This window comes from Kibdelosporangium philippinense, from assembly GCF_021390435.2.
GTDB lineage: Bacteria > Actinomycetota > Actinomycetes > Mycobacteriales > Pseudonocardiaceae > Kibdelosporangium > Kibdelosporangium philippinense.
The window spans coordinates 515,384-630,726 of sequence record NZ_JAJVCN010000003.1; the positions used below are offsets into that span (position 1 = coordinate 515,384).

Sequence of the window (115,343 nt, forward strand, 5' to 3'; positions counted from 1 at the left end):
GCCGTGCTGATGGTGGCCGCGTCGACCGCGGGGAACATGCAGAACCTGCCGTTGAACCCGGAGGGCGTGATCACCGCGAAGCCCACGGTTTCCCTGCAGGACAAGGAAGGCTTCGGGCGGCTCGGCGGAATGGCCGTGCTGAACCCGAACTACGCGCTGGCCGGGACCGTGAACAAGTCCGGTGGCACGCCGGTCTCCAGCGACGACCGGGTCGTGCTCATCTCCACCACCGCAGCCAACGCGGGCACAGGCGGAAAGGACTAGCCAAGCAGCCCAAGGCCTACTTCCAGGGCCGCAGCCTGCTTCTCCGCCTCGGTCGCGCCCGACTCCTGCAGCGTGAACGGGCCCATGTGCAAGACGACCAGCGACAGCCGGGCCCTGAGCTGATCGGCCAGTGAGGCGCCGGGGTCGGTGAGGAACTCGACCAAGACCTTCATCCGCTCGTGGCCCTTCAGTCCTGCGCCAAGCTCGCGCAGCGCGGGCTGGTTCTCCTGCATCAGCCGCATCAGCTTGAAGTGCCTGCCGCCTTGGCTGATCGCCGCGGCGTAGCGTTCGAGCAGCTCACGACGGTTCTCCGGAGTCGGCTCCTTGTCGGCGAGCCACGCGGAGATCTCGTCGAGGCGTTCACCCGTGGCCTGCAGCAGGCTCGTGATGATCTCTTCCTTGGTCTTGAAGTGGTAGTACAGCGCCGCCTTGGTCACGCCGAGGCGCTCGGCGATCTCCCGCAGCGAGGTCTTGTCGTAGCCCTGTTCGCCGAAGAGATCGAGGGCGACGTCCTGGATCTTCTCCTTGGTGTCCGACCGTGTGCCCATGCTCACTCCAACTTACTTGACGACCGGCTAGCAATAGCTTACCGTACGGCTAGCAAGTTACCTAGCCGGGCGGCAAGTAAGCATAGCGGGGGTTATCTACCGATGACAGCACCTCTCACAGCTCCGATATCGAAGCGCAAGCAGTACACGGTCTTTGCCGGACTGATGATCGGCATCCTGTTGGCCATGCTCGACAACATGATCGTCGGTACCGCCATGCCGACGATCGTCGGGGACCTAGGTGGCCTGAATCACTTCGCCTGGGTGGTCACGGCGTACACCCTGGCATCCGCGGTTTCCACGCCGATCTGGGGAAAGCTGAGCGACCTGTACGGCCGTAAAGGCATGTTCATGGCCTCGATCGTGGTGTTCCTGATCGGCTCAGCGCTGGCAGGCACATCAGGCTCGATGACCGAACTGATCGCGTACCGCGCGGTGCAAGGTCTAGGAGCGGGCGGCCTGATGGTCGGCGCGATGGCGATCATGGCCGAGATGGTCCCGCCGCGGGAGCGTGGCAAGGCACAGGGCATGTTCGCGGCCGTGATGCCGATCGCGATGGTCGGCGGACCATTCCTCGGTGGCTTCATCACCGACTACCTCGACTGGCGCTGGGCGTTCTACGTGAACCTGCCGCTGGGCATCCTGGCCCTTGCCGTGGTCGGAGCGACCCTGAGCCTGCCGAAGCGTGAAGGCGGCAAGGCCGTGATCGACTACTGGGGCGCGGCCCTGCTGACGCTGGGCATCGGTTCGCTGGTGCTGTTCGCAACCTGGGGCGGTACGCAGTACGCGTGGGGCTCGTGGCAGATCGTCGGCCTCGGGGTGCTGACGGTGGTCGCGCTGGCCGCGTTCGTCTGGGTCGAGAAGCGCGTGGCCGAGCCCATCCTGCCGCTGCAGCTGTTCAAGATCCGCAACTTCACGATGTCCTCGGTGCTGGCGTTCATGGCCGGTTTCGCGATGTTCGGCGCAGTGAGTTTCCTGCCGCAGTACCAGCAGATCGTGCAGGGTGCCTCGGCGACGAACAGCGGATTGCTGCTGCTGCCGATGATGGCGGGCATGCTCGTGGTCTCGACCGTGGTCGGCCAGTTGACCAGCCGAACCGGCCACTACCGCACCTTCCCGATCATCGGAACGGCCGTGATGGCTGTCGGCACGTTGTTGCTGACCCAACTCGACCTGACCACCTCGTCGTTCACATCGAGCCTGTACATCCTGGTGATCGGCGCGGGACTCGGCTTCCTGATGGGTACGACGAACCTGATCGCCCAGAACAGCGTCGAACGGCACGACCTCGGTGTCGCGACGAGCACGGCGACGTTCGCCCGGAGCATCGGCGGTTCGCTCGGTGTCGCGGTGCTTGGTTCGATCTTCTCCAGCCGGATCACGGATTCGATGACGTCCGCGCTCGGGTCCGCAGGCACGCAGTTCACCAGCGGAGGCGGGCAACTGAGCCCGAAGATGATCGAAGGACTGCCCGCGCCGGTTCGGGACGCATATCTCGGCGGCATGGTCTCCGGGATTCAGAGCATCTTCCTGTGGGCCGCGGTGTTCATCGCGATCGGTTTCGTGGTCTCGTGGTTCGTCAAATCCGAGCCACTGCGAGACTTCACCGTGGCGTCATCGTCCACTGAGGAGCGCGTCCCGGCCCTGGCCGACTAAATCCCCAGCGTGCACCTCGTGAGTGGTTAGCCGTGTTCTAACACGGCTAACCACTCACGAGGGGTTTTCAGGCGTTGGCGCGCTCCAGCACCAGTTCCTGCACGCGCTTGGCGTTGGCTTGGCCCTTCGTCGCGCGCATCACGTCACCGACGACCTTGCCCGCGGCCTGCACCTTGCCGCTGCGGATCTTGTCGAGGATGTCCGGGTTCGCGGCGAGCGCCTCGTCGACCGCGGCGATCAGCGCCGAGTCGTCCGAAACCACCTTCAGGCCACGCTTTTCCACGACATCCGCGGGTTCACCCTCACCAGTGAGCACACCCTCGACCACAGATCGGGCCATCTTGTTGGTCAGCGTGCCTTCCGCGACCATCTTGATGACCTCGGCCACCTGCTTAGGCGTGATGGGCAGGTCGCCCAGTTCCACACCACGGGTGTTCGCTTCCTGCGCCAGGTTGCTGACCCACCAGGCACGGGCCTCGGCCGGGGACGCGCCAGCATCCACCGTCGCCGCGATCACGTCGACCGCCCCAAGGTTCAGCAAGTCCCGCAGTTCCAGGTCCGAGAGGTTCCACTCCTGCTGGATCCGCTTGCGCCGCACCCACGGCATCTCCGGCAGCGTCTGCCGAAGCTCCGCCACCCACTCGCGGGATGGGGCGATCGGCACCAGGTCGGGTTCCGGGAAGTACCGGTAGTCCTCGGAAGTCTCCTTGGCACGGCCCGAAGACGTCGAACCCGTCGACTCGTCGAAGTGCCGGGTCTCCTGGCGGATCGTGCCGCCCGATTCCAGCACCGCGGCCTGGCGGGTCATCTCGAACCGCACGGCCCGCTCAACCGAGCGCAGCGAGTTGACGTTCTTCGTCTCGGTCCGCGTGCCGAACTCCGTGGCGTCCTTGAGCATCAGGGACACGTTGGCGTCACAACGAAGCGAGCCCTGGTCCATCCGGACGTCCGAGACATCCAAGGCACGCAACAGATCCCGCAGCGCGGTCACGTACGCGCGAGCAACTTCCGGTGCGCGAGAACCGGTTCCGGTGATCGGCTTGGTGACGATCTCGATCAGCGGCACGCCCGCCCGGTTGTAGTCCAGCAGCGAGTGCTCCGCGCCGTGGATACGCCCGGTCGCACCGCCGACGTGCAGCGACTTTCCGGTGTCCTCTTCCATGTGCGCACGCTCGATGTCAACGCGCACAACGGTTCCGTCTTCCAGCTCGACGTCGAGGTAGCCGTTGAAGGCGATCGGCTCGTCGTACTGCGAGGTCTGGAAGTTCTTCGGCATGTCCGGGTAGAAGTAGTTCTTCCGGGCGAACCGGCACCACTCGGCGATCTCGCAGTTGAGCGCGAGGCCGATCCGGATCGCGGACGCCACACCGATCTCGTTCACGACCGGCAGCGCGCCCGGCAGGCCGAGGCACGTCGGGCAGACCTGCGTGTTCGGTTCGCCGCCGAAGGTGACCGGGCAGCCGCAGAACATCTTCGTGTTGGTCGACAGCTCGACGTGCACCTCGAGCCCGAGCACCGGGTCGAACTTCGCGATGACCTCGTCGTAGTCCATCAGCTCGGCAGCAGCCGTCACTTCAGCTCGTCCTTACGAATAGAGCGGATGGTCAGCAGCACACCCGTGATCGCGACGAGAATGCTGGCGGATGCGTTGACCAGCAGCAGCTTGTCCTTGTCCTTGCGCGCGTTGCGGAATCCCTGTACCGCGCTGACCGCGCCGAAGACCGAACCGACAAGACCGAGCAGGCCGCGTGCCTTCTTGAAGTTCACCGTGCCACCTCCAGTTCCGGCACCCGGTTGATCAGCGGGCCGCCGTCGGACTCGTTGCGTGCCACCTCGTAGGCCGCCGCCACCCGGTACATCCTGGTCTCCTGCAGGGCAGGCGCCATGATCTGCAGGCCGACCGGCAGACCGTCGATGCCCGAAAGCTTGCTCGGCACGCTCATCGCAGGATGCCCAGCCAGGCTCGCCGGAATCGTGCACAGGTCGGCGAGGTACATGGCCATCGGGTTGTCGGTGCGCTCGCCGATCGGGAACGCGGTGGTCGGCGTTGCCGGGGAGACCAGCACGTCGACCTTCTCGTAGGCGGCTTCGAAGTCCCGCTTGATGAGCGTGCGGACCTTCTGGGCCGAGCCGTAGTAGGCGTCGTAGTAGCCAGACGAGAGCGCGTACGTGCCGATCATGATCCGGCGCTTCACCTCGGCGCCGAAACCGGCCTCGCGAGTCAGCGACATGACTTCTTCGGCGCTGCGCTCACCGTTGTCGCCGACGCGGATGCCGTAGCGCATCGCGTCGAAGCGAGCCAGGTTGGACGAGCACTCGCTCGGCGCGATCAGGTAGTACGCCGACAACGCGTACTTGAAGTGCGGGCACGAGACCTCGACGATCTCCGCGCCCAACGCGCGCAACTGCTCGACAGCCTCGTTGAACGACACCATCACGCCCGGCTCGTAGCCCTCGCCGGAGAACTCCTTGACGACACCGATCTTCAGGCCACGCAGGTCGCCGAGCGAACCCTCGCGCACCGCCTGCACGACCGCAGGCACCGTCTCGTTGATGGACGTGGCGTCCAGCGGGTCGTGACCGCCGATCACTTCGTGCAGCAACGCGGCGTCCATGACCGTCCGTGCGCATGGCCCTGCTTGGTCGAGCGACGACGAGAACGCCACGAGCCCGTAGCGCGAGACGCCGCCATAGGTCGGCTTCACGCCAACCGTGCCGGTCACGGCAGCGGGCTGACGAATCGAGCCACCGGTGTCCGTACCGATCGCGAGCGGAGCTTCAAAGGCGGCGAGCGCCGCCGACGAACCACCGCCGGAGCCGCCGGGGATCCGGTTGAGGTCCCATGGGTTGTGCGTCGGGCCGTAGGCCGAGTTCTCGGTCGACGAACCCATGGCGAACTCGTCCATGTTCGTCTTGCCGAGGATCACGATGCCCGCTTCGAGCATCTTTGTCGTGATCGTCGCGTCGTACGGCGGCTGCCAGCCCTCGAGCATCTTGGAGCCGACGGTCGTTGGCGCGCCCTGCATCGTGACGACGTCCTTGAGCGCGAGCGGCACGCCCGCCAGCGGCGACGCAGGCACGTTGCCCGCGGCCACGTCCTCGTCGACCGCGCGCGCCTGAGCCAGCGCGCTCTCGGTGCTGACGTGCAGGAAAGCGTGGACGGCCGGGTCGACGTCGGCGATCCGGTCGAGGTGGGCCTGTGCGACCTCGACCGCCGACACCTCCTTGGCCTGGATCTTCGCGGCCAGCTCGGCCGCGGTCAGCCGGGTGAGTTCACTCACTGCTCTTCTCCCAGGATGCGGGGTACGCGGAACCGTCCGTCCTCAGCGGCAGGGGCGCCGGACAGCGCCTGCTGCTGGGTCAGTCCCGGGCGAACGACGTCTTCACGGAAGACGTTGGTCAGCGGCACGGCGTGCGACGTAGGCGGCACATCCTCGCCTGCGACCTCGGTCACCTGTGCGACCGACTGCAGGATGATGTCGAGCTGACCGGCGAACTTGTCCAGCTCTTGCTCGGTCACCGCGAGCCGGGCCAGCCGGGCGAGATGCGCGACCTCGTCGCGGGAGATGGTTGGCACTCCACTAACCCCCGGGGGATTACATTTCATCTGGGACCTGGTGAGTCTATGGCGAGGGTTGACCGGGGCCCGAACGGGTTATCCGGTCAACCGCTGTTCGTAACCCAGTCGACTCGGACGCCTACTCCTTGGGGTGCGCGCCCATCTGCGACAATCGGCGCCCGGCAGCAGGTGCGGACGGCAAGGTTCCGCGCACGACGCAGGAGGCGTTCGCCTTGTCCTTCCTGATCCGGGTGCAACTCCCGGACAGCCCGGGAACTCTGGGCGCGGTGGCATCCGCGCTCGGCAAGATCGGCGCCGACATCCTCAGCGTGGACGTGGTCGAGCGTGGTGGCGGTATCGCGGTCGACGACCTCGTGGTCGAGCTGCCGTCCGGTCGTCTGCCGGACATGTTGATCACGGCGGCGGAGTCGGTCGAAGGCGTCGAAGTGGACGCGGTCCGGCCGTACGCGGGGGTCCTGGACACCCATCGCGAGCTTGAGCTGGTCGAAGAGGTCGCGGCGGAGCCGAAGGACGGCCTGATCACGTTCACCGAAGGCGTCCCGAAGATCATCAGAGCCGGGTGGGCCGTGGTGATCCAGCACGACGCGAGCGGCACGCAGCCACTGGCGACGAGCCCCGCGGCGCCGGAGATGCTGACCATCGACCTGCCGTTCATGCCGCTTGCCAAGGCCACGGTGCTGGACGGCGAAGAGCCGTGGGTGCCGGAAACCTGGCGTGAACTGGGCACCGAGCTGGCGGCGACGCCGTTGGGCAAACCGGACAGAGTGCTGCTAGTCGGTCGCCCTGGCGGGCCAATGTTCCGTGCGGCTGAGGTGGCCAGACTCGCGCACCTCGCCGGAATTGTCGCGGTTGTGCTGGACGGCTAGGGCGTACCAGTAGGTCAGCAGGATGAAGCAGTAGAACGACTGGCCGAGGTGATCGATGAGGCCGTCGCCCTGCCAGAAGACGACATTCCACTCGACGCCGATCAACGTCAGCGACACCATTAACGTGGCTGTAGCGAACTGGCGGTGCCGCAACACAACGAACACCCCTGGGTAACAAAGCACCAGGTAGTTGTGCCAGGCGACCGGCGAGAACAGCAGAGTGGCCGCCGTCACAGCCCACAGTGCGACGTCCGGATCGTGCCGGACTTTCCACAGTGTGTAGATCAGTGCGGCGGCACCGAGGACGAACCCGACCCACTCAGGCCCGCCGAGCCGGGCGACGAAGCTCGGCAACGAGGCGTTGTCACTGAACGTGCTGATCGACTCGGCCTTCAGGATGTCCATCCACCTGAAGAACGTCTGCACGCCAGTCGCGACCAGGCCGATGAGCGTCGCGGCGGCACCCGCGAGCACGGTCGACTGGAACGTTTTCCACTGCCGTTGCACGACCGGGAGCAGCATGATCGGCAGCAGCGTCGGCTTGATCGCGATCACGATGCCCAGCGCGATACCCGCGCCAATCGGCATGCCCCGCCGCTGCAGAACCCACGAGACAGCCAAACCGGCGGCGAGCACGCCATAGACCTGGCCGAGTGCGACCGTGCCCATCAACGGCGACGAGACGAGGAACGCGACCAGCACGATCCACTGTGTCCAGACCGGGATCCGCAGTTCCCGTGCCACGAGCCAACCGGCCCCGAGGATGATGACAGCGGTGAGCGCGCTGAAGATCCGGTACGCGGTCAACGTGTCCGTGAACCCGAGCGGAGCGAGCAGCACGCTCCCGAACGGCGGGTTGAGGTTGGTGACGGCCGCGCCGGTGTTGTAGATCGAATCGCCGTGCAGCAACGCGACGGCCGAGCGGTGGAACGTGTCGAAGTCTGTATGCGCGCCCATGTAGTCGGTCAGCACGCGGTCGAGGTTGAAGCTCTGGGTGGTGAGCAGCAGCCACAGCGCGACGCCGACAGCCGCCGCCGCGCACAGCCAAGTCGCGATTCTCCCCACCACTCGTGCAGGCTAGCCGGTCTCGATTTCCCGGGTGAAATAGGTGTTGCTCCTATCGTTTCCGGGACATCGTTGAAGTTAGCGTTGGGGATCGTGCGAGAAGAGACCGCGGCAAATGTCGGACCTGCCGGGATAGAGATCGTGTACGAACGGTTCGGCGATCCGGCCGATCCCCCGGTTTTGCTGATCATGGGCGGCAATGCCCAGATGATCCACTGGCCGGACGGCTTCTGCTCGGAACTGATCGCCAGAGGCCTGTACGTGATCCGTTTCGACAATCGGGACGCCGGGCGCTCGACGCATTTCCGAGACGCCCCTGTGCCTGATTTCGCGGCCGCGATGGCTGGCGACTTCTCTTCGGCTTCGTACACGTTGGCCGACATGGCGGACGATTCGGTCGGTCTGCTCGACGCGCTCGGGATCGACAGCGCGCACCTGGTTGGCCAGTCGCTTGGCGGGATGATCGCGCAGACGATCGCGATCGAGCACCCCTCCCGGGTGCGGTCGTTGACTTCGATCTCGTCGAACACCGGCGATCCCAAGGTCGGCCAGGCCGATCTCAGTGCTCTCGCCAGCCTCGGCAAGCCCGCGGACGATCGCGAGGGCTACATCGAGTGGATGGTCAAGGCCATGCGGCTGACCGCTTCGTCGCCCGGGTTCGCGTTCGACGAATCAGCCGTCCGAGCGACCACCGCGCTTGCTTACGACCGCGGCCACGACCTCGGTGCCTTTCCCCGCCAAGGCATTTCCGTCCTGGCTTACGGCGACCGAACCTCGAAGCTCCGGCAGCTTCGGGTCCCGACCTTGGTGATACACGGCGCCGCGGACCCCTCGATCGAGGGCGGCCGTGCCACCGCGGCGGCAATACCCGGCTCGAAGCTGGTGATCTTCGACGGCATGGGCCACAACCTGCCGCGTGAGCTGTGGTGCGCGGTCGCAAACCACATCGCCGACCTAGTCCGAACCGCCAGCTAGACCCTCGTGAGTGGTTACGCCGGTTCTAACCGGCGTAACCACTCACGAGGGGTGACCTGGGGTTTTAGAGGTGCTTGGCGAGTTCGCGGCGGGCGAGGGAGCGCTTGTGCACCTCGTCCGGGCCGTCGGCGAGGCGCAGAGTGCGCGCGTGGGCCCAGAGACCGGCCAACGGCGTGTCCTGGCTGACGCCACCAGCGCCGTAAGCCTGAATCGCCTTGTCCAGGATCCACTCGACCTGGATCGGGGTCGCGATCTTGATCGACTGGATCTCGGTGTGCGCGCCCTGGTTGCCGACCGTGTCCATCAGCCACGCGGTCTTCAGCACCAGCAGCCGCAACTGCTCGACCCGCACCCTGGACTCGGCAATCCAGTCCTGCACAACGCCTTGCTGCGCGATCGGCTTGCCGAACGCCGTCCTGGACACGGTTCGCTTGCACATCAGCTCGATCGCACGCTCCGCCATGCCGATCAGCCGCATGCAGTGGTGGATCCGGCCGGGGCCGAGCCGGGCCTGCGCGATCGCGAAACCGCCGCCGACCTCGCCAATCAGGTTCTCCGCTGGCACGCGGACGTCGTTGAACTCGACCTCGGCGTGGCCGCCGTGGTCGCCATCCGTGTACCCGAAGACGTTCATGCCGCGCTTGATCGTCATTCCAGGCGTGTCACGCGGGACCAGGATCATGCTCTGCTGCCGGTGCGGTTCGCCGTCCGGATCCGTCTTGCCCATCACGATGAAGATCTGGCAGCGCGGGTTCATCGCGCCCGAGATGAACCACTTCTTGCCGTTGATCACGTAGTCGCTGCCGTCACGGGTGATCATGGTGGCGATGTTGCGGGCGTCCGACGACGCCACATCGGGCTCGGTCATCGCGAAGGCCGAGCGGATCTCGCCTTCCAGCAACGGGTTCAGCCACTGCTTCTGCTGCTGCTCGGTGCCGAACATCGACAGGACTTCCATGTTGCCGGTGTCCGGGGCCGCGCAGTTCACCGCGGGCGGGGCGAGGTGCGGGCTGCGGCCGGTGATCTCCGCCAGCGGCGCGTACTGCAGGTTTGTCAGGCCCGCGCCGTGCTCTCCTGGCAGGAAGAAGTTCCACAGGCCGCGCTTGCGGGCTTCGGCCTTCAGTTCTTCCACGATCGGCGGGATGCTCCACGGGTCGTTGCCTGAGGCCACTTGCTCCTCGAACACCGGCTCCGCTGGGTAGACGAACTCGTCCATGAACTCGTTGAGCTGCGCGCGGAGTTCTTCGGTGCGGGCGTCGTAGCCGAAATCCATCAGTTCTCCTTGAGGGTCGCGTTGCCCTGTGCGACAACCGGTTCGACCAGAGCGCCGACTTGTTCAAAGCCATGCCCGACAGTCTTTCCCTGGCTGAAGCGGAAGTAGATGCCCTCGGTGATCACCGCGAGCTTGAAGAACGAGAAGGCGATGTACCAGTCCAAGTTGGACACGTCACGACCGGTGCGCTTGGCGTAGTGGTCGATCACCTCGTCGGTGCTCGGATAGCCGGGCGCGCCACTGACATTCGCGATCACCGAGTCGTCCGGCGCCTCACGCGTTGCGTACGCGACCGTCAGGCCGATGTCTGCCAGCGGGTCGCCCAATGTGGACATTTCCCAGTCCAGCACGGCGGTGATCTTGTCGTTGAGCACCAACGTGTTGTCGAGTCGGTAGTCACCGTGCAGGACTGTCGCCTCGGTGGACTTAGGCAGTCGCTCTGCCAGCCGCTCGTGAAGTCGGTCGATGCCAGGCAGGTCACGGCTCCGCGACGCGTCCAACTGCTTGCCCCATCGGCGAAGCTGACGCTCCAGGTAGCCCTCTGGGCGCCCGAAGTCGCCGAGACCGACCGAGGCTGGGTCGACAGCGTGCAGATCGGCCAGGGTGTCAATCAGCGAAAGCGCGATCGCTCGTGTCCTTTCCGGACCGAGCTTGCCGAGTTCTTCCCTGCTCCGGTACGGAACTCCAGGCATGAACTCCATGACATAGAAAGGGGCACCGAGCACTTCGGTGTCCTCGCAGAGGAACAACGTGCCCGGAACCGGAACGTTGGTGTCCTTCAAAGCCGTGATCACACGGTATTCACGGGCCATGTCGTGCGCTGTCGGCAGCACGTGTCCGAGCGGAGGCCTTCGGACAACCCACTTCTGGGTTCCGTCAGTGACCACATAGGTCAGATTCGACCGTCCACCTTCGACGATCTCAGCAGACAGCGGGCCGTCGCCGAGCTTGCCGCGCAGCTTTTCAAGATCCAGTCCTGGCAGACTCATCGGACGATCCTGCTGACGATCTCGGCGACGCACGCGGGCTTGTCGCTACCTTCGATCTCCACGACGACCTTGGTGATCGCCTGCTTGCCGCCCTGGACATCCGTGATGTCAAGGAGTTCCGACGTGGCACGGACCCTGGCGCCGACCCGGACCGGAGACGGGAACCGGACCTTGTTCGAGCCGTAGTTCACCACCATGGCCACGTTCTCGACCTTGTAGATGTCCCTGACCAGCACCGGAACCAGCGACAACGTCATGTATCCGTGGGCGATCGGGCCACCGAACGGGCCGGCGTTCGCCTTCTCGATGTCCACGTGGATCCACTGGTGGTCGCCGGTCGCGTCGGCGAACAGGTTCACAGCCTCCTGAGTGATCTCACGCCACTCTCCCGTGCCGAGTACCTCACCCTTCGCCGCGGCCAGCTCGTCGACGTCCTTGAAAACCCGCATCTCCCAGCGCCTTTCAGTCCTGTGGCCCGCCGGCCGCGTATACGACCTGACCCGAAACGAACCCGGCGCCCTCGCTGACGAAGTACGACACCAGGTGCGCGATGTCCTCCGGCTCGCCGACCCGGCCGACCGGGATCGCCTGCGCCGCACCGGCTTTCAAGTCCTCGAAGGAGACACCAAGCCGCTCGGCGGTCGCCGCGGTCATGTCGGTCGCGATGAAGCCGGGCGCGATGGCGTTGACCGTGACGCCGAACTTGCCGAGCTCGATCGCCAGCGTCTTGGTGAAGCCCTGCAGGCCTGCCTTGGCCGTCGAGTAGTTGGCCTGGCCGCGGTTGCCAAGCGCGGAGGTGCTCGACAGGTTGACGATCCGGCCCCACTTCTGCTGCGTCATGTACTTCTGCGCCGCGCGACTCATCACGAACGAACCGCGCAGGTGGACGCCGATCACCGAGTCCCAGTCGCCGTCGGTCATCTTGAACAGCAGGTTGTCCCTGGTGATGCCGGCGTTGTTGATCAGCACGACCGGCGGGCCGAGCTCGTCGGCGATCCGCGCGACCGTCGCTTCTACCTGCTCGGTGTCACTGACATCGACGCCGAGGCCGATCGCCTTGCCGCCATCGGCCGTGATCGCGGCGGCGCATTCCTTGACTCCCGCCTCGTCGAGGTCGAGTAACGCGACGGCGAATCCGTCGGCTACCAGCCTGCGTGCGACGGCCGCACCGATGCCGCGGGCGGCGCCAGTGACGATCGCGACCTTGGTCATGAATTCTCCTTCAGTGAGGTGAGCAGGAGATCGGCGTAGTGTCCGGCGATCTGGGACGGCGCGAGTTTGCCGCCCTTGCGGTACCAGGCACCCAGGTGGTGCACGGAACCGAAGAAATAGTCCACAACCAGGTCAGCGGGCACATCGGCCCGGAAATCGCCGCTGTGCTGCCCTTCCTCGATCAGGGAACGGAACCGCTCGTGGTACTTGCGGCGCTCGGCCCGGACAGCCCTTTGCTTCGCCGGGCTGAGGTGGTGCATGGACTGCGAGAAGATCTTGAAATCGTCCAGGTTCTCGATGGTGGTGATCACGACGTCGGCCGCTGCACCACGGACCCGCTCGGCCGCTGGCGCCTCGCTTGCCGCGAACTTCTCCAGCCGGTCGGTCTGCTCACGCAGCACGCGGCCGTAGATCTCGTGCAGCAGGTCGTCCTTCGAGCCGAAGTAGTGGTACATCGCGCCCTTGGTGACGCCGGCCGCCTCGACGATCTCCTGGACGGACGTGCGGTCGAAGCCCTGCTTGGCGAACAGCTTCGTGGCCTCGGCAAGCAACTTCTCGTCCACTCCGGACGCGGTGTTGACTGGCCTGCGTGCCATCGTCGGTTACCTCCGTATTCCCAGACAGCGCAACCATACCGTTCGGTATGTGAACAGCAAAGCTCGACGTGATCTAAGCAACCGCTTAGCATGTCGGCATGACACTCGAGGACGGCGTGCGCTACTCGGTGGACTCCGGCGTGGCGACCGTGACTTTCGACCGGCCAGACCGCAACAACGCGATGAACCTGGCGATGGAACGCCGGTACGGCGAGGTCCTGCGTGCCCTTGAAGCCGATCCGAACGTACGTGCCATCGTTGTCACCGGCGCTGGCAAGGCCTTCTGCCCCGGTGCCGACCTCGATGTCCTCGCCGGTGACATTCCCGAAGGCGGCATCGACTTCCAGGTCGAGCACGTGCAGGCGGCGGCGTTCATCGGCAAGCCCGTGATCGCGGCCATCAACGGCGGATGCGCTGGTCTCGGCTTCATCATCGCCTGCACGTCCGACGTCCGGTTCGCGGCCGCCGGGGCGAAGTTCACCACGGCGTTCGTGCGGCGCGGGCTGATCGCCGAGTACGGAATCGCCCAGCTCCTGCCCGATCTGGTCGGCCGTGGCCGCGCGATGGACGTGCTGCTGTCCGGCCGCACGTTCACCGCCGAGGACGCGTTGGCATACGGCCTGGTCCAGGAGGTATATGCGCCCCAAGACCTGCTTGCCGCGGCACAGGCGTACGCGGCCGAACTGGCCGCGTACAGCGCGCCGCGATCCATGGCCGTGATGAAGCGGCAAATCCTCGACGAAGCCGCGATTCCGCTGGCCGAGGCGGGTGACAGGTCGGCCGAACTGATGGCCGAATCGTTCAAGCACCCGGAGTCCAAAGAGGGCGTGATGAGCTGGCTGGAACGACGGCCGCCAGAATTCCCGCCTTATCGCAGGTAAAAGCTCGTGAGTGGTTATCGGTGTTCTAACCCTGATAACCACTCACGAGGGGTGTGAGCTGAGCAACCGCTTAGTATGCAGATGGACATACCGACTAGTATGTCTACGGGGTAACCCGTTCAGGCGGAGGAGCCTAGCATGCGCAGGACGAGGGTGGCGTATTCACGCCCCAGCGCCTTCGGCGTCTTGCGTGCACGCTCGCTGTACCAGCGCGCCACGTCGATGCCGAGCGACAGCACGGCCCGCGCGAAGACCTTCTCGTCGGGAACCGCGAAAGCACCCGCGCGGACGCCGTCGGCGATCAACCCCTGGACGGCCTGCTCGATCCGGCGTCGCAAGCCCGCCACGATCGCGTACTCGTCCTCGGGCAAGGCGCCCAGCTCGTACTGCACGACACGGGCCACGATGTGGCGCTTGGCGTGCCATTCGACGAACCGCTCGACCATCAGACGCATCCGATCGAGCGGCGGGTCGTCACGGTCGATCGCCTCTTGGACCACCGCGAGCACCCGTTCGTGGCCGCTGCGGCTGATCTCGAACAACAACGCCGTCTTCGACGGGAAGTGCACATACAGCGCCGCCGGGCTCATCCCGGCGGCGGTGGCGATGTCCCTGGTCGTGGTGGCGTGGAAGCCGACCTTGGCGAAGGACTCGACCGCGGCGAACATCAGCCGTCGAGCCGCGTCCGGTTTGACGTCCGGCCACAGGTCGGCTGGCTGCGACATCGTCATACCAGAACAATAGTCGCACGCTAAGCGCGTGCTTAGGAAAGGACGGCACTCGTGACGTCGTTGCAGGACCGGGTCTCGATCGTCACCGGCGCCAGCCGTGGCATCGGCCTCGGCATCGCGAAAGAGCTGGTCGAGCGCGGCGCGAAGGTGTGCATCACCGCGCGCAAGCCCGAGCCGCTCGAAGAAGCGGCCAAGGGCCTCGGCGAGAACGCGATCTTCGTAGCGGGCAAGGCTGACGACGACGCACACCAGACCGAGGCGGTCGCCCGGACGATGGAAGCCTTCGGCCGGGTGGACATGCTGGTCAACAACACCGGCATCAACCCGGTGTTCGGCCCGCTCGTCGACATCGACCAAGGCGCGGCGGCGAAAATCTTCGGCGTGAACGTGCTCGCGCCGCTGGCGTGGACCCGCAAGGCACGCGACGCGTGGATGGGCGAGCACGGCGGGTCGATCGTGAACATCGCGTCACTCGCCGGCCTGCGCGCCTTGCCCGGCATCGGCATGTACGGCGTGAGCAAGGCGGCCCTGATCAGGCTGACCATGGAACTGGCCGTCGACCTGAGCCCGGGAATCCGGGTGAACGCGGTCGCGCCAGCGATCGTGAAGACGAAGTTCGCCGAAGCCCTTGTGCAGGGCAACGAGGAAGCGGTCGCGAACTTGTACCCGCTGAAGCGGCTCGGCGTGCCAGCCGATATCGCGGGCGCGGTCGCGTTCCTGCTATCGGACGAAGCCAGCTGGATCACCGGCCAGACACTGACCCTGGACGGCGGCATCACGTTGGGCGTTGGACTGTGAGCTTCCCATTGCGGGACTCAGGAGTTGTCATCACCGGCGCCGCCCGTGGCATCGGTGCGGCACTCGCCGATCGCTTCGCCGCCGAAGGCGCCCGGCTCGTTCTGGCCGATGTGGACGATGCGATCACGGCAGTCGCCTCGGAACTTGGTGCCACTGCGGTCGTCGGCGATGCTGCTTCGGAAGAAGGCGTCGCCCGGCTCATCTCCGAAGCTCGTGCGGCACTGGGCGAAGTGGACATGTTCTGCGCCAACGCGGGAATCGCGCCCATGGGCGGCCCGGACGCGCCAGAGGAAGAATGGGCGCGTACCTGGGACATCAACGTCATGGCCCATGTCCGGGCGGCCCGTGCGCTGCTTCCTGAATGGCTGGAGCGTGGCCGTGGACACTTTCTTGCGACGGTGTCGGCGGCAGGGCTGCTCACGTCCCTCGGCTCAGCGTCCTATTCGGTCACGAAGCATGGCGCGCTGGCGTTCGCGGAATGGCTTCTGGCGACGTACAAGCATCGCGGGATCACTGTGCAAGCCATTTGCCCGCAAGGGGTTCTGACCCAGATGCTGGAGGACACCGGACCGGGCGGCAAGCTGCTGATGGGCGAAGGCGCGATCACCGCCGAGCAGGTCGCCGAAACGGTGGTCGAGGCATTGCGCGGCGACTCGTTCCTGATCCTGCCGCACCCGGAAGTCGCCCGGTACTACGCGACCCGCGCGACACAGAACGATCGGTGGATCGGCGGCATGAACAAGCTTCAACGCAAGGTAGAGGAGCTCTGACTTCCTTACCGCACAGAGGTCCGTTGACGACATACTAAGCGGTTGCTAACTTCAGACGACGCGCAAGCCCCCACTTCTTCTGCGAGGTTGAGGCTCAATGGACAGTGACGTCCGGCATCGGCGGAAGATCGCGACCGCGGCAGGTTTGGCGGCGGCGGTCGAGTGGTACGACTACTTTATTTTCGGCGTGGCGGCCGCGCTCGTGTTCGGCCGCCAGTTCTACCCGGCTGACGATCCCGTCGCCGGGGTGCTCGCCTCGTTCGCGACCTTCGCTGTTGGCTTCGCCGCACGGCCAATTGGCGGCATCATCGCAGGTCAGCTTGGCGACAAGCGTGGCCGTAAGCCGATGTTGGTGGCCGCGCTGGTGATCATGAGCTTGTCGACGACAGCGATCGGCCTGCTGCCGACGTACCAGTCGATCGGCATTCTGGCGCCGATTTTGCTTGTCCTGCTGCGGGTTTTGCAGGGTCTTGCGGTCGGCGCGCAGTGGGGCGGGGCGATGTTGCTGGCGGCGGAGTACGCGCCGTCGGGAAAGCGTGGGCTCTACAGCAGTTTCGTCCAGCTCGGTGTCCCTATTGGAGTCGTGCTGGCGAATACCGTGTTCTTGCTCGCGGTTCAGGTGACGGGTTCCGGCTTCGCGTCGTGGGGCTGGCGGATTCCTTTCCTGGTCGGCATTTTCGTGCTCGTCCTGGCGTGGTTCATCCACACCCGGGTTGAGGAGACGCCGGAATTCCTTGCCGCGGAGGCAAAGATGGCCTCCGCGGAGCAGCGCGGGTCGCCGCTTGGCGTGATTCTGCGTAAGCACCTCGGCACGGTGTTGCTCGCGGGCGGCTCGTTCGCGGTGAACACGGCAACGTTCTACATCCTGCTGACTGGCGTGCTCGACTACGCCACCCGGCATCTCGGGTTGCCGCGCGGGCCGATCCTGACGATCACGATACTGGTCAGCCTGACCCAGTTCGTCGTGATCCCGTTGGCCGCCAAGCTTTCCGACCAGGTGCCAAGGATCCGGATCTACAGGTTCGGCGCGGTCGGCATCATGGTCTGGGCGGTGCCGATGTTCCTGCTGATCGATACCGGCAACTACTTCGCGATCACCATCAGCAGCTTCATCGCCAGCACGTTCCTCGGCATCATGTACGGCCCACAGGCAGCACTGTTCGCCGAGCTGTTCACCCCGGAGATGCGGTACACGGGCGCGTCGCTCGGCTACCAGATCAGCGCGGTGCTCGGCGGCGGACTGGCGCCGTTCATCATGGTCCTGCTGCTGGAGTCGACGGACACGTCGCTGTCGGTGTCCGCGTACATCATCGTGCTCGCCGTGATCGCCTTGTTCTCGATCGCGGTTCTGGCAAGAAAAGCACGAGACCGAGCGAAGCGAACCGTGCTGGAATGACTTCATGGACAACAGCGAGCTCGCCGCGGCCATCGATCGCGGCGAGTTGTCGTTGTCGGAGCTGATCGAAGTATCGGCCCGCACATCGCCCATCTGGCGAGGAGCGCAGGTCAGTGCGGTCATGGAGCTGGCCAGAACGAACTCCCCACAGGCACACGACGCGCTGTTGGACGTCGTCCGCCGAGGCGACTTGCTGCCGACCTACGCCATCAGGACGATCGTGCCGCGTGGTGACAAACGCTTCGTCCACCCGCTGTTGGAAATCCTGTCGACCAGCACCAACAGCCTCGCAAACGCGGTGTTCCTGCTGGGCGAGACGCAGTCCGAAGCGGCCGTGCAGCCTATTGCCGACCTGATCCACGATCCCGCGCTCGTGTACGAATGCGTCGTGGCGCTGGGAAAAATCGGGTCACCGGCGGCACTCCCCGCCCTGATCGACGCCACCCGCCACGACCAGTACCAAGTCCGTTTGCTGGCGGTGCGAGCGCTCCGACGAATCGGCGACTCCCGCGCCACCAAGGCAGCCATGGCCGCGACAGACGACGTCGAACCCGTTGTCCGCGCGGCCGCGATCCGCCTGCTCGCCGACATCGGCGGCCCCGAAACCCTCGGCCGTCTCCTCGCATTCGCCGAAGGACCCGAGTGCCGCGCGGCGCTGGCAGGCATCGAGCGCCTCGCCGACCCACGGTCAGCGCGGACGTTGCAGTACGTGATCTACGTCGCCGCCGATCGCCGCACCCGCTACCTGGCTGCACGAGCCTTGGAGCGATCGATGCACGGGGCACCCGTGTGGAACTGGCAATACCTCGACTATGTTTATGTCCGTCGCGTGGCCGTGTGGTTCTGGCGGTTTGAAAAGCACCCGGACGGGTTGATCAGGTCCTTGAAGGATCCCGACGAACTGGTCCGCATGCATGCCGCGGCAGGCCTCGGCCACATGGCCACCAGCGAAGCCGTGGCGCCCCTGCGATCAGCACTGCTCGACCCCGCGGCCCGGGTCCGAGCGGCGGCGGTCACGGCGTTGCGACGGATCGGCGAAGACGTCCAATCCATGCGGGACGACCCGCACCCCTCGGTCAGAGCCGCGGCCGGAAACCGCCAGCGTTGAGGCCCCGACCGGCGCACGCTTGTCGACATGGAGATTCGGTACACCGCGATCCCGGCCCCGCGGCTGGAAGCAATGCGAGACGCGGGCAAAGACGAGTTCGGCAACAAGTGGCAGCTGCGAGTGGCGGAAGGCTGGGAGCCGCTGCGGTGTTGCCTGCGCAAGGCTGCTGTGGATGAAGACATCGCGCTGATCTGTTACGCGCCTTGGGATTCACCCAGTCCGTGGATGGAGGCCGGTCCGGTGTTCGTGCACTACGAGGCCTGCTCGGGGTACCCGGCCACAACCGAGTACCCCGAATTGTTCAGGCACAACAAGGCGATCCTGAACCCGTTCGACCACACGGGCGCCAGGGCTTATGACCACATCACGTTCCTGGATCGCGAGGACGACCACGAGGCCGCACTGACTGAGGTGCTGAGCCAGCCGGAGGTGGCATTCGTGCACGTCAGGAGCCGGAAGGCAGGCTGCTTCCATTTCCTGGCTGAGTAAAGCCTCCACAGCGCTGCCCACCATCGTGGCGACCGCTATTCCTGGCCAGCTAGGCCGCTGTCTCACTCGGCCAATGGTGACCAAGCGTGTTCGACAGCGTCGCGCCCAGGCGGGTTCCGCAAGGATTGCGACCTTTATTCGGCTTCTTCTTCCTCTCCGCCGATCGTGGCTACCTCTGTTGCGGCTTCTGGGCCTCGGGCGAGCAGTACCTGGAAGCCGTCTTCGTCAAGGACCGGGACCTTCAGCTGAATCGCCTTGTCGTACTTCGATCCCGGCGAGTCGCCCACGACCACGAACGACGTCTTCTTCGACACCGATCCCACGGCCTTGCCGCCGCGGGCGATGATGGCTTCCTTTGCTTCATCGCGCGACAGCGTCGGCAGGGTTCCGGTGACCACAATGGACAAACCTTGCAGGTTGCGCGGGACCGACTCGTCGCGCTCGTCTTCCATCTTGACCCCGGCTTCACGCCAACGGTCGACGATGTCCCTGTGCCACTTGACGGTCCACCAGTCCTGCAATGCTGTCACGATCGTCGGGCCGACGCCTTCGGCCGCGGCGAGTTCTTCTTCCGTTGCCGAGAAGATTCGGTCGAGGGAGCCGAACTCCATCGCCAAGGCCCTGGCCGCCGTCGGGCCGACGTGGCGGATCGACAGGGCGACCAGAACCCTCCAGAGTGGACGTTCCTTCGCCGACTGCAGGTTTGCGGCCAGTTTGGCGCCGTTCTGGGACAGTTCACCGGAGATCGTGCGGAACAGCTCGACTTGCTTGATCTCTTCTTCGCCAAGGTCGAAGAGGTCTGCTTCGTTCTCGTAGACCTCCGAGTTGACCAGGGCGGTTGCGCTTTCGTAGCCGAGGACCTCGATGTCCAGCGCGCTGCGGCCGCCGATGTAGCTGAGGCGCTCGCGCAGCTGGCCAGGGCAGAACTGGGCGTTCGGACAGCGGATGTCGACGTCGGCTTCCTTTTCCGGTCGCAGCGGTGTGCCGCATTCCGGGCAGGTCACCGGCATCACGAACTCACGCTCGTCACCCGTGCGCGCGTCGACGACCGGCCCGAGCACCTCGGGGATGACGTCACCTGCCTTACGCAGGACGATGCGATCGCCGATCAGCACGCCTTTGCGCTTGACTTCGCTGGCGTTGTGCAACGTTGCCCGTGCGACCGTCGAACCTGCCACTGACACTGGTTCGGTGACGGCATATGGCGTCACCCGGCCGGTTCTGCCGACGTTCACCCGGATGTCGAGCAGTTTGGTGGTGACCTCTTCCGGCGGGTACTTGAACGCGATCGCCCAGCGCGGCGCCCTCGATGTGGTGCCGAGCCGCCGTTGCAACGGCACCTCGTCAACCTTGATCACGATGCCGTCGATCTCGTGCTCGGCGTCGTGCCGGTGCTCTTCCCAGTACTTGATGAAGTCGTTGACTTCCTTGTGCGTGTTCAGCACTTTGGTGTGCGTCGACACGGGCAGGCCCCACGCCTTCAGCGCCTCATACGAATGCGACTGACGGTCGGGCTCGAAGCCTTCGCGCTTGCCGAGGCCGTGGCAGATCAGCCGGAGCTTGCGGCTCGCGGTGATGCTGGGATCCTTCTGCCGCAACGAACCCGCGGCGGTGTTGCGCGGGTTCGCGTACACCGGCTTGCCTGCCTCGACCTGCTTGGCGTTGAGTTCGAGGAAGTCCTCGACCAGGAAGAAGACCTCGCCACGGACTTCGACCAGCTTCGGCACGGGGTACTCGTCCGTGCCGGTCAGCACTTCGGGCACGTCCTGCAACGTGCGCACATTCAGCGTCACGTCCTCGCCCGTGCGACCGTCACCCCTGGTCAAGCCCCTGATCAGGCGGCCATTCTCGTACAGCAGGTTGATCGCGAGGCCGTCGATCTTCAGCTCGCACAAGTAGTGAGCGGCGTCGCCGACCTCTTTGGCGACCCGGTCGTACCACGCGTTCATCTCTTCGGCGTTGAACGCGTTGTCCAGGCTGAGCATGCGTTCGAGGTGGTCAACCGCGGTGAAGTCGGTCGAAAACATGCCACCTACGCGCTGGGTCGGCGAGTCGGGCGTGGCGAGCGCGGGGTGCTCATCCTCAAGCGCCTGCAGCTCGCCGAGCAGCTTGTCGAACTCGCCGTCCGTGATCGTTGGCGAATCCAGCACGTAGTAGCGGAACTGGTGGCCGCGGAGTTCCTCGGCCAGCTCCGCGTGGCGGTTGCGGACGTCGCCCGGTACGTCTTCGAGGCCTTCGGCTTCGTCAGTGCTGGTCACGCATTGGAGACTAGTCCAGCCCCCTGACAATTTCGCGAAGCTCCAGCAGGCCTATCGCACCCTGCGGCTCGGTCTCAGCAGTCTCCACCCGACGGAGTCGTTCGGCGGCGAGCCGCTCACCCAGAGTGGCATCGAGCGGGAGGTACGTCAGCGCCTCACGTGCCGCCTGGTCGAGCTCGGCGAACTGCGGGTGGTGCACGGCGACGTCGACGACCCCTTCGGCCTCGTCCACCTGGACCGCGACCCGGACGTCCGCCAGCGGGATGTGCAGAACGCCCAGGTTGACGGTCACTTCAGTCGGGTCGGGCACGGGCGGAACGGAGTCGTGGTACTCCCAGATCGCGTCCTCGGCCGGTGCTGCGGCTTTCCACGCGTCGGTGTACGGCCGCAGTCTCGGGTCCTCCTGGCCGGAGATCACCAGGGCGTAGATGGCGCGCTGGCCACGTTCGAGCGAGAAGTGCAGCTGAGGATGCACGACGGCGACGAGCTCACACAGGTCGTTCTCGACCCGGTTCGGCTCCCTGTCGCCCAACGCGGCGCTGACCGCGGGCAACAGCTCGACCCATCCGCGCCAGAACTCGGCCGCCGCCTCGGCAGGATCACGCTGAGGAGCGGGCTCGGGATGGCGCCGCCTGAACCACTTCACTCCCGACAACCTAGCCGCCCTCAGACACGTCCACCTTCGAAACGAGATTTCTGGGGGTGGACCATGCGCAAGCTCTGGTTGGTCGTGCCGGTTCTGGTCCTTTCCGGGTGCTCGCCTGCGCAGCGGGAACCTGCCGTGGCGCAACCGGCGAGCGCGGTGCACCCGGACCTGGACTGGACCACGTTCCCGGTTGACCGAAAACCCCGGCCGATCATCCTGCTCGACCCGCTGCCGAAGCCGGGAATGGAACTGACGCTGGCATCGGCGCCTACGCCACCAGCGACAATGCCGGTCACACTGCCGGACGGTGTGGTCTCGTGGCCGACGATCAACGCCGAGGCGGCGTTGTTGGCAATGGGTGCTCGTCGCGGCGGGCCGTCCGTGCCAGCGACACTGGCGTCGGCATCGTTCGACACGGATCGTGGCAAGGTGACGTTGCCGGTCTGGCGTTTCGGGACTGTTGAATGGCCAGCACTGGAGCCGTCGGTTTTTTGGAAGCTCGGCAAGCTCCCGCGGTTCGCCACGGAGAACCCGCCCGCGCGGCTCGACGGGCTGAAGCTGACGGTGTCCTTGCTCGTCAGCCGGGAACCGTGCCCGGGTTCCGAACCGCCTGTGTACCGCGGTGTGGCAAAGGAATCAGCGACGACCGTGACTGTCTACGCGACCGCGGACAACGCGGGAAAGTGTTTGCCTGGCGACAGCGAAATGCGCCCGTTCGAGGTCACCCTTCCTTCACCGTTGGGCGCCAGAGTCCTCGTCTACGGGAGCGGATCACCCATCGCGGTCAACCCCTGACGCCCGCAGCGCGACAGCGAGCAACTCGGCGGCTGAGCCAAGAAGCTTGCGTCCGCCAGGCCATACGGCGCGCAACTGTCGCCTTAGGTCCAGCCCGTCGACCGCGACTTCGACAAGGCGCCCTTCCGACAGGTCTGCGTCGACCGCGAGAACACTGAGGACAGCCGGTCCGGCGCCGTCGACGACCGCGCTTCGTACAGCTGTGGTCGACCCAAGTTCGGCGACGGGTTGAAGTTCGCCCACTTTGGCCCGTCGCAAGGCTCGCTCGAGGGTTTCCCTAGTCCCCGAACCACGTTCGCGGACGACCAACGGGGTGTCGGCCAGTTCAACGGCGGTGAGCGGTTTGCGCCGACGTGCCCACGCATGATCCGGCGACACAACAACCGCGAGCCTGTCAGTCGAGACCCTGCGGGCAGACAGTTCAGCTGGGACAGTCGGGGACTCGACGAATCCAAGATCGACCTCACCGCCCCGGACGAGGTCGCAAACAAGGCTGGAGTTGGTCACGACGAGGCCGACGTAAAGGTCGTTACGGGCCCTTCGCAGCTCGCCGATCCAGCCGGGCGCGAGATGTTCAGCGACCGTCAGGCTGGCCGCGACACGCAGCTCGGCCGCTCGCCTCGATCGCAGCGCTTCCGCGCCCGTGACCAGGACGTTCAGCTCGTCGAGCACCCGCCTTGCCCAGTCCGTGACGACCCTTCCGTCCGGGGTGAGCGCGGATCCGCGGCGGGTACGGTCGACCAAGGCAAGGCCGAATTTGCGCTCGAGACTGGACAGCCGCTTGCTCGCTGACGGCTGCGCGATGCCCAGTTTGGCCGCCGCCCTGCCAATGCTGCCCAGCTCACCGACCAGCACAAGCAGACGCAACGACTCCAGATCGGGAGTCATAACCACAGGGTATGACCTGGGTACGGGTCAGGCGACTGGGGCAGGCGTCCACAAGGGCAGATGTTGGGTAGATCCACGCAATCCTTGGATCTAAGGGTCTTCGAGGAGGCGGTCCCAGGGGACGACGTCATTGTGGCGGGCATGAGGCTTCACGGTGCCAGTGGATTCACGTGCCGGTCCCGGGATTCACCGTGCCGGAGTGGTGGCTTCAGGGTGCCGGACCAGCGACTTCATCGGGCCGGAACGGCATTTCGGTGTGCCGGAGTGGTGGACACGCGATGTGTGCTCGCATCTCGGGGTACTGGAACGTGCATCTCGGTGTGCCGGAACGGTGGACACGCTGTGCCGCAACGCGCATCTCAAGGTGCTGGAACGTGCATCACGGTGTGCCGCAACGGTGGACACGCTGTGCCGCAACGCGCATCTCAAGGTGCTGGAACGGGCATCACGGTGTGTCGGAGTGGTGGACACACCCTCGCGCAACGGTGGACACACCGTGCAGGAACGTGCATTTCATGCTGCCGGAACGGTGGACACACTGTGTCGGAACGGTGGACACGCTTGGGGTGGTGGGTCGGCGCGGTTTGGCTCTGTCTTATGTGGACAGTTTTCCTTCGATGTATTCCCCTGGGCTCAGGATGGGTGGGCCGATCGTTTCGTTCAGGTGGCGGCGGACCCAGCTGCGGGAGTGGCGGCTTCCTACGTGCCATCGGCGCGGGGTTCGGCGCCGATGGCAACGAGGTTCTTCGATCAGTACCCGGTAGTAGGGACAGTCGCAGTCGCATTGGCACAGTTCGCGCTGCAACCGGCAGAATTTCGTCTCCCAGTTGTCGATCCCGAGTTCGTGCTCGCCGGACACACACTTACCGCAGTAGTGCATCCGTTGGCCGGATAAAGCCGTCATCCAGCACCCTCTCGGAAAGTAGGGGACCGAAACTCCTACGGTGACGTAGGACAGCTCCGAAAAGTACCGCCCTTAGCGTGATTCAGCCGCCGCGGTCGCTCCTCTCGTCGTGATGAACCCCGACAAAAGTTGGCCCTGCGGCAGCTTTGTCAGTCCTGGAGACACTTGCAGGACATGCCGTTGCCCGTTCGCGAACACATAGGCCGTTCCCTTTTCGCTGGTCAGCAGTAATCCGTGCCGGATGCGGACCGGTCGGGCGGCCGGTGCGGCGCCCGGCGGGAGTCCGAGCCGAATGGACTGCTCGAGCGTTTGCGGAGAATCCACAGACGCCAATGCTTCCAACGGAAGTACGGGCGCAGGCGGATTTATCGGCCGGTCTGGTGGCGGTGTGTAACCGTCGAGCCGGGCGCGGCCCCAGCGGTACGGATCACCTTGCACGCCGCCCCAAGTGGACCATCCGATCCGCGTTTGCCCAGTTCGGTCCTGTGTATCCGAGTCGTAGACAAGGATGTTGAGTCCGGCGGAAGCCGGATCGATCGCGCCGGGTACCTCCGAAAGAGGGACAGCGACCTCGACGGCATATCCCGTTTGCGTGATCTTCGACGCGACCCGGACTCCGGACGCCGCGCCTTGTTTGTTGTCGGCGTCCCGCAAAGCGCACGGCGGTCCTTCCGCTGTGGCAGGCAGAACGGCGAGTTTGTACGTGGTCGAGGTGTTCTCGGACCGTCCGCGTGGGTCAATGGTCAGCTCGACTGAGTCGGTGCGCCAATGCCGTTTGCAGTCCGCAGTGGCCAACCGCGTGCCAAGGACATCGTCAGTGACCGTGACCAACGCGAACAACGTGTCGTCGCGCCAGGACAATCGAGCCGTCGCCGAGCAGTCACTGACCGACGTACAGTCGTCTCCCTCCCACCGGGACGAAATATCCAATTCCGGACCTGGATACTCTCCTGTCCCGGAAATCCCGTCCACCACAGGAGAAACACCGGCCTGCGGAATCGTGGTCGCGGGTACGAGTTCCAGCGCGGCCTGCGCGGTGCCGCCAGGAATGTTGATTGCATACCGGTAGTCGCCGCCGCGCATTCCCGTCGCCAGTGCCGGATCTGTATTGCGGACCGAGAATTTCACGACCGCGCTCGCGCCAGGAGCCACGCTCGGGAAGCGCTGTTCGGGGCTCGCCTCGAAACCCGCGGGCATCGTCAACGAGACAGCACCTTCGCGCGCCCCTTCGCTGTGGTTGCGAATCGTGATGTCGATATCTCTGCTGCCACCGGACGGCAGTGTCAGCACCGGCGCGACCGAGTTGGCGAGTTCGGGATGCCCGACCTCCTGCGCCCACTGCTGGTACTGGGCGACCTGCGGCAGCGGCTGTTGGGACGCGGTCAGCGCTGGCACGATCTCGACCAAGGCTTCGGTGAATCCGGACTTTCCGCCGCTGGTGACACGGGCACCGATCCGCGCCTTGCCTGGTTTGGCGTCAGCGGGAACTGTGACGGTGTCGCCGCGAACAGCCCACCCGGTCGGCGGGATCAACGTGACCGGGCCGCGCACGGACGACGTCACGTTGATCTTTACCTCGGACCCGGTGGTCACCGCGTACTTCGACGGCTTCGCGGAGAGTTTGGTCCCCAACGGCAATGCGCCGGGGACGACTGCGCCTTCGAGGATGCCGAGCGGCCCACGATTGTCCACGCGGTACGGCACCCGGCTGGCGATCTGGGTGAAGTAGTCACACCCGATCTTCTCGGGATCGGTTGGCACGTCTGGGAATCCCGCCCAGCCTTGGCTCGCGTACTCGCGCTGGGCAGCGCGTTCGACGTGCGCCCACGTCTGTCCGCCGTTCGCGGGCACGCCTCCCCACACACCCCAGACCCGGTCGGTCGGTTCGGTCGGGGTGAAGGCGCTGACGCAGTTCGAACCTGTGGTGCGCGTGCCCGTGAGGCCGCTGGTGAACAGCCGCGACGCCGCCCACGGCGGTAATCCCTGGTCACGGAACGCCTTCGGATCGGCGGCTTGGTCGAATGCCTCGATCGCCAGCCGCGCCGCGTACTGGTGGTTGCCGTGATTGCCCGGCGAAGGCGCCGGGTTCATGGTGATCACGACCTTCGGTTTGGTCTGCCGGATCACCCGGACGAGCTTGCCGAGCGAGTCTTCATGACCCCATGCCTGCTGGGTCAACGGCGAGCTGACCGTGTAGTAGAAGTCGGCTTTGTCCAAGTTGAAGACGTCGGCGATCCCGGCTTTGCCGACCGCGCGTCTCTCCTCGGCTTCACGCAACCGGCCGAGCTCTGGTCCTTCCTCGGTGCCGACGGCGTTTCCGCCGCCTTCACCACGTGTCACCGTGACCACGCCCGACCGGACCTTGAACTGGCCGAGCGCCGCGAGCGAACCCGCTTCGTCGTCCGGGTGCGCGCCGACGAAGAGCACGTCGAGCTCCGCGCGATCCCGTTCGGTCGCTTGAGCGGGGACCGCCACCGCACTGGCGAGAAGAACAAGGGGGAGCAAGGCGAGCTTGCGCACTGTTCTCTCCTAGCGTTTAGCCTTTGACCGCGCCATCCACCATGCCGCGGATGAAATGTCTTTGCAGGAACAGATAAAGCACCACCACCGGCAGTGCGACCAGCACCGACGCAGCCGCCAGCAACGGCACGCTGGTATCGGACCGGCCCGAGAAGAACTGCAGGCCCAACGGGGCCGTGCGTAACGCTTCGCTGGTAATCATCACCCGGGCCAACAGAAACTCGTTCCACGTCCACATAAACACCAAGACCACCAACGTAACCAACGCAGGTCTGCCCATCGGGACGAGAACTCGCCACAGCGTCTGCCAGTGTCCGGCGCCGTCGAGCCGCGCCGCCTCGACTATGCCTCGTGAGGTCGACCGGAAGTAGGTCCGCATCCAGAACGCGCCGAACGCGATGGACTGGGCTGCCTGCGGCAAGATCAGCGAAGCATAGGTATCGGTCAGGCCGAGGTCGCGCAGGTCGTAGTACAGCGGGACGACGACAGCTTCGGACGGAACGGTCAACCCCAACAGCAGCAGGTAGAACAGGGCATCACGGCCGCGGAAGTGCATGGTACCGAAGGCGTACGCGGCCAGGATCGACAGGACGACAGTGATCGCGACGACGCTCACACTGACGATCAGGCTGGAGAAGAGGTAGCTGCCGAAGCGGGCTTCGTCCCACGCTTTGCCGAAGTTCGCCCAATGGATGCCGCCTTGTCCGACCACTTCGGACCGCAACGCGGTGAAGAGGATGGACAGCATGGGATAGAGGGCGAAGATGGTGAAAACACCGAGGACAAGGTAGGTGCCGGCACGCTCGAAACGGGAGGCGGTCATGACCGCCTCCTCAGGTCGATGGCGCCTGGGCAGGCCGAAGTGAAGCGAATGCGCGCGACTGAGACGGTCATGGCAGACGCCCTCCCGCGGGAAACAAGGGTTGGCGGGAACGGGCTTGGTCGAGTTGGCAGGGTGCCGAGCCGCCAGGGGCGAGGCAACAGGGTGTCGGCAACAGCCATGCCACCCCTCCCCAACAACACAAAGGCTGACAGCAAGGGGCTAAGCGGGAGTAGCCGTGCTTGAACAGCACCAACGCCTGCGATGGCAAAGGACGCGAGCGATTCCGCGTCCGAAACAGACACAGTCATGCTCGCTCCCTTCCGGTCACCCGGGTGATCACGTACGTCACCAGGAATGCCAGGACTGTGATGACCACGCCGATGGCTGCTGCCGAACCCACTTGGCCTGTGTGGAAAGCGCGCTGGTAGATCTCGTATGCGGGCACGGTTGTTGAGCCGCCTGGGCCGCCCAACGGGGTCATCATGTAGACCAGGTCGAACGTACGCAGCGCGGCGATCACGGTCAGCGTCAGTGCCACTCCGATCTCCCCTCGCAACGCCGGCAGGATCACCGAACGGAACTCCCCCGCCGGTCCGGCGCCGTCCAATCTGGCTGCGTCGAACAGGTCGGCGGAGACTTTTCCGATCCCACCGAGAAACAACACCATCGCGAGACCAGTCTGCACCCAGGTACCGACAATTCCGACCGCCAGCAGGGCCGTCGAGGAGTCTCCTAGCCATGCTTTTCCTTGTGTGCCAAGGAAAAAATTTAATGCTCCGTCTGGCGCGAAGATCCTTTGCCAGGCCACAGCCACCACGACCATAGCTATTACCTGCGGCAAGAACAGGACCGTCCGGAAGAACGGCAACCCGCGTATACGCACCCTATGGAGGGCCGTAGCGAGTACGAGTCCTATGCAGACAGGCAACACCGAGAAGAACAGGATCAACACAGCTACGTGCCCGAAGGCTGCGAGCGCTCCTTCTTCGGCGAATAGTGCCGCATAATTCGACAGCCCGGCCCAGGTTCCCAAGGACAGACCATCCCAAGTGAACAAGGACAGCCATCCGCTGTGCAGCAATGGGAAGAGCAAAAAAGCCGCGTAGACGAGCAGGGCGGGCAGGGCGTAGAGATACCCCACCCGCCGCGGTTCACCGACCGCCACGGCTCGACTCCAGGTCAGCCTGGAGTTTGCCGAGGAACGCCTCCACGTCCAGTTGCTTGGCCATCAGCTGTTCGACCGCGCCACCGACCACCTCATACGCATTGGGCGTCGCGTAGTCCAAGTACGGCACCATTTTCTGCGAGGTCGATGCCTCCTGCCACTTGTCGAGCACTTCACGCTCCGGCCCGGAACCGGGTTGCTGGGCGGCGTCGATCACCGGCAGGTTTCCGCTGGTGGCAACGACTTTCATGGCGGACTGTGTGGTGATGAAGTCGATGTACGCCGCAGCTGCGTCGGGATTGCGGGACTTGGAACTGATCGCCCATGGCAAGCCGGTTCCGCCGGTCACGGTCCCGCCGGGCGGGAGCATGAATCCGACGTTGTCCTTCATCGCGTCCTTCAACGTCGCCAGGCTCCATGTGCCGTTGACGTGGAAGACGCCTTCGCCCGAGGCGAACTTCGCGGTCGCGTCATCACCCTTCAATCCGGCGAAACCTGTTGTCAGATAATCGACCCAGCTGCTGACCTGCCGTGCCGCTTGCCGGTTCGGCTCGGTCAGCCAGTTCGCGTCCGCCGTGCCAGTGGCCAGTTTGGATTCGGCGGCTGGGGTGCTGAACCTGTGCATGGCCAGGGCGAACAGGTACGGGCCCGAGCTCTTTTCCAGGTTTCCGATCTGCAGGGCCACCTGGCCTGCGGATTTGGCCTTGGCCAGTGCCGCGTCGAACTCTTGCCACGTCTTCGGCGGCGTCAGGCCGAGCTCGGTCAGTTTGGCTCGGTTGTACCAGATTCCGACCAGCTCACCGGTCTGTGGAACACCGTAGAGCTTGCCCTCGCCCAAGACATCGCCGCTGTCCGGGTAGCTGGCGAGCTTACGGACCGACTCCGGGAAGCGTTCTGTCCATTTATAAGCAGTAGCGTAGGCATCCACCGGCCGCACCAGACCGGCTTTGACGAACGCGCCGAGGTCCTGTTTGCCATTGTTGACCTGGGCGATGTCCGGTGCGTCGTTCGCGGTCAGGCCGAGCTTGATCGTGCTGCGCAGGTCGTCGAACGAGCGGGCCACCCGGTTGATCTTGATATTCGGGTACTTGGCCTGGAACTGCTTGTTCAGCTCGGTGATCTGGGCTTCCTGGGCCGGTCGGGTTTCCTGGTCCCAGATGGTCAGTGTCACGTCGCCGAGCGCGGCGACGTCGGTCCGTACTTCCCCAGCAGATGGTTGTGCTGGCTTGTTGTCAGATCCTGGCGCACACGCGGCAAGAACCGCCGCGACGGCCACGAAAGCCATCAGCCTCAAGAGATTCCTCGCAATCCGATGGTCGCGCTCGCTCGACGGACCTTGGTGTCGCCATGGCTGGGCAGCAGGTCGTTGAGGAACGTGTAGCCACGCAGCTCGCGTTCGTCCCGGCGGCCAACCAGCCGCCACCACGCCGCGATGTCACCCCAGCCCGGCGCGGACTGCGAGCCGCCGAAATGTTGCACGGACAACGCCGCGCATAGGTTTGCGAAATGCACCCGGTCGGCCAACGACCAACCCGCGAGCGTGCCGAGCACGAACCCGGCACCGAACACATCACCAGCGCCAGTTGGGTCGAGCGCGGCCACGTTCAGGCCCTTGACCTCGGCTTCCTCGCCCGTGCTCGAATCGATGGCGTAGGCGCCGTTGCCACCTCTTGTGACCACGACGACCGGCACGATCTCCGCGAGCGCCTTCGCTGCCGTGGTCACGTCGTCTGACCTCGTGTAACTGATCGCCTCGACGCTGTTGGGCAGGAACACGTCATATCCGTCGAGCAGTTGCCGCAGCATCGACGGCTCCCACCGCTCGGTCGGATCCCAGCCCACGTCGGCGAACAGCAGCGCGCCCTGCTCCTTCGACTTCCTCACCCAGCGGTCCGAGTGCAGGTCGACGTGCACGAAACACGCCTTGGTCGCGGGCGGCGGGTCGAGCAGTTCGTCGGCGCTGATCGGCGCCGGGTGCCCGTGCGTGATCATGCTGCGGTCCCGGTCGATCGCCATGGACACGGTCAACGGCGAGTGCCAGCCGTAGAACCGCCTGGAATGGCTGAGGTCCACACCTTCCTGGACCGCGAGCACATCCCAGCAGAAATCGCCGTACGCGTCCTCACCGAATGCCGCGGCGAGCCCGGTCCGCAACTGCAGCCGGCTCAACGCGACGGCCAGGTTGGCGATTCCTCCCGGACTGGACCCCAATCCGGTTGCCCAGACCTCCGTACCTGGCTCAGGCAGGTGGTCCAGTCCGGTGAAGATGATGTCGAGGAAGACCGTCCCCGACAGGAGAATGTCCAGCTCAGGGCCCCCAGCCGCTGGATCGGCAGTCACCGTGTGCCTCCTTCCCGATCCGCCGAGTCTGCACCCATCTGCAAAGAATTGACAAGTTGTCTGACGCAATCTGACTGATATTGTTCAACTCGTGCTCCCTCAGCGGCGCCACGCCGAAATCCTGCGCTGCCTGACTCAGGATGGGTCAGCGTCGGTCACCGCGCTGTGCGCGCAACTGGCAACCAGCGCGGCGACAATCCGCCGTGATCTGATCTGGCTCGAGCGTGAAGGCGTGCTGACCAGAGTGCACGGCGGCGCGGTGCTGTCACCATCGCATGAGCGGCCGTTCGAGCGCGTCGCCAGCGAGGATTGCGGCGCAAAGGATGCTGTTGCCAAGGCGGCCGCAAGCCTTGTGCACGACGGAGAATCGGTCCTATTGGACATCGGGACGACCACGCACAGGCTGGCGGCGCATCTGCGTGGCCGCGAAATCACCGTACTGACAAGCAATCTCGCGGTGTACGAAGAACTCGCTGACGACAACTCGGTGGAATTGATCCTGCTCGGCGGGGTCGTGCGGCGCAATTACCGTTCCATGGTCGGGTTTCTGACCGAGGACGCGTTACGTCAGGTCCGCGTGGACCGGGTTTTCCTTGGTGCGGCAGGAATTCGTGACGACGGATCGGTCATGGACGACACTGTGGTGGAGGTTCCGTTGAAGCGGGCCATGGTCACCGCGGCCGACCAGGTCGTCCTGCTCGCGGATCGAGGCAAGTTCCCAGGTGGCGGGCTCGCGCGGATCTGCGGGCCGGAGGAGATCGACGTACTGGTGACCAACGCGGACACGAGCGGTCCGGGTCTGAACGTCATCCGAGAGGTGGGGGTCGAGGTGCTCGAGGCATGAAACTGGTGATCCTCGGCGGTGGCGGGTTCCGTGTCCCGCTCGTGCACCAGAGCCTGCTGGCCGATCCGGACCGGCTGGTCGACGAGATCGTCCTGCAGGACGTGCTGGTGCCACGGCTGACCGCGATCGGCGCCGTGCTCGACCAGCAGGCGCAAGGCGCGGCATGGCGGCCGAAGATCCGGATGGCGACCTCGCTCGAGGACGCGTTGTCCGGCGCGGACATGGTGTTCTCGGCGATCCGGGTCGGCGGCCTCGGTGGCCGCAGCTTGGACGAGCGGATCCCGTTGAAACACGGCCTGATGGGCCAGGAAACCGTTGGCCCAGGCGGAATCTGCTACGCGCTGCGGACCGTACCGGTGGCCATGGACATCGCCAGGCAGGTCGAACGGCGTGCTCCGGACGCGTGGGTCATCAACTTCACGAACCCGGCAGGGATCGTCACCGAGGCGATGTCGGCCGTGCTCGGCGACCGTGTGATCGGCATCTGCGACTCGCCGGTTGGCTTGTGCCGCAGGGTGGCTGGCGCGCTGGGAGTGTCCGAATCGGACGCGACGTTCGACTACGTCGGCCTGAACCACTTGGGCTGGCTGCGCAGGGTGATGGTGAACGGGCACGACAAGCTGCCTCACCTGTTCGACGACGAGACCGCGTTGACTTCGTTCGAAGAAGGCAAACTCTTTGGCGCGCAATGGTTGCGGACGTTACGCTCGGTGCCGAACGAGTACTTGCACTACTACTACTTCGCGCGCGAGACGCTTGAGCAGATGCGGGCGCAGGAGACCACCCGCGGCGAATTCCTGAAGGACCAGCAGCGGTCGTTTTACGAGCGGATCGGCGAGAACCCGCAGGCTGCTTTGCAGGCCTGGTTGGAAACGCGGTCCGAGCGGGAGAGCACGTACCTCGCCGAAGGGCGGGCGGTCGCCGGGATGACCGAGCGCGCCGCGTGCGACATGGACGGCGGCGGGTACGAGCAGGTGGCGCTGCGGTTGATGAACTCGATCGCGCGCAACCGGCCTGACCAGCTGATCCTCAACGTCCGCAACCGCGGAGCCGTTGCCGGACTGAACAACTCTGTGGTCGAGGTGCCGTGTTTCGTGGACGGCAACGGGCCGCGGCCGATCGCTCCCGGCCCGGTCGATCCTCACAGCCTTGGGCTGATGCTGCAGGTCAAGGGCTGCGAACAGGCCGCGATCCGGGCGGCTCGGACGCAGAACCGCGCCGATGCTCTGTTCGCGATGGCAACACATCCTTTGGTTGACTCGGTGGCCGCCGCCGCGGCGACGCTCGACGGCTACGTGACAGCGTTTCCCGAGCTCAGCGCGTTCCGCGCACCTTGAGCCGCCCGAAGGTGCATGTCTTTCGGTGGACTCTCGTGGGAGCCTGTTTGAGTGCCGAGCGACTTCGTCATCAAAACGGGCGACATGGTCCAGATCACCATCCCGCCCCCGGTGATCGTGCCGGCGATTCAAGCTCCGGTTCCGCTCAAGGGTTCGAGTACGGACGTGCAGGTGAATGGGCAGTTCATCTGTTTGCAGGGTGACGAGCTGCCGCAGTCGTTGCGCGGACCTTTGCCTTACACCGCGCCGCCTTTCGTGACTCCGGGGACTGGGACGCTGACGCTCACTTTGGCTCCGTCGAATCTGACGGTTCAGTCGCAGAACGGGATCAAGGTCCTGATCAAGGGTCAGACTTTCCAGGCCACTTTCACCGTGCAGTCTCCCGCTATGCAGCCTTCGCCGGGTGGTCCCGTGCCGGACGCTTTGATGGTCAAGACCGGGACCGCGCAGTTCATCACCACCAACACCACGGTGTACGCGGGTTAGGCGCCGATCAGGCTTTCGACCAGCTGGAACCTTGCAGCTTCCAGTTCCGGTGCCGGTTCCCATGTGCACGCGATGCTCACGGCGACCACGTGGCGGCTGCGGACCCTGACTTCGCCCATTGCTTCCAGCACTGCGGTCCTGGCTGGGCCTGCGGGGACTGGGAAGCGGAGCTTCGGGATTTCGGTTGGGTCGATCACGTCGGCGTCGACGTGCACGATCAGTGGGCCGTCCGGCAGCTCGATGGTGTCCAGGGTGCAGTGTTTTATCTGGGACGTTTTCAGGTAGTTGGCTTCCGCTGGGTCGAGGTCCCTTGCGTCGACCAACGTGACCCGGTTTTCCGCCAGCGGCCGGAATTTGAGTTTCTCGCCGAACAGTTCGTAGTTGGCGCCTAGGAGGAACCTCAGGGACATTCCGCCCAGGTAGCCGGAGGTTGAGGATTCCATCGTGTGCAGGTCGCCGTGCGCGTCGAACCAGACGATCGCCGGGTCGATGCCCGCCCGCTGCATTCCGGTGAGGACTCCTACGGATGCCAGGCAATCCCCGGACAGGACGATCGGGGTGGTGCCACGTTTTACTTCTGCCGCAACCTCGTTGGCCACGTCGTCGTACAGCGCTCGCAACCGGTCGAGGCGATCTCCTTGGGGGAGCATGGAGATGACCGGGTAGCTCGGGGCGTCCCAGCGGACCGGGATGCATGAGTCCGCCAGGGATTCATCCTGGTGGTACGGCACGTAAACGATCGCCATGACTGAACCTTAGAGGGCAAAACGCTAGGTCCTCCGCGTCGCCAACTCACGCGCGCGCTGGACAAGATCGATGACCTCGTCATCCTCCCAGATCGGCGGCAAATCGTCGCTGCCACAACACGCCAAGCACCATGGAAGTGCCTGACACACAGCCGTTCGACGATGTCACCTGTCAGCCGGTAGCCCATCGCCGCGCATCCGTCGTGGGCAAGCTGGTTGAGAAACTCGTCGAACTTGCACTTCACCCTGCCTCTGAGAAAGGCGATCTGCTGGGCCGCAAGCCTCGTAATTTCAACCTGAACGGCCATTCGGCAAATACTGCCAGAACGACCACCACACGTCGGTCATTTTCGCGGTCGCAGAACAACCGTGTCGCCGCTACGGAATTGTTCCAAACTTTGCCGCAGATCCTCGCGTTCAAGTAGAGCTTCGTCTTGGAGCTTCGCCCATATCAGCTCGACCAGGTGACGTTTCTTGCCTTGCGCGCGAAGATCCTTCACCAGGTGCAGTACTTGATGAACACGAATCGGATCAAGCCTTATGGTCGCCGACGTCTCATCGCCTTCCAGCGAGGCTTCAAGGAAGACACCGTCTTTCAGCCAGGCTCGAACTGTGGGTTCGGACAACTCCAGCAGCACCGCGACGATGACCGGTCGCAGGTTGTCGAGCCTGCTAGCCCGCCACGACCACTCTTCTCCACAAGCAACTGGATGCCGGGACAGACCGTGCAGGACGCGCTTAAAGATCTTTCGGTAATAGGGTGAGTCGTTGCGGGTGATACGCCTTGCCTGGTAGGACAATCGTGGTGTGCCAGAACCGTCACGATCGGCCGGCCAGCGTCGGAAAGGCCGTAGCAGCAAGAAAGTAGCTGCCCGCCGTGATTTTGAGGCGTTGCGAGAACGTCGGATGCGGGCAGCGGAGATGTTCGACCGCGGCAAGCGGCAGGTCGATGTGGTGGTGGAGTTGGGAGTCTCGGCGCAGACCGCCTCACGGTGGCACCGGGCGTGGTCGGCCGGCGGACGGCAGGCATTGGCCGGGGCTGGTCGTGCCGGGCGGCTGCCCAAGCTGACCGACGAGCAGGTGGCCGAGGTGGCCGGCGCGCTGGCGCAGGGGCCGAAGGCGAACGGATTCCCGACCGACATGTGGACACTGGCACGGGTGGCCAAGGTCATCGAGAAGGTCACCGGGGTGCGGTACTCGCAAACCCAGACCTGGACGATCCTGCGCGAGCGGCTGGGCTGGAGCAGGCAGCGTCCCGCCCGCCGCGCCACCGAACGCGACCAGGAGGCCATCGACAGGTGGGTGAAAAAGGAGTGGCCACGCATAAAAAAAGCGCCCGGCGCCGAAGGGCCTGGATCTGCTTCCAGGACGAGTCCGGATTCTCCCTGCTGCCCGTAGTCCGGGCCACCTGGGCGCCACGCGGCCAGACCCCGGTGCTGACCCACCGGTTCTCCTGGAAACGCCTGTCGATGTCCGGCGCGCTGGCCTACCGGCCCGACCGCAGCGAGGCCGTGTTCGTGTTCGGCATCAAAGAAGGCGCCTACAACACCGCCTCGCTGATCGAGTTCCTCACCGCTCTGCTCGATCACCTTGACCGCCAGAAAGTCACCCTGATCTGGGACGGCCTGCCCGCCCACCGTTCCGCGGCCATGAAGGAATGGCTGGCCACCCAACGACACTGGCTGCGCGTGGAACCGTTGCCCGGCTACGCCCCCGACCTCAACCCGATGGAAATGGTGTGGGGCAACGTCAAAGCCACCGAGCTGGCCAACTTGTGCCCGGACACCATCGACGAGGCCCACACCGCCACCCAGGCCGGCCTGGAACGTGTCGGCAGCAGCTACCAACTGTGCTTCAACTTCCTCGACCATACCGGCCTTTCCCTATGACACAATTCACTCAAATACCGAAAGATCTTTAAGGTCCAGCAACGGCACAGTCCGTCTCCACCCACACCACGGTGTACACCGACCGACCAGAACCGCTCTCGTCGTGCGACACTTCCACCTAGGCACGAGACACGAGGAGGCTGCGAATGGTCGAACTATGGCCGGACCACCTGCTGCCCCTCGACGAATGGGATGCCCTGCCGGAAGACAATTCCCGGCATTACGAGCTCGTCGAAGGGGTCCTGATTGTGACGCCCAAACCGCTGCCGACGCACCAGAGGGCGGCGCAGCGGCTGGCTTATTGGCTCGATGAGCAACTCCCAGACGGCATGACCGCCGTAATCGACATTGAAGTAACGGTCGCCGCAGATTTTCCTCCGATTGTGCGGGCTCCGGACGTGACCATCGCCTATTCGACCGCAGTCGATCAGGGCACAGCGCGAATCTCCGCAGCTGACGTGTTGTGTGCGATCGAGATCGTTTCTCCTGGATCGAAGCGAACCGATCGACTGGTCAAGCCCGTTGAATACGCTGAAGCCGGGATTCCCGCTTATTGGCTGGTCGACCTCGACGCTCCGGTATCGCTGCTGCCGCATTCGCTCAGCGACAGTTGCTATCATGCCGCCGACGAGGTCACCGACACGTTCAGCATAGATTTCCCCGCTCCAATCACGATCCGTCTCGACGATCTCACTCCGCGACGAATCTGAAATCACAGAGTCGCGACGTGCTCCACGAGCACATCACTGAAAGCACGGGCCGCGTTCGTCGGCGGCACGTCCGTACGGTGAGCCAAAGCAACAGTGCGACTCAACCCAGGCGGAGCAATGGGAATCCCGCGCAATCCCGGGCGATTGGCAAGCACCATGGAAGGCACAATCGCAACCCCCAACTCCGCCTCCACAAAACGCAACACCGCGTCCATCTCTCCGCCTTCAACAGCCAAACGCGGCTCATATCCAACGCCGCGGCAAGCCTGCAGCGTCGTCTCACGCAAGTCATATCCCTGGCGAAACATAACCATCGCACGGTCGCGCAGATCTATCAGCCGGATGGTCGGCCGATTCACCAATGGCGGCAGACTCGCCGCCGATGCCACCATCAGGTCCTCCCGCAATACTTCCCGGGTCGTCAACGCGGGATCCGGACCCTCCGGCGGGACGATGATCAACGCGAGATCGAGGTCACCGCGCAGCAAAGACCGGGACAGGTCCCGCGAACCACCCTCCTCCACAAGCAGCCGGATGCCGGGATACGCCGAGTGAAACCGGGCAAGCACATCCGCGAAAACGCTTGCGCACAAGCTAGGAGTGGCACCAACGCGCAAGCGGCCGCGACGAAGGCCGACGAGCTCAGCGACCTCATGTCGAGCCGTGTCCACATCCGCCAGGATTCGACGGGCGATGGGCAACAGGGACTCCCCTGCTGGGGTCAGCGTGACGTTGCCGCGGACCCGGCTGAACAAGGGCGTTCCGAGTTCCGACTCCAGGCTTTGCACCTGCTTGGACAGTGAGGGTTGCGCCACACCTACCTGCTCCGCCGCCCTGGTGAAGTGCTTGGCGTCCGCGACCGCCAGGAAGTACCTGAGCTGCTGCAAGGTGAGTCGGTCAACCCTTTCCATAGTCCTAGGCTATCAAATCGAGTGGTTCGATATATTGGACGACTCGTCAAGAAAAGCGCCTACTTGACCCTGTGACAGTGCTCGAACGCAGTACACCTGGCCGGATCTGGTCGTCGACCATCGGCAAGAAGGCCGTCATGGGCGTGACGGGCCTGTTCATGCTGCTGTACGTCACCATCCACATGGCCTCCAACCTCAAGATCTTCCTTGGCCGGGACAACATCGACGGATACGCGGTCTGGCTGCGGGAACTGCTCGACGGCCTGCTCGGCTACGAGGGTTTCGTCTGGATCGCCAGGGTCGGGCTTGTCGTCGCGGTCGTATTGCACATGACGGCCGCCATCCAGCTGGCTCGGCGGGCCAAGAAGGCTCGCCCGGCCGGCTACAAACACCGCGCGAAGATCCAGGCCAGCTACGCGGCACGGACAATGCGTTGGGGCGGCGTGATTCTGGCTCTGTTCATCGTCTACCACATTCTTGATCTGACTGTGGGTGTGGCGAATCCGAACGGGGTTCATCTGGCGGTGTACGACAACGTCGTCGCTTCTTTCCAGCGCTGGTACGTGGTTCTGTTCTACGCGGCCGCGGTGATCGCGCTTGGTTTCCATCTCCGGCACGGGTTGTGGAGCGCGCTGCAGAGCCTGGGGGCTTCCAGTGCCGCACGTCAGAAAGCCATTCAGACCTTCTCCTTGGGGTTCGCTTTCGTGATCACCGCGGGATTCCTGTCCGTGCCGTTCGCCGTTATCACCGGATTGGTGGGGTAGCCGATGTACACCGAAGGGGCACCGATCGCCGACCACAAGGCTCCGACTGGCCCGCTGGACAAGCGTTGGGAGCAAAGGCGATTCTCCGCGCGACTGGTCAACCCGGCAAACAAGCGCAAGCTCACCGTGATCGTGGTCGGGACTGGGCTCGCGGGCGGATCGGCGGCCGCGACCCTGGCTGAGCTTGGCTACAACGTGGTGTCCTTCTGTTACCAGGACAGTCCACGCCGGGCGCACAGCATCGCGGCACAGGGCGGGATCAACGCAGCCAAGAATTACCGCAACGACGGCGACAGCGTCTTCCGGCTGTTCTACGACACGATCAAAGGCGGCGATTTCCGCGCCCGTGAGGCCAACGTGCACCGGCTGGCCGAGGTCAGTGTCGAGATCATCGACCAATGCGTCGCACAGGGCGTCCCATTCGCCCGTGAATACGGCGGTTTGCTCGACACACGTTCTTTTGGTGGAGCACAGGTAGCCCGAACGTTTTACGCGAGAGGGCAAACGGGACAGCAACTCCTACTTGGCGCTTATCAAGCGCTGTCAAGGCAAATCAACGCCGGGCGGGTGAAAATGCACCCGCGCACCGAGATGCTGGATCTGATCGTCGACGACGGCCGGGCGCGCGGGATCGTGGCCCGCGACCTGGTCACTGGCCAGACCGAGACGCACCTCGCGGACGCGGTCGTCCTGGCAACCGGCGGCTACGGCAACACGTTCTACCTGTCCACCAACGCGAAAGGCAGCAACGCGACCGCGATCTGGCGTGCGCACAAGCGAGGCGCGTTGTTCGCGAACCCGTGCTACACCCAGATCCACCCGACGTGCATCCCGGTCAGCGGCTCGCACCAGTCCAAGCTGACCTTGATGAGCGAGTCGTTGCGCAATGACGGCCGCGTCTGGGTTCCCAAGGCACCACGGGATTCCCGGCCGCCACACATGATTGCAGAGAACGAGCGGGACTACTACCTGGAACGTATGTACCCGAGCTTCGGCAATCTGGTCCCCCGCGACATCGCTTCCCGTGCGGCAAAGAACATCTGCGACACCGGACACGGCGTCGGCCCTGGCGGGCTTGGTGTGTACCTGGATTTCGCCGATGCCATCGAGCGTCTCGGCAAGGACGCGGTCTCGGCCAAGTACGGCAACTTGTTCGAGATGTACGGGCAGATCACCGGCGAGGACCCCTACCGGGTGCCGATGCGGATCTACCCGGCCGTGCACTACACCATGGGCGGCCTCTGGGTGGATTATGACCTGCAGAGCACCATCCCCGGTCTCTTCGTGATCGGTGAAGCCAACTTCTCCGATCATGGCGCCAACCGGCTTGGCGCGTCCGCGTTGATGCAAGGCCTGGCAGACGGCTACTTCATCCTGCCGAACACGATCGGCGACTACCTCGCCGACGGCCCGTTCCCGCCGGTCTCCCAGGAGGCGATCACCCAGGTTGAGCAGGACGTGGTCGATCAGGTCGTGCGGATCCTGTCGGTGGACGGCGACCGGTCGCCTGACGACATCCACCGCGAACTCGGCCAGCTGATGTGGGACCACTGCGGGATGGAACGCTCCGAAGAAGGCCTGCGTAAAGCTCTCGAAGCGATTCCACAGCTGCGCAGGGAGTTCTGGCAACGAATCCGCGTGCTCGGCACCGGCGACGGGCTGAACCAGTCGCTCGAGAAGGCTGGCAGGCTCGCGGATTTCCTCGAACTGGCCGAGCTGATGTGTGTCGATGCCTTGCACCGCACGGAATCCTGCGGCGGGCATTTCCGGGCCGAGAGCCAGACCGAAGACGGCGAAGCCCGTCGCGACGACGAGAACTTCAGCTACGTCGCCGCGTGGGAGTACGGGCCGCAGCCCGTCCTGCACCGCGAGGAACTGCGGTTCGACAACGTCAAACCGAGTCAACGGAGTTACAAGTGAGGTTCACCCTGCGCGTCTGGCGCCAGGACAACCAGTTCGACAAGGGCACGCTGGTGATGTACGTCGTCGACGACATCACACCGGACATGTCCTTCCTCGAAATGCTTGACGTGCTGAACGAACGCCTGATCAGCGAGGGCGAGGAGCCGATCGCGTTCGACCACGACTGCCGCGAGGGCATCTGCGGCATGTGCGGCCTGATGATCAACGGCAACGCGCACGGCCCGAACAAGCTGACCACGACATGCCAGTTGCACATGCGCAGCTTCGACCCGAACGTGCCGATCACCATCGAACCGTGGCGCGCAAGGCCGTTCCCGGTGATCAAGGATCTGGTCGTCGACCGTTCGGCGTTCGACCGGATCATCGAGTCCGGCGGATACATCAGCGCGCCAACCGGCAGCGCGCCGGACGCTCACGCAGTCCCAGTGCCGAAGGCGGACGCGGACAACGCGTTCGAGGCGGCCGCGTGCATCGGTTGCGGCGCTTGCGTTGCCGCGTGCCCCAACGGTTCCGCGATGCTGTTCACGGCAGCCAAGACCACGCACCTCGGACTGTTGCCGCAAGGTCAGCCCGAGCGGTACAGCCGCGCGCTCGACATGGTCGAGACCCACGATGACCTGGGCTTCGGCGGATGCACGAACTCCGGCGAGTGCACGGTCGTCTGTCCAAAAGGGATTCCACTGGAGGCGATCGGCAGGTTGAACCGGGACGCGTTGAAAGCAGCCACGAGGTCACCGGCGAAGCACTAAACTGGGCGCGTGGAGCCTCCAGAGCTGCAGGCCAGCCCCCAGTGGCAGCGGACCGGCCACGACCGCTTCCCAGTCGCCGCCGCGGTCGATGGCAAGTGGTGGGTCATGCGGATGAACATCTTCCCCGATCACTCCCGGTGGACGTTGTTCATTGACGGCGTCGCGCGCTACGACATCGACAGCACGCCACCCACCTGGGGCAATCCCGCCGATCCCGCAGCGCCGAAGCTGGACAACGCCGACGAGGTGCTTGAACCTGTCAAGAACCTCGTGACGTACGGCAGCGAAGTCGGTCAACCGTGCGACAACCCGTTCTGCTGCGGCTGAAGCAGACCGTCCACCAGCGCCCGCAGCCCTTGCCGATACGTGTCCCGTGACGACAACTCCGGCCACCGGTCAGCGACCGCTGCCACGGTCGGCAGGTCGGTTTGCTTGAGCAACACCGAATCCCGATAGTTCGGCCGTCCCTCGGCACGGCGGCGCGCCGATCGGGCGCGGATCATGATCTCGCCAGCGGTGTAGTACCAAATGCTTCGGTAGACGTGCACGGCCTCGTCCGGTGTCCGTCCACTGTCGACAACTCCGGCCAGTATCTGTTCGACCATCCACAAAGCTGATTCGCTGACGAGGTCGTCGCCGGTGAGGACTTCGACGACCCATGGCCAACCTGCCAGGGCATCGTGCATGACGGTCGCCGCGGCGATGATCCGTTCGCGCGGGTCGCTCGGCAACTCCGGGCGCGGAATCTCGGCGGCGTAGTACTCCAGCAGCTGCAGCAGCAGGTCTTCCTTGTCGCGGACGTGGTGGTACAGCGTGGTCGGCGCCGTCCCCGTCTCCACCGCCAGCCTGCGCATCGTCAGTTTCTCCCAGCCATCCCGATCGATCAGGGTCCGTGCGGCCGACATGATCTGCGCGCGCGATGTCCGGGGTGGGCGGCCAGTTCGGGGCATGCGCACATCTTGACACCGGTGCTACTTTTCGAACATGTTCGAAAAGTTATCGGGCGGAGGAGTCCCGCTGGTCTGCCTTGCCATGTTCGGGTTGATGGCCGGGCAGCAGATGGTCAACCCGATCCTGCCGCCGCTGGCCCGTGAGCTGGGGCTGAGCGAACTGCACCTGGGGATCGTGATGACCGTCGCCGCCGCGGCTGTCGTGCTCGTGAGCCCGTTCTGGGGGCGCCGCGCGACCTCGTGGGGGCACCGGGCCGTCCTGCTCATCTCGCTGGTTGGTGCCGCTGGCGGACTGCTGGCGTTCGCCGTGATCGCGAACATCGGCACCGCGTTGGGCGTGCCCGTCTTGTTCGCGCTGATCCTGCTCACCAGAAGCGTGATCTTCGGGGTGGCGTGGGCCGCGACGCCCGTCACCGCACAGTCCTATGTGGCCGATGTGACTACTGGCGAGGCCGCGAGGATCCGGGGAATGTCGATGCTTGGTGCGGCACAAGGCCTTGGGCTTGCCATCGGCCCGGCCGCAGGCGGCATGCTCGCGATCGGCGGCCTGTCGCTGCCACTGTTCGTCGCCCCGGCGTTGATCCTGCTGATCGCGTTGGTCATCAGCGTGTCCCTGCCAAGGCCGGACAAACACCGCGAGATCCCGCCGCAGACCAAGGTAAGCCCGTTCGACAAGCGTGTCTTGCCGTTCCTGACCGCGGGATTCGGCATGTACCTCGCCTACGGCCTAGTCCTGATGACCGTCGGTTTCCTGTTGCAGGACCGGCTTGGGCTGACCGCACGGCAGACCGGCCTGGCAACGGGCCTCGTCATTCTGGCCGGTGCCGGGGTGTTCATGCTGGTGCAAGCCGCCGTCGTGCCACGCCTTGACTGGCGTCCACCACGTCTGATCAGGGTCGGCGCGGTCGTGATGACGATCGGTATGGCCACCATGGTGGTCGCGGACAGCACTGCGTTGATCACGGTCGCCATCGCGATTCTTGGCGCCGGAATGGGTTTCGGCCTGCCGGGGTTCATGTCGGCGCCGACACTGCTCGTCCAGTCGCACGAACAGGGATCGGTCGCCGGGCTTGCCGCCGCCAGCACCGGGCTGACCTTCGTGTTCGGCCCGCTCATCGGCACGGCGTCGTACGAGATCACGCCAGCAGCGCCATATCTGCTCGGCACAGTGCTGCTGATCGGCCTTGTCGTCTTCGTGTTCGCGCACCCGGGAGTCGGGCGTGTGAGTAGTCGCACGGAGTGCGAACACCATCGGATAGGGCATCCTGAACTCATGCGTCCGCACGACGTCGAGGTCGGCCAGACCTACCGGGTACGCATCACCCAGCGGGACAACCCCGCGAGGTTCATCACGGGTGATCCCAGCAAAGCCGAGGCAGACCTGCTGATGCTGTCCTGGACCTTGGAATCGACACACGAGTTCGACCTCACAGTGACCGCGACCGGACAGGAACTGAGCGGCGAGCCCGCGGTGACCGGTGTCCGCGTCGCGGAAACGTCTCGCGTCAGCACGCCGTTGCCGCCGGAGGCGGCAGAACGTCTAGGCCTGCCAACGGATGTGGACTACATCATCGAAGGTGTGCTCAAGGACGCGGTGACCGGTCAGATCGTGAGCAGGCCGACCGGCGAGACGATGACAATTCCGTGCGCGTGGCTGAAACCGCTTTAACCGCGCCAATCACTGTTCTCCAGTGAAATCACCCACGGGTCGTTCATCAGTTTGTCGGTTTCCCTGACCTCCATCAGCGCGACTTTCGCGCCCGGCCAGCCGTGCCAGCAATTGAACATCGTCATCTGCTGATAACGGGCCTTGATCCGGTCGATGATCTCGGTCGATTTCCAGGTGCCGTCGAACGGCTCGCCGGACCCGACTTCAAGCAGGGCCATCGGCCGCTCGGGGGCAAGCATGTCGGAGATGTCCTCGCTCTGCCCCTCAAGCCCGAAGCTGACCGTGTTGAGATAGCTGGTCGGTCCCATGATGTCCACGACATCGTCGCCCGGGTAGTACTTCATCCGCGGCGCGTTCCACGGCCTGGCAGGCGAGTACACCCACAGCAAGTTGTGCAGGTTCCGGGTTTCGGTCATATACGAGTACGTGTCGCGGAAGAGCTTGACCGAATCGCTCCGGCCGGTCGTGTGGTCCTGGCCCCACCAGAACCAGATCCCGTTGGGCTCGTGGAATGGCCGGAAGATCACCGTCACGCCAGCCTCGTCCAGTTCCTGCAGAATGTCGGCGATCCGGTCGAGGTCCGCGCGCCAGCGGCTGCGCGCGGGGCTTGGTTTGGCGTCGGCGAGCAACTTGGTCAAATCGCCTTTCGGCTCTGTGACAATCCCGCGGTAGGACTCCGGATCGACCTTGTCGAGGAACGGGTTCGGCCGGTGCAGATCGAACGTGACCAGGCCGCCCCTGCGCCAGTGGTCGATCAGCACGGACGTGTTCTTCGGCTTCCAGTAGCCGTCGAAGGTCGTGCCGATCAGGACAGGCGTCTTGCCGAGCTGGCGGGTCATGCCGCCGAAAAGCTTGTCGTAGTCAAAGCGCGCGTCGGCGCTGACCTGCTGACCGGAGACCACCCGCTTGCTTTCACGCTGCGGAAGCGCACTCAGCCAGGCCAGGAGTTTGTGCACGTCCGGCTTGGCTTTCGGGTCAGCTGGCCGGTTGGCCCGGCGGCCGGTCCCGGTGTCGACGGTCGGCGCCAGGGTTGGCGCGCTCGGCGGCTGCGCCGGCGGGGCGGTGCATCCCGCCGCCAGGGCAGCGGCGCCCGCAGCGAGCAGCAAGGTCCGGCGGTCGACTGGGGACATGCCGTGTATGAAACCACTCACCAGCTTTCCGGTGGTTCGACAAATGCCCTTCCGACATCACGGATCAGGCTCAGCGCCCGACGGGCCCATGTACTATCCGCCCCCGCTAGGCCACATGTCGGCGTGGGAATCGCCCGTTCGGCCAGCAGCGAGCGCGGGAAGCCGAGCCGGTCGACCAGCTCAAGCGCGGGTTTGGCGGCCTCGGCCAGTGTCGGCGGGCGGGCCGGTGTGGTGCCGGGCACCAGGCCGAGCAGCAGGGTGATGCCCGCGTCCCATGCCTCGCCCAACTGGTCGGACAGTGAAGCCGGGATGCCTTCGAGCAACGTGGCGTCAATGGCCAACGCGTCCGCGCCCGCTGCACGGAACAACCCCACCGGCGGCCGTGGCGCGCAGCAATGCACGATCACCGGCTGGTTCGTGGCTTCGCCCACAGCCTTGATGACTCCCGCGAGGACTTCACGCGCGTCAGGTTCGGCGACAGCGGGGACCATGCCGTAGCCCGACGGCGTTGACAACGCTCCTGCCAGCACAGTCGGCAGGCTCGGCTCGTCGAGCTGGACGACTACTGGTGTCTCCAGGCGACGGCTGACCTCGGCGGCGTGCACCGCGAGGCCTTCGCTGAGCGAGTCGGCGAATTCACGCAACGCGCCATGGTCCGTGAGCACGCGATGGCCGCGTGCGAGCTCTATCCCAGCCGTCAGGGTCCACGGACCTGCGGCCTGGACCTTGATCACCGGGGGACGTACGCCAGCGCGCTCGACCGCCTCTTCAAGGGCGTCGATGTCCCGTTTGATCAAGTCGACCGCGCGCCGGTGCTCATGACCTGGCCGCGCGGCCGTCCGATATCCGGACGGCACGAGCTCGATCGGCAAGTCGACCAGCAGGGCCGCGGTCCGGCCGATGATGTCCGCGCCGAGCCCGCGGGCAGGCAGCTCGGCAAGGTATGGCAAATCGGGCAATTCCCCGACGACAACGTTTGCGGCCTCGAGCGGATCGGTGCCCGGCATCGAGCCGACACCGGTGGCGGTTCCGGGAGACCATGGCGTGTTCGGCACGCCGACAGTGTGGCGGATCGGGTCCCACTCGATTTCAGCGCACCGCTATGCAGCATGGAGGTCTAGACCCATTGACGAGATGGTCTAGGCCACATACCGTCATCTCACTCGTCGCGACAACGCGCACACGAGCGGCTCCGATAAGTAAGAAATATTGGGGCCCCTGAGACGTGGTGCGGGGGGCGTGTCGCGCCCGCGCCCCCCGCGCCACACCCTCTACCTAACCACTGATCCGCCCGGCCGCCAGGCTGCATGGTCCGGTCATCGGTGGTGATCTGCGCCACCTAGCTCTAGACATAGGATGACTAGGTGGACGTTGAGCTCGCGGCAGCCAGGATCGAACCGTACGCACGCAGGACTCCCTTGCTACGGACCAAGATCGACGGCAAACCGCTCGTGCTGAAGCTTGAGCACCTGCAGCGCACGGGATCGTTCAAGTTCCGTGGCGCGCTGAACGCGTTGTTGGCAGGAGGAAAGCCCGATCGCGTGGTGACCGCGTCCGGCGGAAACCACGGCATGGCCGTCGCCGAAGCAGCGTCGGTACTGGGCATCCCGGCCACGGTGTACGCACCGGAATCGATCCCGGAGAGCAAGGCCCGCCGGATTGTCAAGGCAGGTGCCGAACTGGTCCGGGCAGGCGAAAACTACGCCGAGGCAGCGAAACTAGCCCAAGAACAGCCCGGCATGTACGTCCCGGCGTACGACCACCCGGACGTGATCGGCGGGCAGGCCACGGTCGGCGCGGAGATCGTCGCGGACGCGTCTGATGTGGACACGATCGTGGTCGCGGTCGGAGGCGGCGGGCTTGCCGCGGGAACCGCGTTGAGCGCCGACGGCCGCAAGCTGGTGACGGTCGAACCGACCAACTGCTGCTGCTTGCACAACGCGCTGGCCGCGGGCGAACCGGTCGATTCGACTGTGGACTCGATCGCCTCGTCGGCATTGGGCGCGACAAGGGTCGGCACGCTGCCGTTCGAGATCCTGCAGGCCGCAAAGCCAGACTCGGTGCTGGTCGACGACTCCAAGATCGTGGAGGCTCGTGACCTGCTGTGGGAGCAGTTCCGGCTGGCCGTCGAACCGGCCGCGGCGGCACCACTGGCCGCGTGGTTGGCCGGAGATGTGCCCGGCGACCTGCCGTGCTTGATCCTCTGCGGTGCGAACACCGACTGGCTGCCGTACGTCCCCTGACGTACCCGTAGTGACGCTCGCAGGCGGACGACGCAAGCTCGGGCAGCGGCCAGCATTAGCCGCATGAGGACCGTAGATCGCGTCGGCTACATCATCGGAGGCCTGCTGTTCCTGAGCGGGCTCGTGCATCTGGTCGTGCTCCTGATCACCGGCAGCACGTGGTTGGGCCCGTTGTCGATGCGCAAGCCCATGACCTTCGGACTGTCATTCGGGCTAACGGTCGGCGCGGCCGTATGGGCAACCTCATTCCTGCGAATCAAGCACGGCCTACGAACGTTTCTGCTGGCAGTGCTGTACGCAGCGAGCATCGTTGAGGTCGGGCTGATCACGATGCAAGCGTGGCGCGGGCATCCGTCGCATTTCAACTTCGAGACACCATTCGACTCGACGATCTCGATGACGTTGGCAGGCGGCGGTTTCGTGCTCATCGCGGTGACCATCGGATTCACGGTCGCGGCATTCCGAACCGTCCAGACCCGGACCATGCAACTGGCGCTTCGGTTCGGTTTCGCCGCACTCCTCGTGGCGCTCGCGGTGGGCGCGGTGATGATCGCGACCGGCGTAACCGCAGTGCGTTCGGGCGATCCTCAGCTCGCTTATGCCACAGCGGGCGCGCTGAAGCCAGCGCACGCCGTCCCCATGCACGCGATCCTGATCATGCCTGGTTTGGCGTGGCTACTAGGTTTCACGCGGTGGCCAGAGCAGACCCAGGTGCTGCTGATGCGGATCGCGGCGGTCGGATACGGCTTGCTGATCGCGGGCACAATCGTCTACTTCGCACTTTAGATCGGCGGAGACCAAATTTTAGTGAAGTACCAAGGGTTGGCCGTCGCGATGACGTTGCCGAGCGTGAAGACGGCCTGATCGTCGTAAGGACGGCCAACCACCTGGACGCCAGTGGGTACCCGGTTCGCCGCGAGCCCAGAGGGAACACTGAGAACAGGACACCGGCTGGCGATGTTGAACGGAATAGTCAGCGGTGCCTCAAGATTGTGGTCGAGCCGAACCCCGTTGACGACAAGAGGAGTGTCCACATAGTCCTCACCGGCCAGCAGTGCGGGTATGCCAGAAGTGGGACAGATCAACGCATCGGCGGCCTGAAAAACCTCGGCAAGGCTGTCGTGGATCTTCGCCTCGATCAGCATAGCCTCGAAGTACGTACCAGCCTCATTGGCCTTCTTCAGAAAGTCATCGGTATACCGCAAAACCGGCCGCCCCTCGGCGGCAGCCTCGATCATCGGAGCGAAGATAGCGCCATAGTGCGCCCAAGCGGCAGCCATGATCTCAGCCCGAGTCCACGGCAACTCAATCTCCTCGACGCGCACCCCAGCATCCGTGAGCGCCTCAGCAGCCCGAAGAGTGGCGGCGGCAACATCCGGCTCAACGGGATAGTCACCAAGGTTCATACACAACGCGACACGCAGCCCGTCAACCCTCCCGATCGTGAGATCAGGCGGATTCGGCAACGAAACCGGGTCCCCGGGATGCGGACCAGCAATCACGTTCTGCAGCAACGCACAATCCGGAACAGTCCTAGCCATCGGACCGTCGTGACAGTAGTTGTCCAAGTTGACCGGTGGCATGGACGGCACCCGACCGTACGGCGGCTTGAACCCGACAATGCCGTTAAAGGAAGCCGGAATCCGAATCGACCCGCCGATATCGGAGCCGGTCGCAAGCATCGCGGACCCAGCAGCGAGCGCAGCCCCAGAACCACCAGACGACCCACCGGAGGAGTACTCCAGGTTCCACGGTGTCCTGGTCACACCCCACAAATCGCTGTGAGTGAAACCCGCACAGCAAAACTCCGGCGTGGTAGTGCGAGCATGCACGATCCCACCGGCGGCCATGATCCGCTCAACGATCGGATGCGTCTGCGTCGCCACGTTGTCACGAAGCGCCTTCGCCCCCTCCCGCCACGGCAGACCAGCGATCGGATGCTCCTCCTTGATGGCGACGGGCACGCCGTCAAGCGGCCGTTCCTCACCCCGCGCGTACCGATCCCCCGCCTCCCGAGCCTGATCCAGCGCATCTTCAAAGTATCGATCGGTGAAAGCGTTGATAGTCGGTTCAGTGAGCTGAGCCCGCTCAACCACAGCAGTCATCAACTCAACCGGAGCCAGCTCCCCACTGCGAAACAAAGCGATCGCATCGGTCGCCGAGAGGTAAGCGAGATCAGCCACAGCGGGAGAGTAACTACATGAGGTGCGGTCAGAACAGCCTGACCGCCGCGTCCCGCGCGACGAGGAACCCGGCGATGGTGCCGAGGTACAGCCAGGCCACCCCTCGTGAGTGGTTAGCCGCGTTCTAACCCGTCTAACCACTCACGAGGTCTTTAGGGCCAGGGGACCTGGGTTGACCTGTAGTAGTTCACGCCCATGGCCGTCCACCGGGGTCCTTGGGCGCTGAGGCGCTGGCGGAACTGGTCCCAGTTGTGCTTGGCCCATGGCGACCACCCGACTTCGGCGATCGCGGGCAGCCGGGGGAAGGCCATGAATTCGATGTCCTGGCGGGTCACGATGGTCTCCGACCACAGTGGAGCCTCGACGCCCCGTACCGCGGACTCGCCGACCCCGCTCAAATAAGCCCCGGGATTCCAGTCGTACGCGGTCCGGACCTCGATGTACCCGGCCCACGTCAGCCCGAGCCGGGTGCTGGAGTTGTACTTCATGTCCAGGTACGCCTTGTTGGCAGGAGACATCAGAATCTTGTTGCCCCTGGCCGCCGCGTCCCGCACCGCGGTGTTGGACGTCGTCGTGCCCCAGAACTGCGGGACGACCCCGACCGGAGGGTTGACCTTCGCAACTTCGTGCCACCCCATGGTCTGCTTGCCGTACTTCGAAACGATAGGCAGCACCTTGTTCATGAACGTCCGATAGTCGGCATCCGAAGTGGACTGAGCCTCGTCCCCGCCGATGTGAATGAACGGCCCAGGGGTCAACGCAGCCAGCTCGCGAATCACATCGTCGATGAACCGGTACGTAACCTCCTTCGGCACGCAGAACGAACTGAACCCGACGCTCGTCCCGGTGTACAACGGCGGAGCGGTGTTGTTGCAGTTCAACTCGGCATACGAGGCCAACGCGGCATTCGTGTGCCCCGGCATGTCAATCTCCGGAATCACCGTGATGTGCCGAGCGGCAGCGTAAGCGACGATGTCGCTGTACTGAGCCTTCGTGTAGTACCCGCCAGGCCCGCCACCAACCTGAGTGCTGCCACCATAAGTAGCCAACCGAGGCCAGCTGTCGATCTGAATCCGCCAACCCTGATCATCCGACAAGTGCAGATGCAAGTAGTTGATCTTATACAGAGCGATCTCGTCAATATACCGCTTGACAACGTCCGGCGAGAAGAAATGCCTTGCCACATCAAGCATCGCACCCCGGTGCCCGAACCGGGGATAGTCAAGGATGCGAGCCCCCGGCACCGGCCACGGTCCAGTTTGGACGCTGGAAGCCTCCACCTTCGCCGGAAGCAACTGCCGCAAGGTCTGCGTACCCGCGAACAACCCGGCCGCTGTAAGAGCCTTGATCGTCACGCCGGACGCGGCCACATCGAGCTGATAACCCTGTTGCCCCACCTGCGGATCAGCCCCGGACAACTGAAGCGAGATCCCATCCCCGGTCCCTTGCGAGACCGGCAAGGCAAACCCAGTCGACCGTCGCAGCGTCGCAGCAAGCAGGTTCGCTACGTCAGTCGCGCCCGCAGCCGCGCGGATTGCCGTGCTGGACGTGATGTTGTAAGTCACGTTCGCCACGGACTGCACGGAGACTGGCACGGGAACGACGCTGTCGATCGGAGCGGGCGCGGCCTGTGCCTGACTGGCGGCCAGCGTCGATGACGCCACGAGTGTCAGCGCGGTCAGGATGCAGCCGAAGGTTCTGCGCATGGTGAAGTCCCCTCCTGGCAGGGCGGCGGCGACTCACCCAATGTGAGGTTCTCACCTACTCCCTGTCAAGGTCTGGACCACTGCTTTGACAACCACAGGTCCACGCGTTGAGTCGAGAATCGCGGCCTGATCGGCGCCGGGTGGCGTGATCACGTCGAGCGCCTTGGGCACGGACGTCGGCGCCACAGCACAGATCGGGCTCGTCCCGCCAGGCGCGCACACGCCGAACGCGTACTGCTCCGGAGCCGCCGCGAATCTGCGCGCCCGGTCAGGGCTGTCACCTTCCTGACCTGTCAGAACCACGGCGTAGGACGTCGGATTACCCAAGGCAGACTTCGGCACGTTGATCGTGATGAACCGTGCGGTCTCGCTGGCCTGCACCGATGCGTCACCCAGCGGGACACCGTTGGCGTCCACGAAGACCGGCTCGGCGAATCCCTGAACCTCGATCATCCGGTTCCATGGATCGACCGAGTAGTTACGCGACGGGTACGCCGCCTTCGTCGAAGTCGCTGGCACGGCCGGATCGCGCGCGTAGATCGTGAGCAGCTGCGCACCAAGTGGCGACCCGAAAGTCGGGGTCAGGTTACGCAGTTTCGTCCGCAGAATGATCCGCGAACCGCTCTCGATCACCTGGAACTGCTGGATGTCAAAGGCGCCAGCATTGAAGTCGCCCGCGGTTGGATAGGCGTACGTACCCGGCCCGTTGTCGTCGTGGTCTGGGTCGGTGACGTTCAGCAAAACCGTTCCCGACACGAAGTCCGAGCCGACGCGGCGCTGCGCGTAACCCGTGTTGCGGCCTTCGCTCGCAGCCGCTGTGATCACGTTTGTACCCAGCTGAGCAGGCAATTCAGCGTTAAAGGTGCCGTTCGACCGGGTTGTGACGACCGTGGTCGCGCCCCCGGCATCGGTTGCTGTGGCGGAGATGTCGATCCTGGAGCCAGCAGGCGCCGTTCCTGTCACGGTCACCGTCGGCGTGGAGACCAAATCGGGCGCCTGCAACGAGATCGGGATGTTCGTGGGCGGGCCGTGGTCGATGTATCGCGCCCGGACCTCGGCCGGTTGTTCGACCAGACGTCCGGCCGCGATGCTCTGCGTCAACCGAACCGCTTGAGCTTGGGCCCAGGTCAGCGGGGACGCCGAGCCCACGGACTCGCCAGTCTTGAGACCAATGCTCGCCGTGGTCGGATCACTGCCGTACGGTGACTTCGGGACCGGCGGGTTCTCCCAGATCTGCTCAGGAATCATGCCAACGCCAGAAGCCTGAGAACGCATGGCCTCGAGAAGCTTGCGCGCGCCACGCTTGTCACCGGTCTGAATCAGGTGCTCGGCACGCTCCCCCGCGAGCACCGGCCACAGGTGCCCGCTGCCAACATTCCCTGTGGGCCAAGGCTTTCCAGTTGGCGCGCAGGCCGTCGCATCCGGCTCGTAGCAGTCGCCGTAGCCGTCCTCGCTGCCTGGGAGCGATGTCCCGTAGCGATACCAGCCAGGACCGTTCGGCGTTTGACGTTTGATGGTCTGGTCAACGCGTTCCAACGATCGCGCGACCTCAGGATCGTCTGCGGGAAGAATGCCCAGCCTAGGAAGTTCGAGGAAGCCAGCGTCCACAACGGACCGTTGGTCGACACTGATCGACCCGTTGCCAAGGTTGTACTGGATCGGCGCACTCGGGTCGCCGGTCTTGGACAGCCGGATGAAGTGCTCGCCGACCACAGTCCACCCCTTGACGCTGCGCTGGAAATGGTCAGCCGTCGCGAAATAGACCCGCGCGCGCTGCTGGTCATTGTTGCGACTGGCAATCACCCCGGCCCCGGCAAGACCCGCGATTTCCGCGGCAATGGTCGACGGCGAATAGCCGCTTTGCTCCTCCCACCGCTCCGAGCCGAACGACGGTCCATGTGCCACAACGAAATCCGCGGCAGCGCGAATCTTGGGATAGAGGCGGCGATCCCGGTCGAACCCGGCCTGCAACGCCATCAGGATCGGGTACGCGGTCTCATCGAGCTGATCGCCACCGGAGTCCGGCGCTTTCTTGCCGTTGACCATGGAGTTACGCGGGAACCGACCATCCGGCTGCTGTTGCCGGCTGAACAGCCAGGTCACGGTGGCACGCGCGGTGTCCCGGTCGCCCGCGGCCATCAGACCCGTGAAGCTTTCATAGAGATCACGCGCGAAGATCTCGCGGTACGAACCGAAATACACCGGTTTACCGTCGGGCAGATCGCCCGCGCTGACCGCGTGCCCCCACGGACTGCCAAGAGATGCGACGATCGCGCCAGGGAATGTCTTGTCCTCACTGGCTTTCAGGACATTGATCGAAACCCAGTCGTCGGTGGGCTTGAGTTTCCTGTTGTAATCCCGCCAGCCCTGCGTGTACCGGTCGTAAGTCCGATGCCACGGCGTATCCAAGCTTTCCGCCGCGATCTCCCTGGCGTAGTTGGCGCTTTGCGCGTAGCTGAGTGCGAGAACGCGCTCGTGCCCATCAATCTGGGCGGTTTGCACGACGTTTCCGTTGGGCGCACTGGGATTCGGCTTGATCGCGCGATCCTTGTCCAGCTGTACCAGCCCATCGGTCGCCGTACCGACATACCCACTGTTCACCGCCTTGAAGGGCCTGTCAGCAGCGAGGACACCATGCAACGGCACCCCGTAGTCGCGGTTCGGCGCGTTAGTCACGGTGTTCAAATCGCTGCTGACCAACGCGTTCTGGTCCGCCGAGGCGCTGTCCGCGCCACCGTTCAGCGGACCACCACCGCCGTTGCCGTTGATACTCGCGTCGTAACGCACGTACAGCTTCAAATTCCGTGGCCCGTGCAGGTTCGCCTTGATGAGCACAGAGTTACGGGCCGGGTCGGTGATGAACTCCGTCGTCAGCCGGTAGTTGCGCGCCCTGGACTGCACCTGGCACGCCATCCCGGTCTGATCCGCGCTGACGGTGTAGGTCATGTCGCGACTCTGCAGGTCGGTGAACGTGCGCCCGTCGGTGACGATGAACTGCAGCGTCTCCACGTTGGTGTTGTCGATCGTCGGCGCGTACACGTCGGAAAGGACGCCGTCCGCGACCGTGAACCACACTTTGCTGCTGGTATTGCGCGCCGTACCGACGCAGTCCTTGCGGGCGAGGCCGAAGTGGGACACCGCCCCCGGCCCGCCCTGCTGTGCCTGGGCGACCGGACTGACGAACATCACGCTCAGTAGCAGAATCAGCACCAAAACGTACCGTCGCATGTCCGGATCACACCACCCCCGGCCAGCCCGCGACACCGCCAGATCGGGTGACGTGAAATACCCGATGGAACCGAACTGATCACCGTTATGTCTGACCCTCCGGGAGCGTCCGGTACGGTCCCTGGCGGGTGATCAAGCTATGGGGGCGGAGTGCCTGACTACACAGTGGACCTGAACGGTCTTGACGCGCTTGGCAAGAACCTGGATCGCTGCGGAGAGAACCTCGACGGCGCGCTGAAGTCGATGGAGGACGTCGGCCCGGACACGCTCGGCAACGACGATCTCGACGACGCGTGTGAGGAGTTCCGCGAAGACTGGGAATACGGCCTTTCCGAGATCCGCAAGATCGTCAAGGGCATCAAGGAGAACCTCGACGCGAGCAAGCAGAACTACGCGGAGCTGGAAAACGCTCTGTCGAACGCGTTCTCGACCATGCGTGACAAGATCGGCGGCGGTGCGCAGTGAGCGGTGACTGGTCCGGCCTCGGCTTCGACCCGGCGCCCGGCAACCTGGGTTCGGCGCAGGCACTCGTCGATCAGCTGACGAACACGTCGAAGTACCTCAGGGAAACCCACGACGTCCTGATGTCGGTGAAGAACCAGCAGGACGCGTGGACCGGCGAGGCGTCGAAAGCGTTCGGCGAGAAGCTCGGCGAACTGCCGTCACACCTGGACAACGCGCACACCTCGTTGACCAAAGCCAGCGGCCTGCTCACCGAGTGGAAAGGCAAGCTGGACGGCTACCAGAAAACCGCGAAAGACCTGGAAGCACGGGCAAAGCAGGCCAAGGGCAAGGTCGCGTCGGCCGACCAGGCGTACGCGCAATCCCGCGGCAACCCCGACCTCGGCCTGGCAGGCAAGGTCTTCGGCACCGACGCGGAACTGCAGGCAGCCCAAGGCCGCTACAACGCGGCGAAATCGCAGCTGGACCAGGCGTCCAACGACGCCGAAGCCGCACGGGACGCCCTCGACGACCTGATCAAACAGGCCAAGGACCTGCAGGACAGGCACGAGGACGAAGCCGAGCGGATCGCGGACCTGATCGAGACCGCAGGCGAGGACTACTCGCCGGACGAAGGCTTCTTCGAGGCGATCGGCAACTGGCTCGAGCGCAACGCCGAACTGATCGGCCAGATCGCCGACATCGCCGGTGTCGTGTCGGCCATCGCTGGCGCGCTGGCGTTCATCCCGGTCCTCGCCCCGATCATGGCGCCGATCGCCCTGGTCGCTGGCGGTATCGCGCTGCTCGGCCACACCGGCGCGATGATCGGCAAAGGCGAGTACGGCATGGACGACTGGGTCAATGTCGTCGGCGATTTCGCGGGTGTGATCCCAGGTGTCGGCGCCGCGATCAAGGGGGTCGGCCTCGCCGCCGACGCGGCACCCATCCTCGGCAAGGCTGGTGCCGTTGTGACGGGTGCGGACGCGATGGGTCAGGTGGCGTCGCAGCCTGCGAGGCTGTTCCAGATGGCTTCGGAAGGCTTGATGGGCGGCTTGCCAAGCGCGATGGCTGACAACGTGGCGAAAGCGATGCAGTCCTCGATCAACCTCACTGCCCAGGTACCCACGGTGGTTGAGTGGGCCACGCCTGGCGAGACCGAGAAGGACCGCAAGTCCGCAGCGGGCTGGCTGGCCGGCGTCGCCAACGTTTTCCAGGTTCGCTGACCAGACGTTTCCCACGGGAGGTGACGAGACATTGACGACAGTCGAGCAAGCAGGCACGGGCGAGCTGTGGGCCAGTGTGCCTGAACAGTTCACGCCGATCGACTTGGCCGAGGACTTCGAGACTCGGGTCCTGCGAACCATCCGGCAGGCCGAGTATGCCCTGCCCGGCAGCACTCCTGAGCAACGTATGCACTTGGCATTGGCGCAGGAAGCCATGATCGGCAAGATGCTCGAACAAGGTGTGCGCTACGCGGCGACGTGCGTGGCGAAGACCGAGGACGAGCGGCCGTCGCTGACCATGGCGAACCTGACGGTCACCTTCCAGGCAGCCGAGCTGACCGGGCTCGACCCCCTCGGCGCCATCGCCAACGGCCTGAAGACCAAGAACCCCAAGGCAAAGCAGGAGATCGGCTATCTCAACCTGCCGGTTGGACGGACTTTGGCCATCGCCGATGAGGTCAAGTTCACGCCTCCGACCAGCGCGTTCGGGGTGCCTTCGGACCGGGAGCACGTCGTCAGACAGGCGTCCGCGGTCATCCCGCACCCGCACGGCACCCGGATCGTGATCATCGGGATGTCCACGGAATTCCTGACCGAGTGGACGCTGTACACCGAGATGTTCCGGGCGATCCTTGAGACGGTGTCCTTCGAGCCGCCAAGGAAGCCGTCGTCGATCGCGTCCCGGCTCGGCGGGTTCTGACACCCATGACGAACCTGATACTGAGCCTGATCCTCGCGGCCATTCCCACGACCTTCCTCATCCTACGGCTCCGATACCGGCGGCAGACGGTGTTGCAGGCCGCCGAGGAAGTGCAGGTCCAGCTGCGGCGCAGGGAACCGAGTGACCCTGAGTCCGCTTTGATCCGCCCGCTCCGGGTGTATCCGCTGAGCGAGGACATGATCAAGGACCTGGTGTGGGTGTACGGCTACCGGTTCGTCGATGACACCCTGCGGGACACGCAGCGCTACCTGAGGTTCGCCGTGCCTCCGGAGGAGGGCAAGCGTGGCTGAGCTGCTGCGGATCCTGCCGATCGTGTTCATGGTCTGGACACTCGTACTCGTCGTGTACCTGTCGTTCTCGGAGATGTTCCGTGCACCTCGGTTCGTCCGCAAGGCACGGGCCAAGCGCGCGGGCAAGCGGCTCGCCGCCGAGCTGAGTGCGTCCGCCGGGCCGACCGACTTGGTCGTGTACTGGGACAGGTACCGGCATCTGAGCAAGTTCGAGATCTTCGCAGCCGTCGAACAAGCCGGGTTCCTGTTCGTCGACCAAGAATTGAACGAACACGGCTGGGCACTGAACTTCACAAAGGCCTAGTTCACGAGATCTGCCGGACTGCGCCGTTGTGCTCATAGCTCACGGCGTATCCGTCGCCGAGCTCGACCGCCAGCCGTTTGGCCAGCGCTTCACCCCGCTCGGCGAACTGCTGCTCGGCCTGGAGCGTCTCGAACCCGTCCCCGTCGTAGATACCCGCCCATTCCCACAGCTCGGCGGCCAGTGTGTCCGAGATGGGCAGCTCGTACGCCGACACCGGGCCGCCACCGGCCAGCCATACCGGGCCGCTCTCGTCGGCCATCACTTTGATCGACTTCACGTGCCCACCTTCTCAGGCGATGCAAGCAATGCAAGTCAGGCATGTCCACGGTGACTCCGGGCACAGCGGGAACAAACTAGCCATATTGTCCCTTGAATGAGACAAAGTGTTATTGTGTCTCACGACCACAAGGAGGCGTTCGACGTGCGGGCTGTGCAGATCACCGAGTTCGGTGGACCGGAGGTTCTCAAGGTCGCCGAGGTGCCCGACCCCGTTGCGGGCGAGAACGAGCTGCTCATCGAGGTCGACAGGGCCGGTGTGAACTACGCCGACACCCACCAGGTCGAGGACTCGTATCTCTCGTCCCCCGCGCTGCCGCTGATCCCCGGTGCCGAGGTGGTCGGCAGGACCGCCGAGGGCAGGCGGGTCGCGGCCATGATCGGGCACGGCGGTTACGCCGAGAAGGCCGTGGTCAACAAGTACATGGCGTACGACGTCCCCGACGGTGTCGACGATGTCTCCGCGGTTGCCTTGCTGGTGCAGGGAATGACCGCGTGGTTCCTGCTCAAGAAGACCACGCACTTCCAGCCAGGTGAGTCCATTGTGGTGCATGCCGCGGCCGGTGGCGTCGGCTCGCTTGCCGTTCAGCTTGCCAAGTCCATGGGCGCTGGCCGGATCATCGCGACCGCGAGCACGCAGGAAAAGCGCGATCTCGCCGTGCAACTGGGCGCGGATGTCGCCCTCGACCCCGCGAGCCCCAATCTCGACAAGGCGATCATCGAGGCGAACGGCGGCAAGCGGGTTGACGTGGTCCTTGAGATGACTGGCGGCCGGGTCACCGACGAGAGCCTGAAGTCGTTGGCGCCCTTCGGCAGGCTCGCGTTCTACGGTATGGCCAGCCGCGAGGAGCCCAAGCCGATCAGCCTTCCCGCGCTGATGTCGCACTCCGCCACGGTCAGCGGTTTCTGGCTGGCACACGCTTTCGGCAACCCGCCACTGCTGCAGCAGGCGTTCGCCGAGCTGGCCGCGGAGGTCACGGCGGGCAAGCTCAAGGTCATCAGCGGCGGCGACTACGCGATGTCCGAGGTCCAGCAGGCGCACGAGGACCTGCGCGCCCGCCGCACCACCGGCAAACTGGTGATCAACCCAGGCAAGTAAGAGGTATCAGCACGTGGGACGCGTTGACACCCCAACGCGTCTGCCGGTCGGATGAACGCATGGCACAGCTGACTGTGATCGTCCAGCTCACCGTCGACAACGACCAGGCGCCGAACCTGGCCGCCCGGCTGGTCGACACCCTGCGCACCGCCGTCGACCTGCCGATCGACCGCATGGTCGTGGACGGTGAGCAGATCCCCCAACAGCGCGCGCTGCCGAGGGCCAACCTTCGTATCCAGCCGGACGCCCGCCGCGTCCTTGTCGCGGACACGCCGATCGAGCTGACCCGGCTGGAGTTCGACCTGCTGCTGTTCCTGTGCCTCAACCCAGGCCGCGTGCACCGGCGTTCCACGCTGCTCGCCGAGGTCTGGGGCGTGGCCGAACATCTCGGCAGCCGCACGGTCGACGTCCACATCCGCAGGTTGCGGGGCAAGATCGGGCCGGGAATCGACCCGATCACCACCGTGCGCGGGGTCGGTTACCTCGTCGACCGCAACGCGGGGTTCGTCATCGAGTCCGTGTGATCGTCGCGCTGCCGAGCACGAGGTCGCCGCGGTACATCACAGCCGCCTGACCAGGCGCGACGCCACGCAACGGCTCGGCAAGCCGGATCACCAGCTCGCCGTCCTCGATCTCGGCGACGGCAGGCGCCGTGCCACCGTGCGCACGAACCTGCACCACGCACTCGGTGATCCCGTCGATCGGCTCGCCAGACGGCCAAATAGGTCGCTCACCTGCGATTTCCTGGACTTCCAGCCGCTGCGCCGTGCCCACGCGGACGTTTCCGGACACCGGCTCGAGCGACAGCACGTACCGCGGGCGGCCGTCCGGCGCGGGAGCGTCGATGCCCAAGCCCTTGCGCTGTCCCACGGTGAATCCGTGCACGCCGGTGTGCATGCCAAGCACCGCACCGGTTTCGTCGTCCACCAGCATGCCCGGCCGCTCGCCGAGCTTGTTGGTGAGGAACTTCTGGGTGTCGCCGTCCGGGATGAAGCAGATGTCGTGGCTGTCCGGCTTTTCCGCGACAGAAAGGCCACGCTCGGCCGCCTCGGCGCGAACCTGTGGCTTGGTCGAGTCGCCGAGCGGGAACATCGCGTGCCGCAACTGATCCGCCGTCAGCGATGCGAGCACATAGGACTGGTCCTTTTCGGAGTCGACGCTGCGCCGCAGCTCCGGCTTGCCGTCCACTGTGGTCAGCTGGGCGTAGTGGCCGGTGCAGACCGCGTCGAAACCGAGCGCGAGCGCCTTGTCCAGCAACGCCTCGAACTTGATCCGCTCGTTGCAGCGCAGACACGGGTTGGGCGTGCGGCCCGCGGCGTACTCCTCGACGAAGTCCTCGATCACTTCCTCGGTGAACCGCTCGGCGAAATCCCAGACGTAGAAGGGGATGCCGAGTACGTCGGCAGCACGCCTCGCGTCGTGCGAGTCCTCGATCGTGCAGCAGCCACGCGCCCCGGTGCGCAGCGTGCCCGGCTTCGCCGACAGGGCAAGGTGCACTCCGACAACGTCATGCCCAGCGGCAACAGCCCTGGCCGCGGCAACGGCCGAATCGACGCCACCACTCATCGCAGCGAGCACGCGCATGCTCACACCTCCTTCGCTCGGCGCATTCCGGACAATCCCGCGGTGCGGGCCCGTTCCACTGCCGGTCCAATAGCTTGTGCCAGGGCGGTCACGTCGGCCTTCGTCGACGTGTGGCCCAGCGAGAACCGGAGCGAACCGCGCGCGGCCGCCGGGTCCATGCCCATCGCGAGCAGGACGTGGCTCGGCTGCGCGACCCCGGCCGTACAGGCCGAACCGGTCGAGCACTCGATTCCCTTGGCGTCCAACAACATCAGCAAACTGTCACCGGCACAGCCGGGGAACGTGAAGTGCGCGTGGGTCGGCAGCCCCGGATCCCCGTTGAGTATCGCGTCAGGGACCGCCGCGCGCACGGCATTTACCAGCTCGTCCCGCAGCATCCCGACCTGCTTGGCGCGTTCTTCCCGGTGCTTGGTGACTTCGCGAACGGCCGTCGCCATCGCGTGAATCGCAGGCACGTCAACGGTTCCTGAGCGCACGTCCCTCTCCTGGCCGCCGCCGTGCAACAACGGCGCGCACGGCACGTCCCGGCCGAGCAGCAGCGCGCCGATGCCCATCGGGCCGCCGAGCTTGTGCCCGGTCATGGTCAACGCGCTCGCCTTCGACTCGCCGAAGTCGACCGGCAACGTGCCGACGGCCTGAACAGCGTCGGTGTGGAACGGAATGCCGCGCTCCGCGCACGCTTCGGCCAGCTCACGGATCGGATTGACGGTGCCGACCTCGTTGTTCGCCCACATCGCCGTGACCAGCGCCACGTCGTCGTCGAGCGCTTCGACCAGCGCGTCGACGTTGACCCGGCCCACCCGGTCCACCGGCAACCACGTCAGCTCGGCGCCGTCGTGGCTCTCCAGCCACTCGGCCGCGTCGAGGACGGCGTGGTGTTCAACGGCGGACACCAGGATGCGACGGCGCCCTTCCTTACGTCTCGCCCAGTAGATGCCCTTGACCGCGAGGTTGTCACTCTCCGTGCCACCCGCGGTGAAAATGATCTCGGACGGTCGCGCGCCCAACGCCTCGGCTATCGACTCACGAGCTTCCTCAGCCACCTGCCTGGCACGGCGGCCCGAGGTGTGCAGCGACGAAGCGTTGCCCCGGATGGACAGCGCCTCCGTCATCGCCGCCACTGCCGCGGGCAGCATAGGCGTGGTCGCCGCGTGGTCTAGATAGGTCATCACTAATGAGTGTATTCGGCGACGTACGTCACGCCCCAGGCGACGGCAGGTAGCCGCGCGCGATCGCCACGGTCACGGCGCTTGTCCGGTTTCGTACACCCAGTTTGTCGAAGATGCGCAGGACATGCGTCTTGACCGTGGCCTCGGAGATGAACAGTGTGCGCGCATCTCCGGATTCGACCGTCCGGCCGCGAGGCTCCGCAGGATTTCCGTCTCGCGGTTGGTTAGCGGGTTCGCCCACTGCGCCAACTTGGCGGCGACGGTTGGCGCGAGCACGGTTTCTCCCCTGGCCGCCGCCGTCACGGCTCTCATGAGCTCCTGGCGCGAGGCGTCTTTCAGCAGGTAGCCCGTCGCCCCCGCCTCCACTGCGCGCACGATGTCACCGTCCGTGTCGTATGTCGTGAGCACCAGGACTTTGCCGACACCCTGGCGCACGATCTCGCGGGTCGCGCTGACGCCGTCCATTCCCGGCAGCCGTAGGTCCATGAGCACGACGTCCGGACGGATCCGCGCGGCCGTGACCACAGCTTCCTCGCCGCTCGCGCACTCGCCGATGACCGTGATCCCTTCGGCGGACAGCACGGCGCGCAGCCCGTCACGGACGATGGTGTGGTCGTCAACGATCAGCACGCGCATGGGCAACCTCCAGACGCAGCGTGGTGCCGTTGCCCGGTGACGACTCGATGGTCAGTTCCGCGCCTGTCTCTTTGGCCCTCGCACGCATGGCCGTCAGCCCGAAGCCGGTATGCCTGCCTTCCGCATCGAAGCCGATCCCGTTGTCCGACACCGTAAGCGTGACTTTGCTGGCGTAGGTCAGCTGCACTTCGGTCGCCGTAGCATTGGCGTGTTTCGCCGTATTGTTAAGGGCTTCTTGCACTGCCCGCAGCACCATGACTTCATGCGTCGGCGGCAATGCCCGCGGCTTTCCCTGGAGCTTGAAGGCAACATTCCTCGCTTCGGCGATCCGTTCCAGCGCGTCTGGCAGGCTGGACGCACGCAGATCCGGCGGCGCGAGCGCGTCGACCAACGCACGCGCCTCGGCGAGGTTGTCCCTCGCCACCTGCTTGGCCTTGGTCAGGTGCTGATTCGGCCCCATCTCAGCCTCGATGGCCTCAAGTTGCAGCAGCATGGCAGCGAAACCTTGCGCAAGCGTGTCATGGATCTCGCGCGCCAAACGCTGCCGCTCACCGACCACCAGCGCGGCCCGCTCCTTGCTCTGGTCAATGATCCGCGTAATCCACAACCCGAGCGCCAACCCGATGAGCAACGTGACAACCCCAAGGGACACAGCAACAAGCACGCTCGCCCCGGCAACAACGACCGTGGTCGCGCTGATCACCGTTACGGTCGCGTACACCGCAGCACACGTCGGCAACAGCACCCAGATATGCGGATACAACGCGAACAACATGATCGAGCCCAACGGCGTGAGCACGAACATGGCGATGGTCAGCGGAATCGCCCCGGTAAGGTAGATGACGCCGTTTCCGTGCTTCCTGACCGCCGTCGCACCGAAGACCAGGTACCAAATTGTCAACGCGGCCAACAGTATGTGCGCGACGGCCAGACCGCCTTCGACAAACACGACCACGGCCGTAATGGCAGCGAGCACGCCGAACAGAACGTGCCAACCCACGAAGCCACGGCGCCACTCGTCCACACGCGTATCTTCGTGGCGCGCAGCGAGATTCGCATCAATCAATCGGTTGACGCGCTCGCCCGTTCACCGAGGGACGCTCCCGGCATGAACGCGAAGACATCCGCAACCATCCTGATCATCCTGTCGATCGCCTTCGGAGGCGTGATCGGAATCCTCGGCACAGTGGGCTCTGACGCGGTCACGACCGTCGCCGTCATCGGCGGCGCCATCCTGGCCCTGCTGTGGGTAGCACGCGGCCTACTCACCCGCTCAGCCAACCGAGGCTAACCAGCCGCCTTCAGATTCTGAATAGCAGCCTCAGCAAGCCTGTCACTCACCGTGCACATAGATGCATAGTGCGGAAACTCCTCGCCGACCGTATTGGCGAACACGGTGATGGTCGCCCGGTCCGAAACCGCGGCGATCGTCATACAGTCGCCGCGTTTCGGCCCGTCAGCCCGCGCAGAGACGCGTACAGCAGGATATCCAGCGAGCAGCGGAATCTTCTCAAAGAAGTTGTCGCCGAATCTTTTCTCATAAAGATTGTCAGCATTCTCGGAGTTGCCATCCGCATAGAGGGTGACATTGGCCATCCGACCATTATTCGGCGACCACGCGCACAGCGGCGTGTCAGCGGCATCTTTACCGGGCGCCTGCTTACCGATGGCGCCCATATAGGGCATGAGCTGCGCGGATGTCAGACCAGAACACATGTCACCCTGGACCTTCTGCACGCTGAGCGGCTTCGCGATCGCAGGCGTATCAGTCCTGTTCAGCGTGGTCGAAACCGGCAACGACGACTGCCGCGCGGGATCTCCACCCTTCGGCGAACACCCAGCAACCATGACCAAGAAGGCAATTCCACACGCGGCGTGCACATATCTCACCTGTTAGCCCCTCCCCTGGACATCCACGGCAACGTTACCAATCACAGAGTCACGACGCATCCACGATTTGTAACGTGCCCAATGGATATCCCGGGCCCACCAGCATTATTTCCTCTCAATTAAATATCCTTGACTCACCCATTCAGGACGGCGTGCAACAGCTTGGCAATCCCGTCGGCGAGCGCCGCGGGTGTCGCAGGCGCCACGACGACCCACGGCGCGCCAGTGTCGCCAGGTTTCTGGCTGAGCAGCCAACGACCGTCCGCCAAATCGAAGTACGTCAGCGGATACTGGGTTTTGCGCCTGCGCCCAACTCTGTCCCGTGCGCTGGCGTGAATCCGGCCGCCGCCAAGACGCGGCTGGGCCATCAGCCGCCGCAGCCCACGCAGATCGCTTTCGATCCGGCCAGCGGGTGCGTTGGGGCGCAGCCAACTGTCGCGTGGCTTCGGGCCTTCGAGCACGTCCATCGGCACGGTAAGCGAATGCCCAAGCCCAGGCTGCGCGAATGGCAACAGGTCGATGAGGGCGTCCGCAAGCTTGTCCGGCGGGATCGGACGCAGGTGGATCGCCTGGTCGTCCAAAGCCGCCAACACTCCATTTTTGTGGTCGTCTGCAGCGGCCACGACACCGATCCCGACACCGTTGGAAAGTCGATCCAGCCGTGCAAGTCGACCTTCGGCCGCGCCAACAACGACATCACTTCAGCCAAGGCGCGGTCGATCGTCCTACCGCGCGCGAATCCCGCCCGCTGCAACTCGTCGAACAACCGCGGTTCCGCCGCGAGGTATTCGTCCTGTGTGATCGACGGAACCGGGACGTGCAGCACGTGATGCTGCTCCTCGATGTCGTGCCGCTGCCGGACCATGTCCCAACAGAGTCGCGAAAGCGATACCTCCCCAGACAGCAACGATCTCAATCGATCACCGACGGCGGTGTCCTCGGCAGGTCACCGATGATCTGGTCACCGTTGTCCTCGTTGACCAGGTAGGTAGGCGTCGCGTGCTCATCGTCTTCTTCTTGCCGGGCCGCGCCACCACCCAAGCCACCCGCAGGCATTGCCGTTCCAAGGGTTCCACTTCGCGTCATCGCCGCTGGGCTGCGACTGCCCGTTTCCAAACCGATTCCCGCTACTGCGCCCGGTCCACGCGGCGCCGCGCCCGTGCCCGCTCCGCCTGCTCCACCCACGCCACGGCCGTAGCCGCTGCCTGCTCCACCGGGGCCTCCACTCGCTCCGCCTGCCCCACCCGCGTAATTACCGAACTGCGCGAAGCCTCCAGTCGAACCGAACCCATCACGGCTGGCCGTCGGTCCGCCGCTAGCGCCGAGTCCCTGCGAGCTGTTCGGAGGAGGAACATAATCCTGCAAATCCGTGCCCTCACCAGGACGCGCTCCGGGCGCAATGCCGCCGCCCGGGCGCTCCCCGCCAAGAACCCCGCCCGGCTGCACACCACCATCGCCGCCGCGTGTCGGCGGCCGCACAGGCTCAACTGGGTCAGGTCTGTCCCCCGGCTGACGACCGCCTGACCGCCCAGTCCCACCGCCGAAACGACCGCCACCATGCTCCGGATTGCCGGGATTCGATGGCTGACTATCCCGAACGGTAATCTCACCAAACCCAGCGCTGGCCGAATCGAACCTAGGCGCACCATTCGAATTGCTCAGCGAAGTCTTGGCGTACTGCGAGAAAGCTTGTTGGTTAGCGCTATCGATCTGACTGTTCCGTTGGATGGCCACATCGTGCTCGGTGTCCCAAGGCGTGATGCTGTACAACCACGGCTTCTCCGGCACATCGACCGGCTTGTGAATCTTGGACTGCGCCGTGTCGAAACCCCCACCCTGATCAGTAAGCAGGACGGAAGACCTCCTGCACAGGTCGAAACCTTGTCCGACCGACTCGATCAACGGCTCGAAGGCTCCACGCATCATCTCCGCACCTTGACCGGTGTACGTCACCTGGATCCCGTTCAATGCGTCTTTCAGCGCGAACTTGTGCTGGTTGTACTCGGTCGCCAGCTTATCGAAGATCGCTGCGTTTTCCCGCAACTGCCCAGAACCCTGGACATCGACATGGAACTGCTCGTACAGGGTTCCGTTGTCACCCGTGCAAACATAAGGAGGAACCACCGTCAAGCCCCCGCCTTCAGATTCAGGATAGCAGCCTCAGCCAACTTGTCGGACACCGTGCACATGGACGTGTAGTACTGAAAGTCAGCGCCGCCCGCACTGGCCGAGACCGAGATCCGCGCACGCTCCGAGACAGACACGACAGTCGTACAGTCTCCAAGAGAAGGTCCGTTCTTGCGTTGCGAAACGCGTACCGCGGGATATCCCGCGAGCAAGGGAACCTTTTCGAAGAAGTTGTCCCCCAACCTCTGCTTATACAGATCGGCGACGTCCTTGGCCGGAGATTCCGCATAAAGAGCGATACTTGCCATGCTGCCGATAGGTGGCTGCCAGGTACACAGTGGCGTCCCAGCATGGTCCTTGTCCGAATTCTGCCTGCGAACGGAACCCATGTACGGGGTCAGCTGCGCCGTCGTCAGACCTGCGCACACGTCGCTCTGGATCTTGTCAAGATTGAGCGGATTCGCTATCGAAGGCGCTTCAGGTCGTGTGGGCGCCACTGGATTTGACGGGGTCGATTGGGTTGTCGGCGTACCGGACACCGGTCCAGCGGAGCACCCACCCACGACCAGAAGCAGAGCAAGAGCGGGTGAGACACCCCAGATCCAATTCGATCGCACGTGTCGGCCCTTCATAGGGTTTCCAGGTCGGCGCGCTGATAACTCGAGATACAGATCATGAAAGGCCAGGGTTGATCTTGTCCTTGGGCGGCGTGTCCTCCTCGATCCTGATCGATTCATGATCTACGCAGGGATGGATGAGGTACGCGGATGGAGGTGGCCTGTCCGAGCGGGGCAGGGCCGCACGCGAAGCTGTCCGGTTGCAGGCGGCCCAATGGTTCGCCCAGGACGTGCCGGCCGCCGAGATCGCCCGCAGACTGCGGGTATCCACCAACGCGGTCTATACCTGGCGGCGTCGATGGCGTGCCGAGGGTGAGGCAGGGCTGGCGTCGAAGGGACCGGGCGGATCGTCCTGCCGGCTGGACCAGCCACGACTGGACAGGCTGGCCCAGGCTTTGGAACAAGGCCCAGCCGTGCATGGGTTCGGCGAGGATCAGCGCTGGACCCTGGCTCGGGTCGCCGATCTGATCGCCCGGCTGTTTCACACCCGCTACACGCTGCGCGGGGTGTCGTATCTGCTGCACCGCATGGGGTTCTCGCCACAAGTACCCGCCCACCGCGCGATCGAGCGCGACGAGCAGGCGATCGCCACCTGGCGGCGGGAGGTATGGCCGGCGGGAAAACGGTAGCGGCGCAGCAAGGTGCTTGGCTGTGTTTCGAGGACGAGGCCGGGCAAACGCTGCGCCCGCCGAAAGCCCGCACCTGGGGCCGCCGGGGCCAGACACCACAGATCCCGGTGTCGGGCAAGGGTTCGGGCCGGGTATCGGTCGCCGGGCTGGTATGCGTCCGGCCCGGACACCGGCCCCGGTTGATCTACCGTGTCCGGACCCACCGCGGCCGCAAGGGGGAACGGCGCAGCTTCGCCGAAACCGACTACGCCGCCCTGCTGGACGCCGCACACCAGCAGCTCGGCGCCCCGATCGTGTTGATCTGGGACAACCTCAACACGCACACCAGTCACGCGATGCGCAAACTGGTCGCGGCCCGCGACTGGCTACACGTGATCCAACTCCCGCCCTACGCCCCGGACCTCAACCCGACCGAGCACGTGTGGTCCCACGTCAAACGCAACCTCGGAAACCTCATCGTGCACGGCATCGACCAGCTCACCGCCATCGTGAAGAACCGACTCAAACGCATCCAGTACCGACCCGGGCTGATCGACGCGTTCTTCGCCCACACCAGACTGAACCTCGAACCACAACCGCCGTAATCCTGGCCTTTCAAGATCTGTAGCGGCGGTGACGCACTGAATGAGCGCCTTCAGCTCCTCCCGCTTCCTCTCATTCCATTCGTGATGCTGGTCCACCACGTTGTTGTAAGCATTGGCAACCATTCCGCTGTAATTGTCATGCCCGGGCGCATAAACTCGCAGCGGTGCAGCCGTGCCCTTCAACGTGTCGTACAAGCGATCGTGCGTGTCCTGCAATGCTTTGACGAACTTCTCCGCGTCGGCCAGATCGATGCTGTAGCCGCCGCCAAGGTCAAGTCTGGCTGCCACCCCGTACCTCCCCTGTACACCCAACGCGACAGGTTACCAACCGCGGAGTGACCACGCATCCACGGTTCGTATCCATCCGATTACTCCGACGAACTCGCAGGTCCGCTGGTTCCGTAGGCGTGCAAGATAAGTACGGCGAGAATTTCAAGGTCGAGGAGCGGTCCAGTTGGCTGGAAATCGTCACTACCGTTGACGCTGTCTTCTTCTATGCGATGGACAGATTCGAAGTTAGCCTGCCCGAGGTGGAGTACGTCGCACATATGCTGGCGTCACCGGCAACGTGGCCTTCCACCACATCTTGGACACCGATCGGGTGAACACACGTCTTGTTGTCTTTCACGATGAACTCGTAGAGCCAGTCGACCTTCTCCACGATCGACAGCTGGTACCGCTCGTTCTCACCGACCTTGAGACCGCGGCGTCGTACGCCGTCTTCAGGTCGTCGAGGGTTGAGCCGATGCCGATCTCATCCGGTGTCCTCATCTTCGCTATGGGGGTTACTGGACGAAACAGTCTGGAAACGTTTACATTGATCTCGCCTCAGCCGCCGCGGGCATCAATCCGGAGCAGTTCCCTGCACGAACGATCATTCGGAGGACCTTGTGGTACCCCTGTCCCGATGGCGGGCGGGCGCGGCTGGCTTGGCAGCTGTCGCCGTGACTTTCACCATCGCACCCGCTGCCACTGCGGCCCCTGTCCTTCTCTCGCAGAACAAGCCGGTCAGCGTCTCGACCACCGGCGGGAGCGGCTACGCGGGCGGCAATGCCGTCGATGGCAGCACTTCGACGAGATGGGCGAGCCAGAAGAACATCGATCCCGCGTGGATCTACGTCGATCTCGGCTCTGTCGCTGCCGTCAGCCAGGTCAAGCTGACGTGGGACCTGTCGTGCGCGAAGGCCTACCGCGTCGAGCTGTCGACCAACGCGACACAGTGGAGCAGCATCTACGAGACCACGAGCGGGGATGGCGGCGTCGACGATCTCACGATTGGCGGAAACGCGCGCTATGTCCGGGTCTTCGGTACGACGCGTTGCCGGACCGGCTCGGCGTACGGCTACTCCCTGCAGGAATTCCAGGTCTACGGCACGGTTGGCGCTGACACTGAGCCGCCGACAACGCCGGGTAACGCGAGGGCCAGCGAGGTCACGTCGACAAGCGTGAAGCTGGAGTGGGACGCATCGACCGACGACAAAGGCGTTGTGGCGTATGACATCTTCAACACCGGCCAGCTCGTCAAGACGGTCAACGGCAGCACGCTGTCCACGACAATCACTGGCCTGACGCCGAACACGAACTACGGGTTCTACGTCAACGCCCGTGATGGCGCGGGCAACGTTTCCCAAGCCAGCAACACGGTTTCGGTCAAGACCCCGCCAGATGTGGTCGACGACGAACCGCCAACCGCGCCGGGCATCCTGCGGTCCACCGCCAGCACCGCGAACAGCGTTTCGTTGGCATGGAACACATCCAGCGACAACATCGGCGTCAAGGGATACAACGTCTACTCATCCGGTGAGCAGGTCGGGACCACGACCGGGACGTCCACGACGATCAGCGGTCTCCAGGCGAACACCACGTATCCCTTTACCGTCAAGGCTTTCGACGCTGCTGGGAACCTTTCCCCGAACAGCAACCAGATCTCGGTGACCACCAAGGCTGGCGGGGACGTCATCGGCGAGGTCAAGCAGGTCACCACGAGCACTGACGTGCCATGGGGCCTGGTGAACCTGCCGGACGGTTCCGCCCTGTACGCCGAACGGGACACCCACAAGATCACCCGGGTTACCCAGTCCGGCACCAAGAACACCGTCGGCACAGTGTCCAATGTGTCTGGAACGGATGGTGAAGGTGGCCTGCTCGGGTTGGAGATCTCGCCGACTTTCGCGCAGGACCACTGGTTGTACGTCTACCACACCAGTCCGAGCGACAACCGGATCGTCCGGATCAAGTACGAGAATGGCGCTTTGGGACAGTCGCAGGTCCTGCTGACCGGCATCGTGCGCAACAAGTTCCACAATGGCGGCAGGCTGCGGTTCGGCCCTGACGGCAAGCTTTACGCGGGTGTCGGGGATGGACAGAGCGGCAACCGGGCGCAGGACATCAACTCGCTCAATGGAAAGATCGTGCGGCTCAACCCCGATGGATCAGTTCCGTCGGACAACCCGTTCCCCGGCAAGTACGTCTGGAGCCTCGGCCACCGCAACATCGAAGGCCTGGCGTTCGACTCGCAGGGCAGGCTGTGGGAGGCCGAGCTCGGCAACTCCGTGATGGACGAGCTCAACCTGATCAAGAAGGGCGGCAACTACGGCTGGCCAAGCTGTGAGGGCACGTCCGGATCTGAATGCGGCAACACCTCGTACACCAAGCCCGTCCGCACCTGGGGCGTGTCCAGCGCGTCCCCCGGCGGCCTCACGATCGTCAACGACACACTGTTCATGTCCTGCTTGCGCGGCGAGCGGCTGTATCGCATGAAGATCAACGGCAGCGGTACGGACACCCCGGTCGCCTACTTCCAAGGCGCCTACGGCCGGTTGCGCACGGTTGAGCCGAATCCGGTGACCGGCGGCCTGTGGCTGACAACGTCCAATGGGGACAAGGACAGCACCGGCAACAACAGCAACACCAAGATCCTCAACGTGGCCCTGAACTGATCACCCCAGGGATGCCGTGCGGCCATCCGCACGGCATCCATGAACCTTCACCAACGCCAGATCTGGGCGGGACCGCCGGTGATGTTGGCCGAATAGACACGGGAGTTGGAGCCGACCGTGAGCGCCTTGTCACGGTCATTGGCCACCGCGATGATGCCGGTCGACCGCACGAAGTTGAGACTCTGATACGCGTTCCGCCCGCATGTCTCCAGGAACACGTAGCCGCCGCCTGGAGGTGCCTCGACGCACAGACCGTTGGCGACCGCGGTACCGAGCAGATTGGGGCCCATGTTCCAGTTCGCCTCATAGGCGTTACAAGTGCCCACGTACACCGGGCCACCGCGGTACACCTGCCCAGCCACCACGGTCAGGCACCTGTTCCCATCAAAGGTGCCGATCAGAGTCGCGGCCGAGGCAGGCGACACCAGACCGACGAACGCAGCCACGAGAACCGGAATCATCAGGAGTTTTCGCATACCTCGATGCTTGGCGCGAACTCGTCCCGGACACCAGAGGACATGCACCCAAATGGGCCGGGAAACTGTCCCGATTGGTCACCCCGCGCGGACCGCTTGTCGGAGCGGAAAGTGCCCGCGCGGGGTGAGTCTACTTGCGACCAGGCCGGACCAACAAGACACCGATCACTGCGATCGCAGCCATCGAAACGTCCAAAATGGCCATAGCGAACGACGGCTGTTGCGGGGAAGCCAGCAAAGACAGCAGAACACCACCGGCACCAACAAGCACCGCACTAGCCACACGTTCGGACACCTGCAGAGCGGCCGTATTGGCGCCCTGTTCCTGCAAAGTCGAGTACCGCATGGTCAGCACGCTCAGGCTGGAGTACCCCAATCCCATCCCCGAGCTCGCCACAATCCACGCCACGAAAGAAATCCAGCCCCAACCCCACGTCGGCGTGACCAGCAACATCCCCAGAGCACCCACGGCGAGCAGCGTGAATCCCCAGCGCACGAACACAAGCCGGTCAATATCGGGGTTACGCGCAGGCAACACGGCCGCAGCCGACCAGGCCAAAGCACCGACAGTCAACGGAAGCCCAGCCAGAACCGGCGAATACCCATGCACAGCAGTCAAAGTCAGCGTGACGTACACCTCGATCGCCGTGTACGCACCCGCAAGCAAACCACGCGCCAAGATCGTCACAGGCAAACCAGGCCGAGCGGCCAGAGTCCCCTTGGGCAACAACCGGAACAGCGACGGCAGCAATACCGAAACCCCAGCGATCCCCAGCAAAAGCGTCGCCAGCGAAGGATGTTCGGCCGCCCAAGTCAAAGCGGCGATTCCCAGAGCCGCCGCCACAGCAGCCAACGCGAGGCCAGGCCGAGCAGCGTCCGCACTGTCTACCCCAACAGGCAGTTTCCGCACGGCAGGCAGCAACAACAACGCTCCCACCGAGGCAAGCGGAACCAGACCGAGGAAAACCCAACGCCAGCTGGCATGTTCGGTGAGCAGTCCGGCCGCGGCCGGGCCAACCAGTGAAGGCAGCACCCACGCCGCGCTCAGAATGCCGAAAGCCGCAGGCTGAGCCCGTTCCGGGAAGACGTAGGCGATCATCACGTAGATCGCGATGGAGATCGTCCCGCCGCCGAAGCCTTGCAACGCACGGCCGATCAGCAGCATCCACATCGACTGGGCCAACCCAGCGACCAAGAGACCGGCCATGAACAGGATCACGCCGGTATAGAGAGCGAACGCCGGACCGCGCCGGTCGCACAGCCGCCCGGCGAGCACGTTCGCGATCAGGCTGGTGACCAGGAACACCGTGAAGGGCCACGAGTACAGGTCGCCGCCACGCAGGTCCGCGACCATCCGGGGCATCGCCGTGTTCACGCCGAGGTTCTCGAACGCGACCAACGTCACCAGCAGCGTCATACCTATTGAGACAGCACGGTATTGAACTGTCCACAATGAAGTTTTCGGCTCGGCGGTCGTCGTCACAGCAGCGAGTCTGCAACTTCAAGCCCACTAGAGGTCAAGAAAGACCTCGTGAGTGGTTAGCCGGGTTAGAACACGAATAACCACTCACGAGGGTTCTTATGCGACGGCCAGTTTGGGGTGTTCCCAGTCCGGCAGGGTCTGCGTCCGGTTCAGCGTGTCGCGCACGGCGGCCTGCGTCATCTCGGCGAGTTCCCTGCGGTTGGCGGCTTTGCTCGGCTCGATCGGGTCGAGCACGTGCACCTCTAGCACCAGGCCCTTGGTCCGCGCGGTCCGGCGCAGCGACGTGACCAAGGTCTCGTCGCCGATGAACGCGGGCGCGGTGGTGTCCCGGCCATCGGTGAGCCGGTAGCGGATCACGAACGGGATGACCGGCACGTCGGCGTCGATCGCCGCCTGGAACATCGCCGGGCGGAACCGGCCGCTGGCCAGCCCGCACCACGTGGTGCCCTCGGGCGAGACGTTCACCAACGAACCCGCGCGCATCGCCTTCATGAGCTCGTCCTTCGCGGACGGCAGTGAGCGGAGGTTTTCGCGGTCCATGTAGACCGTGCGAGCGGCGGTCGCGAGCTTGCCGATGATCGGCCAGCTCGCCACTTCCTTCTTCGCCTGCGCGCGCATCGGCTGGACCGCGTTCACCGCGACGATGTCGAGCCACGAGATGTGGTTGGACGCCACCAGGGCGCCGCGCTCGGCGTCCGCGTAGTCACGCAGAACCTTGCCGTTGTGCACCTCGATGCGGACCCCGAACGCGCGCGCGATCCGGCGGAACCACCACCTGACCCAGCTTTCGCGGTGCCGCTTCGACAACAGCGGCATCATCAAGGCGATGAACGGCCCGGTCAGCAGTACCGCGACCGCCGTGACCAGCCGCCACCAGCGGCGTGGATGGCTGACCGCAGGCGTTTTCCCCGACATGCAGCTGGAACCACACGGTGATTCCGGCTGCCACAGATGTCCCCTCACCCTTGCTCCCCCAGGAAGAACTTCACGTACCGTGGGTCGACTTTGGCGATGTCCAGCAGCACGAACAGATCGGCGACGTTGAAGTCGGTGTCCAGTGCCGGCGGACCGCACACCCACGCTCCGAGCCGCAGATACCCCTTCAGCAGCGGCGGAACCATGGTGCGCGCAGCCGGGCGGACGCCGTCCGGCTGCCACGGGCGCAACGGACGCACCCGGTACTCAGGCGGTGACATGTGGTTGTCCCTGACCATGTTCCACACCGCGGCGGCGAGGTGGCCACCGTCGGCGAGGGGCACGGAGGCACAGCCCGCGAGCATCGTGCGGCCGGTGAGCAGCATGTATCTCGCGATACCCGCCCACATCAGGCTGACGACCGAACCAGACCGGTGATCCGGATGTACGCAGGACCGGCCGGTCTCCACGATGCCCGGCAGCAACGACCGGACGCCGCCGAGATCGAACTCGGTCTCGGAGTACAACCGGCCAGCCCCGGCTACCCGGTCCGGCGGCAGGAAGCGGTACGTGCTGACGATTTCACCCGTCCGGTCCTCACGGACCACGAGGTGATCGCAGTGCTCGTCGAACTCGTCGACGTCGAGCCCGGTGTCACCGGACTTCAGAGTTGCGCCCATCTCCTCGGCGAACACCTGGTAGCGAAGTCGCTGAGCAGCGACGACTTCCTCGGAGTCCCGAGCGAGCAGCAGTGAGTAACGAGGTGCGTCCTCCGGCAGTTCGGTTCCGGCCTGTGCAGTACTGACGAGCACCTGCGCCTGAGTCATGGAATCGTTCTACTCGCGAGAGATGACCTTCGACAAGCCGACTTTCTGACTCGTCAGTGGAAAATAGGTGAATACCCTGAGAAGGGGTCACTCCAAAGGACGATGCCGTCGGGAAGATCACTTACGGCGAGGATCAGGGAATAAAATGGCCCCCGCGAGACAGTTCCTCGCGGGGGCCGGACCTGGGATGATCTTGATCAGCCCTTGCGCTTGCCGATCTCCTCGGTCAACTGCGGCGCGACCTGGAAAAGATCACCGACCACACCGTAGTCGGCGATTTCGAAGATCGGCGCCTCGGCGTCCTTGTTCACCGCGATGATCGTCTTCGAGGTCTGCATTCCGGCGCGGTGCTGGATCGCACCGGAGATTCCGAGCGCGATGTACAACTGCGGCGAAACGGTCTTTCCGGTCTGCCCGACCTGGAACTGGTGCGGGTAGTAGCCGGAGTCGACCGCGGCACGAGAAGCACCGACCGCGCCACCGAGCGCGTCGGCGAGCGCCTCGACGACCGAGAAGTTCTCCGCGCTGGCGACACCACGGCCACCGGACACGACCACGGACGCCTCGGTGAGCTCCGGACGGTCACCGCCGACGACCGGCTCGGTGCCGGTGATCTTGGTGGCCTTGGCGGCGTCGACCGCGGGCACCTCGACGGCGCTCTCAGCGGCCGCGCCTTCGGCCTGCTCGGGCTCAACGCTGCCCGCGCGCACCGAGATGACCGGAACACCCTTGGTGGCCTTGGCTTTCGCGGTGTACGCGCCACCGAAGACCGAGTGCGTGGTGGTGCCGTCAGCGTCGATGTCGACCGCGTCGTAGAGCAGACCAGAGCCGATCCGGATCGCGAGACGACCAGCCACCTCCTTGCCCTCGGCGGTCGCCGGTACCAGTACCGCGGCCGGAGATGCCTGCTCCACAAGGGAAGCGAGCACGTCGACGGTCGGGGTGATCAGGTACCCCGCGGCGTCCTCGGACTCCGCGACGTAGACCTTGGCCGCGCCGTACGAGCCGAGCGCGTCCTTGACCTTGCCTGCCGTGCCAGGCGCGCCGACAACGACGGCCGACGGCTCGCCGAGCCTGCGGGCCAGCGTGAGCAGCTCGTAGGTGACCTTCTTGACCTCGCCGTCGAGCGCGTCGACGAGGACCAGAACCTCTGCCATGACTAGTTCTCCTCCTCGGCGCGTCTCAGATGAGCTTCTGGGAGACGAGGTACTCGGCGATCTTGCTGCCGCCGTCGCCCTCGTCGGTGATCTGCTGGCCTGCCGCGCGCGGCGGCTTCGGCGCGGATTCGAGCACCGAGGTGGCCGCGTTGGCCAGGCCGACCTCGCTCGCGTCGATGCCGAGATCGGCGACCGTGAGCGTGGTGACCGGCTTCTTCTTCGCGGCCATGATGCCCTTGAAGGACGGGTAACGCGGGTCGTTGATCTTCTCGCCGACGCTGATCACCGCCGGCAGGCTGGCTTCGAGGAACGTCCGGCCGGTGTCGGTCTCCCGCTCGACCTTCACGCTGCTGCCGTCGATCTCGACCTTGCGCGCGTGGGTCAGCGAGGGCAGCCCGAGCAGCTCGGCGATCATCCCGGGGATCGCGCCGCCGACACCGTCGGTCGACTCGTTCCCGGCGATCACGAGGTCGTATCCCTCGACCGTGCCGATGGCCTTGGCTAGCACCTTCGCGGTCTGGATGATGTCGGCACCGTGCAGCGACTCGTCGCTGACGTGCACAGCCTTGTCCGCGCCCATCGAGAGGGCTTTGCGGATCGCGTCGGTGGCCCGCTCGGGACCGACGGTCAGCACTGTCACCTCGCCGCCCTGCGCCTCTTTGATCTGCAGGGCCTCTTCGACGGCGCGCTCGTTGATCTCGTCGAGCACGGCGTCCGCCGACGCACGGTCCAGAGTGTGGTCAGCACTCGCGAGCTTGCGCTCGGAGTAGGTGTCGGGCACCTGCTTGACCAGGACAACGATGTTTGGCATGGGTCTTCTTCGACCTCCTGACTACTACAGGTCTGCTGTGTCTCTCAGTGGGTAGACGATCCCACGCCGACCCGGTGCGGGCGCGGTGGCCTGCAACACTCCGTCGCTATGTTACCCATCGGTAGCATTTTCACTCGACATGCCCGGCGTGACGGTACTCACCCGAGCCTCCGACGTGCGACGGAAACGGTTGGCCGGGCCAAGTGGATCACTACTGATTGCGTCCATCCGGGTGATAACAGTTAATCTCGCTTCCCATGCACGGCCGTGTAGCTGTAGTGACCGACTCGACCGCTTGCCTTCCGGCAGATCTCGCCAGGCAGTGGGGGGTTTCGATCGCCCAGATCCAGATCAGGATCGGCGACAAGGTCAACGAAGAGCAGTTCGTCCCCGCCGACCACCTGATCTCGGCGATGCGAAACCGGACCCCGGTGACCACCGCACCGCCCGACCCAGGCACCTTCTACCGGCTCTACCAGCAAGTCGCCCAGTACGCGGACGCGATCGTGTCGATCCACGTGTCCTCCCGTCTTTCGGAAACCTGCAAGGCGGCCAGCCGCGCGGCCGGCCAGATGCGAATCCCCGTGCACATCGTGGATTCGGCCACGTGCGGGATGAGCCTCGGCTACGCCGTGCTCGCCGCGGCCAGAGTCGCTGGTGCGGGCGGAAACCCGCGCCGGGTCATCGACGCGGCGGTCAAACGCTGCCGCGCGAGCTCCGAGCTGATCTACGTGGACACGTTGGAGTACCTGCGGCGGGGTGGCCGGATCGGCGCCGCCGCGGCCCTGGTCGGCAGCGCGCTGTCGCTCAAGCCGGTGCTGACCGTCCAGGAAGGCCAAATCGCGCCACAGGACAAGGGGTTCGGCGCCGATCGGGCACTGCGCAAGATGGTCGAGACGGCCGTGTCGCGGGCTGGTGAGGGCATGGTCGACATCGCGGTCGAGCACTTCGGCAACATGGGGCGGGCCTCGACGATCCTCGAAGAACTCAAGCCACGGCTGAACCACGTGCGCGACGCCGTCATCACCGAGGTTTCGTCCTCGATCGGCGTCCACGTCGGACCTGGCGCTGTCGGCATCACGGTGTCCAGAGCTGAATAGCCCAAGAGGGCTGTTACTGGTGACACACCGTCACGTCCGGGCAACGGCAACCCTCCGCCGGACAGGCCGATCAGCGTCCGCCAGTCGCCCGATGGCGTCATGTCGCCGTTCCTACTCTACGGAAGGATTTCCCCTGCTTACGGCCGTGATCAGGTCGGATGTCGAGCACGACCGGCCTGATCCGCACTGACCGGCGTTCCCCCGATCGAGCGAAGCCGGTTGGCCCGTGGCCGATCAAGCACCACAGTGGGTACGCTCTCGCCACGGAGTACTCCATGCTCCGGCTCCACCCGGCACTTAACTGGGCAGAGGGAAATGACCTCACCTCTCCACGACGGCTCACGTACGCCCACCCGCACACCCGCGGACAACGCCAGGGCGCGCGTGAAGGTGGCCCGCAAGTGGGCGTACCTGCTCAGCTCGAGCACGTACCTGCCGTTCTCCCAGCAGGAGATCGACCAGGCCATGCACGAGCTGCTCGACGTCGTGTTCTCGGCGGCACTGAGCGAGCCGTTCAACCCGGAGCTGGCGATCGGCGTCGGCAGCCGGTTGGTCGACATGCGCTGCACTGGCCCGACAAGTTTGCGTCGAACCATTGACGTGCTTGGCAAAGCGCTGCTCACCGAGCCCGAGCTCTACCGGATGGACGACAAGCGCGAAGAGCGCTCGGTCCAGCTGCTCGGCGTGATCGCGTCGGACTACCTGGAAGCGGCCCGTCAGTTCATCTTCACCCAGCAGGAAGACATCAAGGAAGCGCTGGTCCGCGCCGGATCGGACGCCCAGCGCCAGATGCGCGCGACCCAGGCGAGGTTCGACGCGATCTTCACCTCCTCGCCGAGCGGGATCGCGATCGTCGACCTGGCCGGCGCGTTCGTGCGCACCAACCCGGCGTTGCAGACCATGTTGGACCGCACGAACTTCGACGACGTGACGCTCTTCGACGTGGTCGACCAGGACGAGGCGCCGTTCGTCAAGGCAGCCTGCCGTGACCTCGCCGACGGCTGGGCCGAGCGGCTGCACCAGCAGCGCAGGATGATTCGCCAGGACGGCGAGGCCGTACGCGCCAACATGTCGATAACCGTGTTGCGGGACAACGGTTCCACCCCGACTCACCTGCTGGTCAGCGTGCAGGACGAGACGGAGATGTCGCTGCTGCAGGGCCAGCTGTCGCACCAGTCGCTGCACGACGTGCTGACCGGCCTGCCGAACCGCCAGTACTTCACGACACGGCTGGAAAGCGTGCTGCGCCAAGCTGATTCACAGGCCGGTGCGACCCTCTACCACCTGGACCTCGACGCCTTCTCGATGATCACCGACGGGCTCGGCCGCAGCGTCGGCGACCGCGTGCTGATGAACGTCGCCCAGCGGCTGCGAGCCGTTGTGGCAGGCGAGAACGCGATGGTCGCCCGGTTCGACGGCGACGAGTTCGCGATCATCGTGCAGAACTCGGACACCACACCGGACGTGATCGCGATGATCACGTCGATCAACCAGGAACTGGCCGAGCCGATCTACTTCGACGGCTGCGGTGTGGCCGCGTCGGCGAGCATCGGTGTCGTGCACAAGCCGCCAGCCGACTCGGATGTGACCGAGCTGCTGCGGACCGCGGACATGACGCTGCGGCGCGCGAAAGCCAACGGCAGGCGCCAATGGGGCCTGTTCGACTCGGACGCCGACACCAGGGACCGCTCAAGGTTCAGCCTCGCCGCGCAGATGCCCGGCGCGCTGGAGATGGGCGAGATCACGGTCGTCTGCCGCCCACAGGTCCGGCTGTCGGATGGTGCGACCACGGGCTTCGAGGCGATGTTGCGGTGGGAGCACGAATCCGAGGAGATCCCGTACTCGCTGTGCCTTGACCTGGCCGAGCAGACCGGCCTGATCGTGCCGCTGCGGGACACGATGCTGCAGGAAGCGTGCAAGCAGATTCAGGCGTACAACACGGAATTCGCTGCCCAGCTGCCGCTTCTCGTCGCGCTGACGGCGAACCAGGCGTGTGATCCCGATCTGGTCGGCTCGGTCCTGATCCACCTGACCGAGACTCACATGGACCCGTCGCTGCTCCGGATCAGCATGCCAGCGTCGGTCCTGCTGGCCGACCGTGGCGAATCGGTCGACAACTTCGGGATGCTGGCCGAGAACGGCATCGCCATGGAGGTCCACGACTTCAGCGCGACCGACGTCGAGTGCCTTGAGGACTTGCCCGCGTCCTCGGCCCGGATCGCGCCGCGCCTGGTGGAACGGCAGCGCTCCGGCAAATCCAGCCTGATCGAGCGGTCGTTGCGGGACCTGATCGAGGTGTCACATCTGGCCGGCGCCTCCGTGACGGTCGATGGCATCTCGTCCGAGGCCGAGGCCGCGTGGTGGCACTCGGCGGGCGCGGATTTCGGCCTTGGCACGCATTTCCAGCCAGGCTCGGCCGACCTGCACGACCTCAAGCGCTGACCGGGGCTGCGCGTGGTGCACGCCACCGGCATTCAGACGAAATCACTACCGACCGGTAGCCTGCCGGAGTGACGGCTGACCCCGCTGTGTCGGACCCCGCTGGCTTGCCGCTGACCGGTGAGCGCACCGTGCCCGGCATCGCCGAGGAGAACTACTGGTTCCGTCGCCACGAGGCGGCCTACATAACACTGTCTTCGTATTGCCGGGACGCGATCGTCCTCGAGGCGGGCTGTGGCGAGGGATATGGCGCCGACCTGCTGGCGCAGGACGCGAAGGCCGTGATCGGCTTGGACTACGACGTGCTCACCACCGAGCACGTGGCCAGGAAGTATCCGCGGGTGGCGATGCTGCGGGGCAATCTGGTGATGCTGCCGTTCGCGTCCGGTTCCATCGATGTCGTGGCGAACCTGCAGGTCATCGAGCATTTGTGGGAGCAGGAGCGGTTCCTGGCCGAGTGCTCGCGGGTGTTGCGGCCCGGCGGCCGGTTGCTGATCACGACCCCGAACCGGATCACGTTCTCGCCCGGCCGGGACACCCCGCTCAACCCGTTCCACACCAGGGAACTCAGCGGGTCCGAGCTGACCGAACTGCTGGTCGGAGCCGGTTTCACCGTCGAGCTGATGGCTGGTTTGCGCCACGGCCCCGCCCTGCGAGAGGCCGATGCGCGGTTCGGGTCGATCATTCGGGCGCAGATGGATGTCGCGGTCTCCGGTGGGCCATGGCCCGCTGACCTGCTGACCGCTGTGGAGGCTGTGACCAGCGCGGACTTCGAGATCGTCGAGGCCGACGTCGACGCGAGCCTCGATCTGGTCGGGGTGGCGATCAAGCCTTGAGCAAACCGATCGGAACGTTCAGCCTCGTCCTGCACAGCCACCTGCCCTGGCTCGCCCATCACGGCTCGTGGCCGGTCGGCGAGGAATGGCTCTACCAGGCGTGGGCGCACTCGTATCTTCCCGTTGTCGACCTGCTGCAACGGTTCGCTGACGAGGGCCGTGAAGATGCGCTGACGCTTGGCGTCACGCCGGTTCTCGCGGCACAGCTCGACGATCCTTATTGCCTGCGCGGTTTCCATGACTGGCTGGGAAACTGGCAGCTTCGGGCGCGTTATGCGGGGACCCGTTGGCAACGCGAAGACCCTTTGCTCTCAGACCTGGCCGCTGCCGAACATCGGGCCTCCGAAAAAGCGTTGACCGCGTTCGAAACCCAATGGCGGCACGGTTTTTCGCCGGTTCTCAGGCCACTTGCCGACTCGGGTACGATCGAACTGCTTGGTGGTCCGGCCACGCATCCTTTCCAACCATTGTTGGACTCGCGGATTCGGGACTACGCCTTACGTTTAGGCCTGACCGACACGCGAATCCGGATCGGCCGCCAGCCCGAAGGCATCTGGGCGCCGGAATGTGGTTACGCACCAGGCATGGAAACCACTTACGCGGCCGCTGGCGTGCAACGGTTCCTCGTTGACGGGCCGTCCTTGAAGGGCGATACCGCGGCCGCACGCATGGTCGGCGACTCGGATGTCGTGTGCTTCGGCCGTGATCTCGAAGTCACGTACCGGGTTTGGTCGCCGAAGGCCGGATATCCCGGACACGCCGACTACCGCGACTTCCACACCTACGACCATCCCTCCGGGCTCAAACCTTCCCGTGTCACCGGCAAGCACATCGAGCCGTGGGACAAGGCGCCTTACGACCCGACGCGTGCAGCTGTTGCGGTGCAACGACATGCCGATGACTTTGTGGACACTGTGGTCAACCGCCTCAAGGGCCTGCCGGAGAATTCCCTTGTCGTGGCGGCATATGACACCGAGCTTTTCGGACACTGGTGGCACGAAGGCCCGGCGTGGCTTGAAGCCGTTCTGCGCAAGCTGCCCGAGGCAGGCGTTCGCGTGACCACGCTCAAGGGCGCGCTCGACGCCGGCCACTTGGGACCCAAAGTGGATCTGCCCGCGTCTTCGTGGGGTTCCGGCAAGGACTGGCGCGTGTGGGACGGCGAACAGGTGGCCGATCTCGTGGCCACTGGCGCTGATCTCCAGCACGACCTTCTATCCATTATGGACACATTTGGCGCGACCGCGCGGAACCTGGCGGCCGATCAGCTTGTCCGCGAGGCGTTGCTGGCGTTGTCCAGCGACTGGGCGTTCATGGTCACCAAGGACTCCGCCGCGGACTACGCGCGGCGCCGCGCCAAGGTGCACACCGAGCGGTTCGGCGAGCTGGCCGAGCTGCTCCGGCTCGGTCACATCGACCGGGCGCTTGCCAGAGCAACCGAGCTCAACGCGGAGGACTACCTGTTCGGCCATCTGGACGCGCGTAAGCTACCAAGCGATTGTTTGGGATACCCGTGAGTAGCTCCGCCGCCGGGGATGCGAGGATCAAGCCCTTATGCGCGTGTTGATGTTGTCGTGGGAGTACCCGCCGGTGGTCGTCGGCGGGCTGGGCAGACACGTCCACGCGCTGGCCAAGAACCTGTCCGAGGCAGGCCACGAAGTCGTCGTGTTATGCCGCCAACAGGCCGGCACCGACGTCACAACACACCCGACGACCGACGACGTGCTCGAAGGAGTCCGGGTCATCCGGGTCGCGGAAGACCCGCCCCACCTGGTGTTCGAGCGCGATCTCGTGGCATGGACGCTCGCCATGGGGCACGCGATGACCCGTGCGGGCCTGGCGCTGTTCAAAGAGTGGCGCCCTGACGTGATCCACGCGCACGACTGGCTGGTCACGCACCCCGCGGTCGCGTTGGCTGAGGAAACCGGGAAGCCGCTGGTCGCGACGATCCACGCGACCGAGGCCGGACGGCACAGCGGCTGGCTGTCCCAGCCCTTGAACCAGCAGGTCCACTCGGTGGAATGGTGGCTTGCCAACCGCGCGGACGCGTTGGTGACGTGCTCAAGCGCGATGCGGACCGAGGTCGCACACCTTTTCGATCTCGACCCCGCGGACATCACGGTGATCCACAACGGCATCGAGCCGCGTTCGTGGCGTGTGCCCGCGGCGACCGTGCAGGCGACGCACAAGCAGTACAACCCTGGCGGCGGGCCGATTCTGCTGTTCTTCGGCCGCCTGGAATGGGAAAAGGGCGTCCAGGACCTGATCGCCGCACTCCCGCGGATCCGTCGCTCGCACCCGGGGACGCGGCTCGTGGTCGCGGGCAAGGGCCGTCACGAGACCGAACTCGTGCAGGACGCCCGCAAAGCGCGCGTACTGCGATCTGTGGACTTCGTGGGGCATCTGACGGATCGCCAGCTCGTCGAGGCTCTCGCGGCGGCTGATGTGGTCGTGCTGCCCAGCCGTTACGAGCCGTTCGGGATCGTCGCACTGGAGGCTGCTGCCGCCGGGGCGCCTCTCGTGGCGTCGACGGCGGGCGGGCTTGGCGAGGTCGTCGTGCACGGCGAGACCGGGCTTTCGTTCGCGCCAGGCGACGTTGAGGGCCTCGCGGCGTCCGTCCGGACCGTTTTGGACGATCCAGCCGCTGCCCGGCGCCGGACACGCGCTGCCAAGGCACGGCTGACAAGCGACTTCGATTGGCGCAGGATCGCCGCGGCGACGGTTGAGGTCTACGAGACGGCGCGGGTGGCGAACCATGGGCCGCTCGGCCGCCCGAAGATCGCCACCGGCAACGCTTTCATCTAAATCTTCCCCTCACGAATCCTTGAGGATCTTCTGCACGGCCTCGCGGGCTTTGCGGTCCATGTCCGCGATCGCCGCGCGGCGCGCGGCTTTGGCTTCGTAGTCGGCAAGGCGGTCCCTGACGACCTTCGCGGGCGTGCCCACCGCGATCGCGTAATCCGGAATGTCCCCGCGTACCACCGAATGCGCGCCGAGAACGCAGCCTCGACCGATTCTCGTTCCACGCAGGACCGAGACCTTGGTGCCGATCCACGTGTCCGGACCGATCCGGACCGGCGACTTGACGATGCCCTGGTCCTTGATCGGGATGTGGATGTCCTCGACGACGTGGTCGAAGTCGCAGATGTACACCCAGTCCGCGACCAGTGACGCGTCGCCGAACTCGATGTCGAGGTAGCAGTTGACCACATTGGCCCTGCCGAACACGGCCTTGTCGCCGATCCGCAGCGAGCCTTCGTGGCAGCGGATCGCGTTGCCGTCGCCGATGTGCACCCAGCGGCCGATCTCCATCCGGCCGTAGCCTGGCCGGCAGTGGATCTCCACGTTCTTGCCGAGGAACACCATGCCGCGCAGGATGATGTGCGGGTTGAGCAGCCGGAACTTCAGCAGCCGGTAGTAGCGGACCAGGTACCACGGGGAGTACGCCCGGTTACGCAGAATCCAGCGCAGCGAGTCCATCGTCAGGAATTTGGCCTGTTGCGGATCGCGCCGCGCCCGCCACCAGCCACGAGCCCTCGCGGCCATCGGCGAACCCCACATCGACGTCATAAGCGTCACGGTAGTTGACCACCAGCGGCCACCTCACACCCCCGCCGTGTCCACCACTCCGACACACCGTGTCCACCACTCCGACACACCGTGTCCACCGTTCCGGCACACCGTGTCCACCGTTCCGGCACACCGAAACACACTTTCCAGCACAGTGAGTCGCACGCTGCATCTGTGCTCGTGCATTTCCCTGTTCCGGAATGGTGGACACGGTGTTCTGGAACGGTGGACACGGCTTTAGATGATGTCCACTGTGCAGAAGATGCGGAGGTTTTCCGCTGCTGCCTTTGTTGCCGGGTGGCCCGCTCCGAGGGATGCACGCAGGCTTGCGACGCTCTGTTTCTGCAGCTCAGCGGACTCGTCCAGCTGGCCGAGGCCGCGCAGGTGCAGTGCGAGATTCGTGGCGATGAAGCTGGCGTACGGGTGATCAGCGGGCAGGCCGCGCCGCGCACGCTCCAAAGTGTCGTTGCCGAGGTCACGCGCGGCGGCGTACTGCCCGGCTCTGGCCAGGTCGTTGGCCAGATTCGCGGCGCACACCAGGCTGAACGGGTGGTCCTCGCCCAGTGCCGAGCGCATCCGGTTCATCGCCTTCTCGTTCAAGCCGCGTGCCGTGGACAACTCACCGAGGACATGCAGCGTGACGGCCACATTCGTGGCTGCGGCAAGGGTGAATGGGTGGTGTTGCCCCCAGGCTCGCTGGGCCAGTGCGTGGACGTGCAGGCCGAGCCTGCGTGCCTCTTCGAGCCTGCCGAGCTGCCGCAGGGCCACCGAGACGTTCATCGCGGCCGAGATGGCTTCCGGCGCCGACTCGCCGTACCTCCCAATGAGACCGTCGAGCGCGACTTGGCCGAGCGGCAACGCGTTCGCCGCGTCACCCGCCAGACGTCTTGCCGCAGAAAGGGTTCCGGTCGCGCGCAATGTCATCGCGTGCCGGATGCCGACGTGGTCACGCAGCCGCTGCACGGTGTCTTCCTGAACCTGACAGGCTTCCAGCCATCTGCCGCATGCGATCAGATCGAGCGCCCAACTGCTCAAGGTGGACAGTGTGGATCGGTGATTCTCGCCAAGGAGATCGGTTTTCCGTTCTGCCGCGTCCTCGTTGAGTGTTCGCGCGGCGTCGAAGTCGCCACACAGTCGCAGCGCCGCCGCGTACTTGGTCGCCGCTTCCAGCGTGTCGGGATCGTCCTCACCGAACGCGCTACGGGCTCGCTGGTACGCGAACTTGCCCAAAGCCATCCCGGACACGAATTCCCCAGCAGCACAAAGGTCTTCGGCGACGGATTGGGCCGACAACAGAGTGTCCTCGTGGTCCGAGCCGAGGTTCTCCCGCGATCGTGACACAGTGGACTCTCCGATTCGACTGGCCTCTTCGAACAGTCCCGCTTGCCGTGACGACCGTGCCAGCCAACGGGATGCCACCAATGCTTCCCTGCTGCCATCGCGCCATCGATCCACAAGGGACTTCGCAAAGGCGCGCGCGTCGTCTGGATGTCCCCATGTTGACAAGAAGTTCGCCATATTGAGAGCGGACCTGCGGACCTGCGGATCACCTGAGTCGGCAACCCCGCTGGCCAGCATGTGCGGCAGCAGATCGGCGTACCGCGACCAGTTCGCCACGTTCTCCGGATCGTTCGGATCGGCTTGCGCCAGCAGCGCGTGCGCGTCGCGTCTGTGCAGTTCGTCGTGCGGGATCCGGCTCGTCAGCTGGAATGTGTCGGTGCGATGGTCCACCTTGGCCAGTCCACGTGCGCCTGCCTGCCGGATCGCGCGGCTGAGCATGACCGGGTCCATCCCGGCGAACAACGCGCGCGAAATCGGCGCGTCCGCGAAGAACGCGCAGACTTTCAGGGCATCTTCGCAGTCGGTGTCCGGGGTCTCACGTGGCCAGGAGACGTCCAGAGCGTTGCGCGCGGGCGTATGCGATGTGACGACCACATGCCCAGGGCCAGTGGGGAAGAACGGCCGTACGTCGTCGATCCGTTCGGCGTTGTCGAAGATCAGCAGGGAATTCCGGGTGCGCAAGGCATCGAGGACAGCGGGCACCGCGGCTCTGACACTCGGTTCGACCGGCAGCTTGAGCCGCAGCGCGAGTTTGACCAGGGCGATCCGGACCTGCGTCGGGTGCGCGGCCGGAATCCACCAGACGATCTCGTGATCCGTGGCGCGCCGGTAGGCGTACTCGATGGCAAGTTCGGACTTTCCCGGACCGATCAAGACGGCCGGGCTGCGGTCCCTGATGTCGGCAAGCTGTTGCGCAAGCGGCGTGAAATCGCATGCGCGGGGCGGTATTTCGCCCCACACCACCGGGTGCTCGGTTCGGACAGCGCCCCGCTGGCGCGGCACGTCACCGCCGAGCATCTGCCGCGCCCACGACACCGCCCGCGATCTTGGCTCCAGTTCGCCAAGAACCCGCAGGAACGCCGACAACGCGCCAGGATGCTGGTCGCATGCCAGCAGGATGCTGTAGATGTGCTGCCGGGTCGATGGGAAATGCCTGACCTGCAAGGGCAGGCCAAGATGCTGGGCGACCAGGTCGAGGCACAGTCCCCGACCGATCGGATCGCGCAGCACCTGCACCTGTTCCAAGGTCTCGACGACCGGCTGCCAGACATCCCGCCGCCGTCCCAGGCCAGCCAACGGCCACACGGTTGCACCTCCCGTGTTATTCAGCGCCCGCATTGGGAATAGCTCAGTCGACCGAATCCGACAACAGCAGCCGCTGGATACCCTCCAATCGGCGTACTCCCCCGGAGTCGCCGTCGAGCTGGCGGACCGCCTCGATGAGGGCGGGCATGCCCTGTTCATGCCGAAGGCAGGTCCGTACCAAAGCGAAAACATGCATCCTGGTCACCGGGCTGTACGGCACCGAATTGGCGATGACGGGCGGCAGCAGGTCGATCAGCATCGCCCGGCTGTTCGGCTCACGGACGAACGGGAGTTCGAGCAGAGCGTCCACGACGGAACCGCACTCGGTTCCTGAGCGATCACGTCGTGAAAGAAGTCGTTCGACGCGATGAGCGCGAGCATGCCACCGCTCTGTGCCAAAGCGGACTTCGCCGATTTGGCATCCAGGATGCGGAACGCGAGATTCACCGCGTGGCTGACCACACCGTCGGGATTCTCGTAAACCTCGCCGCGATGCAGTGCGACGCGCAACTGCACTCGCGTTTCCAGCGTGCGCACGTCGTTGTACCGGCGCAATGCCGCGAAGGACACGCGCAGCATGTCGTACAAGCTCTCGTGGATCGTGCGCAGGTCACGACGGATCACTCCCCATAATCGCCGCCCCAGGCCGGTGTGGCGAGTCCAACCACAGCTGGCAGCTGGGTGAGAATTGTTGTGTTCCAGGTCGTTTACTTGGCAACCTGTTGGAGTGGACACAGGTCCGGACAGTTTCTGGGAGAGGCTGACAGCCGCGGAACGCGGTGTGCTCGAACAAGCCTCATCGCGGCGTGGCTACACGCCGGGTGAGTACCTTTGTCATGAAGGTGACCAGTCCAAGCACGTGATAGTGGTGATCTCCGGACACGTTCAGGTGATCACCCACACGCAGGACGGCAGGGAACTCGTGATCGCGCTGCGCAGCGCGGGCGACATCCTCGGCGAGATGGCAGCCCTGTACGACCAACCCCGCACGGCAACCCTGCGCGCACTGGACAAAGTCGACGCGATCACCATACCCAGCAACAGATTCATCCACCTGGCGCAGACCCGGGCGAAGCTGTCGTGGACCCTGCTCGGCGTCCTGCACGCCCGCTTCGGCGAACTGAACCAGCAACGCGCGGAATACGGCGGCGGCACCGCAAGCCATCGCGTGTATGCCCAAATCGCGCAGATGGCCGCGGAGTACGGAAAACGCAACGGCTCGTCCATCGAGATCAAAGCGGGGCTCACCCAACAACAACTCGCCGACGGCGCGGCGACGTCCCGCGAGTCATACGCTCGGGCGCTGCGGGTCTTGCGCCAGCGTGGCATCATCAGCACAGGTCGCGGCTGGATCCGCGTTCACCACCTTGACGAGCTACGTCGATTGGCTCGTTAGTGCCCCTTCTGTGTCAGTTGACACAGAGATTCCGCGCCATTCCGGGTTTCATCAGTATCACGAAACCCGAGGAGGGGGCGCAGATGGACCCGTTTCTTCCAGCTCCGGACCCAGGCAGGTGGCGCCGCGGATTCTTCGCCGCGTGCATCGCGATCCCGTTCACAGCCATGCAAATCTGGGCGATCACGGTGGTGCTGAGCACCGCGACCATGGACGGCGCGGCAGGACTCGCGTTCCTCCTCGCCGTCGGGGGCTCGGTGGTCGCGGTGCTCGACGGATGGCGCTGGGCATGGCGCCTCGGCCGCAACTCGGCCGAAGGAGTACCCGAACCAGCACGATGATCTCGCTCGCTACCGATGGAGCGGGACCGCCGGCCCGAGGGGGGTCGACGGTCCCGCTACCCCAATCGTGTGACCGGTGTGGCTTCGCATGGGGCTCGGCCAGTCAGCGAAACGAAGTCACCTTTTGCTGCCTCGCCTCATGGGGCTGTCTGAGGCGAGGCAGTGCTCCCAGCGGTCGGGCGTTCGTGCCGCGCCCCCTGTGGACAACCTCAGCACGACAACCGAAACTGTCAGACCCCTTCGGTAACGTAAAAATCAGGGATCCCCTTGGTGGAATTCCTGTTGCGGTGAAGCATGGGCGAGGCGCGGCGGATGCAGGTCAGGCTTCAGGGCGCCGATCAAGCTCCGCGATACCGAGCAAGCCTTCGCGGCGTGGGTCAGGCTTCGGCAGGGATGCGTTCTGCTTTGCACAGCAAGGCTGTTGGCGTCTGGCCGATTCGGGTCAGCACCACGGTCGCCTCCGCCTCTCCCCGCAACTTGAGGCGGGGGCGCACAGCGTTGGGATCCACGTCCAACCCACGAACCAAGATCTCCAGTCGCCCAACGCCATGCTTGCCAAGCACTTGACGCAACGACTTCTCTGAGTACCGACCGTACTCAATCATCCGGAACGCCCGGATCCCCGGCGGCGGCCGATCCCCGGTCAAGTAAGCGATCCGCGGATCCAGCTGCGCCAACCCATGTGCGGCCGCGTAATGCCGCACGAGCCCAGCCCGGACCACGGCACCATCCGGGTCGATGATCCACTCCGCGGGCGCGGTCACCGGGCAGGAATCCGGCGACGCGTCCGTGATCGTCCACGGGTCCATTGCGGACCGAAGGACCGTTGCCCGACGCTGAACACCAGGCGTGGCAAGCGATCCGGTCCACAGGCACGATTCGCGAACAGAGCCGTCGAGCGAGACCAACTCGATCTCCGATGCCCACGGGACATCCGCGGGATCAATCCCCGGCGCGCACTTCACGGCCATGTCCCGGTCACGGTACACCGAGGCCAGAGCATCCAGCGGCGGCGTGAAATCAGCCGGACGCCACCGCCGCCGACCCGAAGAATCCCGGCGGGCAGGGTCGGCGAGGATCGCGGCATCCCGTGTGACCGGATGCACAGCGTCCGCCTGAACGATCGGGCGCCCTGTGTTGTGCCGCGCCATCGCCACACGCACCGGATCCAAGTCCGAACCAACCGCGAATCCGGGAAAATGCACGAGTTCCGTGCCGATTGAGCACGTCACATCATGGACGACGCGACCTGAAAACCGTTGCGCTCGATGTGCCGCAACCTGCCACGGCGTTGCCTGCTGCAAAGCGTCATCCGTGAACAGCCAGCCAGTGACGTCCAGTTTGGACACTGCCTTTCGGCGCAGCAGCACCGTTTCCAACAGCATCGGTGCGCGGTCGCCGAAAGAACGACGCGCCGAACCGACGTCGGCGAGGTGAGTCGCCGACGTCAATGGCAGTTTGTCGATCTCCGCGAGGGCCGCTTCACCGGCCGGTGAGCCGAGAAAAGCGACATCCTCAAGGGTGAAGCGGTATCCCACGGCTCACGGCTTGGTGCCGGTGATCATGACGTTGTAGAACAGCTCACGCGGCGCCAGACCACGCAGGATGTTCTCGTCCACCCAGGACAGTCGCTGCCAGGCCCGGTAGGCGAACATTCGCCAGCCGAACGTCAGCTTCTCCTGTGGCACAGCGGCTTCGAATGTCCGCACCGGCCAGCCGAACAACGCGGCCGCCAGCTCTTCGGTCTTCGCTTGCACGTTGGCGCCGCCTGCGTCCCTGACCAGCTTCTCCAGCTCGGTCGGGTCGAAGGTGTGCAGGTCGACGACCGCTTCAAGGGCTGCGGCGCGCGAGGACTCGTCGAGCTCCTCCTGCGGACGGCGCCAGGAGTTCAGCGCGGGCAACTTGGTGATGTTCGTGGTCAGCCACCACGTGATCTGGCCGAGTTTGCGCGCGTACGCGTTTCCGATCTTCGTCGGCTCGCCCGCGAACACGAACCGGCCGCCCGGCTTGAGCACGCGCAGGACCTCCCGGAACGCCGTGGGCAGGTCGGGGATGTGGTGCAGCACCGCGTGCCCGACGACCAGGTCGAAACTGTTGTCGTCGTACGGGATCCGCTCCGCGTCGGCCACTCGGCCGTCCACGTCGAGTCCAAGACCGCGAGCGTTGTTCAGTGCGACCTGGACCATGCCCGGCGACAGGTCCGTGACCGAGCCTTTCTTGATCACGCCGCCCTGCATCAGGTTCAGCAGGAAAAAACCCGTGCCACAGCCCAGTTCCAGCGCCGTCTCGTACGGCCAGTCGTTCTTGCCCGCGACGGATTCGAAGCGGCCGGTGGCGTACTCGATGCAGCGCTCGTCGTACGAGATCGACCACTTCTCGTCGTAGGTGCCCGCTTCCCAGTCGTGGTACAGCACGTTGGCGAGCTTCGGGTCCTGCCAGGCCGCCTCGACTTGTTCGGCCGTCGCGTGCGGGTTGGGCGCGGGGTCACTTGCCACTGAAGGTCGCCTTTCCTGGGCCGTTGGCGATGAAGGACTCCATTCCGGCAGTCCGGTCCTCGGTGGAGAACAGTCCGGTGAACAGCGCGGTCTCCAAGCGCAGACCGGCGTTCAAGTCGCCGTCCAGCCCGCCGTCGATCGCGGCCTTCGCCGCGGCCAGCGCACGAGTCGCGGCGCCGGTGAACTGGCCAGCCCACTTCCGCGCGGCCGTGTACACGTCGTCGGGCGCCACGACCTCGTCGACCATGCCGATCCGGAGTGCCTCTTCGGCCTCGACGAACCGGCCGGAGTAGACGATGTCCTTGGTCTTGCTGGGGCCGATCAGCCGCGCGAGCCGCTGCGTGCCGCCCGCGCCGGGGATGATGCCAAGCAGGATCTCCGGCTGGCCGACCTTGGCGTTGTCGCCCGCGATCCGCCGGTCGCAGCACAGCGCCAGCTCGTAGCCGCCGCCAAGCGCGTACCCGGTGATCGCCGCGACCGTCGGCTTCGGCAGTTCGGCGACGATCGTGAGCGTCTTGGACAACTCGGGGGCGTAGTCCGCGATGTCGGTATGCCCCATCTTGGCGAACTCTTTGACGTCCGCGCCGGCCGCGAACACCTTCGGGCCGCCGTAGATGATCACGGACTTGACCTCGGGCCGCTCGCCCGCCTCGATCGCCACTTCGCGCAACTCCGCCTGGAGCTGCCGGTTCAACGCGTTCATCGGCGGCCGGTCCAGCCGGATGGTGCCGATCCCGTCCGCTACCTCGAGCTTGACGAACTCACCCATGCTCGGAGGTTACCTCCCAGTAGCCAGCTCAGGCGCGGCGGGCGAAGAAGCGATCACCCGAGCGTTCCAGCTGCAGCTGCTGGCCGAAGGTCGCGGTGAGGTTCTCGCTGGTCAGCACGTCATTGATGAGGCCTTGAGCGACAACGGCGCCGGACGAGAGCAGCATCAGGTGCGTGAATCCCGGCGGGATCTCCTCGACGTGGTGGGTGACAAGGATGGTCGCGGGCGCGTCCGGGTCGAGCGCGAGCTCGGTGAGCCTGGCCACGAGGTCCTCACGACCACCGAGGTCGAGACCGGCAGCGGGCTCGTCGAGCAATAACAATTCGGGGTCCGTCATCATCGCCCGCGCGATGAGCACACGCTTGCGCTCGCCCTCGGACAACGTGCCGAACATGCGGTCAGCGAACCGGCCGACCCCAAGACCGTCGAGCAACTCCCGTGCGCGCCCAGTGTCCAGCGACTCGTACTCCTCGCGCCACCGGCCCATCACGGCATAACCGGCGCTGACGACAACGTCGATCGCCTTCTCATCCGGCGGGAACCGGTTGGCCGTCGCGGCGGAGCAAAACCCGATCCGCGGCCGCAGCTCGAACATGTCGACCTTGCCAAGCTGCTCGCCAAGGACATGGACGGCACCGTTGGACGGGTGCATCTCCGCGGCGGCCATTCGCAGCAGGGTCGTCTTGCCCGCGCCGTTGCCGCCGAGGATCACCCAGCGTTCGTCGAGTTCAACGCTCCAGTTGACCCCCGTGAGCAGCTTGCTGCCGCCACGGCGCACGCCGACATCGGCCATGTGCACCACAAGGTCGTCGATGTTGTCCGGGACGCTCTGCTCACTCACGCCTTCATTCTGTCGTCCGACCCACTGGCCCGGGCCAACCGGGGGTGGTGGGTTACGACACGAGGTCGCCAACGTTCACGGTGAGTGGCGCGGGCGTGGTGACCGAGAGCACGTCCTGCACCTCGGCATTGAGCTCGTAATCACCGTCGATCAGCTGGAACGCGGTGATCGAGACCGGAGCGTCGAGATCGACGATCCAGTAGTCCGGAATCCCAGCCTCGGCATACTCCTTCAGCTTGGTCATCCGATCGATGCGACGTGAGCCAGGCGAGATCACTTCCACGGCGAGCAATACAGCCTCGCCCTTGACTCGTGCTGGGTTGGTCTTGCCCACCACCGCCGGAATCACCATCAAGTCCGGCACCCGGACCGTTGGCGGATCGTTGTCGAACACCACAAGCTCGAACTCCGGTAGGACGCGCAGTTCTGCCGGGAGCTGGGAGCGTAGCTGGTAGAGCAGCTCGCTGATAGCCCATTGGTGGTTATGCACCGGGCGTGGTGACACCTGCAGTACCCCTTCGGCGAGCTCGTACTGGCGGGAGTTGTCCTCCGGGAGGGCATCCCAATCCGCCAGAGACAGCAGGTGGTCCGGCCACATCACAGAGCTCACTGTGCACCCCTCCTCAGCCAGTGCTCAACCCCATTGTCTCATGACCTGCGGTTATCCCCCTACTTCGACGCTTACCGTCCATTGACTTGATGCTCCGAACGGCTGGCTTGCCGACGCGATCGAGCCAGCCTGTCGGTGATCCTTGCGAAGATAGACCCGTGCCGACATCACCCCGCGAGTTCCCGAGCCTCCTCGCCGGTCGCCCGTTCCCCTTGGGAGCGCATCCGGAGTCAGGCGGCGTGCGCTTCGCCGTGGCGTCGTCGGTCGCCGAAGCCGTAGAGGTCTGCCTGATCAGCGAAGACGGAACAGAACGGCGGATCGAGCTGGCCGAGCACACGTTCGGCATCTGGCACGGCATAGTGCCAGGCGTCACGCCTGGTCAACGCTATGGCTATCGCGTGCACGGACCGTACGACCCAGGCCGCGGGATCCGCTGCAACCCAGCGAAGCTTCTCGTGGACCCGTACGCGCGACGGATCACCGGCGACGTGACGCAGATGTCGGACACGTTGGACTACGTCGGGCACCTCATGGACGGTGTGCCGTCACGCGTCGATTCCCTTGGCGCCGTGCCGTTGTCCGTAGTGACGTCACTAGGCGGCGCTGACACAGGCACGAAGCCCGAGGTGCCGTTCGAAGAGACCGTCATTTACGAAATGCACGTGCGTGGCTTCACGAAGCAGCATCCGGACGTGCCGGAGAGCCAACGCGGCACATATCTGGGGTTGGCGCACCCTGCGGTGACGGATTACCTGGTGCGTCTTGGCGTGACCGCGGTCGAACTGCTGCCGATCCACGCGATCTGCTCCGAGCCAGGCCTGCGCGACACCGGCCGCAGTAACTACTGGGGATATTCCACACTTGGCTTTTTCGCGCCCCACAACGGTTACGCGAGCGAACCAGGCCGGGAAATCGAAGAATTCCGGACAATGGTCGCCGCGCTGCACGCGGCAGGCATCGAGGTGATCCTCGACGTCGTCTACAACCACACGTGCGAAGGCGGCGCCGCTGGCCCGTCGCTGTCGTTCCGCGGCTTGGACGCCCCGGCGTACTACGTGCTCGGACCGGACGGCTACGACCGTGACATCACCGGGTGCGGCAACACGCTGAACGGCGGCTCACCGACCGTGGTCCGAATGGTCACCGACTCCTTGCGGTACTTCGCGGACGACCTAGGCGTCGACGGCTTCCGGTTCGACCTGACCAGCGCACTCGGCCGACCGCACGGCGGCGCGTTCGACCCGAATTCACCACTGCTGACCGCGATCGTGGCAGACCCAGTGCTGTCCCGGTGCAAACTCATCGCCGAACCATGGGACGCGACAGGCGAAGGCTACCGCGTCGGCGGCTTCGGTCCTCAATGGACAGAGTGGAACGGCCGTTACCGCGACACCGTAAGGGACTTCTGGCGCGGCGCGGTCGGCGTGCGCGACCTCGCGTACCGGCTCTCCGGCTCGTCGGACCTGTACGCGCTGAACCGCCGACGACCTTGGGCGTCGGTCAACTTCATCACGGCACATGACGGATTCACGTTGCGCGACATGGTTTCGTACGACCATAAGCACAACGAAGCCAACGGCGAAGACGGCCGTGACGGCACTGATGACAACCGCTCGTGGAACTGCGGCGCCGAAGGCGAGACGGATGACAAAGAAATCCGCACGCTACGCGCCCGTCAGGCCCGCAACCTCATCGCGACCCTGTTACTGTCCACCGGAACGCCGATGCTTGTCGCGGGCGACGAACGGTGGCGCACACAGGGCGGCAACAACAACGCGTATTGCTTGGACAACGAGACTTCGTGGGTTGACTGGACGCGCGGCGATGACCAGCTCGACATGACCGCGTTCGTGCGGCACGCGATCAGCTTGCGCACGCACGCTCCCGCACTGCGGCAACCGCATTTCTTCGACGGCCGCCCGACGCGTTCGGGCGAACCGGACCTGGTGTGGTTCCGTCCCGACGGTTGCCCGATGTCCGACGAGAACTGGTTCGACGATGGCGCCCGGTCGTTGGGCATGTGGATCGACGGTTCGGAAGCTCTGTCACGCAGCCGCGGCGGCGAACTCGTCTCCGACGACTCATGGCTGCTGATCTTGCACGCTGGCGCCAATCCCGCCGAGTTCACGCTGCCCGCGGAGCAATATGGCGACGACTTCGAGCCTGTGTTGGACACCGGATCGCCGGATGGCAAGCCCTCGGAGCCCGAGCCGCTCGAACCAGGCGCGAAGATCACCGTGCCACCACGGTCCCTTCTCCTCCTGCGAGCCCGCCGCTGATCAGCCCTCGTGAGTGGTTATGCGTGTTCTAACCCGCGTAACCACTCACGAGGGCTGACCTGGGAAAGTCCAGCTGGTGGGAGCGGTTTTCGCCCGCCGGGGATCATGGCACCATTCGGATATGACCCGGTCGTTGCTCACCTGGCGCGACCGCACAGTTGACCTCCAGAAGCTCAACCTGTGCGGGTGTACCGCCGCGCGGTACGGGTCCTGAGTTCGTCCTCCGTACCGCGTGTCGCTGACTCACACCCGACACTCGTTGCCTGGAGACCTTGTCATGACCGCGTCCGTTTCCGACGTCGAGCTGCATGCCGAAATCACCGACCCGTTGCTGCCGGACTTGCTGCACCCCGAGCGACTCCTGTGGACGCCGAGGGAGCTGAGGGATCTCACCTCGACCGTCGCCTCCGAGCTGACGACGTCGCTTGTGAACATCCTTCAGTACACGTCGCCGCAGCGGTGGTGGGCACGGCTGGCGTTGACCGAGGGTGTGGAGCTGTGGTTGCTGTCCTGGCTTCCCGGCCAGCAGACTGAGCCACATGACCATGGTGGTGCCGCGGGATCTTTCACCGTGCTGACCGGCGAGCTGGCCGAGTTCTACCGGTATCCGGGCGGGCCGATCCGCAGCCAGTCGCACGACGTCGGGTCGGCGATCGGCTTCGGCGCGGGGCGGGCACACCAGGTGCTGAACCTGTCCAAGGCGCCCGCTGCGAGTGTGCACGCGTACTCGCCGCCGCTCGTGCCGACCAGGGAGTACGCCAACCTGGCGGACATCCCCGCGGAGATTCCGCCGCTTCCGGCCCACCGGTCGCTCGACGACCTGCGAAAGGAACCCATCGAACCGTGAGCGCGATCGACGACATCCTCGCCACAGCCCGCGCAGGCCTGAAGCGTGTCCAGCCGTCCACGGAGCTGCTCGACGACCCGAACACCTTGATCGTCGACATCCGGCCCGCGCACAACCGTGCCGCCGAGGGCGAGATCCCTGGCTCGGTGGTGATCGAACGGATCGTGCTCGAATGGCGGCTCGACCCGGCCGGTGATCACCGCATCGCGGGTTTTGACGCGGACACGCGCGTGGTCGTCGTGTGCAACGAGAGCTACGCGGCCAGTCTCGCCGCCCGTGACCTGCAGGCCGTCGGCCTGCGCAACGCGACGGATCTCATCGATGGTTTCCGGGGGTGGAAGGCCGCTGGCCTGCCCACCCGGCCAGGAACCACGCCGCCGATCACCTGATCGCGCGCTTCAGCCAACATTACTACCGGTGGTAGCATAAAGAGGTGACCGCACTGCCGTGGGACTACACCGAACGTGATGACGACGCGTCATCAGCCGCGGAAGCCGACCGTGAGCTCCTGCGGCTGCTGTCGAGCGCGGACAAGTTGTCCTCACTCGGTAAAGCACGCAAAGTCAGCGTCTCACTGCCCGAAGAGCTCACCGCGGCCGTCCAGCAACGCGTCGGCAAGGGCGAGTTCAGTCACTACATCGCGATCGCGGTCGCTCAGCAGCTGGAGCAGGATCTCCTGCACGAACTCGCCGCCGAGCTCAGGGTGAAACACGGTCTGGTCGCCGAAGAACACCTCGCGGAGGCAAGGGCGGCATGGCCGGACGCCGAATAGGAACAGGCGGCACGCTGGTCCTGGACAGCGAAGGGCTGTCCAAACTCGCCGCGGGAGACTCCCGTGCACGGGCTTTTCTCGACACCGCACGCGAACGCAGAGCGAACGTCGTCGTCAGTGCGCTCACGTTGACCGAGGTGCTTCGAGGCGGTCCGCGTGACGCGTCGGTACACCGTGTGCTGGCGAAGATCAGGACCATGCCGGTCACGCCTGAGCTGGGCCGCGCCGCCGGTGAACTGCTCGGAGCGGCCGGGATGTCCGGCCACCGCTGCGCGATCGACTCCGTCGTCGCCGCGACCGCGCTTGTCTCGGCACGACCGGTGGTCCTGTTGACCAGCGACCCCGACAACATGAGCCGCCTTGTCGACGAGCCCGGACGGCCCAAGGAACAGCGAGTCGCGGTCGTGCACGTCTGATCCGCGCTGCCCCGATGGACACCCCTGTGGACGTGGGGAACTGGCCGATGGGTGCGTAACGTCCCGGTCTTGTGCGGATAGTTCGGTTCGGGGCGTATCTGGCGGTCGCGTCAGCGGTCCCGGCGATCGAGGGGTCGATCGCCGGATTGCTGTTCGCGCTGGCAGGGATGGTTGTCACCGCGATCGTCGGCAACTTTGTGCTTGGCATCAGGGCGCACAGTGTCGTGATCGGGCTTGGGCCGAGGGTCGCCGAGTGGCGCACGATCCGGCGCACTGTGGTCGTCAGGGCGTTTCCGCTGTTCATCTCGGTCGAGGCGCGGCGCCGCACGATCGGGATCGCCGCTGGGGCAGTGATCGCCGCCCTTTCGGTCCTGGTCAGCTACGAGGCCGCGCTCGGCGGTGCGGCCGCCGTGCTCAGCATGGCGCTGGTCAGACGCAGGCAGGAGGAGACTCCTGGGGTTCTGCAGGTCGTCGAGCTCGTCCAGGCCGGTGAGCTGGACGCGGCCGAGCGGCTCGTGCACCAGCTGACGGTCGCCAACCCGCAGGCCAGGCGTGTCAGGGCGTCGAGGGTCCTGGTTTTGGAGGCACGCGGCCGGTACGCGGAAGCGTTGGCGCTGGCAATCGGGATGTCCGAAGCCGACGGGCAGGAAGCCGCAGCGGCGCTGGCCACGGTCGCTGGGCTCACGGGAGCGGCCATCGAGGCCGGTCAGCTGGACGCGCAGCAAGGCTTGCCGGTCGCCGCCAGGGCCGTGAATGAAGCGGTTGAACTGGGCAAACCTAGTTACATGTTGGACGGCGTGCGCGCGTTGATCGCGTTGCTGGCCGGCGATCCACAGCTGGCGGTCCGGCTGGCGCGCGCGTCGTGCAAGAACAACGACGGATCTTTGGGCCGGGCGGATGATCTGGCCACGCTCGCGCGCGCCTATATGGCCGCAGGCGACAACTCGAAGGCCCGCGAGACGTTGGCCAAGGCCGAACGGCTGGTGCCGTGGTGGCCGCGGGTCGCGTTGACCCGCAGCCGCCTCGACCTCGCCCAGGCATAGTTCGTGAGGGCCTGGTTTGGTGCGTTGAACACCGCGAAGGTGACCTTCACGGCATCTCAGTTCGCCAGGATCACCCGTCCGAGCTCCGCGGTGGACGCGAGCAGGTCATGCTTGGGCAGCACGCGAACCGTGTAACCCAACGCGCCCGCGTGCGGCAGCGGCAGCTCGGCCACGTACGTCCCGTCGCTGTCGGGCTTCATCGACACCGTGACCACGTCCAGCAGGTCATCCGTGTCCCCGACCCGGCCGACCACTGCCTGGACCTCGACATCGGTCGGCTGCAACCCGGCCAACTCGACCGATGAACGCACCTGGACGCGCTCGCCGATCACCGGCGTCTTGCCGTCAGGCAACGTCAGCTCGCTGTCGGTCACGCGGACGTGGTGCCACGCCGCGTCAACGCGGCCGCGGTACGCAGCCAGGTCCTTGGCCTGCTGGAATCCTTCGGTCGCAGCACGTGCGGCCGATGTGGCGGCGGGGGCGTAGAACGACTCGACGTACTCGCGGACCATCCGGGTCGCCTGGACCTTCGGGCCAAGTGACGCCAACGTGTGCCGGACGAGCTCCATCCACTTGCCGGGCACGCCGTCGCCACCACGGTCGTAGAACGTCGGCACGACCTGCGAGCCGAGCAGGTCGTAGAGCGCCGAGGCTTCGAGGTCGTCACGGCGCACGGGATCCGTCACGCCGTCGGCCGTCGGGATCGCCCAACCGTTGCGGCCGTCGTAGAGCTCGTCCCACCAACCGTCCCTAATGGACAGATTCAGGCCGCCGTTCAACGCGGCCTTCATGCCGGACGTGCCGCACGCCTCCAGCGGGCGCATCGGGTTGTTCAGCCAGACGTCGCAGCCCCAGTAGAGATAACGGGCCATCGACATGTCGTAGTCGGGCAGGAACACGATCCGGTGGCGCACCTCAGGGTCGTCAGCGAACCGGACGATCTGCTGGATGAGCGCCTTGCCGCCGTCATCAGCCGGATGCGACTTGCCCGCGACCACCAGCTGCACCGGCCGGTCCGGGTCAAGCAAAAGTGCCTTGAGCCGCGCGGGATCGCGCAGCATCAGCGTGAGCCGCTTGTACGTCGGCACACGCCGGGCGAACCCGACAGTCAGAACATTCGGGTCGAAAACGCCCTCGGTCCACGACAGCTCCAAAGCAGAAGCGCCACGCTGCAACCACGCTTCCCGAACACGCCTGCGAACCTCGTGCACAAGGCGCTCACGCAACCCGCAACGCAACTCCCACAGCAGGGCGTCGGTCACCGGCTGGAAGCCGGTCAAGCCAACCTCACTGTCTACTTCGGACTCACCGAGCAGCTTGGAGATCTCGCGCGCCGCCCACGTCGGGCCGTGCACACCGTTGGTCACCGACTTGATCGGCACCTCGTGCGTGTCGAATCCGGGCCACAGGCCGCCGAACATCGACCTGCTGACCTCGCCGTGCAACTTGGACACACCGTTGGCGCGCTGCGCGAGCCGCAAACCCATGTGCGCCATGTTGAACATGCCGACGTTCTCCTCGGCGCCCAGCGCCAGCACGCGCTGCACGTCGAGTCCTGGCAACAAGTTGCCGCCGCCGAAGTAGTGCCGGACCAGGTCGACCGGGAAACGGTCGATTCCGGCGGGCACAGGCGTGTGGGTGGTGAACACTGTGCCCGCGCGCACAGCCGACAGCGCCTGGTCGAAGTCGAGACCCTCGGCCGCCATGAGCTCACGGACGCGCTCAAGCCCCAGGAAACCGGCGTGGCCCTCGTTGGTGTGGAAGACCTCGGGCTGCGGGTGACCGGTCAGCTCGCAGTACGTCCGCACGGCGCGCACGCCGCCGATCCCGGCCAGGATCTCCTGGCGGATGCGGTGGTCCTGGTCGCCGCCGTACAGCCGGTCGGTCACGCCGCGCAGGTCAGCGTCGTTTTCTTCGACGTCCGAGTCGAGCAGCAGCAACGGCACGCGTCCGACGTTCGCCTTCCAGATCCGGGCACGCAGCACGCGGCCGCCCGGCATCGAGACGTGCACCAGCAGTGGCACGCCCGACGGCTCGGTCAGCGGCTCCAGCGGCAGGCCGCGCGGATCGATCACCGGGTAGTGCTCGACCTGCCAGCCCTCGGCCGACAGCGACTGCCGGAAGTACCCGGACCGGTAGAGCAGGCCGACGCCGATCAGCGGCACGCCCATGTCGGACGCGGCCTTCATGTGGTCACCGGCGAGGATGCCAAGGCCACCCGAGTAGTTCGGCAGCGCTTCGGTGACCCCGAACTCCATCGAGAAGTACGCGATCGACTTCGGCAGCCTGGTGGCCGACGGGTCACCGGCGGCCCGGTGCGTCAGCTCTTCCTGCCTGCGCTGGTACCAGCGGTCGCTGGTCATGTAGCGGCGCAGGTCGTCGGAGACCGCACGGACCCGCATCATGAATTCCTCGTCGGCGGCGAGTCTGCGCAGCCGCTCGGCCGGTGCCTGTTCGAGCATCCGCAGCGGATCGCCACCCAGCTCCTCCCACGCCTGCGGATCCACCGCGGCGAACAGGTCCTGGGTAGGCGGGTGCCAGGTCCAGCGCAGATTGTTGGCCAGGGTGCCCAGCTCGGCCAGCGACTCCGGCAGACCGGCACGGACGGCGAATCGACGCACAGCTTTCACCCCGAGCACCATACTTACCGCCCCCAGCGATCTTGAAGACCCCGGAGCGAAGCGAACGGGGACCTGCGCGCAAGCAATGGTCAACACGGTGTGCCGCAAAGGTGGACACACCCTTCCGGAACGGTGGACACGGTGTTCCGGAACGGTGGACACGGCGGTTGGGGGCGAAAACCAGTACGTGGATGGCCTGGTTGACCGGTACAAATCTTCGTCATGAAGCACTCGAGTCCCCAGTTCGCCGCGATCGCCGAGCAGAGCACGATCCTGCGCGTGCAGGTGGGCTCCGGTGTGCACGGAACCGCGATCCAAGGCCAGGATGACCGGGACGAAATGGGCATTTGTGTCGAACCGCCCGGCTACGTCATCGGCCTTGACCGCTTCGAGCAGTACATCTTCCGCACGCAGCCGGAGGGCCACCGGTCCGGGCCTGGCGATCTTGACCTGATCGTGTACTCACTGCGTAAGTGGGTACGTCTGGCGTTGCAGGGCAACCCGACCGTCCTGCTGCCCTTGTTCGTGCCGGAGGATGAGATCGTCGAGATCACGGATCTCGGCCGTGAGCTGCGGGCGAAGCCGGAGATCGTGCTGTCGCGGCAAGCGGGCATGCGGTTCATCGGCTACCTGCGTTCCCAGCGCGCGGGCATGCTCGGCAACAGGCGGCACACGAATCGGCCTGAGCTGATCGAGAAGTACGGCTTCGACGCCAAGTACGCGATGCACATGGTCCGCCTCGGCGTGCAGGGTGTGGAACTGCTGGAAACCGGCAAGATCACGCTGCCGATCCCCGAGCCGTGGCTGACGTGGCTGCGGGATCTGCGGCAGGGCAAGCACACGAAGGACGAAGCGCTTGCCGCGGCCGACGAGCTCGAGGCGAAGCTGGAAAAGTTGATCACCAGTTCGCCTTTGCCCGAGCGACCCGACCGTGATCTTGCGAACGCCTGGTTACAGCAGGCTTACCAGCGCGTGTGGGCTGGCCCCATTACGCGATAAGGGGTTGGACACGGCAGACTAGAGGCAGAACCCCACACCTGAGGAGAGCCTCTGTGAGCGGTCGTCTCGGTATCGACAATGTCTCCCCGTCTGTCGACTGTGGCCGGTATCCGGTCAAAGCCGTTGTCGGAGAACATGTTCCGATCCAGGCGACGGTGTGGCGAGAAGGCCACGACGCGGTCGCCGCGACCGTCGCCTGGCGCGGGCCGACCGACACGGTCGCCCGCCAGACCCGGATGGAGCCGCATCCGGTCGAGCCGGACGAGTTCGTCGCGACGATCGTGCCGGACACCGAAGGCCTGTGGACCTTCCGCGTCGACGCGTGGAGCGACCCGTGGTCGACCTGGAAACACGCGGTCGAGGTGAAGGTCGGCGCCGCACAGACGCCGGAAGAACTGTGGAACGACCTGGAGTCCGGGGCCCGCTTGCTTGAGCGGGTTTCCCGGCGCCCCAACCGCAACGGCGAGAAGAGGCTGCTCGCCTCGGCCGCGCAAGCGTTGCGTGACACGGAACGGCCGTTGCCCGCGCGGATCGCCGAGGCGCTGTCCGAGCCGGTGCACAAGATCATGACCAGCCACCCGGTCAGGGAACTGGTCACCCGCGGCAAGACGATCCGCATCTGGGTCGACCGCAAACGTGCCCTTTTCGGGTCATGGTACGAATTCTTCCCCCGCTCGACCGGCGGCGTCGACGAGTCGGGCAAGGCGGTGCACGGCACATTCGCCACGGCGACCCATGAGCTTGACCGGATCGCGTCGATGGGCTTCGACGTGGTCTACCTCCCGCCGATCCACCCGGTCGGCAAGATCAACCGAAAAGGCCCGAACAACAGCGTGATCTCGGTGCCGGAAGACGTCGGCTCGGTCTGGGCGATCGGCTCGGACGAAGGCGGCCACGACGCGGTCCACCCGCGCCTCGGCACCCTCGCGGACTTCAAGGACTTCGTCGCCCGTACCCACGAGCTGGGCATGGAAGTCGCGCTCGACCTGGCGTTGCAGTGCGCGCCGGACCACCCGTGGGTCAAGGCGCACCCGGAGTGGTTCACCACGCGTCCGGACGGGACGATCGCGTACGCGGAAAACCCGCCGAAGAAGTACCAGGACATCTACCCGCTCAACTTCGACAACGACCCAGCCGGGCTGTACGCGGAAGTTCTGCGGGTGGTCATGCACTGGGTGGAGAGCGGCGTGCGGATCTTCCGAGTGGACAACCCGCACACCAAGCCACCGGACTTCTGGCACTGGCTGATCAACCAGGTGAAGTCGACGCACCCGGACGTGCTGTTCCTGTCCGAGGCCTTCACCCGCCCGGCACGGCTCTACGGGCTGGCAAGGCTGGGCTTCACCCAGTCGTACACGTACTTCACCTGGCGAGTGGGCAAGCAGGAGTTGATCGAATTCGGTCAGGAGCTGGTGAAACACGCCGACGAGGCCAGGCCGAACCTGTTCGTCAACACGCCGGACATCCTGCACGCGTCTTTGCAGGAAGGCGGGCCGGGCATGTTCGCGCTGCGGGCCGCGCTGGCTGCGACGCTGGCGCCGACGTGGGGCGTCTATTCGGGCTACGAGCTTTTCGAGCACCAGCCGGTCCGTGAAGGCAGCGAGGAATACCTCGACTCGGAGAAGTACCAGCTTCGCCCGCGTGACTGGGAAAAGGCTTTGGCTGACGGGCGGTCACTCGAACCATGGATCCGTCGGCTGAACTCGATCCGGCGAACGCACCCGGCGCTGCAGCAGTTGCGGACCCTGCAGTTCCACCACGCGGACAACGACTCCATCCTGGCTTATTCCAAAGTGGACCCCGAGTCCGGCGACACAGTTCTCGTCGTGCTGAGCCTCGACCCGTTCTCCACCCAGGAGGGCACGGTCTGGCTGGACCTGCCGTCACTCGGGATGCGCTGGCACGACCGATTCACCGCGTTCGACGAAGTCACCGGTCAGTCGTGGGATTGGGGCCAGACGAACTACGTGAAACTCGAGCCGTGGAACGCGGTCGCGCACATCATTTCCGTGCAGCGGTAGCGGAGTTCAAAACCACGTTCCTCAGTGAAGGGGTGTCCACGCAAAGCCTCAACATCGGCGATCTCCCGCATTTCGGCCAGACTGGACAGGCCAGCCGTATCGGTCAGACACCGCTCATGAAGCGGCGCCCGACGCAATTTCGGAGCCAAGCCAGGACGGCCGACGACACCTGCACGCCCGCTTGAATTCCAGCCTGAGAAAGTCCAGTTCCGGATTCACCCCGAGGACCGACAGTTCGGTCAGCCGTGGCAGGTCGAGCGGTCCCTTGTAGTCAGTGCCCCCGCAACCCTGGCCCCCGGGCCACTCACGAGGCATCCTTGACACCACGAAGAAAGCCAACGACCGAGGCGAATTCGTCGCGCCAGAGGCGTCTCCTTCGACAGGTCGAGAAAGCCGTTGCACACCTTCGGTCCCACGAAGAGGGACCATAGTTCGCCCGGCCGGCGGTTGACCAGCTAGAGTCCGCTCACCGCCAGAGCATCCGCTGTTCAAGCAGCCCGGCTTTGGGGTACCACCAAAGTGTCAGGCCTCAAGCGAACGAGTGGTGCGAACGTGTCGACTGTGCCGGAAGATCCCCGCCCTGACTCCGCGTTGGGTCTTGAGGGCGTCCCGCATACCGGTGAGGCCGTCATGGCCGACGGTCACCTGGTCGAGCCCCAGGCCGAGGATTTTCGTTCGGCGAGAATGGCTCCGCGTGATCCTGACTGGTTCAAAAGCGCGGTCTTCTACGAGGTCCTCGTCCGTGCCTTCACCGATTCCGACGGGGACGGCACCGGCGATCTACGCGGCCTCGCGTCCAAGATGGACTATCTGGCGTGGCTCGGGGTGGACTGCCTCTGGCTGCCGCCGTTCTACGCCTCGCCGCTGCGTGACGGCGGCTACGACATCTCCGACTTCCGCGCGGTACTGCCCGAGTTCGGCACTGTTGACGACTTCGTCTATCTGCTCAACGAGGCGCACCGGCGTGGCATCCGGGTGATCACCGACCTGGTGCTCAACCACACGAGTGACGCGCATCCGTGGTTCCAGGCGTCGCGCAACGACCCGCAGGGGCCGTACAGCGACTACTACGTCTGGTCGGACACGAACGAGGCCTATCCGGACGCGAGGATCATCTTCGTCGACACTGAGACTTCCAACTGGACGTACGACCCGGTCCGCGGCCAGTTCTACTGGCACCGGTTCTTCTCCCACCAGCCGGATCTCAACTATGAGAACGCCGAGGTGCAGGAGGCGATGCTCGAAGTCCTGCGGTTCTGGCTGGACATCGGTATCGATGGTTTCCGGCTGGACGCCGTGCCCTACCTGTTCGAGGAAGAGGGCACCAACTGCGAGAACCTGCCGCGTACGCACGAGTTCCTGCGCCGGTGCCGCAAGGTAGTCGACGACGAGTACCCCGGCCGGGTCCTGCTGGCCGAGGCCAACCAGTGGCCCTCGGACGTGGTCGAGTACTTCGGTGACGCGGCCGTCGGCGGCGACGAGTGCCATATGGCGTTCCACTTCCCGTTGATGCCACGCATCTTCATGGCCGTGCGGCGCGAGTCGCGGTTCCCGATCTCCGAGATCCTGGCCCAGACCCCGCAGATCCCGTCCGGCTGCCAGTGGGGCATCTTCCTGCGTAACCACGACGAGCTGACCCTGGAAATGGTCACCGACGAGGAACGCGACTACATGTACGCGGAGTACGCCAAGGACCCGCGGATGAAAGCGAACATCGGCATCCGCAGGCGGCTGGCGCCACTGCTGGACAACGACCGCAACCAACTGGAGCTGTTCACCGCGATGCTGCTGTCGCTGCCCGGCTCGCCCGTTCTGTACTACGGCGACGAAATCGGCATGGGCGACAACATCTGGCTCGGCGACCGGGACGCTGTGCGCACGCCGATGCAGTGGACACCGGACCGCAACGGCGGCTTCTCCCAGTGCGATCCGGGGCGGATCTATCTGCCGGTGATCGCCGATCCGGTGTACGGCTACCAGGCGATCAATGTCGAGTCGCAGCTGAACAACACGTCATCGCTGCTGCACTGGTCGCGCCGGATGATCGAAGTGCGCAAGCAGCACAGCGCGTTCGGGCTCGGCGACTTCCAGGAGCTGGGTTCGTCCAACCCGAGCGTGCTCGCGTACCTGCGGCGGCATGGCAGCGACACCGTGCTCTGCGTGAACAACCTGTCCCGGTTCCCGCAGCCGGTCGAGCTGGATCTCTCGGAGTACGAGGGCCGTCAGCCGGTCGAGCTGACCGGTGGGGTGCGGTTCCCGTTGATCGGCGAGTTGTCCTACTTGCTCACGCTGCCAGGGCACGGTTTCTACTGGTTCGAGATCATGGCGGTGGACGAGGGATGACTGAGCCGGTTCTGCGGATGCTGGCCGACGAACTACCGAAATGGCTGCCGGCGCAGCGGTGGTTCGGCGGGAAGGACCGCCCGGTAACCGAGGCCCGCCCGCTGCGCGCGATCACGTTGTCGGACAACGACCCACGGCTGGTCCACGCGCTTGTCGAAGTCGTGCAGGACGACCGCAAATCGGTCTACCAGCTGCTGCTTGGCAGCCGCGACAACCCGCCGGAGTACCTGTCCGGCGTCTGGATCGACGGCGAGGGCAGGCATTGGTACGAGGCCACAGCTGACGCCGAACTGATGACGTTCCTGTTGGACGCGATCGCTGAGGAGGAGTCGGCAGGCCCGATCGCGTTCCACCGGGAAACCGACGTGGACCTGGACGAAGGCCTGCGCGGCCGGGCGGTCACGTCCGAGCAGAGCAACACCTCGTTGATCTACGGCCAGCAGTACATCCTGAAGCTGTTCCGCAAGCTGTCCGCGGGCCCGAACCCGGACCTGCGGATCCATCGCGCGTTGCATTCGGTCGGCTGCGAGCACATCGCGCAGCCGCTCGGCTGGATCTCCGACGACGACGGCGACCGCCCGACTTTGGGGATGCTGCAGCAGTTCTTCGCCGACGCGGCAGACGGCTGGGCAATGGCCACGACAAGCGTGCGTGACCTGATGGCCGAAGCTGACCTGCACGCCGACGAGGTCGGCGGCGACTTCGCGGGCGAATCTCACCGGCTGGGCGCGGCGGTGGCGGCCGTGCACGCGGATCTGGCGCGAGCGTTGGATTCCCGCCCGGTCGAGCCAGGTGAACTGGACGCGGCCGTCGACGCGATGCACCGCAGGCTGGACAGCGTGCTCGACACGGTTCCCGCCTTGGCGCAGCAGGAAGACGCGATCCGTGGCGTGTTCGAGGAGGCGCGCGGCGCGGCGGACGGCGGCGTGCCCGTGCAGCACGTGCACGGCGATCTGCACCTCGGCCAGGTCCTGCGTACGGTGAATGGCTGGGCGTTGATCGATTTCGAGGGCGAGCCCGCGGCTCCGGTCCACGAGCGGACGACGCCCCGCTCGCCGCTGCGTGACGTCGCCGGGATGCTCAGGTCGTTCGACTACGCCGCGCACCAACTGCTTGTCGGGCAACCAGAGGACCATCAGCTCGCGGTGCGCGCGCGTGAATGGACCAACCGTAACCGTGCCGCGTTCTGCGACGGCTACGCGGAGGTGTCACCGAACGGCGATCCCCGCGACCACGAAGTGTTGTTGCGCGCGTTGGAGTTGGACAAAGCGGTCTACGAGGTGGCCTACGAGCAGGCCAACCGTCCGGACTGGCTGCAGATCCCGCTGACCTCGATCGCCCGGATCGCGTCGTAGAAAAGGTCACGGGCAGATCTGCGATCGACCGGCCGGGCCACTAGGATCACGTGGGTGAATCCACTCGATCCGGCCCCGCCGGCCGAGGACGTCAATCGCCTGCTCGCCGGCTCACATCACGACCCGCATTCGGTGCTGGGCATGCACCCGCACCCGATGGGAGCGGTGGTGCGCGCGTTGCGCCCAGGCGCGAGCGGGGTGACCGTTCTCGCCGGTGATCTCAAGCAGGAGCTGGACCAGGTGGCGCCCGGCCTGTTCGCGGCGATCCTGTCTCAGACGCCGACGGAGTACCTGTTCGAGGTCACGTACGGCGACAAGGTCGAACTGGTCGAAGACCCCTACCGGTGGCTGCCGACGCTGGGTGAGCTGGACCTGCACCTGATCGCCGAAGGACGCCACGAGCGCCTCTGGACGGTGTTGGGCGCGCAGGTGCGGAGGTACGAGACGCCTGCCGGGGTGGTGGAAGGCACTTCGTTCGCCGTATGGGCCCCGAATGCCCAAGGCGCCCGGGTTTGTGGCGACTTCGACGGCTGGGACGGCCGGGCGAACCCGATGCGATCGCTCGGTTCATCGGGCATTTGGGAACTGTTCATCCCAGGCCTGCCGCCAGGAACCCGCTACAAGATCCGGATGCTCGGCAAGGACGGGCACTGGCACGAAAAAGCCGACCCGCTCGCCTTCAGCGCGGAACCACCGCCAGCGACCGCGTCCATTGTGTCCACATCGGACTTCACATGGACGGACGGCGACTGGGTGGCCGAGCGCGAGCGCACCGACTGGTGGCGTCGCCCGGTCAGCAAGTACGAGGTGCACCTCGGATCCTGGCGGCCTGGTCTCGGCTATCGGGAACTGGCCGAACAGCTCGCCGACTACGTGACGGAACTGGGCTTCACCCACGTGGAACTGATGCCGGTGGCCCAGCATCCGTTCAGCGGTTCGTGGGGCTACCAGGTCACGTCCTACTACGCGCCGATGTCCCGGTTCGGCACCCCCGACGACTTCCGTTACTTCATCGACCATCTGCACGGCCGTGGCATCGGCGTGATCATGGACTGGGTACCCGCCCACTTCCCGAAGGATTCCTGGGCACTGGCCCGCTTCGACGGCCAACCGCTGTACGAACACGCCGACCCGCGCCGGGGCGAACACCCCGACTGGGGAACACTCGTGTTCGACTTCGGCCGTAACGAAGTCCGCAACTTCCTGGTCGCCAACGCGCTGTACTGGCTGGAGGAATTCCACATCGACGGCCTGCGCGTCGACGCGGTCGCCTCGATGCTCTACCTCGACTACTCCCGCCAAGAAGGCCAATGGCTGCCGAACGAACACGGCGGCAGGGAAAACCTGGACGCGGTGCGGTTCCTGCAGGAGCTGAACGCGACTGTCTACAGGCGACACCCAGGCGCGATGATGATCGCCGAGGAGTCGACGGCGTGGCCAGGCGTGACAAGGCCGACGCATCTCGGCGGCCTCGGCTTCGGGTTCAAGTGGAACATGGGCTGGATGCACGACACCCTGAACTACTTGCACCACGATCCCGTGCACAGGTCGTACCACCACAACGAGATCACGTTCTCGTTGGTCTACGCCTGGAGCGAGAACTACGTCCTGCCCTTGTCCCATGACGAAGTCGTGCACGGCAAAGGTTCACTGTGGACCCGAATGCCCGGCGACGACTGGAACAAAGCGGCGGGCGTGCGCTCGCTGCTGGCGTACATGTGGGCGCATCCCGGCAAGCAGATGCTGTTCATGGGCGGCGAATTCGGCCAGATCGACGAATGGTCGGAATCCCGGTCACTGGACTGGCACCTGCTGGATTCCCCATTGCACGCCGGAATCCAGAAACTCGTCGGCGACCTGAACAAGGTCTACCGTTCGCAGCCAGCGATGTACGTGGCGGACGCGTCGCCAGAGGGTTTCTCGTGGATCGACGCCAACGACGCGGCCGGGAACGTGTTGTCCTTCATCCGCATGGATCCGGATGGGTCGAACATGGTGGCGTGCATCGCGAACTTCGCGGGCATGCCGCACAACGACTACCGGGTGGGGTTGCCGAAGACAGGGCATTGGCGCGAGGTGCTGAACACGGACGCGCAGGTCTATGGCGGTTCGGGCGTCGGTAACTACGGCGATGTCGAAGCTGTTGGCAAGCCGTGGCACGGTCGTCCCGCGTCCGCGGTCTTGCAACTGCCACCACAAGGGGTCATCTGGCTCGTACCCTCGTAGGAGTGGAGAAACTCCTCAGCGTCCTGGGCAATCCGGGCGAGGGTGACGTGCGCGGGCAGGTCCTGACGGCGGTCACGCAGGTGGTGGGCGGCGACATCGTCGCCTATCAGACGATCGACCAGGCCAACGGCCGCAGCGAGCAAGTGTCGGTGCCGGACTCGTGGGTAACCAGGGAGTACGAGGAAATCTTCGTCCAGCATGTGCCGAAGCATCCGCTGTTTCGGCACTACCTGCGCACCGGTGAGCTGGACGCGACAAGGCTCAGTGATGTCGCGACCGTCCGCCAGCTGCGGGGCCTGGGGATATATCAGGACTTCTACCGGCCGCTTGGCATCGGTTACCAGATGATCTGCCGGTTGCGCGGCGAGCTTGGTGTGTCGGACATCCTGGTGTTCAACCGGGGCGGCACCGACTTCACCGACACGGAACAGCAGTTCGTCCGGATGACACGGCCGTTCCTGGCCAATCTGGTCGACACCGCGGCCGCGACCTCGTGGTTCGACACGGCTTTGGCCGCGCTGGAGGGCATCGACGACACCGCGTACGGCGTTGTCCTGCTTGGCCCGCTTGGCAAGATCCGGGTGACGAACCGGTCGGCCCGGTTGCTGCTCACCGCGTACTTCCGCAGGCCTGGCAAGGAAGGCGACGTCCTGCCGGAGGAGCTCGCCGCCTGGCTGGCCGCGCAAGGCCACACACCGCAGCCCTACACGGCAGCCCGGGGCGCACGTCGGTTGACCGTGCGGTTGTTCAGACATCACGCTTCGGCCGCCTTGTTGCTGTCCGAGTCGACCGCGACCGTCCCGGCGGTCCGGACCGGAGTCCTGACCGCCCGTGAGCAGGACGTCCTGTGGCTCGTCACCCACGGCCGCACAAGTGCACAGGCCGCGCACGTCCTGGGAATCAGTACGCGGACCGTCGAAAAGCACTTGGAGAACATCTACAACAAGCTCGGAGTGACAAACCGAGCCGAAGCCGCAACAGAAATCTTCGGAAAATAAAGGTTGTAAAGGATGCAGAGGTTGCGCACCGCCGTGTCCACCGTTCCGGCACACCGTGTCCACCGTTCCTGAAGACCGTGTCCACCGTTCCTGAACGGTGTGTCCACCTTTGCGGCACACCGTGTTGACCGTTGCTTGCGGCCCGCCGGTGCACAACCTCGCCACATCAGGCCCGTTCGAGGTAGAACAGCTTGGCCTGATCCGAATACTGCGTCATGATCGCGTTGAGCGAGTTGTTACCGGTCGGCACCGACATGAACTTCCCGCTGTGCTGGACCTGCAACAGGAACATTCCGCTCGGCGCGTCAACGATCCTGGCGAACCGCTGATGCGCCCCGGCGGCGCATTCACCCTCAGTGAACTGGCCCCAGTCGCCCATCACGGCCGCCCACATGTTGAGGCAGTTCTTGTTGTGCAGGTTCCAGAACGTGTACAGGGAATTCGGGTCGTTGCCCGCGGTCTTGCAGACCTTCCACTTCTGTTCCGCCCCAGACCCAGTGCTGGATGACGCGGCCGGTCGGCGCGGTCTGGCTGATCTGCAGTGCGTAACCGTCGGCGGTCCTGATTCGGTAGTTCGTGGCCAGATCACACGTCATGTCGCCGCCGACACCGGGAATGGTGCGAATCGGCTGAGCCGAAACCGTCCCGCCGAAAAGCGTTCCGGCGGTCAGCACGATCGCGATGGCAACGGCGATTCTGCGCAGCATGGATGTCCTTTCTGGCATTTCGATCAGCATCCGATCCTGCGTCGGGCGGCGTCCCGCAAAGACCCTTGCGGTTCGGTCTTCGCGCACGACACTGTGCCTTCCTCGATGTCGGCGAACGTCACGAACGACTCACGGCCGCCCGGGCTGGTGTTCACCCATACCCCGGTCGAGTTGCCGGTCCGGGCGCAGATGTGGCGCGACCATTCACCCATCACCCGGCGGGTTCCCTTGTACAGGCCGTATTGGCCGGGGGCGTTGAAGTTCCACGTCACCGCGGTCTGCGTGGTGTCCGTTGTGGACCTCGAGTTCTGCACGGCAAACCCGACCTTCAACGTCACGCTGGCGAACAGTTTCGGCCCGATGGTCGTGCTGAACTCGGTGTTGGCGTTGATCGACGTGGTGACGCTGTCGACCCTGGTCAGGGTCTCGGTACGGCTGCCTGTCGTACCTGGCGTGATGACGACGCCACGGAAGTGCGTGACGGTTGGCGAGGCCTGCGCCGAAATAACGTCGTACCACTCGGTGTCGACATTCGGATTGCAATTGCGGGTCGGCGGCGGATCAGCTTGTGCGGTAGCTGCCGGAATCGCGACGGCGGCGACCGCTGCCGCGGTCATGCCGAGCGCGAAACGTCTGAGATAGGACGGCAAAGATTCCTCCCGAATCGATGGCGTTGATTGCTTTCCCATCGTCGAGCGAAATCGTGGCGACGGACAATACGTACCGCTACGTAGACCGACTGCGCCCACAGACATCGGAGGCATCGCCCAGTTGGTCTAGTCCACGCCCTTGACTGCACCACGGCCGCTGCCTACCTTCAACGTGAACTCGGGTGCATTGTCGCCGCCCCGCACCTGCCAGCCGAGTCAAGGGACGGCCCATGCACAAAAGACTTGTGGCGGCACTGGCCGCACTGTCCACATCAGCCTCATTCGTCGTGACAGCGGTCGCGGCCACCGTCATCACCGCAGCCCCGGCACAGGCCGTGGAGAACGGGCTCGCGCGCACACCTCCGATGGGTTTCAACAACTGGAACACGACCCACTGCCGTGCGGAGTTCAACGAGAAGATGGTCATGGATACGGCCGACATCTCCGTGTCAAAGGGACTCAAGGATGCCGGCTACCAGTACGTGAACCTCGACGACTGCTGGGCAAAAACCCAACGCAATGCCCAAGGAAACCTCGAACCGGACCCGGTCCGGTTCCCGCGCGGCATCAAGTTCGTCGCCGACTACGTCCACTCGAAGGGCTTGAAGTTCGGCATCTACACCAGTGCGGGCACGAAAACCTGCAACACGGCGGGCTTTCCCGGCGGACTGAACAACGAACAGCGTGATGCCAACCTGTTCGCATCCTGGGGTGTCGACTATCTGAAGTACGACAACTGCAACAACCAAGGCGTGGACGCGAAACAGCGATACACCAAGATGCGGGACGCGCTCGCGGCAACCGGGCGGCCGATCGTCTACTCGATCTGCGAGTGGGGCCAGAACAAGCCGTGGGAATGGGCGCAGAACGTCGGAAACCTGTGGCGCACAACGGGTGACATCAACGATACGTACTCAAAGATGGTCGACATCTTCAAGAAGAACCTGCCGTTGGCCCAATACGCCAAGCCTGGTGCGTGGAACGACCCGGACATGCTGGAGGTCGGCAACGGCGGCATGACGCCGACCGAGTACCGCTCGCACTTCAGCCTATGGGCGATCATGGCCGCGCCCCTGCTGATCGGTTCCGACCTGCGCAAGGTCAACCAGGAGAACTTCGCCACCTTGCTCAACAAAGACGTCATCGACGTCGACCAGGACCGCCTTGGCATTCAAGGCGAGCAAATCTCGCTGACCGGAAACAACTACGTGATCTCAAAGCCACTGTCCAATGGGGACTACGCAGTCGCGTTGTTCAACAACAACTCCTCGACGCAGACCATCAGCACAACGGCAAACGCGATCGGCATTGGACAGTCCACTTCCTACAACCTCAAGGATCTGTGGTCGAAGACGACCCGGTCCACCACCGGCACGATCAGCGCATCAGTCCCGGCACACGGCACTGTCATGTACCGGGTAAGCAAAGGCGTGCGCGTGCCACCGGCCGCAGGCACCCACCAGGTTTCAGACCTCAGCTGGGACACCGCAAGCAACGGCTGGGGACCGGTGGAGAAAGACCGTAGCAACGGCGAAAAACCCGCGGGTGACGGAAAGACGTTGACCATCAACGGAACCACATATCCCAAGGGCCTTGGCGTGCACGCCGCCAGCGAGGTGTCGGTCTACCTCGGCCGAGCGTGTAGCACATTCTCGACAATTGTAGGCATCGACGACGAAGTCACCGGATCCAACGGAACCGTTGTCTTCCAAGTGTTCGCAGACGGCACGAAGATCGCCGACAGCAGCACGATGAACGGATCCACACCCGCCAAACAGCTATCCGGTTCCCTGACCAATGCCGAACAGCTAAGACTCGTCGTCA

Annotated in this window: 109 protein-coding genes and 3 pseudogenes (2 of these 112 running past the window's edge); 55 read left to right on the forward strand and 57 right to left on the reverse strand. The window is 65.0% G+C overall.

All coding sequences use genetic code 11. The annotated features are described in order from the left end of the window. On the forward strand, positions 1-264 hold the final stretch of the coding sequence (locus tag LWC34_RS34295; protein ID WP_233729413.1) for a PQQ-dependent sugar dehydrogenase. It extends 915 nt beyond the left edge of the window; the window shows 264 of its 1,179 coding nt (coding positions 916-1,179); its start codon lies beyond the left edge, outside the window; its stop codon occupies positions 262-264. On the opposite strand, the gene LWC34_RS34300 is transcribed toward LWC34_RS34295, so the two are convergent. Continuing rightward, positions 261-812: a TetR/AcrR family transcriptional regulator gene (locus tag LWC34_RS34300; protein WP_233729414.1), complete on the reverse strand. Its 552-nt coding sequence runs from the start codon at positions 810-812 to the stop codon at positions 261-263. The genes LWC34_RS34295 and LWC34_RS34300 overlap by 4 nt on opposite strands. 102 nt (positions 813-914) lie before the next feature. Here LWC34_RS34300 and LWC34_RS34305 point away from each other — a divergent pair, with 102 nt between their 5' ends. Next, on the forward strand, positions 915-2,468 hold the full coding sequence (locus LWC34_RS34305) for an MDR family MFS transporter (protein WP_233729415.1): 1,554 nt from the start codon (positions 915-917) through the stop codon (positions 2,466-2,468). Positions 2,469-2,535: 67 nt separating this feature from the next. Here the strand turns inward: LWC34_RS34305 and gatB are convergent, their stop codons facing one another. From gatB to gatC, 4 genes are read right to left on the reverse strand one after another with little or no spacing between them, the layout of a single operon-like run. Further along, complete coding sequence (gatB, locus tag LWC34_RS34310; protein WP_233729416.1) at positions 2,536-4,041, reverse strand: Asp-tRNA(Asn)/Glu-tRNA(Gln) amidotransferase subunit GatB; 1,506 nt, start codon at positions 4,039-4,041, stop codon at positions 2,536-2,538. Next, positions 4,038-4,235 carry a hypothetical protein gene (locus tag LWC34_RS34315; protein ID WP_233729417.1) on the reverse strand — a complete coding sequence of 66 codons (198 nt, stop codon included), beginning with the start codon at positions 4,233-4,235 and terminating at the stop codon, positions 4,038-4,040. Before LWC34_RS34315 ends, gatB begins: the two co-directional genes overlap by 4 nt. Continuing rightward, complete coding sequence (gene gatA / locus LWC34_RS34320) at positions 4,232-5,749, reverse strand: Asp-tRNA(Asn)/Glu-tRNA(Gln) amidotransferase subunit GatA (protein ID WP_233729418.1); 1,518 nt, start codon at positions 5,747-5,749, stop codon at positions 4,232-4,234. The genes LWC34_RS34315 and gatA overlap by 4 nt, the downstream gene beginning before the upstream one ends. Continuing rightward, positions 5,746-6,045: an Asp-tRNA(Asn)/Glu-tRNA(Gln) amidotransferase subunit GatC gene (gatC, locus tag LWC34_RS34325; protein WP_233729419.1), complete on the reverse strand. Its 300-nt coding sequence runs from the start codon at positions 6,043-6,045 to the stop codon at positions 5,746-5,748. Before gatC ends, gatA begins: the two co-directional genes overlap by 4 nt. Positions 6,046-6,260: 215 nt before the next feature. Here gatC and LWC34_RS34330 point away from each other — a divergent pair, with 215 nt between their 5' ends. Further along, entirely contained in the window at positions 6,261-6,914 is a 654-nt protein-coding gene (locus LWC34_RS34330; RefSeq protein WP_233730932.1) for an ACT domain-containing protein, read from the forward strand. On the opposite strand, the gene LWC34_RS34335 is transcribed toward LWC34_RS34330, so the two are convergent. Further along, the gene (locus LWC34_RS34335; RefSeq protein ID WP_233729420.1) at positions 6,819-7,982 is read right to left on the reverse strand and encodes a glycosyltransferase family 87 protein; all 1,164 of its coding nucleotides are present in this window, start codon (positions 7,980-7,982) and stop codon (positions 6,819-6,821) included. The genes LWC34_RS34330 and LWC34_RS34335 overlap by 96 nt on opposite strands. 90 nt (positions 7,983-8,072) lie before the next feature. Here LWC34_RS34335 and LWC34_RS34340 point away from each other — a divergent pair, with 90 nt between their 5' ends. Next, positions 8,073-8,954, forward strand: a complete 882-nt coding sequence (locus tag LWC34_RS34340; protein ID WP_233729421.1) for an alpha/beta fold hydrolase — start codon at positions 8,073-8,075, stop codon at positions 8,952-8,954. A gap of 64 nt (positions 8,955-9,018) precedes the next feature. On the opposite strand, the gene LWC34_RS34345 is transcribed toward LWC34_RS34340, so the two are convergent. From LWC34_RS34345 to LWC34_RS34365, 5 genes are read right to left on the reverse strand one after another with little or no spacing between them, the layout of a single operon-like run. Continuing rightward, complete coding sequence (locus LWC34_RS34345) at positions 9,019-10,227, reverse strand: acyl-CoA dehydrogenase family protein (RefSeq protein ID WP_233729422.1); 1,209 nt, start codon at positions 10,225-10,227, stop codon at positions 9,019-9,021. Then, positions 10,227-11,216: a phosphotransferase family protein gene (locus tag LWC34_RS34350; RefSeq protein ID WP_233729423.1), complete on the reverse strand. Its 990-nt coding sequence runs from the start codon at positions 11,214-11,216 to the stop codon at positions 10,227-10,229. Before LWC34_RS34350 ends, LWC34_RS34345 begins: the two co-directional genes overlap by 1 nt. Then, complete coding sequence (locus tag LWC34_RS34355) at positions 11,213-11,665, reverse strand: MaoC family dehydratase (protein WP_233729424.1); 453 nt, start codon at positions 11,663-11,665, stop codon at positions 11,213-11,215. Before LWC34_RS34355 ends, LWC34_RS34350 begins: the two co-directional genes overlap by 4 nt. A gap of 13 nt (positions 11,666-11,678) precedes the next feature. Next, positions 11,679-12,428, reverse strand: coding sequence for a 3-oxoacyl-ACP reductase FabG (gene fabG, locus LWC34_RS34360; protein ID WP_233729425.1), 750 nt, complete (start codon positions 12,426-12,428; stop codon positions 11,679-11,681). Continuing rightward, positions 12,425-13,024, reverse strand: a complete 600-nt coding sequence (locus tag LWC34_RS34365) for a TetR/AcrR family transcriptional regulator (protein WP_233729426.1) — start codon at positions 13,022-13,024, stop codon at positions 12,425-12,427. The genes fabG and LWC34_RS34365 overlap by 4 nt, the downstream gene beginning before the upstream one ends. Before the next feature lie 98 nt (positions 13,025-13,122). Between LWC34_RS34365 and LWC34_RS34370 the strand changes: the two genes are divergently transcribed. Next, a complete protein-coding gene (locus LWC34_RS34370; protein WP_233729427.1) occupies positions 13,123-13,905 on the forward strand; it encodes an enoyl-CoA hydratase-related protein in 783 nt (260 codons plus the stop codon). Positions 13,906-14,024: 119 nt separating this feature from the next. Here the strand turns inward: LWC34_RS34370 and LWC34_RS34375 are convergent, their stop codons facing one another. Next, entirely contained in the window at positions 14,025-14,636 is a 612-nt protein-coding gene (locus LWC34_RS34375) for a TetR/AcrR family transcriptional regulator (protein ID WP_233729428.1), read from the reverse strand. A 51-nt stretch (positions 14,637-14,687) separates the two neighbouring features. Between LWC34_RS34375 and LWC34_RS34380 the strand changes: the two genes are divergently transcribed. The 5 genes from LWC34_RS34380 (at position 14,688) to LWC34_RS34400 (ending at position 19,197) form a co-directional block, all read left to right on the forward strand. Further along, entirely contained in the window at positions 14,688-15,434 is a 747-nt protein-coding gene (locus LWC34_RS34380; RefSeq protein WP_233729429.1) for an SDR family oxidoreductase, read from the forward strand. Then, positions 15,431-16,204 (forward strand): SDR family oxidoreductase, encoded by a 774-nt coding sequence (locus LWC34_RS34385; protein WP_233729430.1) that lies wholly within the window; start codon positions 15,431-15,433, stop codon positions 16,202-16,204. The genes LWC34_RS34380 and LWC34_RS34385 overlap by 4 nt, the downstream gene beginning before the upstream one ends. A gap of 97 nt (positions 16,205-16,301) precedes the next feature. After that, the gene (locus LWC34_RS34390; RefSeq protein ID WP_233729431.1) at positions 16,302-17,600 is read left to right on the forward strand and encodes an MFS transporter; all 1,299 of its coding nucleotides are present in this window, start codon (positions 16,302-16,304) and stop codon (positions 17,598-17,600) included. Positions 17,601-17,604: 4 nt separating this feature from the next. Then, entirely contained in the window at positions 17,605-18,708 is a 1,104-nt protein-coding gene (locus LWC34_RS34395; protein ID WP_233729432.1) for a HEAT repeat domain-containing protein, read from the forward strand. Positions 18,709-18,735: 27 nt separating this feature from the next. Further along, positions 18,736-19,197, forward strand: a complete 462-nt coding sequence (locus tag LWC34_RS34400; RefSeq protein WP_233729433.1) for a DUF1203 domain-containing protein — start codon at positions 18,736-18,738, stop codon at positions 19,195-19,197. A 134-nt stretch (positions 19,198-19,331) separates the two neighbouring features. Here the strand turns inward: LWC34_RS34400 and ligA are convergent, their stop codons facing one another. Together ligA and LWC34_RS34410 are read right to left on the reverse strand one after the other, a co-directional pair. Beyond that, positions 19,332-21,455: an NAD-dependent DNA ligase LigA gene (gene ligA / locus LWC34_RS34405; protein WP_233729434.1), complete on the reverse strand. Its 2,124-nt coding sequence runs from the start codon at positions 21,453-21,455 to the stop codon at positions 19,332-19,334. A gap of 10 nt (positions 21,456-21,465) precedes the next feature. Then, positions 21,466-22,101: a hypothetical protein gene (locus tag LWC34_RS34410; RefSeq protein WP_233729435.1), complete on the reverse strand. Its 636-nt coding sequence runs from the start codon at positions 22,099-22,101 to the stop codon at positions 21,466-21,468. Positions 22,102-22,164: 63 nt separating this feature from the next. Between LWC34_RS34410 and LWC34_RS34415 the strand changes: the two genes are divergently transcribed. Next, on the forward strand, positions 22,165-22,896 hold the full coding sequence (locus LWC34_RS34415; protein WP_233729436.1) for a hypothetical protein: 732 nt from the start codon (positions 22,165-22,167) through the stop codon (positions 22,894-22,896). Here the strand turns inward: LWC34_RS34415 and LWC34_RS34420 are convergent. The 6 genes from LWC34_RS34420 to LWC34_RS34445 all read right to left on the reverse strand — a co-directional run bounded on the left by LWC34_RS34420 (position 22,873) and on the right by LWC34_RS34445 (position 31,536). Continuing rightward, positions 22,873-23,784: a LysR family transcriptional regulator gene (locus LWC34_RS34420; RefSeq protein ID WP_233729437.1), complete on the reverse strand. Its 912-nt coding sequence runs from the start codon at positions 23,782-23,784 to the stop codon at positions 22,873-22,875. The genes LWC34_RS34415 and LWC34_RS34420 overlap by 24 nt on opposite strands. A gap of 976 nt (positions 23,785-24,760) precedes the next feature. Then, positions 24,761-27,208: a sugar-binding protein gene (locus LWC34_RS34425; protein WP_233729438.1), complete on the reverse strand. Its 2,448-nt coding sequence runs from the start codon at positions 27,206-27,208 to the stop codon at positions 24,761-24,763. A 16-nt stretch (positions 27,209-27,224) separates the two neighbouring features. Next, positions 27,225-28,031: a carbohydrate ABC transporter permease gene (locus LWC34_RS34430; protein WP_233729439.1), complete on the reverse strand. Its 807-nt coding sequence runs from the start codon at positions 28,029-28,031 to the stop codon at positions 27,225-27,227. 304 nt (positions 28,032-28,335) lie between these two features. After that, positions 28,336-29,196: a carbohydrate ABC transporter permease gene (locus LWC34_RS34435; protein WP_233729440.1), complete on the reverse strand. Its 861-nt coding sequence runs from the start codon at positions 29,194-29,196 to the stop codon at positions 28,336-28,338. Then, on the reverse strand, positions 29,183-30,481 hold the full coding sequence (locus LWC34_RS34440) for an extracellular solute-binding protein (RefSeq protein WP_233729441.1): 1,299 nt from the start codon (positions 30,479-30,481) through the stop codon (positions 29,183-29,185). The genes LWC34_RS34435 and LWC34_RS34440 overlap by 14 nt, the downstream gene beginning before the upstream one ends. Positions 30,482-30,486: 5 nt before the next feature. Then, positions 30,487-31,536 carry a carbohydrate kinase family protein gene (locus LWC34_RS34445; protein ID WP_233729442.1) on the reverse strand — a complete coding sequence of 350 codons (1,050 nt, stop codon included), beginning with the start codon at positions 31,534-31,536 and terminating at the stop codon, positions 30,487-30,489. A gap of 91 nt (positions 31,537-31,627) precedes the next feature. Here LWC34_RS34445 and LWC34_RS34450 point away from each other — a divergent pair, with 91 nt between their 5' ends. The 3 genes from LWC34_RS34450 to LWC34_RS34460 are packed head-to-tail and all read left to right on the forward strand — an operon-like array spanning position 31,628 to position 34,203. Next, a complete protein-coding gene (locus LWC34_RS34450; RefSeq protein WP_233729443.1) occupies positions 31,628-32,380 on the forward strand; it encodes a DeoR/GlpR family DNA-binding transcription regulator in 753 nt (250 codons plus the stop codon). Then, entirely contained in the window at positions 32,377-33,717 is a 1,341-nt protein-coding gene (locus tag LWC34_RS34455; protein WP_233729444.1) for a 6-phospho-beta-glucosidase, read from the forward strand. The genes LWC34_RS34450 and LWC34_RS34455 overlap by 4 nt, the downstream gene beginning before the upstream one ends. Positions 33,718-33,768: 51 nt before the next feature. Further along, entirely contained in the window at positions 33,769-34,203 is a 435-nt protein-coding gene (locus tag LWC34_RS34460; RefSeq protein WP_233729445.1) for a contractile injection system spike tip protein, read from the forward strand. Here LWC34_RS34460 and LWC34_RS34465 read toward each other — a convergent pair. Together LWC34_RS34465 and LWC34_RS34470 are read right to left on the reverse strand one after the other, a co-directional pair. After that, positions 34,200-34,949, reverse strand: coding sequence for an arginase family protein (locus LWC34_RS34465; protein ID WP_233729446.1), 750 nt, complete (start codon positions 34,947-34,949; stop codon positions 34,200-34,202). The genes LWC34_RS34460 and LWC34_RS34465 overlap by 4 nt on opposite strands. A 344-nt stretch (positions 34,950-35,293) precedes the next feature. Then, the gene (locus LWC34_RS34470; protein WP_233729447.1) at positions 35,294-35,749 is read right to left on the reverse strand and encodes a hypothetical protein; all 456 of its coding nucleotides are present in this window, start codon (positions 35,747-35,749) and stop codon (positions 35,294-35,296) included. Between the two features lie 106 nt (positions 35,750-35,855). On the opposite strand from LWC34_RS34470, the pseudogene LWC34_RS34475 reads away from it, so the two are divergent. From LWC34_RS34475 to LWC34_RS34485, 3 genes and pseudogenes are all read left to right on the forward strand, one after another. Beyond that, positions 35,856-36,248 (forward strand): annotated as a pseudogene (locus LWC34_RS34475) (winged helix-turn-helix domain-containing protein); the annotation flags it as partial. Further along, the gene (locus LWC34_RS34480) at positions 36,188-36,838 is read left to right on the forward strand and encodes an IS630 family transposase (protein WP_235729343.1); all 651 of its coding nucleotides are present in this window, start codon (positions 36,188-36,190) and stop codon (positions 36,836-36,838) included. The pseudogene LWC34_RS34475 and the gene LWC34_RS34480, both read left to right, overlap by 61 nt. 146 nt (positions 36,839-36,984) lie before the next feature. Next, entirely contained in the window at positions 36,985-37,548 is a 564-nt protein-coding gene (locus tag LWC34_RS34485; protein ID WP_233729449.1) for a Uma2 family endonuclease, read from the forward strand. Between the two features lie 2 nt (positions 37,549-37,550). Here LWC34_RS34485 and LWC34_RS34490 read toward each other — a convergent pair whose 3' ends face one another. Next, positions 37,551-38,459 carry a LysR family transcriptional regulator gene (locus LWC34_RS34490; RefSeq protein WP_233729450.1) on the reverse strand — a complete coding sequence of 303 codons (909 nt, stop codon included), beginning with the start codon at positions 38,457-38,459 and terminating at the stop codon, positions 37,551-37,553. 77 nt (positions 38,460-38,536) lie between these two features. On the opposite strand from LWC34_RS34490, the gene LWC34_RS34495 reads away from it, so the two are divergent. Genes LWC34_RS34495 through LWC34_RS34510 form a run of 4 tightly spaced genes read left to right on the forward strand, consistent with a single transcriptional unit; the run spans position 38,537 to position 42,222 of the window. Then, positions 38,537-39,223: a succinate dehydrogenase cytochrome b subunit gene (locus tag LWC34_RS34495; RefSeq protein ID WP_308200182.1), complete on the forward strand. Its 687-nt coding sequence runs from the start codon at positions 38,537-38,539 to the stop codon at positions 39,221-39,223. Positions 39,224-39,226: 3 nt separating this feature from the next. Next, positions 39,227-41,143, forward strand: coding sequence for a fumarate reductase/succinate dehydrogenase flavoprotein subunit (locus LWC34_RS34500; RefSeq protein ID WP_233729452.1), 1,917 nt, complete (start codon positions 39,227-39,229; stop codon positions 41,141-41,143). Next, positions 41,140-41,895, forward strand: a complete 756-nt coding sequence (locus LWC34_RS34505) for a succinate dehydrogenase/fumarate reductase iron-sulfur subunit (RefSeq protein WP_233729453.1) — start codon at positions 41,140-41,142, stop codon at positions 41,893-41,895. The genes LWC34_RS34500 and LWC34_RS34505 overlap by 4 nt, the downstream gene beginning before the upstream one ends. A gap of 9 nt (positions 41,896-41,904) precedes the next feature. After that, positions 41,905-42,222 (forward strand): hypothetical protein, encoded by a 318-nt coding sequence (locus LWC34_RS34510; protein ID WP_233729454.1) that lies wholly within the window; start codon positions 41,905-41,907, stop codon positions 42,220-42,222. Here LWC34_RS34510 and LWC34_RS34515 read toward each other — a convergent pair. After that, positions 42,189-42,845, reverse strand: coding sequence for a TetR/AcrR family transcriptional regulator (locus LWC34_RS34515; RefSeq protein WP_233729455.1), 657 nt, complete (start codon positions 42,843-42,845; stop codon positions 42,189-42,191). The two genes, LWC34_RS34510 and LWC34_RS34515, sit on opposite strands and share 34 nt — an antisense overlap. A 34-nt stretch (positions 42,846-42,879) precedes the next feature. Between LWC34_RS34515 and LWC34_RS34520 the strand changes: the two genes are divergently transcribed. Continuing rightward, positions 42,880-44,514 carry an MFS transporter gene (locus tag LWC34_RS34520; RefSeq protein ID WP_233729456.1) on the forward strand — a complete coding sequence of 545 codons (1,635 nt, stop codon included), beginning with the start codon at positions 42,880-42,882 and terminating at the stop codon, positions 44,512-44,514. Here LWC34_RS34520 and LWC34_RS34525 read toward each other — a convergent pair. Both LWC34_RS34525 and LWC34_RS34530 read right to left on the reverse strand, forming a co-directional pair. Next, positions 44,511-45,644, reverse strand: a complete 1,134-nt coding sequence (locus tag LWC34_RS34525; protein WP_233729457.1) for a glycosyl hydrolase — start codon at positions 45,642-45,644, stop codon at positions 44,511-44,513. The two genes, LWC34_RS34520 and LWC34_RS34525, sit on opposite strands and share 4 nt — an antisense overlap. A 17-nt stretch (positions 45,645-45,661) precedes the next feature. Further along, positions 45,662-46,699: a methionine synthase gene (locus tag LWC34_RS34530; protein ID WP_233729458.1), complete on the reverse strand. Its 1,038-nt coding sequence runs from the start codon at positions 46,697-46,699 to the stop codon at positions 45,662-45,664. 309 nt (positions 46,700-47,008) lie between these two features. On the opposite strand from LWC34_RS34530, the gene LWC34_RS34535 reads away from it, so the two are divergent. After that, the gene (locus LWC34_RS34535; protein ID WP_233729459.1) at positions 47,009-47,887 is read left to right on the forward strand and encodes a serine/threonine dehydratase; all 879 of its coding nucleotides are present in this window, start codon (positions 47,009-47,011) and stop codon (positions 47,885-47,887) included. A 63-nt stretch (positions 47,888-47,950) separates the two neighbouring features. After that, positions 47,951-48,673 carry a hypothetical protein gene (locus tag LWC34_RS34540; protein WP_233729460.1) on the forward strand — a complete coding sequence of 241 codons (723 nt, stop codon included), beginning with the start codon at positions 47,951-47,953 and terminating at the stop codon, positions 48,671-48,673. Here the strand turns inward: LWC34_RS34540 and LWC34_RS34545 are convergent. From LWC34_RS34545 to LWC34_RS34555, 3 genes are all read right to left on the reverse strand, one after another. Beyond that, complete coding sequence (locus tag LWC34_RS34545; RefSeq protein ID WP_233729461.1) at positions 48,670-50,070, reverse strand: amidase; 1,401 nt, start codon at positions 50,068-50,070, stop codon at positions 48,670-48,672. The two genes, LWC34_RS34540 and LWC34_RS34545, sit on opposite strands and share 4 nt — an antisense overlap. Positions 50,071-50,222: 152 nt before the next feature. Continuing rightward, positions 50,223-51,776, reverse strand: a complete 1,554-nt coding sequence (locus LWC34_RS34550; protein WP_233729462.1) for a beta-N-acetylhexosaminidase — start codon at positions 51,774-51,776, stop codon at positions 50,223-50,225. Between the two features lie 51 nt (positions 51,777-51,827). Then, entirely contained in the window at positions 51,828-55,004 is a 3,177-nt protein-coding gene (locus LWC34_RS34555) for a glucodextranase DOMON-like domain-containing protein (RefSeq protein ID WP_233729463.1), read from the reverse strand. A gap of 150 nt (positions 55,005-55,154) precedes the next feature. On the opposite strand from LWC34_RS34555, the gene LWC34_RS34560 reads away from it, so the two are divergent. Genes LWC34_RS34560 through LWC34_RS34580 form a run of 5 tightly spaced genes read left to right on the forward strand, consistent with a single transcriptional unit; the run spans position 55,155 to position 57,983 of the window. Continuing rightward, positions 55,155-55,469, forward strand: coding sequence for a DUF6317 family protein (locus LWC34_RS34560; protein WP_233729464.1), 315 nt, complete (start codon positions 55,155-55,157; stop codon positions 55,467-55,469). Further along, positions 55,466-56,668: a hypothetical protein gene (locus LWC34_RS34565; RefSeq protein ID WP_233729465.1), complete on the forward strand. Its 1,203-nt coding sequence runs from the start codon at positions 55,466-55,468 to the stop codon at positions 56,666-56,668. Before LWC34_RS34560 ends, LWC34_RS34565 begins: the two co-directional genes overlap by 4 nt. A gap of 31 nt (positions 56,669-56,699) precedes the next feature. Continuing rightward, positions 56,700-57,368, forward strand: a complete 669-nt coding sequence (locus LWC34_RS34570; protein ID WP_233729466.1) for a hypothetical protein — start codon at positions 56,700-56,702, stop codon at positions 57,366-57,368. Positions 57,369-57,373: 5 nt separating this feature from the next. Continuing rightward, a complete protein-coding gene (locus LWC34_RS34575; RefSeq protein WP_233729467.1) occupies positions 57,374-57,679 on the forward strand; it encodes a hypothetical protein in 306 nt (101 codons plus the stop codon). Further along, positions 57,672-57,983, forward strand: a complete 312-nt coding sequence (locus tag LWC34_RS34580) for a hypothetical protein (protein WP_233729468.1) — start codon at positions 57,672-57,674, stop codon at positions 57,981-57,983. The genes LWC34_RS34575 and LWC34_RS34580 overlap by 8 nt, the downstream gene beginning before the upstream one ends. 1 nt (position 57,984) lies before the next feature. On the opposite strand, the gene LWC34_RS34585 is transcribed toward LWC34_RS34580, so the two are convergent. Beyond that, positions 57,985-58,260: an immunity protein CdiI family protein gene (locus tag LWC34_RS34585; RefSeq protein WP_233729469.1), complete on the reverse strand. Its 276-nt coding sequence runs from the start codon at positions 58,258-58,260 to the stop codon at positions 57,985-57,987. Between the two features lie 144 nt (positions 58,261-58,404). Here LWC34_RS34585 and LWC34_RS34590 point away from each other — a divergent pair, with 144 nt between their 5' ends. Both LWC34_RS34590 and LWC34_RS34595 read left to right on the forward strand, forming a co-directional pair. Beyond that, positions 58,405-59,358, forward strand: a complete 954-nt coding sequence (locus tag LWC34_RS34590; protein WP_233730933.1) for a quinone oxidoreductase family protein — start codon at positions 58,405-58,407, stop codon at positions 59,356-59,358. 59 nt (positions 59,359-59,417) lie between these two features. Then, positions 59,418-59,882: a winged helix-turn-helix domain-containing protein gene (locus LWC34_RS34595; protein WP_233729470.1), complete on the forward strand. Its 465-nt coding sequence runs from the start codon at positions 59,418-59,420 to the stop codon at positions 59,880-59,882. On the opposite strand, the gene mnmA is transcribed toward LWC34_RS34595, so the two are convergent. The 4 genes and pseudogenes from mnmA to LWC34_RS34615 all read right to left on the reverse strand — a co-directional run bounded on the left by mnmA (position 59,866) and on the right by LWC34_RS34615 (position 63,771). Further along, on the reverse strand, positions 59,866-60,942 hold the full coding sequence (gene mnmA, locus LWC34_RS34600) for a tRNA 2-thiouridine(34) synthase MnmA (RefSeq protein ID WP_233729471.1): 1,077 nt from the start codon (positions 60,940-60,942) through the stop codon (positions 59,866-59,868). The genes LWC34_RS34595 and mnmA overlap by 17 nt on opposite strands. A gap of 2 nt (positions 60,943-60,944) precedes the next feature. Continuing rightward, entirely contained in the window at positions 60,945-62,111 is a 1,167-nt protein-coding gene (locus tag LWC34_RS34605; protein WP_233729472.1) for a cysteine desulfurase family protein, read from the reverse strand. Between the two features lie 28 nt (positions 62,112-62,139). Beyond that, positions 62,140-62,747: pseudogene (locus LWC34_RS34610) on the reverse strand (response regulator). Next, positions 62,728-63,771, reverse strand: a complete 1,044-nt coding sequence (locus LWC34_RS34615) for a sensor histidine kinase (RefSeq protein WP_233729473.1) — start codon at positions 63,769-63,771, stop codon at positions 62,728-62,730. The pseudogene LWC34_RS34610 and the gene LWC34_RS34615 overlap by 20 nt, the downstream one beginning before the upstream one ends. Positions 63,772-63,855: 84 nt before the next feature. On the opposite strand from LWC34_RS34615, the gene LWC34_RS34620 reads away from it, so the two are divergent. Then, a complete protein-coding gene (locus tag LWC34_RS34620) occupies positions 63,856-64,038 on the forward strand; it encodes a hypothetical protein (RefSeq protein WP_233729474.1) in 183 nt (60 codons plus the stop codon). Here LWC34_RS34620 and LWC34_RS34625 read toward each other — a convergent pair. From LWC34_RS34625 to LWC34_RS34640, 4 genes and pseudogenes are all read right to left on the reverse strand, one after another. Beyond that, positions 64,035-64,637, reverse strand: coding sequence for a DUF3558 family protein (locus LWC34_RS34625; RefSeq protein ID WP_233729475.1), 603 nt, complete (start codon positions 64,635-64,637; stop codon positions 64,035-64,037). The genes LWC34_RS34620 and LWC34_RS34625 overlap by 4 nt on opposite strands. Before the next feature lie 134 nt (positions 64,638-64,771). Beyond that, a pseudogene (locus LWC34_RS34630) lies at positions 64,772-65,502 on the reverse strand (ESX secretion-associated protein EspG). Positions 65,503-65,549: 47 nt separating this feature from the next. Further along, positions 65,550-66,767 (reverse strand): hypothetical protein, encoded by a 1,218-nt coding sequence (locus tag LWC34_RS34635; protein WP_233731037.1) that lies wholly within the window; start codon positions 66,765-66,767, stop codon positions 65,550-65,552. After that, a complete protein-coding gene (locus LWC34_RS34640) occupies positions 66,764-67,501 on the reverse strand; it encodes a DUF3558 domain-containing protein (protein WP_308200183.1) in 738 nt (245 codons plus the stop codon). The genes LWC34_RS34635 and LWC34_RS34640 overlap by 4 nt, the downstream gene beginning before the upstream one ends. 17 nt (positions 67,502-67,518) lie before the next feature. Here LWC34_RS34640 and LWC34_RS34645 point away from each other — a divergent pair, with 17 nt between their 5' ends. The 3 genes from LWC34_RS34645 to LWC34_RS34655 all read left to right on the forward strand — a co-directional run bounded on the left by LWC34_RS34645 (position 67,519) and on the right by LWC34_RS34655 (position 71,533). Then, entirely contained in the window at positions 67,519-68,010 is a 492-nt protein-coding gene (locus LWC34_RS34645; RefSeq protein WP_233729477.1) for a winged helix-turn-helix domain-containing protein, read from the forward strand. Beyond that, the gene (locus LWC34_RS34650; RefSeq protein ID WP_233724349.1) at positions 67,989-68,594 is read left to right on the forward strand and encodes an IS630 family transposase; all 606 of its coding nucleotides are present in this window, start codon (positions 67,989-67,991) and stop codon (positions 68,592-68,594) included. Before LWC34_RS34645 ends, LWC34_RS34650 begins: the two co-directional genes overlap by 22 nt. Before the next feature lie 944 nt (positions 68,595-69,538). Continuing rightward, complete coding sequence (locus LWC34_RS34655; RefSeq protein WP_233729478.1) at positions 69,539-71,533, forward strand: PQQ-dependent sugar dehydrogenase; 1,995 nt, start codon at positions 69,539-69,541, stop codon at positions 71,531-71,533. A gap of 47 nt (positions 71,534-71,580) precedes the next feature. On the opposite strand, the gene LWC34_RS34660 is transcribed toward LWC34_RS34655, so the two are convergent. The 6 genes from LWC34_RS34660 to LWC34_RS34685 form a co-directional block, all read right to left on the reverse strand. Further along, positions 71,581-72,009 carry an RICIN domain-containing protein gene (locus tag LWC34_RS34660; protein ID WP_233729479.1) on the reverse strand — a complete coding sequence of 143 codons (429 nt, stop codon included), beginning with the start codon at positions 72,007-72,009 and terminating at the stop codon, positions 71,581-71,583. Positions 72,010-72,139: 130 nt separating this feature from the next. Continuing rightward, positions 72,140-73,426 (reverse strand): MFS transporter, encoded by a 1,287-nt coding sequence (locus tag LWC34_RS34665; protein ID WP_233729480.1) that lies wholly within the window; start codon positions 73,424-73,426, stop codon positions 72,140-72,142. Between the two features lie 162 nt (positions 73,427-73,588). Further along, positions 73,589-74,407 carry a lysophospholipid acyltransferase family protein gene (locus tag LWC34_RS34670; RefSeq protein WP_233729481.1) on the reverse strand — a complete coding sequence of 273 codons (819 nt, stop codon included), beginning with the start codon at positions 74,405-74,407 and terminating at the stop codon, positions 73,589-73,591. A gap of 44 nt (positions 74,408-74,451) precedes the next feature. Next, a complete protein-coding gene (locus LWC34_RS34675; RefSeq protein ID WP_233729482.1) occupies positions 74,452-75,234 on the reverse strand; it encodes a GNAT family N-acetyltransferase in 783 nt (260 codons plus the stop codon). Between the two features lie 197 nt (positions 75,235-75,431). Next, positions 75,432-76,391: an electron transfer flavoprotein subunit alpha/FixB family protein gene (locus LWC34_RS34680; protein ID WP_233729483.1), complete on the reverse strand. Its 960-nt coding sequence runs from the start codon at positions 76,389-76,391 to the stop codon at positions 75,432-75,434. A 25-nt stretch (positions 76,392-76,416) separates the two neighbouring features. Beyond that, entirely contained in the window at positions 76,417-77,202 is a 786-nt protein-coding gene (locus LWC34_RS34685) for an electron transfer flavoprotein subunit beta/FixA family protein (RefSeq protein ID WP_233729484.1), read from the reverse strand. Positions 77,203-77,459: 257 nt separating this feature from the next. On the opposite strand from LWC34_RS34685, the gene LWC34_RS34690 reads away from it, so the two are divergent. From LWC34_RS34690 to LWC34_RS34710, 5 genes are all read left to right on the forward strand, one after another. Further along, positions 77,460-78,302, forward strand: a complete 843-nt coding sequence (locus LWC34_RS34690) for a DegV family protein (RefSeq protein ID WP_233729485.1) — start codon at positions 77,460-77,462, stop codon at positions 78,300-78,302. A gap of 315 nt (positions 78,303-78,617) precedes the next feature. After that, positions 78,618-80,744 carry a putative bifunctional diguanylate cyclase/phosphodiesterase gene (locus LWC34_RS34695; protein WP_233729486.1) on the forward strand — a complete coding sequence of 709 codons (2,127 nt, stop codon included), beginning with the start codon at positions 78,618-78,620 and terminating at the stop codon, positions 80,742-80,744. Positions 80,745-80,812: 68 nt separating this feature from the next. Continuing rightward, positions 80,813-81,577, forward strand: a complete 765-nt coding sequence (locus LWC34_RS34700; RefSeq protein ID WP_233729487.1) for a class I SAM-dependent methyltransferase — start codon at positions 80,813-80,815, stop codon at positions 81,575-81,577. Next, positions 81,574-83,091: a 1,4-alpha-glucan branching protein domain-containing protein gene (locus LWC34_RS34705; RefSeq protein WP_233729488.1), complete on the forward strand. Its 1,518-nt coding sequence runs from the start codon at positions 81,574-81,576 to the stop codon at positions 83,089-83,091. The genes LWC34_RS34700 and LWC34_RS34705 overlap by 4 nt, the downstream gene beginning before the upstream one ends. Before the next feature lie 37 nt (positions 83,092-83,128). Continuing rightward, on the forward strand, positions 83,129-84,379 hold the full coding sequence (locus LWC34_RS34710) for a glycosyltransferase family 4 protein (RefSeq protein ID WP_233729489.1): 1,251 nt from the start codon (positions 83,129-83,131) through the stop codon (positions 84,377-84,379). A gap of 9 nt (positions 84,380-84,388) precedes the next feature. Here LWC34_RS34710 and LWC34_RS34715 read toward each other — a convergent pair whose 3' ends face one another. The 4 genes from LWC34_RS34715 to LWC34_RS34730 all read right to left on the reverse strand — a co-directional run bounded on the left by LWC34_RS34715 (position 84,389) and on the right by LWC34_RS34730 (position 88,414). Then, complete coding sequence (locus LWC34_RS34715) at positions 84,389-85,144, reverse strand: acyltransferase (protein ID WP_233729490.1); 756 nt, start codon at positions 85,142-85,144, stop codon at positions 84,389-84,391. A gap of 237 nt (positions 85,145-85,381) precedes the next feature. Next, positions 85,382-87,790: an FxSxx-COOH system tetratricopeptide repeat protein gene (gene fxsT, locus LWC34_RS34720; protein ID WP_233729491.1), complete on the reverse strand. Its 2,409-nt coding sequence runs from the start codon at positions 87,788-87,790 to the stop codon at positions 85,382-85,384. Positions 87,791-87,833: 43 nt separating this feature from the next. Beyond that, complete coding sequence (locus LWC34_RS34725) at positions 87,834-88,100, reverse strand: effector-associated domain 2-containing protein (RefSeq protein WP_233729492.1); 267 nt, start codon at positions 88,098-88,100, stop codon at positions 87,834-87,836. Next, positions 88,043-88,414, reverse strand: coding sequence for a nucleotidyl cyclase domain-containing protein (locus LWC34_RS34730; protein ID WP_233729493.1), 372 nt, complete (start codon positions 88,412-88,414; stop codon positions 88,043-88,045). Before LWC34_RS34730 ends, LWC34_RS34725 begins: the two co-directional genes overlap by 58 nt. Before the next feature lie 103 nt (positions 88,415-88,517). On the opposite strand from LWC34_RS34730, the gene LWC34_RS34735 reads away from it, so the two are divergent. After that, a complete protein-coding gene (locus LWC34_RS34735; RefSeq protein WP_233729494.1) occupies positions 88,518-89,186 on the forward strand; it encodes a Crp/Fnr family transcriptional regulator in 669 nt (222 codons plus the stop codon). Positions 89,187-89,269: 83 nt separating this feature from the next. After that, complete coding sequence (locus LWC34_RS34740) at positions 89,270-89,527, forward strand: hypothetical protein (protein ID WP_233729495.1); 258 nt, start codon at positions 89,270-89,272, stop codon at positions 89,525-89,527. Positions 89,528-89,904: 377 nt separating this feature from the next. Here the strand turns inward: LWC34_RS34740 and LWC34_RS34745 are convergent, their stop codons facing one another. From LWC34_RS34745 to LWC34_RS34765, 5 genes are read right to left on the reverse strand one after another with little or no spacing between them, the layout of a single operon-like run. Further along, on the reverse strand, positions 89,905-91,065 hold the full coding sequence (locus LWC34_RS34745; RefSeq protein WP_233729496.1) for a THUMP-like domain-containing protein: 1,161 nt from the start codon (positions 91,063-91,065) through the stop codon (positions 89,905-89,907). A 3-nt stretch (positions 91,066-91,068) separates the two neighbouring features. Then, positions 91,069-92,022, reverse strand: coding sequence for a class I SAM-dependent methyltransferase (locus LWC34_RS34750; protein WP_233729497.1), 954 nt, complete (start codon positions 92,020-92,022; stop codon positions 91,069-91,071). Next, positions 92,012-92,791 (reverse strand): enoyl-CoA hydratase/isomerase family protein, encoded by a 780-nt coding sequence (locus tag LWC34_RS34755; protein ID WP_233729498.1) that lies wholly within the window; start codon positions 92,789-92,791, stop codon positions 92,012-92,014. Before LWC34_RS34755 ends, LWC34_RS34750 begins: the two co-directional genes overlap by 11 nt. Positions 92,792-92,819: 28 nt before the next feature. Then, on the reverse strand, positions 92,820-93,632 hold the full coding sequence (locus LWC34_RS34760; RefSeq protein WP_372496685.1) for an ABC transporter ATP-binding protein: 813 nt from the start codon (positions 93,630-93,632) through the stop codon (positions 92,820-92,822). 52 nt (positions 93,633-93,684) lie between these two features. Further along, positions 93,685-94,242, reverse strand: coding sequence for a Uma2 family endonuclease (locus tag LWC34_RS34765; RefSeq protein ID WP_233729499.1), 558 nt, complete (start codon positions 94,240-94,242; stop codon positions 93,685-93,687). A gap of 158 nt (positions 94,243-94,400) precedes the next feature. Between LWC34_RS34765 and glgX the strand changes: the two genes are divergently transcribed. The 6 genes from glgX to LWC34_RS34795 all read left to right on the forward strand — a co-directional run bounded on the left by glgX (position 94,401) and on the right by LWC34_RS34795 (position 99,599). After that, on the forward strand, positions 94,401-96,521 hold the full coding sequence (gene glgX, locus LWC34_RS34770; protein ID WP_233729500.1) for a glycogen debranching protein GlgX: 2,121 nt from the start codon (positions 94,401-94,403) through the stop codon (positions 96,519-96,521). Between the two features lie 277 nt (positions 96,522-96,798). After that, on the forward strand, positions 96,799-97,368 hold the full coding sequence (locus tag LWC34_RS34775) for a cysteine dioxygenase (protein WP_233729501.1): 570 nt from the start codon (positions 96,799-96,801) through the stop codon (positions 97,366-97,368). Further along, positions 97,365-97,757 (forward strand): rhodanese-like domain-containing protein, encoded by a 393-nt coding sequence (locus tag LWC34_RS34780; RefSeq protein ID WP_233729502.1) that lies wholly within the window; start codon positions 97,365-97,367, stop codon positions 97,755-97,757. Before LWC34_RS34775 ends, LWC34_RS34780 begins: the two co-directional genes overlap by 4 nt. Before the next feature lie 44 nt (positions 97,758-97,801). Next, complete coding sequence (locus LWC34_RS34785; RefSeq protein ID WP_233729503.1) at positions 97,802-98,140, forward strand: hypothetical protein; 339 nt, start codon at positions 97,802-97,804, stop codon at positions 98,138-98,140. Next, positions 98,122-98,556, forward strand: coding sequence for a type II toxin-antitoxin system VapC family toxin (locus LWC34_RS34790; RefSeq protein ID WP_233729504.1), 435 nt, complete (start codon positions 98,122-98,124; stop codon positions 98,554-98,556). Before LWC34_RS34785 ends, LWC34_RS34790 begins: the two co-directional genes overlap by 19 nt. A gap of 71 nt (positions 98,557-98,627) precedes the next feature. After that, positions 98,628-99,599 (forward strand): tetratricopeptide repeat protein, encoded by a 972-nt coding sequence (locus tag LWC34_RS34795; RefSeq protein ID WP_233729505.1) that lies wholly within the window; start codon positions 98,628-98,630, stop codon positions 99,597-99,599. A gap of 56 nt (positions 99,600-99,655) precedes the next feature. Here LWC34_RS34795 and glgP read toward each other — a convergent pair whose 3' ends face one another. Further along, positions 99,656-102,229: an alpha-glucan family phosphorylase gene (glgP, locus tag LWC34_RS34800; protein WP_233729506.1), complete on the reverse strand. Its 2,574-nt coding sequence runs from the start codon at positions 102,227-102,229 to the stop codon at positions 99,656-99,658. A gap of 213 nt (positions 102,230-102,442) precedes the next feature. Between glgP and LWC34_RS34805 the strand changes: the two genes are divergently transcribed. From LWC34_RS34805 to LWC34_RS58240, 6 genes are all read left to right on the forward strand, one after another. Then, positions 102,443-103,219 carry a nucleotidyltransferase domain-containing protein gene (locus tag LWC34_RS34805; protein ID WP_233729507.1) on the forward strand — a complete coding sequence of 259 codons (777 nt, stop codon included), beginning with the start codon at positions 102,443-102,445 and terminating at the stop codon, positions 103,217-103,219. 53 nt (positions 103,220-103,272) lie between these two features. Next, positions 103,273-105,240, forward strand: coding sequence for a maltotransferase domain-containing protein (locus LWC34_RS34810; RefSeq protein WP_233729508.1), 1,968 nt, complete (start codon positions 103,273-103,275; stop codon positions 105,238-105,240). A 561-nt stretch (positions 105,241-105,801) separates the two neighbouring features. Further along, positions 105,802-107,583, forward strand: coding sequence for a maltose alpha-D-glucosyltransferase (gene treS / locus LWC34_RS34815; RefSeq protein ID WP_233730935.1), 1,782 nt, complete (start codon positions 105,802-105,804; stop codon positions 107,581-107,583). Further along, the gene (locus LWC34_RS34820; protein WP_233729509.1) at positions 107,580-108,938 is read left to right on the forward strand and encodes a maltokinase N-terminal cap-like domain-containing protein; all 1,359 of its coding nucleotides are present in this window, start codon (positions 107,580-107,582) and stop codon (positions 108,936-108,938) included. Before treS ends, LWC34_RS34820 begins: the two co-directional genes overlap by 4 nt. Positions 108,939-108,992: 54 nt before the next feature. Further along, entirely contained in the window at positions 108,993-111,164 is a 2,172-nt protein-coding gene (gene glgB / locus LWC34_RS34825; protein WP_233729510.1) for a 1,4-alpha-glucan branching protein GlgB, read from the forward strand. A gap of 2 nt (positions 111,165-111,166) precedes the next feature. Further along, positions 111,167-112,162 carry a helix-turn-helix transcriptional regulator gene (locus tag LWC34_RS58240; protein ID WP_233729511.1) on the forward strand — a complete coding sequence of 332 codons (996 nt, stop codon included), beginning with the start codon at positions 111,167-111,169 and terminating at the stop codon, positions 112,160-112,162. Between the two features lie 166 nt (positions 112,163-112,328). On the opposite strand, the gene LWC34_RS34835 is transcribed toward LWC34_RS58240, so the two are convergent. The 3 genes from LWC34_RS34835 to LWC34_RS34845 are packed head-to-tail and all read right to left on the reverse strand — an operon-like array spanning position 112,329 to position 113,519. Next, a complete protein-coding gene (locus LWC34_RS34835; RefSeq protein WP_233730936.1) occupies positions 112,329-112,598 on the reverse strand; it encodes an RICIN domain-containing protein in 270 nt (89 codons plus the stop codon). After that, positions 112,516-112,887 carry a hypothetical protein gene (locus LWC34_RS34840; RefSeq protein WP_233731038.1) on the reverse strand — a complete coding sequence of 124 codons (372 nt, stop codon included), beginning with the start codon at positions 112,885-112,887 and terminating at the stop codon, positions 112,516-112,518. Before LWC34_RS34840 ends, LWC34_RS34835 begins: the two co-directional genes overlap by 83 nt. 5 nt (positions 112,888-112,892) lie before the next feature. Beyond that, entirely contained in the window at positions 112,893-113,519 is a 627-nt protein-coding gene (locus LWC34_RS34845; RefSeq protein ID WP_233729512.1) for a hypothetical protein, read from the reverse strand. Positions 113,520-113,749: 230 nt separating this feature from the next. On the opposite strand from LWC34_RS34845, the gene LWC34_RS34850 reads away from it, so the two are divergent. Next, positions 113,750-115,343 carry the 5' portion of an NPCBM/NEW2 domain-containing protein gene (locus LWC34_RS34850; RefSeq protein ID WP_233729513.1) on the forward strand. Its footprint extends 68 nt past the window's final position, so 1,594 of the gene's 1,662 nt are visible here — the first part of the coding sequence; the start codon lies at positions 113,750-113,752; its stop codon lies off the right edge, out of view.

Excerpts from the sequence above, each read along its gene's own strand:
- LWC34_RS34300 (WP_233729414.1), bottom strand. The coding sequence starts at position 812 with ATGGGCACACGGTCGGACACCAAGGAGAAGATCCAGGACGTCGCCCTC.
- LWC34_RS34305 (WP_233729415.1), top strand. The coding sequence starts at position 915 with ATGACAGCACCTCTCACAGCTCCGATATCGAAGCGCAAGCAGTACACG.
- LWC34_RS34345 (WP_233729422.1), bottom strand. The coding sequence starts at position 10,227 with ATGGATTTCGGCTACGACGCCCGCACCGAAGAACTCCGCGCGCAGCTC.
- LWC34_RS34350 (WP_233729423.1), bottom strand. The coding sequence starts at position 11,216 with ATGAGTCTGCCAGGACTGGATCTTGAAAAGCTGCGCGGCAAGCTCGGC.
- LWC34_RS34355 (WP_233729424.1), bottom strand. The coding sequence starts at position 11,665 with ATGCGGGTTTTCAAGGACGTCGACGAGCTGGCCGCGGCGAAGGGTGAG.
- fabG (WP_233729425.1), bottom strand. The coding sequence starts at position 12,428 with ATGACCAAGGTCGCGATCGTCACTGGCGCCGCCCGCGGCATCGGTGCG.
- LWC34_RS34365 (WP_233729426.1), bottom strand. The coding sequence starts at position 13,024 with ATGGCACGCAGGCCAGTCAACACCGCGTCCGGAGTGGACGAGAAGTTG.
- LWC34_RS34370 (WP_233729427.1), top strand. The coding sequence starts at position 13,123 with ATGACACTCGAGGACGGCGTGCGCTACTCGGTGGACTCCGGCGTGGCG.
- LWC34_RS34375 (WP_233729428.1), bottom strand. The coding sequence starts at position 14,636 with ATGACGATGTCGCAGCCAGCCGACCTGTGGCCGGACGTCAAACCGGAC.
- LWC34_RS34390 (WP_233729431.1), top strand. The coding sequence starts at position 16,302 with ATGGACAGTGACGTCCGGCATCGGCGGAAGATCGCGACCGCGGCAGGT.
- LWC34_RS34395 (WP_233729432.1), top strand. The coding sequence starts at position 17,605 with ATGGACAACAGCGAGCTCGCCGCGGCCATCGATCGCGGCGAGTTGTCG.
- LWC34_RS34400 (WP_233729433.1), top strand. The coding sequence starts at position 18,736 with ATGGAGATTCGGTACACCGCGATCCCGGCCCCGCGGCTGGAAGCAATG.
- LWC34_RS34415 (WP_233729436.1), top strand. The coding sequence starts at position 22,165 with ATGCGCAAGCTCTGGTTGGTCGTGCCGGTTCTGGTCCTTTCCGGGTGC.
- LWC34_RS34420 (WP_233729437.1), bottom strand. The coding sequence starts at position 23,784 with ATGACTCCCGATCTGGAGTCGTTGCGTCTGCTTGTGCTGGTCGGTGAG.
- LWC34_RS34430 (WP_233729439.1), bottom strand. The coding sequence starts at position 28,031 with ATGACCGCCTCCCGTTTCGAGCGTGCCGGCACCTACCTTGTCCTCGGT.
- LWC34_RS34440 (WP_233729441.1), bottom strand. The coding sequence starts at position 30,481 with ATGGCTTTCGTGGCCGTCGCGGCGGTTCTTGCCGCGTGTGCGCCAGGA.
- LWC34_RS34455 (WP_233729444.1), top strand. The coding sequence starts at position 32,377 with ATGAAACTGGTGATCCTCGGCGGTGGCGGGTTCCGTGTCCCGCTCGTG.
- LWC34_RS34465 (WP_233729446.1), bottom strand. The coding sequence starts at position 34,949 with ATGGCGATCGTTTACGTGCCGTACCACCAGGATGAATCCCTGGCGGAC.
- LWC34_RS34485 (WP_233729449.1), top strand. The coding sequence starts at position 36,985 with ATGGTCGAACTATGGCCGGACCACCTGCTGCCCCTCGACGAATGGGAT.
- LWC34_RS34490 (WP_233729450.1), bottom strand. The coding sequence starts at position 38,459 with ATGGAAAGGGTTGACCGACTCACCTTGCAGCAGCTCAGGTACTTCCTG.
- LWC34_RS34500 (WP_233729452.1), top strand. The coding sequence starts at position 39,227 with ATGTACACCGAAGGGGCACCGATCGCCGACCACAAGGCTCCGACTGGC.
- LWC34_RS34515 (WP_233729455.1), bottom strand. The coding sequence starts at position 42,845 with ATGCCCCGAACTGGCCGCCCACCCCGGACATCGCGCGCGCAGATCATG.
- LWC34_RS34520 (WP_233729456.1), top strand. The coding sequence starts at position 42,880 with ATGTTCGAAAAGTTATCGGGCGGAGGAGTCCCGCTGGTCTGCCTTGCC.
- LWC34_RS34525 (WP_233729457.1), bottom strand. The coding sequence starts at position 45,644 with ATGTCCCCAGTCGACCGCCGGACCTTGCTGCTCGCTGCGGGCGCCGCT.
- LWC34_RS34540 (WP_233729460.1), top strand. The coding sequence starts at position 47,951 with ATGAGGACCGTAGATCGCGTCGGCTACATCATCGGAGGCCTGCTGTTC.
- LWC34_RS34550 (WP_233729462.1), bottom strand. The coding sequence starts at position 51,776 with ATGCGCAGAACCTTCGGCTGCATCCTGACCGCGCTGACACTCGTGGCG.
- LWC34_RS34555 (WP_233729463.1), bottom strand. The coding sequence starts at position 55,004 with ATGCGACGGTACGTTTTGGTGCTGATTCTGCTACTGAGCGTGATGTTC.
- LWC34_RS34575 (WP_233729467.1), top strand. The coding sequence starts at position 57,374 with ATGACGAACCTGATACTGAGCCTGATCCTCGCGGCCATTCCCACGACC.
- LWC34_RS34595 (WP_233729470.1), top strand. The coding sequence starts at position 59,418 with ATGGCACAGCTGACTGTGATCGTCCAGCTCACCGTCGACAACGACCAG.
- mnmA (WP_233729471.1), bottom strand. The coding sequence starts at position 60,942 with ATGCGCGTGCTCGCTGCGATGAGTGGTGGCGTCGATTCGGCCGTTGCC.
- LWC34_RS34605 (WP_233729472.1), bottom strand. The coding sequence starts at position 62,111 with ATGACCTATCTAGACCACGCGGCGACCACGCCTATGCTGCCCGCGGCA.
- LWC34_RS34620 (WP_233729474.1), top strand. The coding sequence starts at position 63,856 with ATGAACGCGAAGACATCCGCAACCATCCTGATCATCCTGTCGATCGCC.
- LWC34_RS34640 (WP_308200183.1), bottom strand. The coding sequence starts at position 67,501 with ATGAATCGATCAGGATCGAGGAGGACACGCCGCCCAAGGACAAGATCA.
- LWC34_RS34645 (WP_233729477.1), top strand. The coding sequence starts at position 67,519 with ATGAGGTACGCGGATGGAGGTGGCCTGTCCGAGCGGGGCAGGGCCGCA.
- LWC34_RS34650 (WP_233724349.1), top strand. The coding sequence starts at position 67,989 with ATGGCCGGCGGGAAAACGGTAGCGGCGCAGCAAGGTGCTTGGCTGTGT.
- LWC34_RS34660 (WP_233729479.1), bottom strand. The coding sequence starts at position 72,009 with ATGCGAAAACTCCTGATGATTCCGGTTCTCGTGGCTGCGTTCGTCGGT.
- LWC34_RS34665 (WP_233729480.1), bottom strand. The coding sequence starts at position 73,426 with ATGACGCTGCTGGTGACGTTGGTCGCGTTCGAGAACCTCGGCGTGAAC.
- LWC34_RS34670 (WP_233729481.1), bottom strand. The coding sequence starts at position 74,407 with ATGTCGGGGAAAACGCCTGCGGTCAGCCATCCACGCCGCTGGTGGCGG.
- LWC34_RS34675 (WP_233729482.1), bottom strand. The coding sequence starts at position 75,234 with ATGACTCAGGCGCAGGTGCTCGTCAGTACTGCACAGGCCGGAACCGAA.
- LWC34_RS34680 (WP_233729483.1), bottom strand. The coding sequence starts at position 76,391 with ATGGCAGAGGTTCTGGTCCTCGTCGACGCGCTCGACGGCGAGGTCAAG.
- LWC34_RS34685 (WP_233729484.1), bottom strand. The coding sequence starts at position 77,202 with ATGCCAAACATCGTTGTCCTGGTCAAGCAGGTGCCCGACACCTACTCC.
- LWC34_RS34690 (WP_233729485.1), top strand. The coding sequence starts at position 77,460 with ATGCACGGCCGTGTAGCTGTAGTGACCGACTCGACCGCTTGCCTTCCG.
- LWC34_RS34695 (WP_233729486.1), top strand. The coding sequence starts at position 78,618 with ATGACCTCACCTCTCCACGACGGCTCACGTACGCCCACCCGCACACCC.
- LWC34_RS34710 (WP_233729489.1), top strand. The coding sequence starts at position 83,129 with ATGCGCGTGTTGATGTTGTCGTGGGAGTACCCGCCGGTGGTCGTCGGC.
- LWC34_RS34715 (WP_233729490.1), bottom strand. The coding sequence starts at position 85,144 with ATGACGTCGATGTGGGGTTCGCCGATGGCCGCGAGGGCTCGTGGCTGG.
- LWC34_RS34740 (WP_233729495.1), top strand. The coding sequence starts at position 89,270 with ATGGACCCGTTTCTTCCAGCTCCGGACCCAGGCAGGTGGCGCCGCGGA.
- LWC34_RS34755 (WP_233729498.1), bottom strand. The coding sequence starts at position 92,791 with ATGGGTGAGTTCGTCAAGCTCGAGGTAGCGGACGGGATCGGCACCATC.
- LWC34_RS34775 (WP_233729501.1), top strand. The coding sequence starts at position 96,799 with ATGACCGCGTCCGTTTCCGACGTCGAGCTGCATGCCGAAATCACCGAC.
- LWC34_RS34790 (WP_233729504.1), top strand. The coding sequence starts at position 98,122 with ATGGCCGGACGCCGAATAGGAACAGGCGGCACGCTGGTCCTGGACAGC.
- LWC34_RS34805 (WP_233729507.1), top strand. The coding sequence starts at position 102,443 with ATGAAGCACTCGAGTCCCCAGTTCGCCGCGATCGCCGAGCAGAGCACG.
- LWC34_RS34820 (WP_233729509.1), top strand. The coding sequence starts at position 107,580 with ATGACTGAGCCGGTTCTGCGGATGCTGGCCGACGAACTACCGAAATGG.
- LWC34_RS34840 (WP_233731038.1), bottom strand. The coding sequence starts at position 112,887 with ATGCCAGAAAGGACATCCATGCTGCGCAGAATCGCCGTTGCCATCGCG.